The sequence below is a fragment of the Polaromonas sp. genome (genome assembly GCF_010365105.1).
Classification (GTDB): domain Bacteria; phylum Pseudomonadota; class Gammaproteobacteria; order Burkholderiales; family Burkholderiaceae_C; genus Polaromonas.
On record NZ_JAAFGZ010000012.1, the window covers coordinates 1 to 94,316 of the forward strand.

91 protein-coding genes and 1 pseudogene are annotated in these 94,316 nt (G+C 61.1%); 29 read left to right on the forward strand and 63 right to left on the reverse strand.

Going from position 1 to position 94,316, the window contains the following annotated elements; translation table 11 throughout:
* Nucleotides 1-66: 66 nt before the first annotated feature.
* The 13 genes and pseudogenes from GZ092_RS10050 to GZ092_RS10105 form a co-directional block, all read right to left on the reverse strand.
* Nucleotides 67-759: a DUF4145 domain-containing protein gene (locus GZ092_RS10050; RefSeq protein WP_293636259.1), complete on the reverse strand. Its 693-nt coding sequence runs from the start codon at nt 757-759 to the stop codon at nt 67-69.
* Between the two features lie 406 nt (nt 760-1,165).
* Nucleotides 1,166-1,984 (reverse strand): hypothetical protein, encoded by an 819-nt coding sequence (locus GZ092_RS10055; RefSeq protein ID WP_293636260.1) that lies wholly within the window; start codon nt 1,982-1,984, stop codon nt 1,166-1,168.
* A 326-nt stretch (nt 1,985-2,310) separates the two neighbouring features.
* Nucleotides 2,311-2,811 (reverse strand): hypothetical protein, encoded by a 501-nt coding sequence (locus GZ092_RS10060; RefSeq protein ID WP_293636261.1) that lies wholly within the window; start codon nt 2,809-2,811, stop codon nt 2,311-2,313.
* Nucleotides 2,812-3,088: 277 nt separating this feature from the next.
* Complete coding sequence (locus tag GZ092_RS10065; protein WP_293636262.1) at nt 3,089-3,409, reverse strand: hypothetical protein; 321 nt, start codon at nt 3,407-3,409, stop codon at nt 3,089-3,091.
* An 87-nt stretch (nt 3,410-3,496) separates the two neighbouring features.
* Nucleotides 3,497-3,724, reverse strand: a complete 228-nt coding sequence (locus tag GZ092_RS10070; protein ID WP_293636263.1) for a hypothetical protein — start codon at nt 3,722-3,724, stop codon at nt 3,497-3,499.
* 93 nt (nt 3,725-3,817) lie between these two features.
* Nucleotides 3,818-4,042: pseudogene (locus GZ092_RS21230) on the reverse strand (lysozyme inhibitor LprI family protein); the annotation flags it as partial.
* A gap of 475 nt (nt 4,043-4,517) precedes the next feature.
* Nucleotides 4,518-5,018 carry a hypothetical protein gene (locus tag GZ092_RS10075; RefSeq protein WP_293636264.1) on the reverse strand — a complete coding sequence of 167 codons (501 nt, stop codon included), beginning with the start codon at nt 5,016-5,018 and terminating at the stop codon, nt 4,518-4,520.
* 80 nt (nt 5,019-5,098) lie between these two features.
* A complete protein-coding gene (locus tag GZ092_RS10080) occupies nt 5,099-5,791 on the reverse strand; it encodes a hypothetical protein (RefSeq protein WP_293636265.1) in 693 nt (230 codons plus the stop codon).
* A 365-nt stretch (nt 5,792-6,156) separates the two neighbouring features.
* Nucleotides 6,157-6,573 carry a hypothetical protein gene (locus tag GZ092_RS10085; RefSeq protein ID WP_293636266.1) on the reverse strand — a complete coding sequence of 139 codons (417 nt, stop codon included), beginning with the start codon at nt 6,571-6,573 and terminating at the stop codon, nt 6,157-6,159.
* 338 nt (nt 6,574-6,911) lie between these two features.
* Nucleotides 6,912-7,271 (reverse strand): hypothetical protein, encoded by a 360-nt coding sequence (locus GZ092_RS10090; RefSeq protein WP_293636267.1) that lies wholly within the window; start codon nt 7,269-7,271, stop codon nt 6,912-6,914.
* A gap of 81 nt (nt 7,272-7,352) precedes the next feature.
* Nucleotides 7,353-7,904, reverse strand: a complete 552-nt coding sequence (locus GZ092_RS10095; protein WP_293636268.1) for a hypothetical protein — start codon at nt 7,902-7,904, stop codon at nt 7,353-7,355.
* A gap of 82 nt (nt 7,905-7,986) precedes the next feature.
* Nucleotides 7,987-8,601: a hypothetical protein gene (locus GZ092_RS10100; protein ID WP_293636269.1), complete on the reverse strand. Its 615-nt coding sequence runs from the start codon at nt 8,599-8,601 to the stop codon at nt 7,987-7,989.
* A gap of 67 nt (nt 8,602-8,668) precedes the next feature.
* Complete coding sequence (locus GZ092_RS10105) at nt 8,669-9,202, reverse strand: hypothetical protein (RefSeq protein WP_293636270.1); 534 nt, start codon at nt 9,200-9,202, stop codon at nt 8,669-8,671.
* A 633-nt stretch (nt 9,203-9,835) separates the two neighbouring features.
* Between GZ092_RS10105 and GZ092_RS10110 the strand changes: the two genes are divergently transcribed.
* Nucleotides 9,836-10,909, forward strand: a complete 1,074-nt coding sequence (locus GZ092_RS10110) for an integron integrase (protein WP_293636271.1) — start codon at nt 9,836-9,838, stop codon at nt 10,907-10,909.
* A gap of 5 nt (nt 10,910-10,914) precedes the next feature.
* On the opposite strand, the gene accD is transcribed toward GZ092_RS10110, so the two are convergent.
* The 19 genes from accD to GZ092_RS10205 all read right to left on the reverse strand — a co-directional run bounded on the left by accD (nt 10,915) and on the right by GZ092_RS10205 (nt 30,592).
* On the reverse strand, nt 10,915-11,787 hold the full coding sequence (accD, locus tag GZ092_RS10115; RefSeq protein ID WP_293636272.1) for an acetyl-CoA carboxylase, carboxyltransferase subunit beta: 873 nt from the start codon (nt 11,785-11,787) through the stop codon (nt 10,915-10,917).
* A gap of 149 nt (nt 11,788-11,936) precedes the next feature.
* Complete coding sequence (gene trpA, locus GZ092_RS10120; protein WP_293636273.1) at nt 11,937-12,755, reverse strand: tryptophan synthase subunit alpha; 819 nt, start codon at nt 12,753-12,755, stop codon at nt 11,937-11,939.
* Nucleotides 12,752-14,020 carry a tryptophan synthase subunit beta gene (gene trpB, locus GZ092_RS10125; RefSeq protein ID WP_293636342.1) on the reverse strand — a complete coding sequence of 423 codons (1,269 nt, stop codon included), beginning with the start codon at nt 14,018-14,020 and terminating at the stop codon, nt 12,752-12,754. Before trpB ends, trpA begins: the two co-directional genes overlap by 4 nt.
* 59 nt (nt 14,021-14,079) lie before the next feature.
* The gene (locus GZ092_RS10130; protein WP_293636274.1) at nt 14,080-14,781 is read right to left on the reverse strand and encodes a phosphoribosylanthranilate isomerase; all 702 of its coding nucleotides are present in this window, start codon (nt 14,779-14,781) and stop codon (nt 14,080-14,082) included.
* Nucleotides 14,778-15,572, reverse strand: a complete 795-nt coding sequence (gene truA, locus GZ092_RS10135; protein ID WP_293636275.1) for a tRNA pseudouridine(38-40) synthase TruA — start codon at nt 15,570-15,572, stop codon at nt 14,778-14,780. The genes GZ092_RS10130 and truA overlap by 4 nt, the downstream gene beginning before the upstream one ends.
* Before the next feature lie 42 nt (nt 15,573-15,614).
* Complete coding sequence (locus GZ092_RS10140; protein WP_293636276.1) at nt 15,615-18,173, reverse strand: FimV/HubP family polar landmark protein; 2,559 nt, start codon at nt 18,171-18,173, stop codon at nt 15,615-15,617.
* Between the two features lie 286 nt (nt 18,174-18,459).
* Nucleotides 18,460-19,599 (reverse strand): aspartate-semialdehyde dehydrogenase, encoded by a 1,140-nt coding sequence (gene asd / locus GZ092_RS10145; RefSeq protein WP_293636277.1) that lies wholly within the window; start codon nt 19,597-19,599, stop codon nt 18,460-18,462.
* Nucleotides 19,600-19,868: 269 nt separating this feature from the next.
* Nucleotides 19,869-20,954 carry a 3-isopropylmalate dehydrogenase gene (gene leuB / locus GZ092_RS10150; RefSeq protein WP_293636278.1) on the reverse strand — a complete coding sequence of 362 codons (1,086 nt, stop codon included), beginning with the start codon at nt 20,952-20,954 and terminating at the stop codon, nt 19,869-19,871.
* Nucleotides 20,955-21,027: 73 nt separating this feature from the next.
* Nucleotides 21,028-21,678 carry a 3-isopropylmalate dehydratase small subunit gene (leuD, locus tag GZ092_RS10155; protein ID WP_293636279.1) on the reverse strand — a complete coding sequence of 217 codons (651 nt, stop codon included), beginning with the start codon at nt 21,676-21,678 and terminating at the stop codon, nt 21,028-21,030.
* A gap of 17 nt (nt 21,679-21,695) precedes the next feature.
* A complete protein-coding gene (locus tag GZ092_RS10160; protein WP_293636280.1) occupies nt 21,696-21,836 on the reverse strand; it encodes an entericidin A/B family lipoprotein in 141 nt (46 codons plus the stop codon).
* 8 nt (nt 21,837-21,844) lie between these two features.
* The gene (gene leuC, locus GZ092_RS10165) at nt 21,845-23,296 is read right to left on the reverse strand and encodes a 3-isopropylmalate dehydratase large subunit (RefSeq protein WP_293636281.1); all 1,452 of its coding nucleotides are present in this window, start codon (nt 23,294-23,296) and stop codon (nt 21,845-21,847) included.
* A gap of 29 nt (nt 23,297-23,325) precedes the next feature.
* The gene (locus tag GZ092_RS10170) at nt 23,326-24,249 is read right to left on the reverse strand and encodes a LysR family transcriptional regulator (protein ID WP_293636343.1); all 924 of its coding nucleotides are present in this window, start codon (nt 24,247-24,249) and stop codon (nt 23,326-23,328) included.
* A gap of 267 nt (nt 24,250-24,516) precedes the next feature.
* Entirely contained in the window at nt 24,517-25,827 is a 1,311-nt protein-coding gene (gltA, locus tag GZ092_RS10175) for a citrate synthase (RefSeq protein WP_293636282.1), read from the reverse strand.
* A gap of 32 nt (nt 25,828-25,859) precedes the next feature.
* Entirely contained in the window at nt 25,860-26,168 is a 309-nt protein-coding gene (locus GZ092_RS10180; RefSeq protein WP_293636283.1) for a succinate dehydrogenase assembly factor 2, read from the reverse strand.
* Between the two features lie 22 nt (nt 26,169-26,190).
* Entirely contained in the window at nt 26,191-26,895 is a 705-nt protein-coding gene (locus GZ092_RS10185; protein ID WP_293636284.1) for a succinate dehydrogenase iron-sulfur subunit, read from the reverse strand.
* Between the two features lie 20 nt (nt 26,896-26,915).
* Nucleotides 26,916-28,712 carry a succinate dehydrogenase flavoprotein subunit gene (gene sdhA / locus GZ092_RS10190; protein ID WP_293636285.1) on the reverse strand — a complete coding sequence of 599 codons (1,797 nt, stop codon included), beginning with the start codon at nt 28,710-28,712 and terminating at the stop codon, nt 26,916-26,918.
* Nucleotides 28,713-28,772: 60 nt separating this feature from the next.
* A complete protein-coding gene (gene sdhD, locus GZ092_RS10195; RefSeq protein ID WP_293636286.1) occupies nt 28,773-29,138 on the reverse strand; it encodes a succinate dehydrogenase, hydrophobic membrane anchor protein in 366 nt (121 codons plus the stop codon).
* A gap of 76 nt (nt 29,139-29,214) precedes the next feature.
* Nucleotides 29,215-29,661 (reverse strand): succinate dehydrogenase, cytochrome b556 subunit, encoded by a 447-nt coding sequence (gene sdhC, locus GZ092_RS10200; RefSeq protein WP_293636287.1) that lies wholly within the window; start codon nt 29,659-29,661, stop codon nt 29,215-29,217.
* Between the two features lie 127 nt (nt 29,662-29,788).
* Nucleotides 29,789-30,592 (reverse strand): GntR family transcriptional regulator, encoded by an 804-nt coding sequence (locus tag GZ092_RS10205; protein WP_293636288.1) that lies wholly within the window; start codon nt 30,590-30,592, stop codon nt 29,789-29,791.
* 274 nt (nt 30,593-30,866) lie between these two features.
* Here GZ092_RS10205 and GZ092_RS10210 point away from each other — a divergent pair, with 274 nt between their 5' ends.
* The 4 genes from GZ092_RS10210 to acnB all read left to right on the forward strand — a co-directional run bounded on the left by GZ092_RS10210 (nt 30,867) and on the right by acnB (nt 36,301).
* Nucleotides 30,867-31,853: a malate dehydrogenase gene (locus tag GZ092_RS10210; RefSeq protein WP_293636289.1), complete on the forward strand. Its 987-nt coding sequence runs from the start codon at nt 30,867-30,869 to the stop codon at nt 31,851-31,853.
* Nucleotides 31,854-31,950: 97 nt separating this feature from the next.
* Nucleotides 31,951-32,940: a CoA ester lyase gene (locus GZ092_RS10215; RefSeq protein ID WP_293636290.1), complete on the forward strand. Its 990-nt coding sequence runs from the start codon at nt 31,951-31,953 to the stop codon at nt 32,938-32,940.
* A 26-nt stretch (nt 32,941-32,966) separates the two neighbouring features.
* Nucleotides 32,967-33,632 (forward strand): hypothetical protein, encoded by a 666-nt coding sequence (locus tag GZ092_RS10220; RefSeq protein ID WP_293636291.1) that lies wholly within the window; start codon nt 32,967-32,969, stop codon nt 33,630-33,632.
* A 53-nt stretch (nt 33,633-33,685) separates the two neighbouring features.
* Nucleotides 33,686-36,301 carry a bifunctional aconitate hydratase 2/2-methylisocitrate dehydratase gene (gene acnB / locus GZ092_RS10225; RefSeq protein WP_293636292.1) on the forward strand — a complete coding sequence of 872 codons (2,616 nt, stop codon included), beginning with the start codon at nt 33,686-33,688 and terminating at the stop codon, nt 36,299-36,301.
* Between the two features lie 118 nt (nt 36,302-36,419).
* Here the strand turns inward: acnB and GZ092_RS10230 are convergent, their stop codons facing one another.
* A complete protein-coding gene (locus GZ092_RS10230) occupies nt 36,420-36,932 on the reverse strand; it encodes a pyridoxamine 5'-phosphate oxidase family protein (RefSeq protein WP_293636293.1) in 513 nt (170 codons plus the stop codon).
* Between the two features lie 229 nt (nt 36,933-37,161).
* Nucleotides 37,162-38,562: a tRNA 5-hydroxyuridine modification protein YegQ gene (yegQ, locus tag GZ092_RS10235; RefSeq protein WP_293636294.1), complete on the reverse strand. Its 1,401-nt coding sequence runs from the start codon at nt 38,560-38,562 to the stop codon at nt 37,162-37,164.
* Between the two features lie 128 nt (nt 38,563-38,690).
* Here yegQ and GZ092_RS10240 point away from each other — a divergent pair, with 128 nt between their 5' ends.
* From GZ092_RS10240 to GZ092_RS10250, 3 genes are all read left to right on the forward strand, one after another.
* Complete coding sequence (locus GZ092_RS10240; RefSeq protein ID WP_293636295.1) at nt 38,691-41,669, forward strand: aconitate hydratase; 2,979 nt, start codon at nt 38,691-38,693, stop codon at nt 41,667-41,669.
* A gap of 70 nt (nt 41,670-41,739) precedes the next feature.
* Complete coding sequence (locus GZ092_RS10245) at nt 41,740-43,005, forward strand: FAD-dependent monooxygenase (protein WP_293636296.1); 1,266 nt, start codon at nt 41,740-41,742, stop codon at nt 43,003-43,005.
* Nucleotides 43,006-43,120: 115 nt separating this feature from the next.
* The gene (locus GZ092_RS10250; RefSeq protein WP_293636297.1) at nt 43,121-43,831 is read left to right on the forward strand and encodes a hypothetical protein; all 711 of its coding nucleotides are present in this window, start codon (nt 43,121-43,123) and stop codon (nt 43,829-43,831) included.
* 110 nt (nt 43,832-43,941) lie between these two features.
* Here the strand turns inward: GZ092_RS10250 and kynA are convergent, their stop codons facing one another.
* From kynA to GZ092_RS10270, 4 genes are read right to left on the reverse strand one after another with little or no spacing between them, the layout of a single operon-like run.
* Nucleotides 43,942-44,790: a tryptophan 2,3-dioxygenase gene (gene kynA / locus GZ092_RS10255; RefSeq protein WP_293636298.1), complete on the reverse strand. Its 849-nt coding sequence runs from the start codon at nt 44,788-44,790 to the stop codon at nt 43,942-43,944.
* Between the two features lies 1 nt (nt 44,791).
* Nucleotides 44,792-46,066 carry a kynureninase gene (kynU, locus tag GZ092_RS10260; protein ID WP_293636344.1) on the reverse strand — a complete coding sequence of 425 codons (1,275 nt, stop codon included), beginning with the start codon at nt 46,064-46,066 and terminating at the stop codon, nt 44,792-44,794.
* A gap of 23 nt (nt 46,067-46,089) precedes the next feature.
* Nucleotides 46,090-46,770, reverse strand: coding sequence for an arylformamidase (gene kynB, locus GZ092_RS10265; RefSeq protein ID WP_293636299.1), 681 nt, complete (start codon nt 46,768-46,770; stop codon nt 46,090-46,092).
* Nucleotides 46,767-46,994: a hypothetical protein gene (locus tag GZ092_RS10270; protein WP_293636300.1), complete on the reverse strand. Its 228-nt coding sequence runs from the start codon at nt 46,992-46,994 to the stop codon at nt 46,767-46,769. Before GZ092_RS10270 ends, kynB begins: the two co-directional genes overlap by 4 nt.
* On the opposite strand from GZ092_RS10270, the gene GZ092_RS10275 reads away from it, so the two are divergent.
* From GZ092_RS10275 to GZ092_RS10290, 4 genes are all read left to right on the forward strand, one after another.
* On the forward strand, nt 46,978-47,730 hold the full coding sequence (locus GZ092_RS10275) for an SDR family oxidoreductase (RefSeq protein WP_293636301.1): 753 nt from the start codon (nt 46,978-46,980) through the stop codon (nt 47,728-47,730). The two genes, GZ092_RS10270 and GZ092_RS10275, sit on opposite strands and share 17 nt — an antisense overlap.
* A gap of 175 nt (nt 47,731-47,905) precedes the next feature.
* Nucleotides 47,906-48,208 (forward strand): FeoA family protein, encoded by a 303-nt coding sequence (locus GZ092_RS10280; protein WP_293636302.1) that lies wholly within the window; start codon nt 47,906-47,908, stop codon nt 48,206-48,208.
* Entirely contained in the window at nt 48,205-50,094 is a 1,890-nt protein-coding gene (locus GZ092_RS10285) for a ferrous iron transporter B (RefSeq protein WP_293636303.1), read from the forward strand. The genes GZ092_RS10280 and GZ092_RS10285 overlap by 4 nt, the downstream gene beginning before the upstream one ends.
* 1 nt (nt 50,095) lies before the next feature.
* On the forward strand, nt 50,096-50,329 hold the full coding sequence (locus GZ092_RS10290; RefSeq protein WP_293636304.1) for a hypothetical protein: 234 nt from the start codon (nt 50,096-50,098) through the stop codon (nt 50,327-50,329).
* Nucleotides 50,330-50,527: 198 nt separating this feature from the next.
* On the opposite strand, the gene argF is transcribed toward GZ092_RS10290, so the two are convergent.
* A complete protein-coding gene (gene argF, locus GZ092_RS10295; RefSeq protein ID WP_293636345.1) occupies nt 50,528-51,463 on the reverse strand; it encodes an ornithine carbamoyltransferase in 936 nt (311 codons plus the stop codon).
* A gap of 2 nt (nt 51,464-51,465) precedes the next feature.
* Nucleotides 51,466-52,680 carry an aspartate aminotransferase family protein gene (locus GZ092_RS10300; RefSeq protein WP_293636305.1) on the reverse strand — a complete coding sequence of 405 codons (1,215 nt, stop codon included), beginning with the start codon at nt 52,678-52,680 and terminating at the stop codon, nt 51,466-51,468.
* Nucleotides 52,681-52,918: 238 nt separating this feature from the next.
* On the opposite strand from GZ092_RS10300, the gene GZ092_RS10305 reads away from it, so the two are divergent.
* A complete protein-coding gene (locus tag GZ092_RS10305; protein WP_293636306.1) occupies nt 52,919-53,236 on the forward strand; it encodes a DUF3579 domain-containing protein in 318 nt (105 codons plus the stop codon).
* A gap of 137 nt (nt 53,237-53,373) precedes the next feature.
* Here the strand turns inward: GZ092_RS10305 and rpsT are convergent, their stop codons facing one another.
* The 5 genes from rpsT to GZ092_RS10330 form a co-directional block, all read right to left on the reverse strand.
* Nucleotides 53,374-53,694 (reverse strand): 30S ribosomal protein S20, encoded by a 321-nt coding sequence (gene rpsT / locus GZ092_RS10310; protein ID WP_293636307.1) that lies wholly within the window; start codon nt 53,692-53,694, stop codon nt 53,374-53,376.
* A 218-nt stretch (nt 53,695-53,912) separates the two neighbouring features.
* Nucleotides 53,913-54,482, reverse strand: a complete 570-nt coding sequence (locus GZ092_RS10315; protein WP_293636308.1) for a c-type cytochrome — start codon at nt 54,480-54,482, stop codon at nt 53,913-53,915.
* Between the two features lie 215 nt (nt 54,483-54,697).
* Complete coding sequence (locus tag GZ092_RS10320) at nt 54,698-56,458, reverse strand: PQQ-binding-like beta-propeller repeat protein (RefSeq protein WP_293636309.1); 1,761 nt, start codon at nt 56,456-56,458, stop codon at nt 54,698-54,700.
* A gap of 226 nt (nt 56,459-56,684) precedes the next feature.
* On the reverse strand, nt 56,685-57,350 hold the full coding sequence (locus tag GZ092_RS10325) for an ankyrin repeat domain-containing protein (RefSeq protein ID WP_293636310.1): 666 nt from the start codon (nt 57,348-57,350) through the stop codon (nt 56,685-56,687).
* 59 nt (nt 57,351-57,409) lie between these two features.
* Nucleotides 57,410-59,761, reverse strand: a complete 2,352-nt coding sequence (locus GZ092_RS10330; protein ID WP_293636311.1) for a TonB-dependent receptor — start codon at nt 59,759-59,761, stop codon at nt 57,410-57,412.
* Here GZ092_RS10330 and murJ point away from each other — a divergent pair.
* Both murJ and GZ092_RS10340 read left to right on the forward strand, forming a co-directional pair.
* Nucleotides 59,748-61,313, forward strand: a complete 1,566-nt coding sequence (murJ, locus tag GZ092_RS10335; RefSeq protein ID WP_293636312.1) for a murein biosynthesis integral membrane protein MurJ — start codon at nt 59,748-59,750, stop codon at nt 61,311-61,313. The genes GZ092_RS10330 and murJ overlap by 14 nt on opposite strands.
* Before the next feature lie 93 nt (nt 61,314-61,406).
* Complete coding sequence (locus GZ092_RS10340) at nt 61,407-62,258, forward strand: tetratricopeptide repeat protein (protein WP_293636313.1); 852 nt, start codon at nt 61,407-61,409, stop codon at nt 62,256-62,258.
* A 68-nt stretch (nt 62,259-62,326) separates the two neighbouring features.
* Here GZ092_RS10340 and GZ092_RS10345 read toward each other — a convergent pair whose 3' ends face one another.
* On the reverse strand, nt 62,327-63,544 hold the full coding sequence (locus GZ092_RS10345) for an MFS transporter (RefSeq protein ID WP_293636314.1): 1,218 nt from the start codon (nt 63,542-63,544) through the stop codon (nt 62,327-62,329).
* A 50-nt stretch (nt 63,545-63,594) separates the two neighbouring features.
* The gene (gene purM, locus GZ092_RS10350) at nt 63,595-64,626 is read right to left on the reverse strand and encodes a phosphoribosylformylglycinamidine cyclo-ligase (protein WP_293636315.1); all 1,032 of its coding nucleotides are present in this window, start codon (nt 64,624-64,626) and stop codon (nt 63,595-63,597) included.
* Nucleotides 64,627-64,899: 273 nt separating this feature from the next.
* Here purM and hda point away from each other — a divergent pair, with 273 nt between their 5' ends.
* The 4 genes from hda (at nt 64,900) to folK (ending at nt 68,620) form a co-directional block, all read left to right on the forward strand.
* Nucleotides 64,900-65,586, forward strand: a complete 687-nt coding sequence (hda, locus tag GZ092_RS10355; protein WP_293636316.1) for a DnaA regulatory inactivator Hda — start codon at nt 64,900-64,902, stop codon at nt 65,584-65,586.
* Nucleotides 65,583-66,302 (forward strand): HAD family hydrolase, encoded by a 720-nt coding sequence (locus tag GZ092_RS10360; RefSeq protein WP_293636317.1) that lies wholly within the window; start codon nt 65,583-65,585, stop codon nt 66,300-66,302. The genes hda and GZ092_RS10360 overlap by 4 nt, the downstream gene beginning before the upstream one ends.
* A 111-nt stretch (nt 66,303-66,413) precedes the next feature.
* Nucleotides 66,414-68,063: a polynucleotide adenylyltransferase PcnB gene (gene pcnB / locus GZ092_RS10365; RefSeq protein WP_293636318.1), complete on the forward strand. Its 1,650-nt coding sequence runs from the start codon at nt 66,414-66,416 to the stop codon at nt 68,061-68,063.
* A gap of 17 nt (nt 68,064-68,080) precedes the next feature.
* Entirely contained in the window at nt 68,081-68,620 is a 540-nt protein-coding gene (folK, locus tag GZ092_RS10370) for a 2-amino-4-hydroxy-6-hydroxymethyldihydropteridine diphosphokinase (RefSeq protein ID WP_293636319.1), read from the forward strand.
* 173 nt (nt 68,621-68,793) lie between these two features.
* Here the strand turns inward: folK and pdxH are convergent, their stop codons facing one another.
* The 3 genes from pdxH to GZ092_RS10385 all read right to left on the reverse strand — a co-directional run bounded on the left by pdxH (nt 68,794) and on the right by GZ092_RS10385 (nt 70,638).
* Complete coding sequence (pdxH, locus tag GZ092_RS10375) at nt 68,794-69,441, reverse strand: pyridoxamine 5'-phosphate oxidase (RefSeq protein WP_293636320.1); 648 nt, start codon at nt 69,439-69,441, stop codon at nt 68,794-68,796.
* Between the two features lie 46 nt (nt 69,442-69,487).
* Complete coding sequence (locus tag GZ092_RS10380; protein ID WP_293636321.1) at nt 69,488-70,003, reverse strand: superoxide dismutase family protein; 516 nt, start codon at nt 70,001-70,003, stop codon at nt 69,488-69,490.
* An 86-nt stretch (nt 70,004-70,089) separates the two neighbouring features.
* Nucleotides 70,090-70,638 carry a gamma-glutamylcyclotransferase gene (locus tag GZ092_RS10385; RefSeq protein ID WP_293636346.1) on the reverse strand — a complete coding sequence of 183 codons (549 nt, stop codon included), beginning with the start codon at nt 70,636-70,638 and terminating at the stop codon, nt 70,090-70,092.
* Nucleotides 70,639-70,745: 107 nt separating this feature from the next.
* On the opposite strand from GZ092_RS10385, the gene GZ092_RS10390 reads away from it, so the two are divergent.
* The 3 genes from GZ092_RS10390 (at nt 70,746) to eda (ending at nt 73,979) form a co-directional block, all read left to right on the forward strand.
* A complete protein-coding gene (locus GZ092_RS10390; protein WP_293636322.1) occupies nt 70,746-71,288 on the forward strand; it encodes an OmpA family protein in 543 nt (180 codons plus the stop codon).
* A gap of 196 nt (nt 71,289-71,484) precedes the next feature.
* Complete coding sequence (edd, locus tag GZ092_RS10395; protein ID WP_293636323.1) at nt 71,485-73,326, forward strand: phosphogluconate dehydratase; 1,842 nt, start codon at nt 71,485-71,487, stop codon at nt 73,324-73,326.
* Complete coding sequence (gene eda, locus GZ092_RS10400) at nt 73,317-73,979, forward strand: bifunctional 4-hydroxy-2-oxoglutarate aldolase/2-dehydro-3-deoxy-phosphogluconate aldolase (protein WP_293636324.1); 663 nt, start codon at nt 73,317-73,319, stop codon at nt 73,977-73,979. Before edd ends, eda begins: the two co-directional genes overlap by 10 nt.
* Before the next feature lie 248 nt (nt 73,980-74,227).
* Here the strand turns inward: eda and GZ092_RS10405 are convergent, their stop codons facing one another.
* From GZ092_RS10405 to GZ092_RS10425, 5 genes are read right to left on the reverse strand one after another with little or no spacing between them, the layout of a single operon-like run.
* Nucleotides 74,228-74,605: a cytochrome c gene (locus tag GZ092_RS10405; RefSeq protein ID WP_293636325.1), complete on the reverse strand. Its 378-nt coding sequence runs from the start codon at nt 74,603-74,605 to the stop codon at nt 74,228-74,230.
* 50 nt (nt 74,606-74,655) lie between these two features.
* Entirely contained in the window at nt 74,656-75,870 is a 1,215-nt protein-coding gene (locus GZ092_RS10410; protein ID WP_293636347.1) for a sulfite oxidase, read from the reverse strand.
* Between the two features lie 47 nt (nt 75,871-75,917).
* Entirely contained in the window at nt 75,918-76,541 is a 624-nt protein-coding gene (locus GZ092_RS10415) for a hypothetical protein (protein ID WP_293636326.1), read from the reverse strand.
* A complete protein-coding gene (locus GZ092_RS10420) occupies nt 76,542-77,099 on the reverse strand; it encodes an RNA polymerase sigma factor (RefSeq protein ID WP_293636327.1) in 558 nt (185 codons plus the stop codon). It abuts the gene before it with no gap.
* A gap of 27 nt (nt 77,100-77,126) precedes the next feature.
* Nucleotides 77,127-78,122, reverse strand: a complete 996-nt coding sequence (locus GZ092_RS10425; protein ID WP_293636328.1) for a LysR family transcriptional regulator — start codon at nt 78,120-78,122, stop codon at nt 77,127-77,129.
* A 226-nt stretch (nt 78,123-78,348) separates the two neighbouring features.
* Between GZ092_RS10425 and GZ092_RS10430 the strand changes: the two genes are divergently transcribed.
* The gene (locus GZ092_RS10430) at nt 78,349-79,413 is read left to right on the forward strand and encodes a YeiH family protein (protein ID WP_293636348.1); all 1,065 of its coding nucleotides are present in this window, start codon (nt 78,349-78,351) and stop codon (nt 79,411-79,413) included.
* A 124-nt stretch (nt 79,414-79,537) separates the two neighbouring features.
* Here GZ092_RS10430 and gloA read toward each other — a convergent pair whose 3' ends face one another.
* Both gloA and GZ092_RS10440 read right to left on the reverse strand, forming a co-directional pair.
* A complete protein-coding gene (gene gloA / locus GZ092_RS10435; protein WP_293636329.1) occupies nt 79,538-79,948 on the reverse strand; it encodes a lactoylglutathione lyase in 411 nt (136 codons plus the stop codon).
* A gap of 61 nt (nt 79,949-80,009) precedes the next feature.
* Nucleotides 80,010-81,230 (reverse strand): 6-phosphofructokinase, encoded by a 1,221-nt coding sequence (locus GZ092_RS10440; RefSeq protein ID WP_293636330.1) that lies wholly within the window; start codon nt 81,228-81,230, stop codon nt 80,010-80,012.
* A 295-nt stretch (nt 81,231-81,525) separates the two neighbouring features.
* Here GZ092_RS10440 and GZ092_RS10445 point away from each other — a divergent pair, with 295 nt between their 5' ends.
* Together GZ092_RS10445 and GZ092_RS10450 are read left to right on the forward strand one after the other, a co-directional pair.
* Nucleotides 81,526-83,217, forward strand: coding sequence for an AAA family ATPase (locus GZ092_RS10445; protein ID WP_293636331.1), 1,692 nt, complete (start codon nt 81,526-81,528; stop codon nt 83,215-83,217).
* A 4-nt stretch (nt 83,218-83,221) separates the two neighbouring features.
* Entirely contained in the window at nt 83,222-83,983 is a 762-nt protein-coding gene (locus GZ092_RS10450; protein ID WP_293636332.1) for a general secretion pathway protein GspB, read from the forward strand.
* 266 nt (nt 83,984-84,249) lie between these two features.
* Here the strand turns inward: GZ092_RS10450 and GZ092_RS10455 are convergent, their stop codons facing one another.
* Nucleotides 84,250-84,801 (reverse strand): PaaI family thioesterase, encoded by a 552-nt coding sequence (locus tag GZ092_RS10455; protein WP_293636333.1) that lies wholly within the window; start codon nt 84,799-84,801, stop codon nt 84,250-84,252.
* A gap of 152 nt (nt 84,802-84,953) precedes the next feature.
* On the opposite strand from GZ092_RS10455, the gene GZ092_RS10460 reads away from it, so the two are divergent.
* Entirely contained in the window at nt 84,954-85,367 is a 414-nt protein-coding gene (locus tag GZ092_RS10460; protein ID WP_293636349.1) for a MarR family winged helix-turn-helix transcriptional regulator, read from the forward strand.
* A gap of 78 nt (nt 85,368-85,445) precedes the next feature.
* Here GZ092_RS10460 and GZ092_RS10465 read toward each other — a convergent pair whose 3' ends face one another.
* A complete protein-coding gene (locus tag GZ092_RS10465; RefSeq protein ID WP_293636334.1) occupies nt 85,446-86,045 on the reverse strand; it encodes a hypothetical protein in 600 nt (199 codons plus the stop codon).
* A gap of 371 nt (nt 86,046-86,416) precedes the next feature.
* Between GZ092_RS10465 and GZ092_RS10470 the strand changes: the two genes are divergently transcribed.
* Entirely contained in the window at nt 86,417-87,127 is a 711-nt protein-coding gene (locus GZ092_RS10470; protein ID WP_293636335.1) for an HAD family hydrolase, read from the forward strand.
* A 21-nt stretch (nt 87,128-87,148) separates the two neighbouring features.
* On the opposite strand, the gene GZ092_RS10475 is transcribed toward GZ092_RS10470, so the two are convergent.
* Complete coding sequence (locus GZ092_RS10475) at nt 87,149-87,931, reverse strand: SDR family oxidoreductase (protein ID WP_293636336.1); 783 nt, start codon at nt 87,929-87,931, stop codon at nt 87,149-87,151.
* Nucleotides 87,932-88,140: 209 nt separating this feature from the next.
* Between GZ092_RS10475 and GZ092_RS10480 the strand changes: the two genes are divergently transcribed.
* Together GZ092_RS10480 and GZ092_RS10485 are read left to right on the forward strand one after the other, a co-directional pair.
* Complete coding sequence (locus tag GZ092_RS10480; protein ID WP_293636337.1) at nt 88,141-90,297, forward strand: DUF262 domain-containing protein; 2,157 nt, start codon at nt 88,141-88,143, stop codon at nt 90,295-90,297.
* A gap of 39 nt (nt 90,298-90,336) precedes the next feature.
* The gene (locus tag GZ092_RS10485) at nt 90,337-91,281 is read left to right on the forward strand and encodes a prenyltransferase (protein ID WP_293636338.1); all 945 of its coding nucleotides are present in this window, start codon (nt 90,337-90,339) and stop codon (nt 91,279-91,281) included.
* Between the two features lie 28 nt (nt 91,282-91,309).
* Here the strand turns inward: GZ092_RS10485 and GZ092_RS10490 are convergent, their stop codons facing one another.
* The 3 genes from GZ092_RS10490 to GZ092_RS10500 form a co-directional block, all read right to left on the reverse strand.
* Entirely contained in the window at nt 91,310-91,948 is a 639-nt protein-coding gene (locus GZ092_RS10490; RefSeq protein ID WP_293636339.1) for a YitT family protein, read from the reverse strand.
* 19 nt (nt 91,949-91,967) lie between these two features.
* Nucleotides 91,968-92,474 carry a hemerythrin domain-containing protein gene (locus GZ092_RS10495; protein ID WP_293636340.1) on the reverse strand — a complete coding sequence of 169 codons (507 nt, stop codon included), beginning with the start codon at nt 92,472-92,474 and terminating at the stop codon, nt 91,968-91,970.
* Between the two features lie 288 nt (nt 92,475-92,762).
* The coding region (locus GZ092_RS10500) for a DEAD/DEAH box helicase (RefSeq protein WP_293636341.1) at nt 92,763-94,316 on the reverse strand (1,554 nt) is incomplete at its 5' end.

Below are 94,316 nucleotides of genomic sequence, written 5' to 3' on the forward strand. Positions count from 1 at the left end.
TAAAATCAAAACGCGCAACACCGACCCTCGGTCACGTTCGCCGGAATGCCGGTCACGTTACCGGAATCAGCGGTCACGTTCACCGGAATACGCAGCCAAACGAAGGTCTGCTTCTGCAGGGCGAGACAGCTCGTGAACTGCACTGTTTCCTAAATATCGGTGTTCATGGAGAATCTCCGCGTTTTGCTTGGTCAAGATGCCCTTCTCACAAAGACCACTGATTTTGCCCTCGAGGTTATCTTTCCTCTTTACCTCGACAGTTCCATCTTGCTTCGTCACGTCTACTGGACCATCGGTGACGCTGTGCTCTGCGCATAGGCCTTCAATGGTTGCGCGTAGTCCGGCAGCACACATTACAGGCGAATCGCCGTTGAAGCAGTTAACTACCTCCTTGTAAATAGCTCTGAGGTTCTTCGGCGCGTTGTAGAAATCTTTCGCATTCAAGATGTCTTTGCTCCGCTGAGGGTAGAGCACGGTAGTCGTTCCGTCGTTGTGGTCATCCGGGCCATAGTACTCTTGCGCCTCCGAAAACCAATTCTTGTGCCGGAACGAGAATGTATCGCAGCCTATACACTGAATAATCTGGTAGCCATCGCTCCAGTCAATCGAGTCGATGTCGTTCTCATCTGGTCCATAATGAATGACCTCGCTGCCTGTTGTATCAATAGACTGAGCCACCACGTGGTTTGTTTCCGTTTTACAGGTGGCGCAGAAAGCTTTAAATTTCTCGCCTTTTGATTTGTTCTCTTCAATATTCATTTATGAAATTCCTATATATCTCTCGGTTGTTGATGTGTTTGGTAATCAATGCTGATGAGTGCCGGTTGCGGCTAAATGGCGTTGTGCGATTTGCAGCAAGCTAATATCTACGAAACGGGCTAACGTCTAAATTCAGTGGGCGGCGAAGCCGATCCACTGCAATGCCGGGTTAGACGCACGAGGTTAAAACCAGCACGCCCGGCAAACCACCGTAGCCCGCAGCGCGCAAGCGCCCGCACAAGGCAAAACACACCTGAAAGAACAATCACCACTGCAAAAAAGATAGCTGGCAGCGCAGGCAGGGAGTGCGCTAAAGGCAGTTTTGGCATGAACTCAGGCATGGTGATGAATTGCAGCCTACGCTGGAGTTGAGCGGCGGCGAAGCCTGTCCGCCTCGAACGAGATGTTAGACGTCTATATCGAAGGTACGTCTTGCTTCAAATACCAAGTTCTCGTAGTGGAAAATGGCCATGTCGAGTTGCGACTTGAGCCCTGCGCGTGAAACATCTTGCCCCTTATGACTGAGAACCGGAACGTCAAGATAGACCTCAAACCCCGCATCCGCACCCTCAAAGAACACGCGTCGTTCGCGCGCGGTATCTTTGTCTACCGCGACGAAAACTCCCTCTCCGGACATGATGAGCCCAGGTGGCGCCGGTCCCTTGTAAACGTAGAGATTCATGCGTGGCCGAAGAAATGGAGAGGAGATTGAATGCTTGTCAGAGTTGTTCAGGTCGTAGAGAAGCCAAAGCAGTGGATCCGCTTTGATTTCCTCAAATTTGGCGTCCCACCACGATCGTGCTTCATTCCCGAGCTTGTTGCTGGACTGCCTAAGAGCTTCTTTGACTCCATATAACGACGAAAGCAGTCCGAAGAATAATGCCCGATAGGCCGCGAAATTTGGATTGCGATCGAAAGCGTCCAAAGTGACTCTGATGTGCTGCACCTCTTCCAATTTGATCCTGGCTTTGGCGAACCGCCCCGTGAAGTATCCGAAAGACCAGCCTTGGTCTTGCGCCTCGTCAAAAGTGACCGAATCCATCCCGTCGACTAACTTCAAATGGTCGGCCAAATATTCGTCGTTCCACGGAACCAGCGAGCGTCCATCAAACGGATTGATGTTCGGATCTGCCCAATGATCCGACCCACGAGCCTGATCTATTTGGTCGATCAGGGCGCGGCCTTCGCTTTCGTCGCGGAAAAGAATGTATCGATGAATTTTCATGCGGCTCGGCGGACGTCTAACGTATGAATTCAGTGGGCGGCGAAGCCGATCCACTGCAATGCCGGGTTAGAACCTTGGTGCTGGAACCGACACGCCTAGCGCAACCCGGAAGCAAAAAGCGCGATAGCGCCGCCACTATGGAAAGCATAGCTGGAAGCACAGGCAGGGCGTGCGCCAGTGGCACCTTGGGCGTAAAGTTTGGCATGTTTGACTGTACAAAACCTAACGTTGAAATTCAGTGGGCGGCGAAGCCGATCCACTGCAATGACGGGTTAGCACACTGCCAATTAATGTGCAGCGATGCGAAGGGCAAAAAATATTGCTAATTATTTGGAAGCATTTTTGACGCCGTCCTTTATAGCTGAATCAGTAATTGGATTATTTTTGCATCTTTCAGGCATGACAAAATCCCACCCGAGGTTCGGTTTTTTCCCGAGCATCGCGCGTGTCGCAGTGTCACCATATCGGAAACCTAAAGTTTTGCAATTATGGCCTTTGGTAAGTGGCGATTCGCCTCCCGCCGCCATCTCCGCAATGGCCGCTTGCGCAACTTTCCTGGCAGCTGCTGGCTCCTCATCCCTCCATCTGGATAGGCAATTAAAATACAGCGACTTTAGCGCCGCAGGTTTCATTTTGACCCCAGTAGCAAATTTTCTCCGCGCAGTGTCGTCATCCATCTGCGGATTTGCGTCTAAATAAGCATCATATGCCTTGAATATCTTGTAATCCTTATCCGTGCAATTTTCCGCATGAGCTGCGGAGGCGCAAACAATAGTAAGGAAAACCACTATTTTTCCCATTAGACGTTGCTGAAGTAAATATTTCATTGATGGGCTAAAAAATGATTGTGAATTGGCTAACGTCGAAATTCAGTGGGCGGCGTAGGCGATCCACTGGAATGCCAGGTTAGACTCGCGGCGCTTAAACCGACACGCCTGGCAAAGCGCTCCGGCCTGCAGCGCGCAAGCGCCGGCGCGAGGGCTAACACACCTGAAAGAACTGGCGCTGCTGCTAAAAAGATAGCTGATTGCGCAGGCAGGGCGTGCGCTAGCGGTAGTTTTAACATGGACCGTGGCATGGTTGTCTTGCGAAGCCTAACGTGAATTAGGCACCAGTTCCGCCTCGAAGAACGCGGTCTATCTCGATAAGCATTTCGCTGTTGCGCTTAAGCTGTTTGTAAAGCTCATCTAGCAGTTCCTGCGCTTCATTTGCCGTTTCTTGGCACTGCTCAATCGTTTTTTCTTTGACTAGGCGCTTCAGGCGGTTCGTAATAGTACGTTTTTTACCTAAAAAACTATAGTCGTTAACTGCCCAGTAAATTTCGTGATAGTCATATTGAGGGTATTTTTTCGCTAAGTCAGCGATCTTTTTGCCCTTCCCCAAAAGATCATTCATTGCCTCAAGTTCTAATTTATTGATTGTCACTAGCTTCTCCTGTTAAATTATTTTATGACTAACGTTGAAATTCAGCGGACGCGTAGCGATCCGCTGGAACGCCGGGTTGTTAATTAATCAATTTTCAAGCAGATCAAATATTACGCACCCTTTAGAGTTAAGTGCGATTATTTTTATGTCGGAAACATGGATAGCTTTAATATTGTGAAGATAAATTTTTGCCCCGCTGCTGGCTGCGTTTAAAGCAATTATTTTTAGATCAGATACGTGATGCTTTCTTGCGTCCAGCATCATTCCTCCACCATTGAGGGCAATAATTTTTAAATCGCTAATATGAATAGCCATGATATGTTTCCTTTCTTGAAACCTAACGTGTGAGTTCAGCGGACGCGTAGCGATCCGCTGCAACGCCGGGTTAGGCGTGGAACAATTTATCACTCACTGAAAGCTTTTAATAGCTTCAATCTGCTTGCCAGTTGTTTCAAGCAGGCAGAAGTTGTAGTTAGCTACTCCACCTGGTGCCGATGGGCTAACCTCTTCAAAGCGACACCAATCTTCTCTAAACTTTAACCAAGATCGCTGTCCCTTCGTCAGTAACTCATTTTGCTCAGAGGATAAATTCTTTCGCAATTTATTGTATTCAGCATTTAGGATTACATCCTGCCTCTTTAATTCTTACTCCGCATAAGACGCCCACTGCGTATTTTTAAAAGCACCAAGATCTACACTATCTATGCATTTCTCGTATTGTGGAGAGGATTTAGTCTCTGCATAACTTGCTGATGGTGAAAAAATACAAATAGCAGATATAACCGCGAGGTACTTAAAATATATTTTCACAGGCTTATCCTTTGTCAAAAATTGATATGCATAAATTCGTTTTGTCTAACGTCTAAATTCAGTGGTTGCGTAGCAATCCACTGCAATGCCGGGTTAGGACCTTGGTGCTGGAATAAGCATTCGTGGTGCAACCCGGAAGCGAAAAGCGCGGTAGCGCCGCCACTATGGAAAGCATAGCTGGAAGCACAGGCAGGGCGTGCGCTAGCGGCACCTTGGGCGCGAGGATTGGCATGGTTGACTTTACAAACCTAACGCCTAAATTCAGACGCCGCCGAAGGCGGTCGGCTGCAATGTCGGGTTAGCCATCGGCGCTTTCTTTCTTCACTTTAGCTTCAACATCAACAATCTCATATTTGCCGTTTTTCATCTGCGGACGTTTTTGCGCGGGCAGATGATTGATCAGGTCTTCAACTATGCCAGCAGCGAAGTACGCCCCCGCTCCAAGAACAATCCAAAGTGGCAAGCCAATAGCAGTTCCAAGTGCAGCTATGCCAGCTCCTTGACCACCGACGAGCGCGAGAGCGGCACCTCCTACAGCTATGCCAGTGCGGCTTTTTTTACTTAGCTCATCCCACCCCAAACGCTTAACTTCAGCGTAAAGCATTTTTGACATTGGCCAAACGACAGCGCTGTTTTTCGTAAGAAGAAGAGCTTGCTTCGTTTTTTGAACCGTTGAAACTTCACTGTCTTTAATGTTTAGAAGCTTTACCAGCCACACAAGTAAAGCGTCCCGTTCCGCTTGCGATGCTTTCGATAACACGCGCACTGCAATTTCCTGTTTAGTCTGAAATTCAGTCAACTTTGACTCCCAAAGATTTCTACAAAAGGCTAACGTATGAATTCAGTGGACGGCGAAGCCGATCCACTGCAATGCCGGGGTTAGGCACTCGCGTTGCGTCGTTGTTCTGCGATCCATTCATCACGTTCTTTTCTCTCCCATACTCGGTCTTCCCTTGAGAACACATCGGCTTGCAGGCGTTTGCTGCCGCCAACCAGGCGATCAACGTCCTTCTGAAGCCTTTCAAGACTTTGCGCGATGGCGTAAAGATGGGGTTTTCCTAGTTGATGGGTACCCTTGTACTCAGACATGTCAACGATGAGTGTGTCCTTATATGTCTTGCCAGTGACGCTCTTGTACTCGACATCAAAGGCGAGAACCGTGGACAGCTTTGCTTCGTGATTCTCTGTAAGTTGCGTGTACATGGATACCCGCTCTTGGCCAGGTCCGAAATACGAAAGTCCCGTATTGAAATAGTTCGGCTTTGTGAAATTTTCAAGTAGTGCGGCAGAACTTTCGTTACCGGATTCCACTCGTGGAGTGAATTTAACGCTAAGTGCTGGTCCTTGACCGATGTTTTGAAAGTGAAGTCGAACTATGTGAATAGCCTCATCTATCGAGCGCAGGGTTACCGATAGTTTCGGCTCGGTTTGCACTTCTCTCATCAGGCGGGTCTCTGTAACTAACTTCCAGGTAAGTACTGCATAGACTGCAGTGGCAACCGTTACAACTGCCGTGAAGATGACATTCAATGCACCCGAGTTCTTGTTAAGAAAGTCAATGATTTCGTTCAAAATTTCTCCCTTTCGTTGTACATGTTGCGGATGCAGACGCTTTTCTTTTGGCTGCCTAACGGCCAAGTTCAGTGGGCGGCGTAGCCTATCCACTGCAACGCCGAGTTAGAACCGAGACCACAAACGAGCACGGCCTAACCTCACTGCGAAAATAAGAGCTGCATGCCCAAGCGCCACGTGCGCTGAGGCCCTGTTTGATGCTGAAACTGCGCCCGCCACGGGAACCGCGAGCAAGCTGGCAGCTGCGACGAGAAAGAGACCGCGTGGGATTAACCATGAGAGATTATTAAGTGCAGGCTAACGTTGAAATTCAGTGGGCGGCGAAGCCGATCCACTGCAATGACCGGTTAGAACCGAGGCAGGAATTAAACAAAGTGTTCAACTGCGCGTTCTCTGGCAAATTTATAAAAATTCAAATCCCATCCATCACATTGATAAAACCTATGGTTGTCGAAGGCGCGTGGAACTCTCCAAGCCATCCATTCTTCAATGGAGTCGAAGCTCGGATCGCTCGCAAGACAATTTTTTCCAAAAACTCTATGCTCAATAACAGAAATTTGGCTATTTAAGTCATATCCCCGAAGGCTTACATATTCTTTAAGAATGTGCGCTATTTTGGCCTCTGGTGATTGCATGTTGCCTATGCTGCTAAATCCCGCTTTGTATAGGAAGCCCTGAGCACTTCCATCTGGACCTATTTGAATAGGACTTCGCTTTTTTTGAAGGATTTTTGTGAAGGAGGCGATTTGGTTGTCCATCCCCTTCAAAAGGCTTTTTAACATTAACATTTTCCTAACGGCTGTGCAGGCAGGACGTGGGCTAAAGGCAGTTTTGGCATGAACTAAGGCATGTGTGAATTGCAAATCTAACGTTGAAATTCAGTGGGCGGCGTAGCCGATCCACTGCAATGTCGGGTTAGAACCTTGGTGCCAGAACCGACACGCTTGGGGCAACCCGGAAGCGAAAAGCGCGGCAGCGCCGCCACTATGGAAAGCATAGCTGGAAGCATAGGCAGAGCGTGCGCCAGCGGCACCTTGGGCATGAACTTTGGCATGGTTGACCTTGCAAACCTATTGTTTGAACTCAGTCGTGGCCGGAAGTCGTTGGCAGGAGCAAACTGTTAGAAGTAACGCTTCCAGAACTGCGTATTTGGTTTTTTTCGAGTCACTGCATTAATCCATACGGCAAGTTCTTTCAGCTCAGTTTCTACTTCTTGGGCAGATATTTCGCCATTACGCCACTCTTTCCAAGCATATTCAAAGAGATCCTGAGTAATAGCAGGTGGATAGATACTGTCGTTGTTCATGATGTCTTGAATAGACTCGCTGCTCCATTCAGGATCAAGGTTTTCCCTCCAAGTAGCTCTTGTTTTTCGGGCATGCATTGATATTTCCATGAACTCTTTATCAAGTTCAACCGAATAAATATCTTCACGACTCCAACGAGGACTAAAAATACTTAAATCAACTGTGATGCTCATAATTTCTCTTTCTAACGTATGAGTTCAGCGGACGCGTAGCGGACCGATGCAACGCCAGGTTAGAGCAAGACCTAGAAAAACTCATGAATCACTACGCAAGTGATCTTGAAGTTGATCAGACCTCCATTCCCAATAATTAGAGAGTTGGTGGTTAGCGTTGATTAGCTGTTCGATCAGTTTTTCCAAGGATTCAACGGAGAACTGAACGTACTCTTGCAACATGCCGTTTGACGAGGATTTGAGCCGGACAAAGGTGTAGCCTTCTTCGTCAGTGCTGCTCCAGTCTGCATGGACGACTAAGTTTCTAAGCTTGCCCACATCGACCAACTCGCCAACCAAATTGTTAAAGTCTGATGGCGTCGAAAAACAACGATGAAAATCTTCGCTAAACCGTTTGAAGAGATCGACTTTCGCGGCGTACATAAGTTTTTGTATCACGATGAGACCTGGAGCATCTGATCTGTCTGAAACAATTTCGCAAATGAACGAGTCCAGGGACTTTTCAAGTGAATTGAAATACATAACGACAAGACCAATTAGGGGAAGGGATTCGTCAAGATACTCTTCGGCTTTATCTTCATCCTCGATGTCATGCGACAAGTGTTGGATGAACTGCTTGGTTCTATTTTTCATCGGCAGAATATGAACGGGCTAACGTTGAAGTTCAGTGGTTGCGTAGCAATCCACTGCAACGCCGGGTTAGGCGTCGGAGTTCCTATTTCCATATTGACCCACGCCCCAACACCTTCATTAATTTTTCCCATGCTTTATCCAGATCGAGGGAGTCTTCTGTTTTTTGTACGGATTCACGAGGAGCCTTCCTCGCAGACGATGACGCTGTGGCTGAAGCAGATGGTCGTGAGAGGGTTTCGGTTGTTATTGATTCGCGCCGATGAAGTTTGAACTTTTTTGCCTTTTGCACCAGAGAGCCGCATTCAGATCCAGTTAAAACTTCAGAGAGCCAGAGCAATAAATGTGAATTTTTCTGGACTGGAGTTGCCGGTGCAACCATAACGGCTTCGACCTCGCGGCCGCAGAACCTGCACAAGATGGCTTGAGCCTTGATCGTCTCTGCACAGAAAGGGCAACTACGCTCAAGAGTCACTGCGGAGTGCACATTATTCTCTGTTGCCTTATTACGGCCGACTGCATAAAAAACGGCGCCAACAACGCTAACCAGCGCGAAGACCAACAGAAGGTTCTGCTTTTGGTTTATCAGGCCAATGTTGTGAACCCTTCCGAAACCGGAGGAAACTGAGGTGTCCATAGCGAGACTAGCCAGCAAACCAACTATTCCTATGGCAAGTGCGATACCGCCGGCTTTCTTCATTTTTGAACCTATGAGTGTTGTGATAAGAGATGCTCAACCTAAATTAGGCGACTACGTGGCCGAAGAACTATGAGTGGTCATTTTCGGGTGGCCCACTTAAGCGCTTTCGCCTGGCCTTTGAGTAGAGGTGCGTAGCAGCGGAGACAGTTGCAGCTGCCCCGGCGACTGCGACGAGTATCGGTGCCGCAGTGACCAAGATCGGTGCGCTTGCAATGCCAACCGCAACACCAAGCGCCGCCAAGCCCGTTGGAGCGGCGACGACCGCGCCAACAGTAGCGACACCTGCGATTACGCGTGTCGCTTTAGCGATGTCGCTGGCTTGCTCCGATATTCCCTCATGTCTGCTTTCGACTCTGCATACCACTTCGACGGCGTGTTCTGCAATTCGTGTGGCCTGAGCATTAGCTGCTCTTGCAAAGCCACCGGCGATCTGCGTCGTTGCGTCCGACGCATTTTTAGCGCTCTTCGCGGCCATGCTCGCTGCTGCCTTCAGTGAGTTGCCAGCTGTCATTGCTGCATCACTAGCCGCAAATTGTGTTTCGGACACCGACGCCTTAACTAAACGAGCGAAATTAGTAATTTTGTCCAGATTATTCTTCATGTGCGTTTTCCGTCTATGGCAGGCATGGGGGTTTTCAGAAATCTAACGTTGAAGTTCAGTGGTTGCGTAGCAATCCACTGCAATGCCGGGTTAGGACCTTGGTGCTTGAACCGACACGCTCGGCGCACCCCGGAAGTACAAAGCGCGGATGCGCCGCCACTATGGAAAGCATAGCTGGAAGCACAGGCAGGGCGTGCGCCAGCGGCACCTGGGGCGTGAAGTTTGGCATGGTTGACTTTACAAACCTAACGGACAAGTTAAGCGGATGGCCGTAGGCCAGTCCGCTTGAACGCCGGGTTAGCACAAGCACCGCGTTCAACTACTGGGCACTGGCCTAAACCGACAGAACTATGAAAAGAAGAGCTGCCCGCGCAACTGCCACAAGCGCTGGAGCCCGATTTGGCACTTGAAATGCGCCCTCCACGGGAACCGCTAGCGCGAACCCAATGGCGAGAAGAAAGATAAAGCGCAGGATTAACCATGAGAAAGATTATTGCGGCAGGCTAACGTATATTGGACGACTGAATCCTAACTGCACTTACAATCTAATACAACTAAAATTAAAAAATTTCTTTTTATTTTCAACGGGTTATTAGGTTGCCAAGTCGTTTAGGCAAACCTAAAATTTAACGGATGAACCTGCCTCCACGGTCACTCGCGCCACTGCTGGAATATCCACCTTCACCACCACCCAAACTTCTGGAGCAACTGCGTATTCACCTGCGCACCCGGCACTACAGCATTCGCACCGAGCAGACTTATATCGACTGGGCCCGGCGCTTCATTCTCTTTCACAACAAACGCCATCCGCGTGACATGGGCGCTGCTGAAGTTGAGGCGTTTTTGAGTTACCTGGCCGTCGAGCGCAATGTATCGGCATCCACGCAAAACCAGGCCAAGGCGGCGCTGCTTTATCTGTACAAGCAAATCATCGGTATTGATTTGCCCTGGCTTGATGAGGTGGTTCAGGCTAAAACGCCCAAACGTTTGCCCGTGGTATTGACCACGCGCGAAGTGCGCGACCTGCTGATGCAGCTCAACGGGCCGATGTGGCTGATTGCCAGTTTGCTGTATGGCACTGGCATGCGCCTGCTCGAAGCGCTGCGGCTGCGAATCAAGGATGTGGAGTTTGAGCGCCGCGAAATCATTATTCGCGAAGGCAAGGGAAACAAGGACCGGATCACCGTTTTGCCCGAAAACCTGATCGTTCCGCTACAGGCTCAATTGCAGCGCGCCCAACTCATCCACGAGCGCGACCTGGAGGCGGGTTTTGGCGATGTTCATTTACCGAATGCACTGTCCGTCAAATACCCGAATGCCGGCAAGGCGTGGGGCTGGCAATATGTCTTTCCCTCGGCGTCGCGGGCGATTGATCCGCGAAGTGACGGGGTGGAAAGGCGCCACCATGTATTTCCCGAATCGGTGCAGCGGGCGGTACGGGAAGGTGCGCGGCGCATGGGTCCGGGCGTCACTGCGGCAATCGATTCAGGCGATGAGCGCACGGGCGGCGCAATGGCTGGCTCTGCCAAGATCATCACGCCGCATGTGCTGCGCCATTCGTTTGCCACGCACATGCTGCAGGCGGGCTACGACATCCGAACGGTGCAGGATTTGCTGGGCCACAGTGACGTCAGCACCACCATGATCTACACCCATGTGTTGAACAAGGGCGGGCGCGGGGTGCTGAGCCCGTTTGATGCGCTGTGAAAGCCTCAGCTCACCGCGTCGGCCGGCTGCTTGAGCAGCATGGCCAGTGAACTTGCCACGGTCTTGCGCAATTCCCGGCGGTCGCAGATGAAATCGATGGCGCCCTTGGTCTGCAGGAACTCGGCGCGCTGGAAACCTTCGGGCAGGGTGACGCGCACGGTCGATTCAATGACGCGCGGGCCGGCAAAACCGATCAGTGCTTTCGGCTCGGCAATCACGATGTCGCCGAGAAAGGCGAAGCCTGCGCTCACGCCGCCCATGGTCGGGTCGGTCAGGACGCTGATGTATGGCAGTCCTTTTTTGGCCAGCCGGGTCAGCGATGCGTTGGTCTTGGCCATCTGCATCAGGCTCAGCAGCCCTTCCTGCATGCGCGCGCCACCGGTCGCTGTGAAGCAGATGAACGGCACTTTTTGCTCGATGGCGGTGTGAACACCGCGCACAAAGCGCTCGCCGACGACACTGCCCATGCTGCCGCCCATGAAGTCGAATTCAAAGCAGGCCACGACGACGCCAATGCTGTGCAGGGCGCCGCCCATGACCACCAGCGCATCGGTCTCGCCGGTGTTTTCCAGGGCTTCCTTGAGCCGCTCGGGGTACTTGCGGCTGTCCTTGAACTTCAGCGCATCGACCGGCAGCACTTCCTGTCCGATTTCATAGCGGCCTTCGGCATCCAGAAAGGCATCGAGCCGCTCGCGCGCACCGATCCGGTGGTGGTGGCTGCACTGCGGGCAGACATTCTGGTTTTTTTCCAGGTCGGTCTTGTAGAGCACGGCTTCGCAGCTCGGGCATTTGATCCACAGGCCTTCGGGTACGCTGCGGCGCTCGGTCGGGTTGGTGGGGCTGATTTTGGGCGGAAGGAGTTTTTCGAGCCAAGACATGGTGTCAGTCCTTTTAGGCTTGCGGCTGGCGCTGCTTTTTTCGGCAAACGGCAGTCCCAGGCATTTTCAAACAGTAAACAAAGGTGGCGTGGCAAACGCCCGGGGCAGGGCGGCGAATGCCATTATGCGGCGGAAAATCCAAGGGAAATTCAGTCCAGCGCCGTGCGGATTTCCTTCAGGAAATCTTGTGCCACCGCCGCCACCCGGTCGCGCGGCTCATTTTCAATCAGCTGGATGATCTTGCTGCCAATGACGACGGCGTCGGCCACCTTGCCAATCGCCTTGGCGGTGGCCGCGTCGCGAATGCCAAAACCCACGCCGACGGGCACGCTGACATGCTGGCGAATGCGCGGCAGCATGGCTTCGACGGCGTCAACATCGAGCGTGCCGGCACCCGTCACGCCCTTGAGCGAGACGTAGTACACATAGCCGCTGGCGACCTCGGCGACCTGCGCCATGCGCGCGTCGGTGCTGGTGGGTGCCAGCAGAAAGATCAGGTCCATGCCATGCGCCTTCAGCCGCGCGGCAAACTCCACGCATTCCTCGGGCGGATAGTCAACGATCAGCATGCCGTCCACGCCGGCTGCAGCCGCATCGCGGATGAACGCGCTTTTGGATTCGCCTGCGCCGTGCTTGATGTCGTAGCGCTCGACCGGATTGGCATAACCCATCAGCACCACGGGCGTGGTGCTGTCTTTTATGCGGAAGGCGCGCACCATGTCGAGCACCTGGACCACGCCAATGCCGAAACCCAGGGCTTTTTCGCCGGCTTTCTGGATCACCGGGCCGTCAGCGCTCGGGTCGGAAAACGGCACGCCCAGTTCGATCACGTCAGCGCCGCCGGCCACCATGGCGTGCATCAGTTCGGGCGTGACGTCGGCGTACGGAAAGCCGGCAGTGACGTAGGGAATCAGCGCTTTGCGGCCTTGGGACAGCAGCGCGTCGAGTGTGGGTTTGATGCGGCTCATGACTTGAATTCCACGACTTGCGAGCCGCCTTTGATGCTCTGGCCGTGGCAGGACGGGCGGCAGTAGAAGTCGGCCCCCGACAGGTCGGCCACGGTGCCGATGTCCTTGTCGCCCCGGCCCGAGAGGTTGACCAGAATGCTCTGGTCGCTGCGCATGGTCTTGGCGAGCTTCATGGCGTAAGCCACCGCATGGGCGGATTCGAGCGCCGGAATGATGCCTTCGGTGCGGCACAGGTAATGGAATGCGGCCAGCGCTTCTGTGTCGGTGATGCCGACATATTCGGCGCGTCCGATGTCTTTCAAAAACGCATGTTCGGGGCCGACGCCGGGGTAGTCGAGGCCGGCGCTGATGCTGTGCGTCTCGGTAACCTGGCCGTCTTCATTTTGCAGCACATAGGTGCGGTTGCCATGCAGCACGCCGGGCAGGCCGCGCTGCAGCGAGGCCGAATGCTTGCCGCTGTCCATGCCTTCGCCGGCGGCTTCCACGCCGATCAGGCGGGTGTTTTCGTGGGAAATATAGGGGTGAAAAATCCCCATGGCATTGCTGCCGCCGCCGACGCAGGCAAGCACTGCATCGGGCTGCCGGCCGCCGTTCATCTCGGGCATCTGCGTCAGACATTCGGTGCCGATGACGCTCTGGAAGTCGCGCACCATCATCGGGTAGGGGTGCGGGCCGGCGACGGTGCCGATGATGTAGAAGGTGTTGTCCACGTTGGCCACCCAGTCGCGCATGGCTTCGTTGAGCGCATCCTTCAGCGTCTTGCTTCCGCTTTCCACCGGCACCACGGTGGCGCCCAGCAGGTTCATGCGGTAAACATTGGGGCTTTGGCGCTTCACGTCTTCGCTGCCCATGTAGACCACGCATTCGAGGCCATAGCGTGCGCAAATCGTCGCCGTGGCCACGCCGTGCTGGCCGGCACCGGTTTCGGCAATGATGCGCGGCTTGCCCATGCGGCGGGCCAGCATGGCCTGGCCAATGGTGTTGTTGATCTTGTGCGCGCCGGTGTGGTTCAGGTCTTCGCGCTTGAGATAAATTTGCGCGCCGCCCTGTTCGCGGCTCATGCGGGCTGCGTGGTAAATGGGTGAGGGGCGGCCGACGAAGTGCTTCAGCTCGTAGTTGAATTCGGCCAGGAATTCGGGGTCGTGCTGGTACCGGGCGTAAGCATCTTTCAGCTCGGTCAGCGCGTGGGTCAGGGTTTCAGAAACAAAACTGCCGCCGTAAATGCCGAAGTGGCCTGAAATGTCAGGTTGGTGATAGTCGTACATGGTCTTCTTCATCAGTTGGGGAAAGCGCAGCGCTTTCGCTGTGCGCATGCAGCGCTGGTCTATCCCGCAAGGTTTTTGAATTGTTCGTCAGCAGCACGGACGGCTGCAACGAATTGGTTGATTTTGTCGGCGCTCTTGATGCCCTTGGACACCTCGACGCCTGAACTCACGTCAACGGCCAGCGTGGTGCAGCGCGGCCTGACTTGCAAGATGCCATCGGTCACGTTTGCAGGCGTCAACCCACCAGACAAAACGAGGTGAGCGTTGACGCTTTGAGGAAGAAGTGACCAATTGAATGTTTTTCCGCCGCCGCCGTATCCTTCGACATGGGCGTCGAGCAAGATGGCTTGGGCTGATGAATAATCTTGCGCGTATTTTAAAAGATCAAAGCACGGGCTGCTCGGATTGGGGTTTTCGTCGAGCGGAATGCGGGCTGCACGCAGGAAAGTCCTGCCGGCCTTCAGGCATTCTTCAGGCGTCTCATCACCATGAAACTGGACGATTGCGCAGGGAATACGGGTGCATGCAGCTATTATTTTTGTAGTGTCCGCATTGACGAAAAGCAGCACCGGTGTGACAAACGGCGGCAGCCGGCTGGCCAGTTCGGCGGCGCGTTCCAGGGTGACATGGCGGGCGCTGTGCTCGTACATGACCAGGCCGATGGCATCGGCGCCGGCGGCCACGGCGGCATCGACATCTTCTTCGCGGGTCAGGCCGCAGATCTTGATACGGGTACGGATGAAAGGCTTAAGGGGGCTCATGGCAGCCAATCATAAGCGGCCGTGCGCGACGGCAAGCCATGGCGCTCCTCATATACCGGACCCAGGAAATAAAGACCGTCGGGCGAAAAGGTAGGAGCGGCGGCATCGCGGCGGCGGGCGGCCACCACGCCGGCCAGCCACTCGGGCGGCTGGTTGCCCTGGCCCACAGCCAGCAGGCAGCCCATGATGTTGCGGATCATGTGGTGCAGGAAGGCATTCGCCTCAAACTCGAAGCGCCAATAGCGCGACCCGGCGCCGGCACGCTGCGAAATTTCGATAAGGTTCATGGTCTTGACAGGCGACTTCGCCTGGCATTGCGCAGCCCGGAATGAGCTGAAGTCATGCTCGCCCATCAAATGCAGGGCCGCCTGCCGCATGGCGTCGCCATCCAGCGGGCGATAGACCCAGCCGACGCGCCCGGCTTCCACGCTGGGACGCACCGGCGACTCCAGCACGACGTAGGCGTATCGGCGTGCAATGGCGCTGGCACGCGAGTGAAATTCATCGGGCACTGGCTGCGCCCACTGCACCGCAATGTCGCGGGGCAAGAAAGCATTGGTGCCGCGCACCCATGAGGCGGTTTCACGCTGCAGCGCGGTGTCGAAGTGCGCGACCTGCATCAGCGCGTGGACGCCGGCATCGGTGCGTCCGGCGCACATGACGCGAACCGGCTGCACGGCAAACCGGCTCAGGGCCTTTTCCAGCTGGTCCTGAACGGTCTTGCCGGACAACTGGCTTTGCCAGCCTTCGTAGGCGCTGCCGCTGTAACTGATGCCGAGCGCTATCCTCACCGATGCAGTCCCGTGGAAGAATGCAGGCGCTTCAAGCGTTGTTCACGACAGGGTATTGAGAAATGCCTGGGCCTTGAATTTCAAGGGCCCCTTGGCATGTGCCACAACCTCGTCAGCCAAAGACCTGGCACCTTCCGAATCCCCCAGGGTGCGAAATTCCTCAGCCAGCAGGAACTTGATTTCAAGCGGGTCTTTATCCGGGCTGGTCAAGGATGCTGCAGAAGGCTTGGTGACTGGGCCAAGGTCCAGCGAAAGCGAATCCAGGTCGAACTCCAGCATGCCGCTGTGCATCACAGGTGCCGTTGGCGCAATCGCTGCCTTCGGTGCAAATGGCTCAGACGTGAAATCCATGCCATTGGCAATGAGGTCAAACCCCGAAGAAGGCAGCGCTACCGACATGTGTTGAGGGTTCGCTGCTGGCGCAGCGGCTGGCACATCGTCCAGGTCCAAATCCAGGTCCAGAAAAGCCGATGGAATGGCAATGTCTGGCATCGGTTCGGTTTTTTTGACTGGAGAGGCGATGGCACCCGCTGTCGTCAACGCGTGTGGCATTGATGCAGAAGCAGCTGCGCCTGCCGGAAAATCAAGGTCCAGGTCCAAATCAAGGATCTGTGGCGTTTTGGAAACCGGCGCCAGGCCAGCCAGGGTCTGCGGCACCGTGCTGCTCAGGGGCACCAGGCCGGAATTGCGTATTCCGGGCAGGCTGGTCGAAAAACTGGCGCCAGACTGGTACATGGAATTGCTTGGCTCCAGTTCCCGGCCGAGCTGACTGATATACGACCATTCTGCGCCTTGGCCTCCCGTCAGCTTGAACGCTGCCAGGGCCGCATTTTCGAAGGCCTTGTTGTCGCGACGCTTGGCATGGATTTCAAGCAGCTTGCTGTGAATGGCCAAACGCGCCGGGTAGGTCTGCAAGGCTTCCTTGAGGATTTCTTCTGCCTGCTGGTCGCGGCCATAGGCAAGGTAGACATCGGCTTCGGCCACGGGGTCCACGTCGCCGGCTGCATCGAGCTGGCTGGGCGAGTAGGCTATCGAAGACGACTTTGACGCATGGTTTGTGCTCGTATCGACTCGCTGCCCGCCACTGGCGCCAAAGAACGAATCGGGCTGCAGGCGGCTGTCCAGGAATGAGCTGTCCACATGGCTCGGTCCTGCGTTTTTCCGGTAACGCGCAAAGCCCAGGCCCGCCAGCAATGCCAGCAAGATACCTCCGCCCAGCAGCAAGGAGTTGTCCATGATCCAGGTGGTCAAGCCGGGCTCGGGCGGTGCGACGGGCGGGGCTGTCAGCGCAGCCTGCTGGCTGGCGGCAGCCGGCACGACCGAAGCCGGCGCGCTGGCCGATGGCATAGGCTCCGAGACAGGCGCCTCGGGCGCGGATTCGGCAACGGCTGAAGGTGACGAGGCACCGGTTGCGGGTTCTGCGGCACCTGATGAAGTCAGCGCTGGCGATGCCGGGACTGCTGGAACGCCACCGGCCGCTGATGCGGCGCTGGAGCCTGCAACCGACACTCCTGGTGCCGTGCTGCCTGCCCCGGGAATGGCTGCCTGTGGATTGAGGGCGCTGGTATTTTTTGACTGTTCTGTCGTTCGGTTTTCAGCATCCCTGGCGGACTGTTCACCGGACGGCATGCCCTGTACGGCGCCTTTTGAAAGCGTCAACCGGTCGGGTGAGTTGCTGGCTTGCGCACGGTCATCGACCCGGGTCTGGACCTTGCCGGCGGCCTGGCGGTCTGCATTGTCAAGAGGTGTCGCCGGCACGCCGTCGGCCAGTTTGCGGCGGAAGGTGTTGAAATCCCTGCTCTGGGCAATGAGCATCTGCCTGGCTTCGCCCGGGGAAAGCGCATTGGCTGCCTGCGCATCGGGAATATCAACCACGGCGCCTGACTTGATCAGGTTGATGTTGCCGCCAACGAAGGCGTCAGGATTCCCCCTGAGCAAGGCCACCAGCATCTGGTCCAGCGACACGCTGGCAGGCTTGTTCTGTGCGGCAATCCGGCTGGCGTTGTCACCAGGCCTGACGGTGACCTGGCGAGTGCCGGAAGTGCTCTGGGCAGGCGGTGTCCGGATGGCTTGTGGCCTGGGAGCGCGCGGCACGGCGGGAGCAGCAGGCTTGGCCACGGGAAGCGGCAGTTCCTGTCTGGGCGCAAGCGAGGAAACGGCTACCGGTTCTCGGGGCAATACCGGTGATGACGCCACCAGTGGAGCGTTGCTGTTTCGCAGGTTGGGCGGGTCAAAGAGCATCGTGTAGTCGCGGGTGACACGACCAGATGCCCACCGCGCCTCAAGAACCAGATCCACGAAGGGCTCGCCGATAGCACGGTTGCTGGTCAGGCGCAAATAGGGCCTGCCGTCCGGGCGTCGCTGGAGCCGAACGTCCAGCCCCGAGGCAGCAGCAGAGTATTCCAGTCCGGCAGCTCTGAAAACGTCAGCCCCTGCCACACCGACCCTGAGGCTGGCGGCTTCGTCGGCGCTGAGATCGGAAATGTCAATTTCTGCGCGCAGGGATTCGCCCAGGGCAGACTGAACCGTGATGCGGCCCAGCGCCACCGCATGTGCTTCGAGGCTTGCCAGGCAGCCGAGCAATGCAATTGCGCTTGCCATGGCACCAATACGCCAACGACCGGGATGATTCATGAAGTTATGAGCTTCTGGAGCTCGGTCTGATTGAAACGTTTTAGGGCTTGAGCGCACAAAGACCTTGGGGCTAATTTTTGAAAAACAACCTTACCATCAAGGTCTGTCACTTACAAGTTAGGACAATGCTTAAGTTTTGATACTCTAATCAAACAGCAAAGTAGCCGGTTTCATTCGTTGCCTGTAGACAACGGCATGAACCCGCCTTCCGCATTTCAGGATTGTAGATGCTCAGTCGGCCTGGAACGAAGATTCAAGCCTCGATCAGGATGCGCAGCATCCGGCGCAGCGGCTCCGCTGCACCCCAGAGCAACTGGTCGCCCACGGTGAATGCGCCCAGGTATTCGGGTCCCATGGCCAGCTTGCGGAGGCGTCCGACCGGAATCTGCATGGTTCCCGTCACGGCTACCGGGGTCAGGTCCCTGATCGACGCTTCACGCGTATTGGGTACCACTTTTACCCAGGCGTTGTCAGCCGAAATCATGGCTTCGATGTCTGCCAGCGGAACGTCCTTCTTGAGCTTGAAGGTCAGTGCCTGGCTGTGGCAGCGCATCGCGCCAACGCGCACGCAAAATCCATCGACCGGTGTTTCTGCCGTGCCGAAGCTCGCGCCCTGGCCCAGGATCTTGTTGGTTTCGGCGCCGCCCTTCCATTCTTCCTTGCTCATGCCGTCACCCAGGTCCTTGTCGATCCAGGGAATCAGGCTGCCGCCGAGAGGCACGCCAAAGTTGGCGGTTTCACTGGCGCTCAGCGACTGCTGCTTGGCCAGGATGCGGCGGTCGATTTCAAGGATGGCTGATTTCGGGTCGTCGAGCAGGGATTTGACTTCGCTGTTGAGCGTGCCGAACTGGGTCAGCAGCTCGCGCATGTGCTGCGCGCCTCCGCCCGAAGCTGCCTGGTAGGTCATGCTGGTCATCCACTCGACCAGGCCGGCCTTGTACAGGGCACCCACGCCCATCAGCATGCAGCTGACCGTGCAGTTGCCGCCGACCCAGTTGTTGCCACCCTTGACCAGCGCGTTCTGGATGACGGGCAGGTTGACCGGGTCCAGCACGATGACAGCGTCGTCGTTCATGCGCAGTGTTGAGGCGGCGTCAATCCAGTGGCCTGTCCAGCCTGCAGCACGCAGTTTGGGGAAAACTTCAGCCGTGTAGTCGCCGCCCTGGGCGGTGATGATGATGTCGCACTTCTTGAGTGCCTCGATGTCAAAGGCGTCTTTCAGGGTGGTTTCGTTTTTCGCCTGCGCCGGGGCCTTGCCGCCCGCGTTCGAAGTCGAGAAGAAAACCGGTTCGATCAACTCGAAGTCGCCTTCGGCCTGCATGCGGTCGATCAAGACCGAGCCGACCATGCCGCGCCAACCAACGAGTCCTGTGAGATTGCCTTTGAGTTTCATGGGGATGCCCTTAAAAAGTACGAAAAAATCGGCTTTTTGGCCTGGCTCATCGAGCCAGTGGGCACGACGAGACGGGCTTGTCAGCCTTTGATGGTGGTCGTTTTAGTGATCTGGGCAAAAACCGGTGCGCCGCATCCTGCTGGCAAGGCAGCAGGAAAACTGAGGGTGGCAAGGCTTTTACACATTTTCTTATTGTAACGAAGGCTGCCTTTTCGCTGGCTGACACGGCGCTGCTCCGTGAGGGCTGCCAGCAAAAGGAATGGCGAGCTTCATCCCAGCGCCTTGACTACCGCATTGCCCATTTCCACAGTACCCACTTTGGTCGTGCCTTCGCTGTAAATGTCAGGTGTGCGAAGACCCTGGCTAAGAACGGTATCTACGGCTTTTTCGATGCGCGCAGCGGCTTCTGGCTGGTTCAGGCTGAAGCGCAGCATCATCGCGGCGCTCAAAATGGTGGCCAGCGGATTGGCCACGCCCTTGCCGGCAATATCGGGCGCGCTGCCGTGGCTGGGTTCGTACAGGCCCTGATTTTTATCGTTCAGGCTGGCCGAGGGCAGCATGCCGATGCTTCCGGTCAGCATGGCGGCTGCATCCGACAATATGTCGCCAAACATGTTGCCAGTCACCACCACGTCAAACTTCTTTGGTGCCTTGACCAGCTGCATCGCGGCGTTGTCGACGTACATGTGGTCCAGCGCCACGTCGGCGTACTGCAGGCCGATTTCAGTCACCACGTCTTTCCAGAGCTGGAAGGTTTCGAGCACATTGGCCTTGTCCACGCTGGTGACGCGCCCTTCGCCTCCCGCTGCTTTGCGCTTGCGCGCAGCCTGGAAGGCGACATGCGCGATGCGCTCGATCTCCGGGCGCGAATAGCGCATGGTGTCGAAGGCTTCCTCGGCACCGGGGAAGTGGCCGTCGGTGGCAATGCGGCGTCCGCGCGGCTGGCCAAAGTAGATGTCGCCAGTCAGCTCGCGGATGATCAGGATGTCCAGGCCGGACACCAGTTCGCGCTTCAGGCTGGAGGCATCGACCAGTTGGGGGTAACAGATGGCCGGGCGGAAGTTGGCGAACAGCCCTAGGTTCTTGCGCAGGCCCAGAATCGCTTGCTCCGGGCGCAGCGGCCGGTCCAGCGTGTCGTATTTCCAGTCGCCCACGGCTCCAAACAGCACGGCGTCGGCACCCTTGGCCAGCTGGAGTGTGGCGTCGGGCAGCGGGTGGCCATGGGCTTCGTAGGCTGCGCCGCCGACCAGGGCGGTTTCGGTTTCAAAACCCAGTTCCAGCACATTCAAAACCTTGACGGCTTCAGCAACGATTTCAGGACCAATGCCATCACCGGGAAGAATTGCGATTTTCATGATTACTATCTTATTTATAGCTGCTTGTGCCCGTGGGTAGTGCGCAAGAGCATGATTTGACTACTATTTTTGATTAACCCGCGACGGTGTGGTTCAGCCAGGGCTTGGCCGCAAGCCGTTCGGCTTCAAAGGCCTTGATCTTGTCGCTTTGCAGCAAGGTCAGGCCGATATCGTCAAAGCCGTTGAGCAGGCAGTATTTGCGGAAAGCCTGCACCTCGAAAGGCAGTTCCTCGCCTTGCGCCTTAACGATGACCTGGCGTTCCAGGTCGATGGTGAGGCGGTAGCCGGGGAAGGCGGCCACTTCGTCAAACAACTGGGCCACTTGCGCTTCGGGCAACACGATGGGCAGCAGACCGTTCTTGAAGCTGTTGTTGAAAAAGATGTCGGCGTAGCTGGGCGCAATGATGGCGCGAAAGCCGAACTGGTCCAGCGCCCACGGCGCATGTTCGCGGCTGGAACCGCAGCCAAAATTTTTGCGGGCCAGCAGAACCGAAGCGCCTGCATAACGTGGCTGGTTCAGCACGAAGTCCGGATTCGGTTTGCGGCTGGCAGGGTCCTGGCCTGGAAAACCGGCATCCAGGTAGCGCCATTCGTCAAACAGGTTCACGCCGAAACCGGTTTTTTTGATCGACTTGAGGAATTGCTTCGGGATGATGGCGTCGGTATCGACGTTCTCGCGGTCCATTGGGGCGACCAGGCCTTGGTGTACGGTGAATTTTTGCATACGAATCTTTGAGCCTGTTATTTGGCAGCGTTAGAAACGGCGGAGCCGGCACGCTGCACGTCCTGGCCAATGCCCCGGACGGTGTTGCAGCCCGACAGTGCAAAGGTGGAGATAAGCAGGGCAAGGCTGGCCAGCAGCAGGGAAGCAGATTTTTTCATGAGGGGCCTCAGACGAACTTGCGGATATCGACAAAATGCCCATGCACCGCCGCTGCCGCCGCCATGGCCGGGCTGACCAGGTGGGTGCGGCCGCCGGCGCCTTGCCGGCCTTCAAAGTTGCGGTTGCTGGTGGAGGCGCAGCGCTCGCCCGGCTCCAGCCGGTCGGCGTTCATCGCCAGACACATCGAGCAGCCGGGCTCGCGCCACTCAAAGCCTGCGGCGATGAAAATCTTGTCCAGGCCTTCGCGCTCGGCCTGTTCCTTGACCAGGCCTGAACCCGGCACGACCATGGCCAGCTTTACATTTTTGGCGACCTTCTGGCCGATTTTCTTCACCACGGCGGCAGCTTCGCGCATGTCTTCGATGCGGCTGTTGGTGCACGAGCCGATGAACACCTTGTCGATGTACAAATCGTTCAACGCCTTGCCGGGCTCCAGGCCCATGTAAGCCAGGGCGCGTTCGATGGCGCCGCGCTTGTTGGCGTCTTTTTCCTTTTCCGGGTCCGGTACCCGGCCTTCAATCGACAGCACCATTTCAGGCGATGTGCCCCAGCTCACTTGAGGCAGGATCTGGCTGGCATCGAGTTCGACGACGGCATCAAATGTGGCATCTGCGTCGGAGTGCAGCGTGGTCCAGTAACGCGCGGCCAGGTCCCATTCCGGGCCGCCGACGAACTGGCCGGTCTTGGGATCGGTTCCCGGGGCCAGCAGTCTGCCCTTGACATACTCGATTGTTTTGGCGTCCACGGCCACCAGGCCGGCGCGCGCGCCGCCTTCAATCGCCATGTTGCAGACCGTCATGCGGCCTTCCATGCTGAGGTCGCGGATGGCCGAACCGGCAAATTCAATCGTGTAGCCGGTACCGCCCGCCGTGCCGATCTTGCCGATGATGGCCAGCACGATGTCCTTGGCGGTCACGCCTTTGGCCACGGTGCCCTCGACCCGGATGAGCATGTTTTTGGCCTTTTTGGCCAGCAGGGTTTGCGTGGCCATGACATGCTCGACCTCGCTGGTGCCGATGCCGTGGGCCAGCGCGCCGAATGCGCCATGGGTGGAGGTGTGCGAATCGCCGCAAACCACCGTCATGCCGGGCAGGGTGGCGCCGTTTTCGGGGCCGATGACATGCACGATGCCCTGGCGCCGGGACATGAACGGAAAGAAGGCCGCCGCGCCGAATTCCTTGATGTTGCTGTCCAGCGTGGTGATCTGTTCCTTGCTGACCAGGTCGGTGATGCCGTCGTAGCCCAGCTCCCAGCCGGTGGTTGGCGTGTTGTGGTCGGCGGTCGCGACGATGGAGCTGATGCGCCAGACCTTTCGGCCGGCTTCGCGCAGGCCTTCAAAGGCTTGCGGGCTGGTCACTTCATGAACCAGATGGCGGTCGATGTAGAGAATCGAGGTGCCGTCTTCTTCGGTGTGAACAACGTGCTCGTCCCAGATTTTGTCGTAGAGGGTGCGTCCCATGGGTTTTCCTTCGTGGTCTTTTGATGATTTTAGAGGCTGGATGCCTGGCTTGAAAGATGATCGACCAGCAGCCGGGCGGTCAGCGGCAGGGTGGAAAAGTCGCGCGCCACCAGTTCGATACGGCGGTCTGCCCAGTCGTCCAGCAAGGTCACGGACGCCAGTTCGCCCACGCCATGCATCAGTTCAAAGGCGCGCAGCGGCATGACGCCGACGCCCAGGCCGTTGTGGATCATGCGGCACATCGCATCCAGCCCGGTCACATGGATTCGCAGCTTGATGGTGCGGCCCACAGCCGCCGCCGCCTGGCGCATGGCCAGATAAATCGAACTGTTGGAATGCAGGCCGACCTGGTCATGGTCCAGCGCCGCTTCGAAATGAACCGCTTTCTGCGTCAGCAGTGCATGTCCCTTGGGGACAATCAGCACCAGCTTGTCATGGCGGTAGGGTCGCGCCTGCAACGCCCCGATGCCGTTGGCGGTATTGCAGACGCCCAGGTCGGCTGCGCCTTCCTGAACCGCCCGGATGACCTCCGTGCTCAGGTGCTCTTCCAGGTCGATCTTGATTTCAGCATGCTGGCGTATGAAATCGCCCAGGTCTTCGGGCAGAAACTGCACGATGGCCGAGATGCTGGCGTGCACGCGCACATGGCCACGAACGCCGTCGGCATATTCACTCAGTTCGCCCTGCATTTTCTCCAGGCTGAACAGCACCGAGCGCGCATGGTGCAGCAGGCTTTCTCCCGCTGGGGTCAGGTCAACGCCCCGGGTGTGGCGGTAGAGCAGCGGCGTGCTCAGCAGGGCTTCGAGGTCGCTCAGTCGTTTGCTCACCGCAGAAGCGGCAATGAATTCACGTTCGGCTGCCTTGCCAATGCTGCCCAGTTCACACACGGCAACGAACAGCTGAAGCGAGGTCAGGTCGATGCGGCGGGCAAAATTACGTTCGGAGCTTTTGATGGACATGGCGTTGGTTCCATCGCATTTTGCGATGGATATCGATTTTGCTACAAGGTTATTCGTCTTGCCATCGTCATTCGAGATGACCAACCCAGCAGCCTGATGTGCTCAAGCGTCAAAAAAAACAGCTGGAAAATTTGATGCCAAAGGCCTTTTCCGCATACGGACAAAGGATGGTTTGCTATGAAAAATAAAAATAGGATGTGAAAAAACCCGCCGAAGTCAACCTCGGCGGGCTTTGAGCTAAAACCTGAAAGACGCAGGTTTTTAGCGTTGTGCCATTGGCTTGACTTCACGCTGGGTGGAACCGACAAAGAGTTGACGCGGACGGCCAATCTTGTACTCGGGGTCACCGATCATTTCGTTCAACTGGGCCATCCAGCCGACGTTGCGTGCCAGCGCAAAGATGGCAGTGAACAGCGGCACCGGAATGCCGATGGCGCGCTGCACGATGCCGGAGTAGAAGTCCACGTTCGGATACAGCTTGCGCGAGACGAAATAGTCGTCTTCCAGGGCAATCTTTTCCAGCGCCATGGCCAGCTTGAACAGCGGGTCGTTTTCCAGGCCCATTTCCTGCAGCACTTCCTTGCAGGTTTCCTGCATCAGCTTGGCGCGCGGGTCGTAGTTCTTGTAGACGCGGTGTCCAAAGCCCATCAGCTTGACGCCGGAGTTCTTGTCCTTGACCTGCTTGATGAATTCGCCAATGTTCTCGACGCCGCCGTTTTTCTGGATGTCGCCCAGCATGTTCAGCGCCGCTTCGTTGGCGCCGCCGTGTGCCGGGCCCCAGAGGCAGGCCACCCCGGCTGCAATGGCAGCGAACGGGTTGGTGCCCGACGAGCCGCACAGGCGAACGGTGGAGGTCGAAGCGTTCTGTTCGTGGTCTGCGTGCAGGATGAAGATGCGGTCCAGCGCGCGTTCGAGCACCGGGTTGACCTTGTATTCTTCGCACGGCGTGGCAAACATCATGTGCAGGAAGTTGCCGGCGTAGCTCAGGTCGTTGCGCGGGTACATGTAGGGCTGGCCCACGGTGTACTTGTAAGCCATGGCCACCAGCGTCGGCATCTTGGCGATCAGGCGAATCGCGGCAATGTCGCGATGCTCCGGATTGTTGATGTCGGTGCTGTCATGGTAGAAGGCCGACAGGGCGCCGACCAGGCCGGTCATGATGGCCATCGGGTGCGCGTCGCGACGGAACCCGCGCAGGAAGAACTGCATCTGCTCGTTGACCATGGTGTGGTTGGTCACGCGGCCGACGAAAACCTTTTTCTGTGCAGCGTCTGGCAGTTCGCCGTAAAGCAGCAGGTGGCAGGTCTCCAGGTAGTCACAATTGGTGGCCAATTGCTCGATGGGGTAGCCGCGGTACAGCAGTTCGCCCTTGTCGCCGTCAATGTAGGTGATGGCCGACTGGCAGGCAGCCGTGGACAGAAAGCCCGGGTCGTAGGTGAACATGCCGGTCTGGGCATACAGCTTGCGGATGTCCACGACGTCCGGGCCTACCGTGCCTTGGTAAACAGGCAGGTCTACGTTGGGGCTGCCATTGCTGAAGGACAGGGTGGCTTTGTTGTCGGCTAACTTCATGTTCGTTTCTTTCTCTCTTGTCAGAGGGGGATTTAGGAAGCCGCAGCCCCTGGCCGCAGCATGCTTAAAACTTCAAGTGCTTCGGGACTGGAGGCGCTTTCCCTTGCAGGCGAATCGGAAAGTTGGTCAGGTTCCTTGCGTCTGAGCAGGAGGTCAAGCAAATCGTTGTCAGACAAATCCATTAAATCATTCAAGCCTTTAGCCTGCCTGACGTTGAGCGTGGTTTCAAAATTCAAAAAGAATTTTTCGATCAGCAGGTCGTTCTCCAGCAGGCCACGCCGACAGCGCCAGCGCAGCTTGCTCAGGCTACGCTCGTCAAGTAAATCGTCGGTCATTTCCATGCGTGTGTGATGTGATGCAAGGTCAGACCGTGCGCAAGACCATCATTTCCTTGATCTTGCCGATGGCTTTGGCCGGGTTCAGGCCTTTGGGGCAAACGTCGGTGCAGTTCATGATGGTGTGGCAGCGGAACAGGCGGTACGGGTCTTCCAGATTGTCGAGTCGCTCAGCCGTTGCTTCGTCGCGGCTGTCAGCCAGGAAGCGGTAGGCCTGCAGCAAGCCGGCGGGCCCCACGAACTTGTCGGGATTCCACCAGAAGCTCGGGCAAGCCGTTGAACAGCTGGCGCACAGGATGCATTCGTAAAGTCCATTGAGTTCGTCACGCTCTTCAGGGCTTTGCAGGCGTTCTTTTTCCGGCGGGACGTTGTTGTTGATCAGGTAGGGCTTGATCGAGTTGTACTGCTTGAAGAACTGCGTCATGTCGACAAACAGGTCGCGCACCACCGGCAGGCCGGGCAGTGGCTTGAGGACAATGGTGCCCTTGAGCGTGTTCATGTTGGTGAGGCAGGCCAGGCCGTTCTTGCCATTGATGTTCATGGCGTCAGAGCCGCACACGCCTTCGCGGCAGGAACGGCGAAAGGAGATGGTCGGGTCCTGCGCCTTGAGCTTCATCAGGGCGTCAAGCAGCATGCGCTCGTGGCCGTCGAGTTCCACCTCGATGGTCTGCATGTAGGGCTTGGCGTCGGTATCGGGGTCGTAACGGTAGATCTGGAAGGTACGTTTGGTCATGAGTATTCCCGCTTGTATTTTTAGAAGGAGCGAACTGTCAGAGGTATGGAGTCAACCGTCAGCGGCTTCATTTGCACCGGTTTGTAGGCCAGGCGGTTGCCTTCGCTGTACCAGAGGGTGTGTTTGTGCCAGTCGGTGTCGTTGCGGCCGTTCGGATGTGCCGGTGTGTCTCCGTAGTCGTCCACGGAGTGGGCGCCGCGACTTTCATGTCGCGCTGCGGCGGAAATAATGGTGGCTTCAGCAGCCTCGATCAGGTTCTCGACTTCCAGCGCTTCGATGCGCGCGGTATTGAAAATCTTGGACTTGTCTTTCAGGCCGATCGCGTTGACGCGCTTGCGCAACTCTGCGATCTTGGCCACACCTTCGTCCATGACGGCCTGGGTACGGAACACACCTGCATGCTGCTGCATGACAGCGCGGATGTCGTTGGCCACGTCCTGTGCATATTCGCCGGTGGTCGTGTTGTCCAGTCGTTCAATGCGGGCCATGGTTTGGTCTGCCGCATCGGCAGGCAAGGGCTTGTGCTCGGTATTGGCCTGGTTGAATTCAACAATGTGGTTGCCGGCAGCACGGCCAAAAACCAGCAGGTCGAGCAGTGAATTTGTTCCCAGGCGGTTGGCGCCATGCACGCTGGCGCAGGCGCACTCACCAACGGCGTACAAGCCATTGACGACCACGCTTTGGTTTTCGGCATTTTGCGTGACGACCTGGCCATGGATGTTGGTCGGAATTCCGCCCATCTGGTAATGGATGGTTGGCACGACCGGAATCGGTTCCTTGGTGATGTCGACGTTGGCAAAGTTGTGGCCAATCTCGAACACCGATGGCAGGCGCTTCATGATGGTCTCGACACCCAGATGGGTCATGTCAAGATTGATGTAGTCCTTGTTGGGGCCGCAACCGCGACCTTCCTTGATTTCCTGGTCCATGCAGCGCGAGACGTAATCGCGCGGCGCCAAGTCCTTGTAAGCCGGGGCATAACGTTCCATGAAGCGTTCACCGTCGCTGTTGCGCAAAATGGCGCCTTCGCCACGGCAACCTTCGGTCAGCAGCACGCCCGCACCGTGCACACCAGTCGGGTGGAACTGCCAGAATTCCATGTCTTCCAGCGGAATGCCGACGCGTGCTGCCATACCCAGACCATCGCCGGTATTGATAAACGCATTGGTGGAGGCCGCAAAAATGCGGCCGGCACCGCCGGTTGCCAGCAGCGTGGTCTTGGCTTGGAAAATATGCACGTCACCGGTTTCCATCTCGATGGCGGTGACCCCTACGACGTCGCCATCGGCATCGCGGATCAGGTCCATTGCCAGCCATTCGACGAAGAAACTGGTTTTTTCCTTGACGTTTTGCTGATACAGGGTATGGAGCATGGCGTGACCAGTGCGGTCAGCCGCAGCACAGGCGCGCTGGACCGGCTTTTCGCCGTAGTTGGCGGTGTGGCCGCCAAAGGGGCGCTGGTAGATCGTGCCGTCCGGGTTGCGGTCGAAGGGCATGCCCATGTGCTCCAGGTCGTAGACGACCTTGGGTGCTTCACGGCACATGTATTCAATCGCATCCTGGTCACCCAGCCAGTCGCCGCCCTTGACGGTGTCGTAGAAGTGATAGTGCCAGTTGTCTTCGGACATGTTGCCAAGCGATGCGCCAATACCACCCTGCGCCGCTACGGTGTGCGAGCGTGTCGGAAAGACTTTGGAAAGAACGGCAACGTTCAGGCCTGCACGGGCCAGTTGCAGCGATGCGCGCATACCGGAGCCGCCAGCACCGACGATGACAACGTCAAATTTGCGCGTGGGAAGTTTGGATGTATCAGTCATGTTTTTTTAATCGTGGAGGCTGGAAAATGCCAGCATTGACTTTGGTAAATAGCCGTTGGATCAAAGGCGCCACAGCACCTGGACACCCCAGCCTGCGCAAGCGACCAGCCAGAGGATGGTGAACACCTGCAGCAGCAAGCGCAGGCCCACCGGCTTGATGTAATCCATCCAGATATCGCGCATGCCCACCCACACATGCTGAAGCAGGGCGATGATGACGGCAAATGTCAGTACCTTCATCCATTGGGGCGAAAAGATCCCGGCCCACTGGTCATAACCGATAGGCCCCTTGCTGAAAATGACCTGCGCCAGCAGCAGCACGGTGAAAATGGCCATCAGGCCTGCCGTGATGCGCTGGCTCAGCCAGTCGCGGGTGCCGTAGTGAGCGCCGACAACGATGCGCTTGGAGCCGTAATTGACAGACATGATTTTTCTTTCCTTGAACAGTTTCAGGCAACGCTTGCGGTGTTCGCGCAGCAGATGCCTGCAGGATTTTTGGTTTTTAGTACAGGCCGAACAGCTTGGCGCCCAGCACCAGCGTGAGGCCGATGCTCACGATGAGCGTGAAGGCGGCTGACTGCCTGCCGAACGTCTTGCTGACGGATTCATGGCTGCTGTCCATCCACAAATGCCGCAGACCTGCCAGAAAATGGTGCAGGTAAGCCCAAATCAGGGCCAGCGCCACCAGTTTCCACAGAAATCCTGGCAAGCCCAGCATGCCCGCATTGAAGGTGGACTTGAAACGGTCGAAAGAGATGTCTGAAGAAATCGACGTGTCGAACATCCAGATGATGAAAGGCATCAGCAGGAACATGATGGCTCCGCTGACACGATGCAGGATGGAAACGATGCCGGCCAGCGGCAATCGGTAACCCGGCAGGTCGGTAAAGGCGTTGATGTTGCGAAACTCTGGCCGCTTGGCGCGTGGAGTGGATGCCAGCTCTGTCATTTTTATGGGCTTTCGTGGTGGTAACCGGTTGGTAACTCAGCGGGACATGACTGTCAGTCGAACATTTTAATTCTATTGCAATGCAGCAAATTTATTTACAAAGCTTTGCCGTTTTGGGGCAATGCGCTTAACTGAGTGCGTTTTTATAGTGGTGGGTGTCGGTTCGGTACAGGCCCCGGCGCAGTTCCATCGGGACGTCGTTGTAGGTGTAGGCAATCCGTTCGACGCTCAGCAGCGGCTCGCCCAGCTTGACGTGCAGCAGCCGGGCCGCCACCGAGTCGGCTGCGACAGCGCGTATTTTTTCTTCGGCACGCACCATGTGGACGCCGAACTCGGTTTCGAACAAGGCATACATGGGACCGCTGTAAACCGCCAGACGGCTGGCGGTCAGACCCTTGAAAGGGCTGCCCGGCAACCAGACGTCCTCGACAATCGTCGGCGTGCCCTGGAATGCCAGTACCCGGCGCAGTTGAAGTACGGCGTCGCCGGTCCGCAAGGCCAGCGGTCGGGCAATGTCGGCAGTAGCCCGAAGCCGTTTGCAGTCGACGATCTGGCGTTCCGCCGGGCCTTCGCTGCTGATGTCGCCGCTGTCGGGCATCAGACGAAGGAAGCGGTATTGCACCTGCTGCTCGGCGTGTGTGGCCACGAAGGTTCCCTTGCCCTGGCGACGGATCACCAGGTTTTCTGCGGCAAGTTCGTCAATGGCCTTGCGAACGGTTCCCTGGCTGACGCGAAAGCGCGCAGCCAGTTCCATCTCGCTTGGTATCAGTTCGCCGGGTTTCCATTCAGCCGTCTGAAGTCCCTTGAGGATCAGCACCTTGATCTGCTGGTACAGCGGACTGAAGGCCGGCGTCTGTCCGGCAGGCGCGATTGCCCCATGCTCGGCAGCTGCCAAGGAGGTATCGGGTGTCAAAGAATGGGTATGTGTCATACAGCAAATTTGCCCAGTGGCTTGGGATCATGGGTCGCAGTGCCTGAGCCGGGCATGAAATCAGTCTGGATCATATCTTATATAAGACATAAGACAAGTTGACCTGCCGCAATTTTCAAGCGTAAAATCCCGGGCTGTGCATCGCGTCGACTCTCTTTGCTGGTCTTGTACAAAAAGACGCTGCTTTCATGGTCCGGTAAAGCTTGAAATTGCGACGCAAACCTTGTGCCACACCCTATCCAATAATTTTTTAACTTTCCTGGAGTTGTCAATCATGAGCAAAACACCCGTCCGAGTTGCAGTCACTGGCGCCGCTGGTCAAATCGGTTACGCATTGCTGTTTCGCATTGCCTCGGGCGAAATGCTCGGCAAGGACCAGCCGGTCATTTTGCAATTGCTTGAAGTCCCGGTTGAAGGCCCGCAAAAGGCGCTCAAGGGCGTGATGATGGAACTCGACGACTGCGCCTTCCCGCTGCTCGTGGAGATGACCGCGCACAGCGACCCGATGACGGCCTTCAAGGATGCCGACTACGCGCTGCTGGTCGGCTCGCGTCCACGCGGCCCGGGAATGGAACGCGCCGAGTTGCTGGCCGTCAACGGCGCCATTTTCACGGCACAAGGCAAGGCGCTGAACGCCGTCGCCAGTCGTGATGTGCGGGTTCTGGTGGTCGGCAACCCCGCCAACACCAATGCCTACATCGCCATGAAGTCAGCTCCTGATCTGCCACGCAAGAACTTCACAGCCATGCTTCGGCTGGACCACAACCGCGCCGCCAGCCAGATCGCTGCCAAGACCGGCAAGGCCGTGGCCGACATCGAAAAATTGACAGTCTGGGGTAACCACTCGCCCACCATGTACGCCGACTACCGTTTTGCCACCATCAACGGCGATAGCGTCGCCCAGATGATCAACGACCAGGAATGGAATGCCAACGTGTTTTTGCCGACTGTCGGCAAGCGCGGCGCGGCCATCATCGAAGCGCGTGGTTCTTCTTCGGCTGCATCGGCCGCCAACGCCGCCATCGACCACATGCGCGACTGGGCGCTGGGCACCAACGGCAAGTGGGTGACCATGGGCATTCCGTCAGACGGCCAGTACGGCATTCCAAAGGACACCATGTTCGGCTTCCCCGTGACTTGCGAAAACGGCGAATACAAGATTGTCGAAGGCCTGGAAATCGACGCATTCAGCCAGGAACGCATCAACAAGACGCTGGAAGAGTTGCAGGGCGAGCAGGCCGGCGTCGCTCACCTTCTGTAACAGGCTGCAGGAAAATCGGGGGACGCGGGCGGCAAACTTGTGATGCGCGCCCGGCCCCTGAGCCACTCGCGACAGACCTCAAGACCGAGTTTATTCAATGAAACATCCGCGTAAAGTTCTCCTCGGCGCTCAGGCAGCAACCGCTTTTTTGCCGGTTTGCGACCATTACAGCGGCGTTGAAGTGCGGATGCGCAAAAGTCTGCAATTGCAGGCCGAAATGATTGAAGAGTTCGACGCCTGTGTGTTTGACGTGACGCTGGACTGTGAAGACGGCGCGCCGGTTGGCGGTGAAGCTGACCATGCCGCCATGGTCGTGGCACTGGCCGCATCGGCCAGCGACAAGGCCCGCGTCGCCGTCCGTGTGCATGCGGTCGGTCACCCGGCATTCGAGTCTGACATGGACGTCATCGCGGGAAAGCTTGCACACCGGCTTTCACACATCATGATTCCCAAGGTCGAGTGCATCGACGACGTGATCAGGGCTGAGCAGGCGCTTTTGTCAGCATCTGCGGAGGAATTGCCGCTGCATGTGCTGATCGAGTCGCCGCTGGCCGTTCGCAACGCGTTTGAAATCGCTGCGCATCCCCGCGTGCAATCTCTCAGTTTTGGCCTGATGGACTTTGTTTCCAGCCATGGCGGTGCCATTCCCGCCGATGGCATGAGCAGTCAGGGCCAGTTCACCCATCCGCTGGTCGTCCGCGCCAAGCTCGAAATCGCTTCCGCCTGCCACGCCTATGGCAAGGTTCCTTCGCATTGCGTGGTGACGGAGTTCAGCGATGCCGCTGCCATGACGCTCGCCGCGCGGCGTGCGTCGCGCGAACTGGGCTACACCCGCATGTGGAGCATTCATCCAAATCAGATACGCTCCATCCTGGCGGCTTTTGCCCCCAGTGAAACCGAGATTGAAGATGCTACAAAAATAATAGCTGCTGGTGCCCGTGCTGACTGGGCACCCATCAGTTCTGACGGTAAATTACACGACCGCGCGAGTTATCGCTACTTCTGGCAGGTGCTGGAACGCGCCCACCAGACGGGCCGCACATTGCCGCCTGATGCCCAAACTTACTTCACGGACGCTCGTTCATGAGCGACCATTCACCGACGAGGAATTGTATGAAAACCCAACCCATCGCCACCTTGGCAGCCGCGCTGGCCGCCGCCTTCCTTCTGGCCGCTACGCCCATGGCGCAGGCCGAAACCGCCAAGACGTCTGACAAGGCAGCGCCTGGCAAGGCAAGCACTGCCAAGCCTGTGGCCGGCAAGTCCGCAGCGGTCAAGGCCGACAAGCCTGCAGCCAAAAAGAAGGCTGAGAAAAAGCCGAAGGTTTCTGCCAACCGTACCAACCTCAAGAGCGCTGCCGTCAATGTGGCAGCGGGTATCCAGGCCGCAGAAGCCGCCATGACGCCTGCCGAACTGGCAATTGCCGAGCGGGTGCAGGTTGGCAAGATGCCATGCGAACTTGGCGCATCGGTCACGCTGACCGCCGACCCCAAAAATCCCGGTTATTTCGACATGCAGGGCAAGAACTTCAGCTATCGCATGTTTCCGGTGGCCACGTCCACCGGCGCCATTCGCCTTGAAGACCAGAAGGCTGGCGCTGTCTGGCTGCAACTGGCCAACAAATCGATGCTGATGAGCCAGAAGCAGGGCATTCGCCTGGCCGATGAATGCACAAGTCCAGCGCAATTAATTGTGGCGCAGAACCTCAAGTTGCATCCACCCGCCAGCATTCTGGATGCGCCGCCTCCTGTGGTTGCCAATCCGGTCCCTGCCCAGTAAACAGCGTTTTCCTCGTCATCACGATTTCCAATAACTTCAATCAGAGGGTAGCCATGTCATCCGAGTTCCTGCCAACCTACCGCAACCATGTTGCCGAACGTGCCGTACTGGGCATTCCACCGCTGCCTTTGTCCGCCCAGCAAACCGGCGAGGTCATTGAACTGCTGAAGAATCCGCCCGCAGGCGAAGAAGCCTTCCTGCTCGACCTGATCACCCACCGAGTGCCCGCTGGCGTCGATGCCGCCGCCAAGGTCAAGGCCAGCTACCTGGCCGCCGTGGCACACGGCAGCGAAAAATGCACCCTGATCTCGCGTGAAAAAGCCACGCAGTTGCTGGGCACCATGCTGGGTGGCTACAACATCAGCCCGATGATTGCATTGCTTGATGACGCTGAAGACAGCGTGGCTTCGCAAGCGGCCAGCGGCCTGAAGAACACCCTGCTGATGTTCGACCAGTTCCACGACGTGCAGGAAAAGGCCGAAAAAGGCAACAAGTACGCCAAAGCCGTGCTGCAAAGCTGGGCCGATGCCGAATGGTTCACCAGCCGCCCCGAGGTGCCGCAGTCGATCCAGCTGACCGTGTTCAAGGTTGCCGGCGAGATCAACACCGACGACCTGTCGCCCGCGCCAGACGCCTGGAGCCGCCCCGATATTCCACTGCATGCGCTGGCGATGCACAAGAATGCCCGCCCTGGCGTCACCCCCGAGGAAGATGGCAAGCGCGGCCCGGTCAGGTTCATTGAAGAACTCAAGGCCAAGGGCAACCTCGTGGCCTATGTGGGCGACGTGGTCGGCACCGGCTCCAGCCGCAAGTCCGCCACCAACTCCGTGCTGTGGTTCACCGGCGAAGACATTCCTTTCGTGCCGAACAAGCGTTTTGGCGGCGTCTGCCTGGGCAGCAAGATTGCCCCGATTTTCTACAACACCATGGAAGACTCGGGCGCGCTGCCGATCGAACTCGACGTGTCGCAAATGAACATGGGCGACGTGATCGAACTGCGCCCCTACGAAGGCAAGGCGCTGAAAGACGGCGAAGTCATCGCTGAATTCAAGCTCAAAAGCGAGGTGCTGTTTGACGAAGTGCGCGCCGGCGGCCGCATTCCGCTGATCGTCGGCCGTGGCCTGACCGCCAAAGCCCGCGCTGTGCTGGGCCTGCCGGTGTCCACGCTGTTCCGCCTGCCGCAAAACCCTGAAGCCACCGAGCGCGGCTTCACGCTGGCGCAAAAGATGGTCGGCCGCGCGGTCGGCCTGCCTGAAGGCCAGGGCGTTCGTCCCGGCACCTACTGCGAACCCAAGATGACCTCGGTCGGCTCGCAGGACACCACCGGCCCGATGACCCGCGACGAGCTGAAAGACCTGGCCTGCCTGGGTTTCAGCGCTGACCTGGTCATGCAGTCGTTCTGCCACACCGCCGCCTACCCCAAGCCGGTCGATGTGAAGATGCACCACGAACTGCCCGACTTCATGAGCGACCGCGGCGGCATTCCGCTGCGTCCGGGCGACGGCATCATCCACAGCTGGCTCAACCGCATGCTGCTGCCTGACACCGTCGGCACCGGTGGCGACAGCCACACGCGTTTCCCCATCGGCATCAGCTTTCCAGCCGGTTCCGGCCTGGTGGCTTTCGGTGCCGCCACCGGCGTCATGCCGCTGGACATGCCTGAATCCGTGCTGGTACGTTTCAAGGGCGAGCTGCAGCCCGGCATCACGCTGCGCGACCTGGTCAATGCGATTCCGCTGTACGCCATCAAGGCCGGCCTGCTGACCGTCGCCAAGCAGGGCAAGGTCAACATTTTTTCGGGCCGCATCCTGGAAATCGAAGGCTTGCCAGACCTGAAGGTCGAGCAGGCGTTTGAATTGAGCGACGCGTCGGCCGAGCGTTCCGCTGGTGGCTGCACGGTGCACCTGAACAAGGAACCGATCATCGAGTACATCACCAGCAACATCACGATGCTGAAATGGATGATTGCCACCGGTTACTCGGACGTGCGCACCATCAAGCGACGCATCGCCGCCATGGAAGCCTGGCTGGCTGACCCGCAACTGCTCAAGGGAGACGCCGACGCTGAATACGCCGCCGTCATCGAGATCGATCTGGCCGACATCCACGAACCCATCGTGGCCTGCCCGAACGACCCGGATGATGTGAAAACCCTGGGCGATGTCGCCGGAAGCGTCATCGACGAAGTGTTCATCGGCAGCTGCATGACCAACATCGGCCATTTCCGCGCCGCGTCCAAGCTGCTCGAAGGCAAGCGCGATATTCCGGTCAAGCTCTGGATGGCGCCGCCGACCAAGATGGATGCCAAGCAGTTGAGCGAAGAAGGCCATTACGGCGTGCTCGGTTCCGCCGGCGCCCGTATGGAAATGCCGGGCTGCTCGCTGTGCATGGGCAACCAGGCGCAGGTCAAAGAGGGCGCGACGGTGTTCTCGACCTCGACGCGCAACTTCCCGAACCGCCTGGGCAAGAACTCCAACGTGTACCTGGGTTCTGCCGAACTGGCCGCGATCTGCTCCAAGCTGGGCAGGATTCCGACCAAGGCCGAATACATGGCCGACATGCAGGTACTGACGGCTGCCAGCGACAAGGTGTACCAGTACCTGAACTTTGATCAGGTCAAGGATTACACCGACTTGGCCGACACGGTCAAGGAAACGCTGCCTGTTTAAGGCGGGCTGCTGAAAAGCCGGTGGCAGGGTGCCCGGCTTGCGCCACAAAAAAGCCCCGCTGTTTTTGCAGCGGGGCTTTTTTGTGGGCCTCGTGGCCCTTTGTCATCGAAAGCCGGAATTACATCCGCAATTCCTTGTGCTCGCCCATCTTTTCAGGTGGCTTGCCGGTGACGGCGGCTGTCAGCATCTTGGCCACCTGGACCATCTTGCTTTCCTTCACATCCCAGTACTCGGCGTGGCTGATGAGGACTTCCAGCAGCGCGACGTCGGGGTCGGTCGGGCCGCCCGGGAACCAGGCCTTGGCCATTGGCGTCCACAGCGCTTCCTTCTTGGCCATGTCTTCGACAATCAACGCATTGCCCGACACCGATACATAACTGTCGTCGCCAGTGTCGGCATACGAAACGTTCACGTTGTCGTCCTGCGCGACATGCCTGGCGATTTCACTGCTGCGGGAAATGAAGAAGTACAGACGGTTGCCTTCGTCCATGTTCTTGTTCTGGGTCGTCAGCGGCTGGCTGTGCATCATGCCGTTCGCATGGCGATGGGTGAACATGCCGAACTTGATGTCCTTGATCAGGTCCCAGAGTTTTTGGTGCTCTGTTGCCGTGGTGTTTTCCGTGGTGCTCATGAAGTCTCCGTGAAGTGGTTGAGTTGTTCATTCACTTTAAGCCGGAGCCTGCCAAACACGAATCAGCCGCTGGCTTGCCTGGCTGTCGGTACTTGCCGACAGGCAGGGCGCAAAAAACCAGGGATTTCAGCCGGGTGCCACTGCTGCGTCGAACCGGCCGGTTTTATGGGTCAAAACAGGCTTTTGCGCATGTCCCTCATGCATCAGCTGCTATCAAAAAATTTAAAATTTATGCACAGGCTGGCTGCGCCAGCTCGCTGACGGGGTCGATCAGGCGGGCCAGGAGCGCCCCGTCAGCCGGCGCTTCGAGTGGAATCCACACCCGCATCGGGCTGCCCGAAGCGACCGTGATGGCGTCGCCGTCGCCGTTTTTCATGTGTGTGACCGTCACGATGCGGTTGCCGTCCGGGTGAATCACTTCGAGCCGGTCGCCGACCTGGAAGCGGTTTTTGGTTTCCACCTCGGCCCAGTCGCCCTGCACGGACCTGACCTCGCCGGCAAACTGGCTGCGGCGCATTTCAGAGCTGCCGGTTTCGTAATTCTGCGTGTCCTGCGCCGGGCGGCGTTCCAGGAAACCGCTGGTGTAGCCGCGATTGGCCAGGCCTTCCAGTTCGGTGATCAACGCCGGGTTGAACGGCCTGCCGGCGACGGCGTCGTCAATCGCGCGGCGGTACACCTGCGCGGTGCGCGAGACGTAATAGCCGCTCTTGGTGCGGCCCTCGATCTTCAGCGAATCGACGCCGATCTTCACCAGCCGGGCGACATGTTCGACGGCCCGCAAGTCCTTGCTGTTCATGATGTAGGTGCCGTGCTCGTCCTCCATGATGGGCATGAGTTCGCCCGGACGCTGCTTTTCCTCCAGCAGGTAAACGCCGTCGGCCAGCGGATGGCGTGCGCTGCCGCCGCAGTTCGAGAACGACTGATCGGCTTGCTGCTGTTCCCCGGAAAAATCGAAGTCGCCTTCAAGCCTTGCCGGAAGCACCTCGCCCGAATCGGTCTTGTCGCTGCCGGGTTGCGGCGTGTAGTTCCATCGGCAGGCGTTGGTGCAGGTGCCTTGGTTGGCATCGCGGCGGTTGAAGTAGCCCGACAGCAGGCAGCGGCCCGAGTACGCCATGCACAGCGCGCCATGCACGAACACCTCCAGTTCGATGTCGGGGCATTCCTGGCGGATTTTTTCGATCTCGTCCAGGCTCAGTTCGCGCGACAAAATGATGCGGGCGACGCCTATCTTTTGCCAGAACTTCACCGCCGCCCAGTTCATGGTGTTGGCCTGCACCGACAGGTGAATCGCCATATCCGGCCATTGTTCGCGCACCATCATGATCAGGCCTGGGTCGGCCATGATCAGCGCGTCGGGCTTCATGGCGATGACTGGCTCGATGTCGCGCAGGTAGGTACGCACCTTGTCGTTGTGCGGCAGCAGGTTGCTGGTGACAAAAAATTTCCTGCCGCGCGCGTGGGCTTCTTGAATGCCTGTCTGGATTTGTTCCAGACGAAACTCATTGTTGCGCGCCCGCAGTGAATAGCGCGGCTGGCCTGCATACACCGCATCGGCGCCAAAATCATAGGCTGCGCGCATCTTGTCGAGCGAGCCGGCGGGCAGGAGTAATTCGGGTATCTTCAATGTCATCCGGCCATTGTCGAGGCCGTCAGGCGTAAAGCGCTTGCGCTGCATCAGGTCGTTTGGCTTTGCTGTTCATGATTGGCCCGCTGCCTGCCAGAATGCGGTTTGACGATTAACCAAAAAAGGAGTCTTTCATGGCCGATACGCCCACACAAGCTCAAGCTGGTTCCAGTGCTCCCGGCGCACCACACGCCTTTGCGGCCACCTTGCAGACCTTCCAGACGGCTTCTGGCAAGGCCGGAAAATTCCACTCCCTGCCGGCGCTGGCCGAACAATATCCCAGCGTCAAGCGCCTGCCGGTGTCGGTGCGCATCGTGCTCGAATCGGTGCTGCGCAACTGCGACGGCAAGAAAGTCACGACCGAGCATGTCGAGCAACTCGCCAACTGGCAGCCACAGGCCGACAGAAGTGAAGAAATTCCGTTTGTCGTCTCGCGCGTGGTGCTGCAGGACTTTACCGGCGTGCCGCTGCTGGCCGACCTGGCTGCCATGCGCAGCGTTGCCGTCAAGCTGGGCAAGGACCCGAAGGCCATCGAACCCCTGGTGCCGGTCGATCTGGTGGTGGACCACTCAATCATGGTTGATTACTTTGGCACCAAGGATGCCATCGATCTGAACATGAAGCTTGAATTTCAGCGCAACCGCGAGCGCTACGAGTTCATGAAATGGGGCATGCAGGCCTTTGACACCTTCGGCGTCGTGCCGCCGGGCTTTGGCATCGTGCACCAGGTCAACCTTGAATTCCTGGCGCGCGGCGTGCACAAGACGAAAGATGACGTGTATTACCCCGACACCCTGGTAGGCACCGACAGCCACACCACCATGATCAACGGCATCGGCGTGGTTGGCTGGGGCGTCGGCGGCATTGAGGCCGAAGCCGCCATGCTCGGCCAGCCGGTGTATTTGCTGACGCCCGATGTGGTCGGCATGGAGCTGACCGGCAAGCTGCGCGAGGGCGTAACGGCAACCGACCTGGTGCTGCGCGTGACCGAAACCCTGCGCCGTGAAAAGGTCGTCGGCAAGTTCGTCGAGTTTTTCGGCGAAGGCACGCGCTCCCTGGCCTTGCCGGACCGCGCCACCATTGGCAACATGGCGCCCGAATACGGCGCCACCATGGGTTTTTTCCCGGTGGATGAAAAGACCATTGATTACTTCCGGGGTACCGGCCGCACCGAAGAGGAAATTGAAGCCTTTGAGGCTTACTTCAAGGCGCAAGGCCTGTTTGGCGTGGCTGCCGCCGGTGACATCGACTATTCGCAGGTCGTCAAGCTGAACCTTGATGAGGTCACGCCCAGCCTGGCCGGCCCGAAACGGCCGCAGGACCGCATCGAACTGGGCAACGTTTCCAGCCAGTTCCGCTCGCTTTACAGCAAGTCGAACGCTGAAAATGGTTTCAACCAGCCCGCCAGCACGCTCAACACGCGTCATCTGGTGTGCCCCCCCGACACTGCGCGAACCAAGACGCTGCCGGGAGCGCCACCCACGCCCATGGGTGCCCAGCGCTCGGTGGTGGAAATGGAGGCCAACCGTCCGACGCTGGCGATGGCGCATGGTGACCGGGACCAGGTGGCCAGCAATGGCACGCCAGCGGCGCTGGCAGACTCAAAAGGCCTGACCGTGGGCAATGGCGACGTGCTGATTGCCGCCATTACCAGTTGCACCAACACTTCCAACCCCAGCGTGCTGCTGGCCGCCGGGCTGTTGGCCAAGAAAGCGGTCGAGGCGGGTCTGCGCGTGCAGCCGCACATCAAGACCTCGCTGGCGCCCGGCTCGCGCATCGTGACCGAGTACCTGACGGAAACGGGGTTGATGCCTTATCTGGAGCAGCTCGGCTTTGACCTGGTCGGCTACGGTTGCACCACCTGCATCGGCAATTCGGGCGACCTGACAGCAGAACTGAACGAGGCCATCAATGACAGTGATCTGGTGTGCGCCGCCGTGCTGTCGGGCAACCGCAATTTCGAGGCACGCATTCACCCGAACATCAAGGCCAACTTCCTGGCGAGCCCGCCGTTGGTCGTTGCCTACGCGCTGGCCGGATCGGTGTTGCGCGACCTGACCACCGAGTCGCTGGGCAAGGGCACGGACGGCCAGGAGGTGTTCCTGCGCGACGTGTGGCCGTCGAGCGATGAAATCCATGCGCTGATGAAGTTCGCCATGAACGGCGAAGCCTTCCGCGCCAATTACGCCAAGGTCAAGACCGAGCCCGGCGAGCTCTGGGCAGGTATTCATGGCGTGACCGGCAACGCCTACACCTGGCCGGACAGCACTTACATTGCCGAGCCACCGTTTTTTAACGATTTTGCTATGGAAATGAAAGCGCCTTCCACAAATGGAGCAAGCGCTACAGGCCAAAACAATGAGTTTTCCGTGACGGGCGCACGGATCATGGCGCTGTTTGGCGACTCGATCACCACCGACCACATTTCGCCGGCCGGCTCGATCAAGGGCAGCTCGCCCGCCGGGCAGTGGCTGCAGGACCACGGCGTGCAGAAGGCCGACTTCAACAGCTACGGTTCACGCCGTGGCAACCACGACGTGATGATGCGCGGCACCTTTGCCAACGTGCGCATCAAGAACCTGATGATCCCGGCCGACAAGGACGGTTCGCGCGAGGAGGGCGGCGTCACCCTGTATCACGCAGGGCACAACACGCCGGACAGCGTGACAACCAAAATGCCGATCTACGACGCCGCCATGAAGTACATGGCAGAAAACACGCCGACGGTGATTTTTGCCGGCGAGGAATACGGCACCGGCTCGTCGCGCGACTGGGCCGCCAAGGGCACGCAACTGCTCGGCATCAAGGCGGTCGTTGCGCGCAGTTTTGAGCGTATCCACCGCAGCAACCTGGTCGGCATGGGCGTGCTGCCGCTGCAGTTCCTGCCGGGCGAGTCGTGGGAGTCGCTCAAGCTCATCGGCTCTGAAACCGTTGACGTGATTCCGCACCCTGAACTGAAGCCGCAAAGCGAAGCCAGGCTGGTCATCACCCGCGCCGATGGCCCGCGCCAGGAAGTCACGGTGATCCTGCGTGTCGATACGCCGATCGAGGTGGACTATTACCGCAACGGCGGCATTTTGCCTTACGTGCTGCGGCAATTGCTCGCGGCATGAGGGCTGGCAATGATCCTTTGCGCAGACCCGGGGCTTGTGCTGAAACCGTGACCCTTGCAGCGTGCCGCGCATGACGCGCCAGGCCTTGATTGCCGGCGGCGGCATCGGCGGGCTGGCGGCGGCGCTGGCGGCATCGCGCGCGGGCTGGGATGTGCGGGTGTACGAACGCGCGCCAGCCTTCAGCGAAGTCGGCGCGGGCGTCCAGCTGGGACCGAACGTGGTCAGGCTGCTGCACGACTGGGGCCTGCAGGACGCATTGGCGCAGGCGGCAGCCTTTCCCGAGCGCCTGCTGGTGCGTGACGCCCTTTCTGGCCAGGAACTGGGCGCGCTGCCGCTGGGCCAGCGGACGCTGGAAAAATACGGCGCGCCTTACCTGACGCTTCACCGCGCCGACCTGCATGCGCTGCTGCTCCAGGCCGTGCAGGCGCGGGACCATGTGTGGCTCAAGCTGAACAGTCCCGTGGCCGCTTATGCCGACAGCGGACGCGAAGTCACCCTGCGAACGCAGCTTGCAGCGGCGGCCACGCCGGGACTCGATCCGGTCAAAGCCGCGCCTTTGCTGGAAGTCGAGGGTGATGCGTTGATTGGCGCCGACGGGCTCTGGGGCCGTGTGCGCCAGCAGATGCTGAACGACGGTCCCCCGCGTGTCACCGGGCATCTTGCCTACCGAGCCATGTTGTCGCAATCCAGGCTGCCTGCGCGGCTGCGCAGCCAGCAGGTCACCGTCTGGCTGGGTCCCCGGCTGCATGTGGTGCATTACCCGGTGCGCGGCGGCGAATGGCTGAACGTGGTGGCCATCGTCCAGGGCAAGGTGGCGGGCGACCTGCAAAGCTGGGACCATCATGCCAACGGGGCCGACCTGCAGCAAGCCATGGGTCAAACGGCCAAGCTGCTGCAGGATCTGATCCAGGCGGTGACCGATGGCGGCAACCAGGCCGGCCCCAGCTGGCGCCTCTGGCCTCTGTGCGACCGCCCGCCCATGCGCGGCGCGCACCAGCAGGCCCAAGGCCGCGTGGCCCTGCTCGGCGATGCGGCGCACCCGATGCGCCCCTACCTGGCGCAGGGCGCCGGAATGGCGATTGAAGATGCGGCCGAACTGGGTTCGGTGCTGGCCGTGGCGCTGGACCCGGCTTTCGACGTGCCGACGCTGCTGCAGCGTTACGCGCTGAACCGCTGGCAGCGCAATGCCCGGGTGCAGGCCAGGTCGCAACGCAACGGCCAGATATTCCACGCCCAGGGGCCGCTGCGCTGGGCGCGCGATGCCTCGATAAAGCTGCTGGGGGAAAAGCTGCTGGACCTGCCGTGGCTGTATGGGGCAGTGCCTTCGGGGGTTTAGTTTGCCATGAAAAATGTAGCTGCTTTTGTACGCGGATATTGCGCCGGAGTCATCTATTGACGGCGTTTTCGTCCCCCATTGCAACTGGCATTCACCGAAACCGAAACCGCATCGAGTGCAAGACCAGCTGACTTCCTATTTCTGGAGTGGCGATGTCCTTCGCAGTCGAAGCGTGGGTGATGTCGTGTTGTTTGACACGCTCGACGTGCCTGTGCCTCCTGCACGCCTGGTTGCCGATTGGGAAAGGGAGATTTCGCGCCTGGACCTGGAACCCGGCGATGTCGAGTCCCTGTCTTTGCCGCGCGCTCGAATGCGCTGGCCAGACTACAGGCACTGCGTGCAGGCGGTGTCCGACTGGACGTTCGCCCAGGGACTGCCGGATGTGCTTGCCGCCAGCAGCGTTGCCCTCATGGCCTGTCGGGGCGCGAAATACCACCACGACGGCGGGCAGTATGGCGCAGCCGCCTTTTGCAATCTCTTTCTGAGCGAAGACAGGGGACTGGACTTGCATTTCCCCTCAACAGGCCATCGAATCCCCCTGACCCGGGGCACGGCCGTGATCTTCGATACGGGCCAGCCTCACGCCGTCATTCAACGCCGCCGCAGCGGATTTGACGTGGCCGACTTCACCGCTGGACAGGATTGCACCCAGCTCTTCCTGACCTGGGAGCTTCCCATCGAAGAGGTTCATGTCGGGCGCGCGCTTGGGATCGCCTTTGACATCGACCCCTGCACCCTGCAGACATTGAATGAAGAGCAAGTCTGGCTGAACGGCGCACCGGCGCTGGTGTGCCCGGATTCTGGCCGGTGGCTCAGGGCCGGCTAAGCCGGGAGTACCTTTAATTGCCTGCCCGCCCGAAAACGTCGAGTGCTATTTAAACGATAGCTGATTGCGTACGCCAGTCATGCGCAGAAGCCGTATTTCTTGTGAATTTTCTATAAATCCGTGCGCAGCTTCCAGATCTCCGGAAACAGCACCACATCCAGCATTTTCCGCAAATAACTCACGCCGCCGGTGCCACCGGTGCCGCGCTTGAAGCCGATGACGCGCTCGACCGTTGTCACATGCCGAAAGCGCCAGAGCCGGAAGGCGTCTTCCAGGTCGGTCAGTTCCTCGCCCAGCTGGTACAGGTCCCAGTATTGCTTCGGATCGCGGTACACCGTGAGCCAGGCGGCTTCGACGGCATCGTTGACTTCATAACCCCGGGTCCAGTCGCGCCCGGTATGGCTGGCGGGCACGCTCAGGCCTCGCCTGGCCAGTAGACGCAATGCTTCGTCGTACAGCGATGGCGCTTCATGGGCGGCCTGCACCATGGCCAGCAGGTCGGGCCGGTGCGCATGGGGCTTGAGCATGGCGGCATTCTTGTTGCCCAGTGCAAACTCGATGCAGCGGTATTGCGCACTCTGGAATCCGCTGGAATTGGCCAGGTACGGCCGGATGGCGCTGTATTCGGGCGGCGTCATCGTGGCCAGCACGTCCCAGGCATGCACCAGTTGCTCCATGATCTTGCTGACCCGGGCCAGCTTTTTGAAGGCGCTGCCGAGTTCGTCCTGCGCCACATTGGCGATGGCGGCGCGCAATTCGTGCAGCATCAGCTTCATCCACAGCTCGCTGGTCTGGTGCTGGATGATGAACAGCATTTCGTCATGCGCGGGCGACAGCGGCTGCTGAGCGCCCAGGATCGCGTCGAGGTGCAGGTAGTCGCCGTAGCTCATGGACTGGCTGAAGTCGAGCTGCGCTTTTTCATCGCGAACGATGTCGACGGGTTGGAGGGCTTCGTTCATGTCAGGTCACCACCTGCTTCTGGTTGAACCGGGCTTGCTGCCATTCGCCGGTTTCCAGCACCTGCCTGAGATGCTCGACCGCCTGCCAGACGTCTTCAAAGCCGATGTACAGCGGCGTGAAGCCAAAGCGCAGGATGTCCAGATGTCTGTCGCCATCGCCTGCGCGAAAGTCGCCAATCACGCCCCGGGCAATCAAAGCCTGCACGATGGCATAGGCGCCTTCATGGCGCGTCAGGCAGATTTGCGAGCCGCGCTTTTCATGCGCGCGCGGCGTCGCCAGCCCGAAGCCGTTGCCTGCGCAGCGCGCTTCGACCAGCGCGATGAACAGGTCGGTCAGCGCCAGCGACTTGGCGCGCAGGGCCGCCATGCCGCCCAGCACTTCGGCCGCCAGCACGGTGTCGAGCCCGCAGTCGAGCGCCGTCAGGCTCAGGATCGGTTGCGTGCCGCATAAAAAGCGTGTGATACCGGGGGCCGGGCGGTAGTCGGGCGTGAACTCGAACGGTGCGGCATGTCCCCACCAGCCGGCCAGCGGCTGCCAGAAACGGCTGGCGTGCCGAGGATGCGCCCAGACAAAGGCGGGCGCGCCAGGACCACCGTTCAGGTATTTGTAGCTGCAGCCCACGGCGAAGTCGGCCTGCGCGAAGTGAAGGTCCACCGGCACGGCGCCAGCGCTGTGCGCCAGGTCCCAGACCGCCAGAATGCCCGCCTGGTGCGCGGCCTGGGTCACGGCGGCCATGTCGTGCATCGCGCCGGTGCGGTAGTTGACATGCGTCAGCATCAGCACGGCGACTTCGGCCGTCAGGGCACCGGCCATGTCCTCGGGCTCGACCAGCCGCAAGCGCAAGCCGCGTTCCCGGCACAGCGACTCGGCGATGTACAGGTCGGTCGGAAAGTTGCTGCGTTCGCTGACCAGCACCGAGCGGTGAGGCGCATCTTCTCGGGCGATGTTGAGCGCGGCGCTCAGCACCTTGTAGAGGTTGACCGAGGTGCTGTCGGTGGCGACGACCTCGCCGGGCGCAGCGCCCACCAGTCGTGCAATCTTGTCGCCCAGCCGCTGCGGCGCATCGAACCAGCCGGCGCTGTTCCAGGAGCGGATCAGCCCCTGGCCCCATTCCTGCGTCACCGCCTCGGCCACGCGCGCGGCGGTGGCGGCGGGCAGCACGCCAAGCGAATTGCCGTCGAGGTAAATCACGCCTTCGGGCAGGATGAACTGCTCGCGCAGCGCTCGCACCGGGTCTTGCGCATCCAGGGCGCGGCAGTCTTGCAGGGTGGGGATCATGGCGGGAAGTCTTTCAAGGTTCAGGGCAGTTCGCGCAGGATGGCGCGAACCGGCGATGCGTCTGCCTGCATCAGCTTGAGCGGCAGGGCGATCAGTTCGTAGTCGCCTTCGGGCACGTCGTCGAGGACCAGGTTTTCCAGTACCCGCAGGCCGCGCTCCAGCAGCAACTGGTGGCAGGGCAGGTCCTGGCTGGTGGCCGGGTCCACGCTGGGTGTGTCGATGCCGATAAGTGATATGTTTTTAGTAGCTAGAAGCGCAAGCGTGGCAGGCGAAATGGCACTAAATGATGCCCAGGACTGGCTGGCAGCGCGGGATGTGCGCAGCAGCACCCGGGCAGGCAGGTTTTCAAGTGCGTGGGCCAGGTGCGCAGGTTCGACCAGCGGGCTGCTGTCCAGACAATGGATGACGCGGCACGGCCCGAGGTAAGGCTGCAGATCGACCGCGCCAATGGCTGCTTCGCCGCTGGCATAGTGCATCGGCGCATCGGCATGCGCGCCGGTGTGCGGCGACAGCGTGATGCGGTTGACGTTGACGGGACAGCCGGGTGCAAGCGAAAAATGCAGTTGCTGCGAATAGGCGGTATCGCCGGGAAACACTGCCGAATGCTCGTCCACAGCAGGCGAGATGTCCCAGAGTTTCAGGCGCCTGGCGGGGGTAGCAGTGGCTGCGGCCGACGGGCCGGGAAAGGCAGGATCAGTCATGGCGCAAAGGTAGCACCGCCGAAAAAACCATGGTGTCGGTTATTTCCAACAATGCCTGAAATAGTTGAGGCTTGAAGTAATTTGTCGCAGCGCTGGACCCCGGCGAGGCTTAAGCACGGCAGAGCCGCGTCGGGCAGAATCGCGGCTTGCGCGGTGATTTGCGCTGCGTCCCGCTTCTTTCCGACCTCTACAGACAAAGGCTTTTCCATGACTTCAATCGACAAAGTGGCACTCGTGACCGGCGCAGGCACCGGCATTGGCAAGGCGGTGGCGCTGGCGCTTCTGGCGGCGGGCTACCGTGTGGTGCTGGCCGGGCGCCGCATCGAGCCGCTCAAGGAGGCGGCCGCAGCGTCGGGCAGCGACCGCGCGTTGCCGGTGGCCACCGATGTGAGCCGGCCCGAGTCGGTCGATGCGCTGTTTGCGACCATCAAGGAAAAGTTTGGCCGGCTCGACGTGCTGTTCAACAATGCCGGCGTCAATTCGCCACGCGCCGGCTTTGAAAACTTGACGTACGACCAGTGGCAAAACGTCGTCAACATCAACCTGACCGGCTCCTTCCTGTGCGCACAGGGCGCCTTCCGGCTGATGAAGGACCAGCAGCCGCAGGGCGGTCGCATCATCAACAACGGCTCGATCTCGGCCCACGCGCCCCGGCCAAATTCGGCGCCCTATACAGCGACCAAGCATGCCATCACCGGCCTGACCAAGACGATTTCGCTCGACGGCCGAAAGTACAACATCGCCTGCGGGCAGATCGACATCGGCAACGCCCTGACCGAGCTGTCCGCACGCATGGCGACCGGTGTGCCTCAGGCCAACGGCGAGATCGCCATCGAGCCGATGATGGACGCCAGAGAAGTGGCCGATGCAGTGGTACACATGGCGGCGCTGCCGCTGTCCACCAATATCCCCTTCATGACCATCATGGCGACGAAGATGCCGTTCGTCGGCCGGGGTTGATGCCGTCTGGCAAGGCATTTTCCTGAAAGCCCTTGAAAGCTTCAGGACGCAAGCAGGCCGGTGCTTCGTTTCTGCAAGATGATCTGGATCAACGGGATTCAGGATGAACGGCGGCGCCGGGACGCTTGCTACTCTTATAATGAGAATCATTTTCATTTAATAGAGTGTGGCAACCATGACTTTGGCCCATTTCCCCTCGGGTACAGCAGATATCGGGCTGGACAAATGGCCACGACGCCTGCCCGCACAGGTGCTCAGGCTGATGCCGGCAGGCGATGCCGAAGAGCGTGATGTCTTGTTGCGTTTGCTGGAAATCGGATTTTTACCCGGTGAGCCGGTGCAGGTCATGGCTCGCGGTTTTCCCGGTGATGACCCACTGGCGGTGCGGGTGGGGCACACGACGTTTGCCCTGCGCAGCCATGAGGCTGCGCTGATTCGCGTCGGTCCGCTGGCGGCTGTTGCGGGCCACGCCGCATGACCGCCGCTGTCAATGCCATGGGCGGGCCGCTGCGCGTGGCGCTGCTGGGCAATCCCAACTGCGGCAAGACCGCGCTGTTCAATTTGCTGACCGGCAGCCGCCAGAAGGTCGCCAACTACGCCGGCGTTACGGTCGAGCGCAAGGAAGGCCAGGTGCTGACCGCTTCAGGTCACCGCGTGATGGTGCTCGATTTGCCCGGCGCCTACAGCCTGAATGCCCTGAGCGCCGACGAAGCCGTGACGCGCGACATCGTCATCGGCCGGCGTCCCGGCGAACCCTTGCCCGACCGGCTGGTGTGCGTGGCCGACGCCACCAACCTGCAGCTTAACCTGCGGCTGGTGCTGGAGGCGCGGGCGCTGGGCCTGCCGATGGTGCTGGCGCTCAACATGAGCGACGCCGCCCGCCGCGCCGGTATCGTGATTGACAAGGCGGTGCTGTCGCGCGAACTCGGCATGCCGGTGGTTGAAACAGTCGGCGTGCGCCACGATGGCGCGCAGGAGTTGCTGCGCTTTCTGGACGACTGGCCAGCGCCCGGCACGAAACCCGACGGCATCGCCGGCTGGCAGGCACCCAGCTTCGATCAGGTCATGGACACGCAACTGGAAGTGCGCCGCATCATGCGGCTGGCCGTGCAGTCGCCGCCGGACAGCCTGAACACCGACGACGCCATCGACCGCGTGGTGCTGCATCCGCTGTGGGGCATGGCGCTGCTGTGCGTGATCCTGTTTCTGATGTTTCAGGCGGTGTTCAGCTGGGCCAACCTGCCGATGGACGCCATCAAATCCGGGATGGAATGGCTCTCTGGCGTGCTGCGCACGCACATGCCCGAAGGCGTGCTGCAAAGCCTGCTGATCGATGGCATTCTGGCCGGATCGGGTGGCGTGCTGGTGTTTTTGCCGCAGATTCTGATCCTGTTCTTTTTCATTCTGGTGCTCGAAGATTCGGGCTATCTGCCTCGCGCCGCTTTTCTCCTCGACCGCGTGATGGGCAGCGTGGGCCTGTCGGGGCGCTCTTTTATTCCGCTGCTGTCAAGCTTTGCCTGCGCCATTCCGGGCGTGATGGCGACGCGCACGATTACCCACTGGCGCGACCGGCTGGTGACCATCATGATTGCGCCGCTGATGACCTGCTCGGCGCGCCTGCCGGTGTATGCGCTCTTGATTGGCGCGTTCATTCCCGAGCGCACGGTGGCCGGCATTTTCAACCTGCAGGGGCTGGTGATGTTTGCGCTGTATGTCGGCGGCATTGCCAGCGCGATGGCGGTGGCGGCGGTGTTCAAGCTGTGGCGCGGCCATGCGCGGCCGACGCCCTTGATCATGGAATTGCCCGCCTACCGGATTCCCAGTCTGCGCCAACTGGCGATGGGGCTGCATGAACGGGCGATGATTTTCCTCAGGCGCGTCGGCGGCATCATCCTGGCGCTGACCGTGATCTTGTGGTTTTTATCGACCTTTCCGGCACCGCCCGCAGGGGCACTCGGTCCGGCGATTGAATACAGTCTGGCCGGACGCCTCGGCCATGCGCTGCAGGTGATTTTTGCGCCGATTGGGTTCAACTGGCAGATTGCGATTGCGCTGGTGCCGGGTCTGGCGGCGCGCGAAGTGGCGGTCGGTGCGCTGGGCACCGTGTATGCACTGTCGGCCACAGGCGAAGACGTGGCTTCAGCGCTGGGGCCGGTGATTGCGCAGACCTGGTCGCTGGCCACGGCCTTGTCGCTGCTGGTCTGGTATGTGTTTGCGCCGCAGTGCATCTCCACCCTGGTCACGGTGCGTCGCGAAACCAACAGCTGGCGTTACGCCTTTTTCATGGCGGGCTACATGTTCGGGCTGGCCTATGGTGCCAGCTGGATCACCTATCGGCTGACGTTGTTATGGGGAGGTGCTTGAGATGCTGCAGCAATGGATCGCTGGAATCATGGTGGCTTTTGCCGCCCTTTATGCGCTGTGGTACTGGATGCCCGCCGGCCTGCGTCGCCGGCTGGGGCGGGTGCAGAAAAATCTCGGTGAAAAGCCCGGTTGCGGCGCTTGCAGCAGTTGCGGCGGCTGTGGAACGGCCACCAAAGCCCTGCCGGAAAATACCAGCGCAGGTCGCCAGCCCCTGTGGATTCAACCCCGGCGCTAGAGCATCCTCAACCGGCGTCTGTCTTATGTCGCAGAAGAAAATTGACAGGATTTTGCTATTTAATCAATAGCTGCTTGTACACGTCCAGAATGCGCAAACAGCCTGTTTCATACTGAAAACTGCTGGCTGGTCAAACTCAATGCGCCCTGGCAAGCGGCGCATACACGGTCAACTGCCGGGCACGCTTTTACCCAAGGGTTACAACCGTCCCAGCAATAAAAACTCCATCAGCGCCTTTTGCACATGCATGCGGTTCTCGGCCTCGTCCCAGACGACGGATTGCGGACCGTCAATCACCTCGGCCTCGACTTCCTCGCCGCGGTGCGCCGGAAGGCAGTGCATGAACAGTGCATCAGGTTGTGCGGCGCGCATCATGTCGCTGTCCACGCACCAGTCTGCGAAGGCTGCCTTGCGGGCTTCGTTCTCGGCCTCAAAGCCCATGCTGGTCCACACATCGGTGGTGACCAGGTCGGCGCCGGCACAGGCCTGCATCGGGTCCTTGAAGACCTGGTAGCTTTCGCTGGAACGGATGCCGGCAATCGACTGGTCCACCTCATAGCCGCCGGGCGTGCTAAGGTGAACCTTGAAGCCCAGGATTTCGCTGGCCTGCAGCCAGGTGTTGGCCATGTTGTTGCCATCGCCGACCCAGGCCACGGTCTTGCCTTTGATCGAACCCCGGTGCTCGATGTAGGTGAAGATGTCGGCCAGGATCTGGCAGGGGTGGAATTCGTTGGTCAGGCCGTTGATGACCGGCACCCGCGAATGCTCGGCAAAGCGCTCGATTTTGGTCTGCTCGAAGGTGCGGATCATCACCAGATCAACCATGCGGCTGATGACCTTGGCGCTGTCCTCGATCGGCTCTGCGCGGCCCAGCTGGCTGCCTTCGGTGGTCAGGTTGACCACCGTACCCCCCAACTGGTACATGCCAGCCTCGAAACTCACGCGGGTTCGGGTCGAGGCTTTCTCGAAAATCATCACCAGCGTGCGGTCGATCAGCGGCTGGTGGCGCTCGTAGGCCTTGAACTTTTTCTTGATCTGGGCGGCACGCTCGAACAGGTAGGCATAGTCATCGGCGCTCAGGTCGCTGAACTGAAGGTAATGCTTGAGCGGAGTGGGGGGGCTGGACAGGCTCATGGTCATGCACCTTCCTGCAGCAGTTGCTTGATGAGCGGGCACAGGATGGCCACGACTTCATCGGCCTCGGCCATGGTCATGATGAGCGAAGGCACCAGGCGGATCACGGTGTCGGCCGTGACGCTGATCAGCAGGCCGTTTTCGGCCGCGCGGCCAACCAGTACGCCGCAGGGCTTTGCCAGTTCAATGCCCAGCATCAGGCCGCGACCGCGAACCTCCTTGAAGCCCGGCAAGCCGCCCAGCTCCCGGTTCAGCCCGGCTCGCAAATGGTCGCCCACCATCACCGCGTTGGCCATCAGGCCTTCTTCTTCCATGATGCGGATGGTTTCCACGCCGGCCCGCATGGCCAGCGGATTGCCGCCAAAGGTCGTGCCGTGGTTGCCTGGCGCAAAGATGTGCGCGGCGCGGGGGCCGGCAACCACCGCGCCAATAGGTACGCCCGAACCCAGCCCCTTGGCCAATGGCATGACGTCGGGCTTGATGCCGGCCCACTGGTGCGCAAACCATTTGCCGGTGCGGCCCATGCCGCATTGCACTTCATCGATCATCAGCAGCCAGTCGCGTTCGTCGCACAGGGCGCGCACCTGTTGCAAATATTCGTTGTCCATCGGGTGAACGCCGCCTTCGCCCTGGATGGCTTCAAAAAATACCGCCACCACATTCGGGTTGCCTTCGGTGGCCGCTTTCAGCTCACCGATGTTGTTGATCGGCACGCGAATGAAGCCTTCCACCAGCGGACCGAAACCGGCCTGAACCTTCGGGTTGCCGGTGGCGCTCAGCGTGGCGATGCTGCGGCCGTGGAAGGCTTTTTCATAAACGACGATTTCGGGGCGCTCGATGCCCTTGTCATGGCCAAACTTGCGCGCCAGCTTGAGCGCGGCTTCGTTGGCTTCCAGGCCGGTCGAGCAGAAGAACACGTTTTCAAGTCCCGACAGCTCCACCAGTTTGGCCGCCAGCGTTTCCTGCAGCGGCACATGGTAGTAGTTGGAGCTGTGGATGATCTTGCCGACCTGGTCGCGCAATGCGGCCACCAGCTGCGGGTGGTTGTGGCCGACGGTGTTGACCGCAATGCCGCCCAGCGCATCGAGGTAGGACTTGCCGTTGACGTCCCAGACACGGCAGCCCTGGCCATGCGAGAGGGCAATGGGCAGTCGGCCATAGGTGTTCATCACATGCGGGGAGGCGGCTTCGATGTGGTCAGGAAGGGCAGCGGTCATGGAAAACTCCGGGAAATGGGCAAACGACAAGGGTGGCGACAAAAGTTCAGCGCGCTTGAATTGATTTTAGGCGCACTCTTCAGACGCTTTGTTGACGATGCCGCATCACTGCCATGCGTCCTCCGGAAATCGACGCCAAGTGCCGGTGCGGGGTCTGAGTCTTATATAAGATAGAATTGTTGTGCGACGCAGCATGGGGTTTATCCTTACCCTTGGCCCGCAAAAACCCCTCCATCCGATGGTTTCCAATTCACCCAAAGAAGTCTTCATTCAGGGCATCACGCATGATGGCAAGACCTTCAGGCCCAGCGACTGGGCAGACAGGTTGTGCGGCGTGATGAGCCAGTTCCGCCCCGGCGGGCCACAGCCAGGCAGCCACCTGAACTATTCGCCGTGGTGCGTTCCCACCGTCGTCAACGGCATCAAATGCGTTGTGGTGAATGCCGAACTGCGCGATGCCGAACCCATGGCCTGGGATTTCGCGCTCAACTTTGCACGGGACAACCAGCTGCAAATGGCGGAGGCATGCCTTCTGCCCGACGTGCCGAAACGCTGACGCTGTTCGCCATCAACCCGATGTGCACAGACATAAAAAAACCGCCCGAAGGCGGTTTTTTACTTTTGCTGCAGCGCACCCGACAAAACGGCAGACTGGCTGGTTGAAGAGTCAGTCCGGGCGATTTGCCTGAATGATCAGGCGGTTGCGGTTTCCGGGGCGGGTTTCAGTGCCAGGGCTTTCACCTTGGCGGACAGGCGGCTCTTGTCGCGCGCTGCCTTGTTCTTGTGGAAGATGCCCTTGTCGGAAATCGTGTCCACAATGCTTTGGGCCTTGGCGAACAGGTCGCGGGCTTTGTCTTTGTCACCGGCTGCAACGGCTTTTTCAACGTTCTTGACAGCAGTGCGGTATTTGGAACGCAGCGAGGTGTTCGCGGCATTGAGTTTGACGTCCTGGCGGACGCGCTTGCGGCCGGAGGCGAGACGGGGGTTCTTTTTCTTGGGTTTGGCGGTTGCCATAATAAATTTCCTTTAATCCTGGGAGGAGTCTGTGAATGATGCAGCAAAGCCCGTGATTATACGATGGCCGGCTTTGCGCTCGCATCCTGACGCGCGCTGTACCCGCGACAACCTGTTTGATGACGACGCCGCAGGGGAGCATGCCCACCCAAATACCGCCGAAACTCCGGCTTCGCGATATGGCCGCGGGCGTGCTTGCGTGCACGGTTTCGGCACTGCTAGCGCAGGCTGCTGATGTAGTTCGCCAGGTTTTCGATGTCGGCTTCGCTCAGGGTTTGCGCCACGCTGGTCATGTTGCCGGCATCGTTGGTGCGGGTACGCGCCTTGAAATCCTTCAGTTGCTTGACGACGTAGTCGTATTGCTGGCCCGCGACGCGCGGAATTTCGTTCTGGCCCGAAAAACCGCCGAGGTGGCACATGGCGCAGAGGGTTTCATCGGCCTTCGCCTTGCCGAGCTTGACCTTTGCGTCGTCTGTCTTGTAGCTGGACGGCCTGGCGGTTTGGGCGGCGAAGTAGTTGGCCAGGTTGATCATGTCGTCGCGGCTCAGCGGCGCTGCCATCGGGCTCATCACCGGATCCTGGCGCCGGCCTTCCTTGAAGTCCTTAAGCTGAACGTAGATATAGCGCCAGGTCTGGCCTGCAATGTTGGGGTAGTTCGCGGTGCTCGAATTGCCATCGGCACCATGGCAGGCTGCGCACGCCTGCGCCTTGGCGCGGCCGGCTTCAATGTCCTGCGCGGCAGCCGGCCACCAGACCAGCCCTGTCACAAGGCCGGCCAGGGACAACACCAAGAACCTCGACAATTTCAAGCGGCCCCCATGCAGATGTCTCACCTGTCGCTGCATGGCTGGAACCAGAACGGAACCCCTTCGGCTGGCAATCACGGCATGCAGGAAGTACGGCATTTTTGCTACTTAAATAATAGCTGCTAATCAACGAGCAGCATGCGGAAGAGGCCTGTTTGATGATGAAAAAGTCGTTTGCAGGTCAGATCGAACGCGCTCTAGCGCTGGCTTGCCCCGGTCTGGTTTGCAGCGGCAATGTTTTTAGGCAGCGCATAGACGAACAGGGTGTTGCCACGCTTGAAGTCGAGCTGGGTGTTGCCGCCGCAACCCATGGCCACATACTGCCGGTCCTTGACCATGTACGACACCGGCATGGCGTTGGCGCCTGCGCCGCACTGGTATTCCCAGAGCAGCTTGCCATTTTTGGCGTCGAGTGCGCGAAACAGCCCATTGCCCTCGCCATAAAACAGCAGGTTGCCCGCCGTGGCCAGCGCGCCGCCAATCAGCGGCTGCGCGGTATCGAACTTCCAGGCCATCTTGCCGGTGTCGACATTGACGGCCGCGACGCGCCCCCATTGCTCCTCGCCCTCGATGGTCTTGAAAGCGCCGCCCAGCCACAGCTTGCCGCCCGGATAGGCTGCCTTTTCAACGTGGTAAGTCATGGGCTGGTGCAGGTTGAGTGCATACGCCATGCGAAGCTTCTCGTTGACCGCCATGGGCGACCATTCGACGCCGCCGTTGGCGCCGGGCAGCATGCGCGCGCCTTGCTCCGTGGGCAGGACCCACATGTTTTCCTGCGGGATCATGGCTTCGGAAAAACGGATCAGCGTGCCATCCCTGCGGTCATTCACATAGACATGGCCGGTCTTGCCGCCATGCAGCACTGCCGGAATCATCTTTCCGGTCTTGTCCTTGACATCCATCAGCACGGGCGGGCTGACCGCATCCAGGTCCCACACGTCATGGGCGACATACTGGTAGTGCCACTTGTACTTGCCGCTGTCCAGGTCCACGGCCACCAGCGAATCGGTGTACAGGTTGTCGCCCGGCCGCACGGCGCCGTACAGGTCGGGCGAGGGATTGCCGACGACAAAAAAGATGGTACGGGTCTTCAGGTCAACGGCCGGATTCATCCAGACGCCGCCGCCCAGGGTCTGGTAGAAGCTGCTGTCGCGCGCCAGTTCTGCTTTCTCGGCCGCGATGTCGCGGTGCATGTTGCGGCCGGTGGCATCGTTTTCGGCCCACACGCCTTCGTGGCCCTTCTCGGGAATGGTGTGGAAGGTCCAGAGCAGCTTGCCGTCCCTGGCGTCAAAGGCCTTGACGAATCCGCGAATGCCGTATTCGCCGCCATTGGTGCCGATCAGCACCTTGCCCTCGACCACGGTCGGCGACATGGTTTCGCTGTAGCCTTTTTCAGGATCGGCAATCTCCGTTTCCCACAGCAGCTTGCCGCTTTTCGCATCGAGCGCCACCAGCTTGGCATCGAGCGTGCCCATGAACAGCTTGCCGCCTTCGATGGCCACGCCGCGGTTGTTCGGTCCGCAGCAAAAAGTGGTGAACGGCCCCATCTTGTGCTTGTAGTGCCAGAACTCCTGGCCCGTCGTGGCGTCCAGCGCATAAACGTGGTTGAACGAGGTGGTCATGAACATCACGCCATCGACCACGATGGGCGCGGTTTCCATGGACTCGCGCACCTCGGTCTGGAAACTGAACTCGGGCCTGAGGTTCTTGACATTGCCGGTGTTGATTTGCCGGCCCGGGTAATAACGGGTTTGCGCATAGGAGCCGTTGGTTTGCAGCCAGTCCTTGTCCTGCAGGCCCGAGTTGTTGAGCTGTCCCTGCGAAACGCTGACCGCCTTGATGGCCGCTGGCGCGCCGGTCTTGCCTTTTTGCTGTTGTATTTCCTGCGCCTGCGCAGGGCCTGCCACGCAAAATGCAAGCAGGGCGGCCAGCCCTGCGGGATGTTGGAGTCGAATCATGACTGTCTCCTCAAGCGTGGCCCCCGCCGCCGTACACACAGCGAACCATGCCTCGGCGAATGGCCATCACATGCAGCAGAACGACGCTGCCCCGGTTTTAGTTTTTCAAATGCATGGGTCGAAAGAAAATTATGTGCTTGCAGTATTTTTTGAGGGGCGGGCGCAGGCTTCCTTTCAATTGTTGCAATTGAACACCTGGCGCCAACCTTGGCGCTGCAACGCCGCTTCAGCTGTTGTCCAGCAGCCTGGCGGCGTCGCTGAAATTGCCGTCGCGAGCCATGTCGGCTGAGGTTTTTCCACGGTTGTCCTTCAGGTTGCGGTCGGCGCCCTGGTCCAGAAGAAAGCGCAGGGTTTGCGTGTGGCCGTAGCCGGCCGCCCACATCAGCAGCGTCTCGTCGTTGTCCAGTCGCGCATTGACCGGTGCGCCGGCGCGCAGGAATTCCGCCAGGCACTCGCTGCAGCCCACGCCGGCGGCATAGATGGCGGCATTCTTTTTGACGCGGTCCAGCAACTCGATTTTGGCGCCGGCCGCCATGAGCTTTCGGACCACCGGTGCATTGCCTTTGAAGGCCGCGCCCATCAACGGTGTGACGCCTGAAATATTGGCCAGGTTGACATCGGCGCCGGCGCGCAGCAGCACGTCCACCAGCGCTTCATTGCCTTTGCTGGCCGCCATGTTGAGCGGCGAGTCGCCATTGCGGTCACGCGAATTGACGGCCGCTCCATCGGCAATCAGCCCCGCCACGCGTTCCGTTCGTCCTGCCTTGGCCGCCAGGACCAGTTCACCATTGATGTTGATCTTGTCCGCCCCCTGCTGGGCGAAAGCGGGCATGAGGGCTGCGCCCGACAGCAGCAAGGCCAAAAGTCCCTTTACCGGGGTAACGTTTTTCATGACAGCTCCTGTTGGAAAGTGGTGACATTGACATGCGGGAAAGTCCAGCCCGTGACAGCTTAAAACAGGCTGCGAATACCGACAAACAGCCGCCGCCCCGGCGCCGCTTCGAAATAGCGGCCGTTGTTGTCATTGACGATCAGCGAGCCGGCATAGGTCTTGTCCAGCAGGTTGTCGATGCGGCCGTACAGCAGCATTTTTGCGCCGTTGAAGCGAAATTCGCGGCTCAGGCTCGCATTGAAGACGGCGTAGCCAGGCGCTGCGTCGGTGTTCAGGTCGTTGACCCAGGTTTTGCTCTCCAGGCGCGTTTCCAGACCGGCCTTGATCGATTCGGTGAGGCGGGCCTGCACATCGGCGAACAGGCTGTGCCGTGGGGCGCCGGGCAGGCGGTTGCCGACAGGCACCGGTCCTTGCGCGCCGGCAAAGGCCGAATCGAAGCGCGCATCGAGCAGCGTGTAGGCCAGGCGTGTGTCCACACCGCCCGTCCAGTGGGCCGACCACGACGCTTCCAGGCCGCGCCGGGTAGTCTTGTCGGCGTTCTGGAAGATGGCCCGGCCGCCGCTCGACAGCGACGACACGATTTCGTCCTTGCTTCTGGCCTCGAACAGCGCGGCGTCAAAACTGTGCGGGCCGCTGCGCAGCTTGACGCCGATTTCGCCCTGCGTGCTTTTGGAGGCTTTCAGCGCAAAGTTCGGCCCCGGCGCACCGCCCGGGCGGTAGGCGCTTTCGGCCAGCGTCGGGGTTTCGAATCCGGTGCCCAGGTTGGCATACACATTGAGCGTTTCGGCGGCATGCCAGACCAGACCGATGACCGGGCTGGTGTTGCGGTATTCCACGCTGCCGCTGGTGCTGCTGCCCGCCGGGTTGAAGCGGTCATCGACACTGAATTTCACCCGGCTGGCACGCACGCCGGCAATCGCCTGCCAGTCGGGCGAGAACGTCCAGTCGATCTGGCCGAACACATCGTTGTTGCGCGCCGTGTCGTCTTCGTTACGGCGGAGCAGCCCGTTGTTGCCGGCGATGTTGTCGAATCCCTTGCGGGTTTCGCGCAACTGGTCGGCCTCGACGCCCACGGTCCAGCGCACCGGCAACTGGTTGACCTGCATCGCATGCGTCCAGCTGGCGCCGACGCCGCCATAGCTGCGGTCCAGGTTCACCACGCCATTGGTCTGGAAGGCCAGTTTCTGGTCCACCTGGCGCGTGCCGCCATAAAGGCGCGCATTGAGCGTGTCGCTGGCGGTCAGCTTGTGCTCGACCACCACCCCGGCCTGGTTTTGCTCGATGGTCTTGCGGGTGTTGAATGTGATGGCGCCCGGCACCACCTGGCGCGGGTTCTGCTGGAACTGCGAACGGGTCAGCCCGAGCGGGTCTTCGGCCAGCGGCTGGCGGAACAGGTTGACGATGCCGGTAATCGTGGTGTCGGCCGACGGCCTGGCGACGACCTTGGCATTGAGCTGCTCGCGCCGGGCCGCGCTGTGGTCGCGAAAACCGTCTGTCGAATAGCGCGACACATCCAGCAGCCCGCCCAGCGTTTCGCTGCCGCCCGCAATGCCGGCGGCGATGTGGCGCTGGCCGTCGGAACCCGCACCGGCGGACAGGCTGTATTCAGGCTTGTCAGGCGTGATTGGCGGGTTTTTGCTGAACACCTGGAGCACGCCGCCGGCCGCATTGCCGTAGAGCTGGGCCAGCGGGCCGCGAAGCAGCTCGATGCGCCTGGCCGAACTCAGGCTGGCGGTGGCGGCCTGGCCCTGGCCGTCGGGCATGGTTGCCGGAATGCCGTCGATCAGGATGCGCACGCCGCGCACGCCAAAGGTCGAGCGCGTGCCAAAACCGCGTACCGACAGCTGCAAATCCTGCGCAAAGTTCTGCCGGTCGCGGATCTGCAAACCTGGCACGCTGCCCATCAGCTCGGACAGGTTGACCAGCGGGGAGGCGGTGCGAAACGGATCGACCTGCACCGCATCGATGGCGCCGGGCGCGTCAAAGCGCCGCTGCTCGGCCCGGCTGGCGCTGACGACGACTTCCTGCAGGGCATTGTTTTGCGTGCCTGTGGCGTCCTGCGCCTGGCTGAATGCCGCCCCGGCAGCCAGGGTCAGCGCGGCGACGCAGGCTTGTGCGATGCGGTGCGGTGCCAGGCTGGAAAAGCGGCAGTCGCAGCCGCCGGGTGTACAGATTTGGAGCATGGTGTTGTGCATTTCCTGAACGTTGTGCCACAGGTGGCATGAAGCGGCAATACCCATTTTGATCTCTGGCACTCCGTGGCGGGGATGCACAAGCTTGAATACAAGGCGCAAAAAGAGGGTTGCATCCAAAACAGCACAAGCCATGCCATCGCCTTCGGCCGCCATGGCGAAGGCGGTGCGCGGCAGGCGTTCTGCCAGCGCATAAACTCCTGCGGTGTCACTTTTCAAATCCGCCTCCACCGTCTCCCTGTTCACCTTGCTGTCCCGCATCACCGGCCTGGTGCGCGAACTGCTGATTGCCTCGTCGTTTGGCGCCAGCGCCATGACCGATGCCTTCAATGTGGCTTTTCGCATTCCCAACCTGTTTCGCCGCCTGTTTGCCGAAGGCGCGTTCAGCCAGGCCTTCGTGCCGGTGTTGGCGGCGAACAAGGCGAAGCATGGCGAAGCCGCCACCAAGCTGCTCATCGACCGCGTCGCCACGCTGCTGTTCTGGGTGCTGCTGCTGACCTGCGTGATCGGCGTGGCGGCCGCGCCGTTGCTGGTCTGGGCCATGGCCAGCGGCTTGCAGCAGGATCCGCGCGGCTACGACGCCGCTGTGTTCATGACGCGCTGGATGTTCCCGTACATCGCCTTCATGTCGCTGGTGGCACTGTCGTCAGGTGTGCTCAATACCTGGCGGCGCTTTGCTGTGCCGGCCGCCACGCCGGTGCTGCTCAATGTGTCGATGATCGGCGCGGCCTGGCTGGGCGCACCCTGGTTCAGGTCGATGGGGATCGAGCCGGTGTATGCGCTGGGCGTGGGCGTGATGCTGGGCGGCGTTCTGCAGCTGGGCGTGCAGGTGCCGGCGCTGCTCAGGCTGGGCCTGCTGCCAAGAATCGGCTTCAGTGTGTCGGCGTTGCGGGCGGCATGGGCCGAGCCCGGGAGCAAGAACATTGCCAAGCTGATGGTGCCGGCCCTGCTGGGCGTGAGCGTGGCGCAAATCTCGCTGCTCATCAACACCCAGATCGCTTCGCATCTGGCGCCCGGCAGCGTCAGCTGGCTCACCTATGCCGACCGATTGATGGAATTCCCGACCGCCATGCTGGGCGTGGCCATCGGCGTCGTGCTGACGCCGCAACTGGCGGCGGCCAAGGGCGAAGGCGACGCCGCCAAATACTCGGCCATGCTCGACTGGGGCCTGCGCATCGTCGTGCTGCTGGCCGTGCCCTGCGCGGTGGCGCTGCTGACGTTTTCGGAGCCGCTGGTGGCCACGCTGTATCACTACGGCGCGTTCACCGACCGTGACGTGCAGCAGACCACCACCGCGCTGATGGGCTACGGCGCCGGCTTGCTCGGGCTGGTGGCCATCAAGGTGCTGGCACCGGGTTTTTATGCCAGCCAGAACATCAAGACGCCTGTGAAAATCGCCGTGGTCGTGCTGGTGATCACGCAGTTGCTCAACCTGGCGCTGGTGCCGTACTTCCAGCATGCCGGGCTGGCGCTGGCGATTGGCATCGGCGCGTTGATCAATGCGCTGTCGCTGCTGGTCGGGCTGATCAAGCGCGGCAGCTACACGCCAGCGCCGGGCTGGGTGCTGTTTGGCCTGCAGGTTTTTTCGGCCAGTGCGCTGCTGGCGGTGTTTTTGCTCTGGGCCGCCGATGGCGTGAACTGGATTGGCCTGAAGCACCAGTATTTTCAGCGAATCGGGCTGCTTGCGCTTGTCCTTCTTGCGTCTGCTGCTATATATTTCATAGTTCTCCGGGTGTCCGGCCTGAAGCTGCGCAAGTTGCTCAAACGCTGACGCGGCCTGTAGATGGGTTCGCGCTTGACGCACCGCAAGCAGCGGTATATTTACCGATACACATTAGGGTTCGGTTTGTGAGAAAGTAGCGCCATGCCATTAAATTTTGCCGTCCCGTCGCCGCTTCAATACTTTTCCAGTCTGGTGCAAAGCGATGCGCATTTCCCCTTGCTGGAAGCTGCCGTCAGCCTGGCGCAGGACGAATACCCCGACCTGGACGTCGAGCAGGTGCTGGGCGATGTGGACCAGCTGCTGGCCCGCCTCAAGCGCCGCCTGCCCGGCGACGCCCCCGAACTGCAGCGCCTGCGCGCGCTGAACCAGTTCTTTTTTCGCGACCTGGGCTTTGGCGGCAACATCAACGACTACTACGACCCCGACAACAGCTACCTGAACACGGTGCTGCGCACACGCCGCGGTATCCCGATCACCCTGGCCGTGCTGTGGCTCGAACTGGCCGTCGGCCTGGGCCTGAATGCGCGCGGCGTGGCCTTTCCGGGGCATTTCATGGTCAAGGTCAACCTGCCCAAGGGCCAGGTGGTGATCGACCCGTTCAACGGCCAGTCGCTCAGCCGCGAGGAACTGGCCGAGCGGCTGGAGCCTTTCCGGCAGCGCAGCCCCGTCAGCGAGGAATTCGAAGTGCCGATGGGGTTGTACCTGCAGTCGGCGCCGCCGCGCGAGATCATCGCCCGCATGCTGCGCAACCTCCAGGACATCCACAAGACCCAGGAAGACTGGCCGCGCCTGATTGCCGTGCAGGACCGGCTCATCGTGCTGCAGCCCGACGCCTGGACCGAATACCGCGACCGGGGCCTGGCCTGGGCGGCGCAGGGCGACGTGGGTTCAGCGGTGGCCGACCTGGAAATTTACCTGGCGCATGCCGATGATGCGCTGGACACCGACGCGATTGCCGCGCGCGTCAGCCAGCTGCGCCGCGCTGGTGACTGAAATTCAGACCAAAAATGCCTTTTCCGCAGGCGGGCAGGGCGCTGGCAGCTATCCTTAAAGGAGCGCCATCATGGCGTCAGGCCGCGCCAGCGCCACAGCAGCGCCAGCGCAGCCAGGCTGAACAATGCGCCTGCCGCAAACGTGGCCGGTGCGCCCATCTGGTCCCACAGCACGCCCGCCACGGTGCTGGCCAGCAGCATCGCCAGCCCGCTCATCAGATTGAAAAAACCAAAGGCCGTGCCGCGCAGGTCGGGCGGCGCTGTATCGGCCACCATGGTGGCCAGCAAGCCCTGGGTCATCGCCATGTGCAGGCCCCACAGCACGATGCCGGCCGCGATCCAGGCCAGGCTGCTGCCCGACGCCAGCACCGCATCAGCGGCGATCAGTACGCCCAGGCCCCAGGCCAGCAGCGCGCGGTGGCTGACAGCGTCCGACAGCTTGCCAAAGGGATAAGCGCCCACGGCATAGACGATGTTCATGCCGATCAACACCAGCGGCGTGTACGCCACCGGCAGGCCGCCCTGCAGTGCGCGCAGCAGTAAAAACGCCTCGCTGAAACGCGCCAGCGTGAACACCGCGCCAATGACGACCACGCGCCAGTAAGGCGCACTCAGGCGGCGCAAGTTGGCCTGGCTGATCGGGTTGACACGCGGCGCTTCGTTCGGCAAGCGGACGCGCTCCGGCTCCTGCACGCCGAACAGCAGCAGCGCCACGGCCAGGAAGCCCGGCACCATCGCCACCCAGAAAACCGCGCGGAAGTCATTTGCCCAGAGCAGCATCAGGCCCATGGCGATCAGCGGGCCGACGAAGGCGCCCACGGTATCAAGCGACTGGCGCAGGCCGAACGCCGCGCCGCGCATGCCGGGCGGCGCCAGGTCGGCCACAAGCGCATCGCGCGGCGCGCCGCGAATGCCCTTGCCCACGCGGTCAATCAGCCGGGCAGCGAGCACCAGGCCGGTCGTGGATGCCAGTGCAAACAGCGGTTTGGACGCCGCGCCCAGTCCGTAGCCCAGCACCGCCAGCGGCTTGCGCTTGCCCCAATAGTCGCTGAGCACGCCCGAGAACACCTTGACGATGAGTGCCGTGGCTTCTGCCGCGCCTTCGATCAGCCCGACAGCCCACATGCTGGTTCCCAGCACCGTGACCATGAATACCGGCAGCAGGCTGTGGATCATCTCGGAAGAAATGTCCATCAAGAGGCTGACAAAGCCCAGCGCCCAGATGGCGGCTGGCAGGCGCCGCGAACCGGTGTGGGCGGTGACGGGCCGGTCGGGGCAATCAGGCATGTGCTTTGCCGTGACGGGCGGGTTTTGAAGTGCGTCGGACTTGAGGGTTTTTAGCGCACCATCACGGCGGCGCCGTCGCCGATGGATGCAATCACACCAATCTCATAAACCGTCTCTCCCGCCTCGCGCAGCATGGCGGCGCAATCCGCAGCACTGGCCGCGTCAATCACCACGACCATGCCGATGCCGTTGTTGAAGGTGCGGTTCATCTCGATGTCGTCGATGCCGGCGGTTTTTTGCAGCCAGGCAAACAGTTCGGTCTGTGGCCAGCTGCCCTGGGTCAGGTGCGCCGCCATGCCTGCGGGCAGCACGCGCGGAATGTTCTCCAGCAAGCCGCCGCCGGTGATGTGCGCCAGTGCCTTGATCGGGTGGGCGGCCAGCGCAGCCAGCACATTCTTGACATACAGGCGGGTCGGCTGCATCAGCGTCTCTTTGAACGGCTTGCCGTCCAGCGTGGCGGGCAGGTCGCTGCCGGCGCGCTCGATGCATTTGCGCACCAGGCTGAAACCGTTGGAATGCACGCCGCTTGACGCCAGGCCGAGCACCACGTCTCCCGGCGTCACGTCCTTGCCGGTCAGGATTTTGGACTTTTCCACCGCACCGACGGCAAAACCGGCCAGGTCGTATTCGCCGGCCGGGTACATGCCGGGCATTTCAGCGGTTTCGCCGCCGATCAGGGCGCAACCCGAGAGCTCGCAGCCCTTGGCAATGCCGCCGATCACGCTAGCTGCGGTGTCGATGTCGAGCTTTCCGCAGGCGAAATAGTCAAGAAAGAACAGCGGCTCGGCGCCTTGAACCAGCACGTCGTTGACGCTCATGGCGACCAGGTCGATGCCGACGGTGTCGTGCATGTTCCATTCAAACGCCAGCTTGAGCTTGGTGCCGACGCCGTCGGTGCCAGAAACCAGCACCGGTTCCTTGTAGCGCTTGGGCACCTCGAACAGCGCGCCAAAGCCGCCGATGCCGGCCATCACGCCTTCGCGCATGGTCTTTTTGGCCAGCGGCTTGATGCGCTCAACCAGGGCGTCGCCCGCGTCGATGTCAACGCCGGCGTCTTTGTAGGAAAGGGGGGTAGTGGTCATGGTGTCGGGAGGTAATGCGGTGGGAGCCGGGAAAGCTCGAAGGGGCAGGGCGGTTGTCGGGAACCCGCTGGCCAAGCCCGATAGAATCCAGCCTGAGATTCTAAAGGCTATACCCCCTAGCTTCTGCCGGCCCCTTGCGGGCCAGCACATTCCAAGGCTTCATGCAACCTACCCTGACTCCCAAACGCGCCGTGACCTGGTGCCTGACCCGCGCACCGGCCGGGAGCCGTTCGCATGCTTTCTGAAACCGGGACGCGACCCGCCATGGCCGCCATGAAACAACTTGCCCTGGACATCGGACTCGCCTCCGACCCCTCGTTTGCCAATTTTTTCATCGGACCGAATGAAGCAGCGGTCCAGCAATTGGCGTCTTGGGCGCAAAGTCTGCCGGATTCGCCGGTGCCGACTTACCTGTGGGGCGACGAAGCCAGCGGCAAGACGCATCTGCTCAAGGCGGTCAGCGAAGCCCTGCGTGACCAGGGCGCTTCCAGCGGTTGGATGGATGCTTCCATGCTGGAACCGCCTGAGTTCAATGAAGCCTGGTCCGCCGTGATCATGGACGAATGCCATCTCTACAACGCAGCGCAGCAGCGCACGGCCTTCAACTGGTTCGTCAATGCGCTGAGCACCGACGACGGCCATCCGCGCTGGGTGGTGGCTGCCGGCAATGTGCCGCCGGCCGACCTGCCGCTGCGCGAAGACCTGAGGACGCGCCTTGGCTGGGGCCATGTGTTTGCCCTGCAGGCGCTGAGCGACGACGAGCGGCGCGCCGTGATCAAGCAGGAAGCCGACGCGCGCGGCTTTTTGCTCAGTGACGAGGTAGTCGATTTCATGCTCACGCGCTTTTCACGCGACCTGGGCAGCCTGATGCAGCTGCTCGACAAACTGGACAGCTACGCGCTGCAAACCAAGCGGGCCATCACCATCCCGCTGATCAAAACCATGCTGGAGACTGAATGACGGTAGAGGTGAATGTTGACAAGAAAGTTGCCGTGAACAACGCACGAACTCCCCAGAACCTGGCATTGTTTGATCTGGACCACACCCTGATTCCGATTGACTCGGACTACGAATGGGGCGAGTTCACGATTGCGCTGGGCTGGTGCGATGCCACCGAATTCAAGCGCCGCAATGCCGAGTTCTTTGAACAATACCGGGCCGGGACGCTCGACATCCATGACTATGTACGATTTGCCACGCAGGCCATCCGAGAGCAGGGCACTATCAATTCAATAGCTGCTCACGCCCGCTTCATGAGCGAGATTGTGCATAAAGCCATTAAAAACCAGGCACTTGAGCTGGTCGGGCGGCACCGCGCGGCCGGCGACGAGCTGGTCATCGTGACGGCCACCAACGAGTTCGTGACGCGGCCGATTGCCGATGCCTTTGGTGTATCCGAACTGATCGCGGTCGAACTGGAACGCGACGCCCAGGGCAACCTGACCGGCGAGATCCGGGGCACGCCATCGGCCAGAGAAGGAAAGGTCGCCCGCATGGAACAATGGCTGGCCGCCCGCAGCCTGGCTTGGGGTGATGTGCAGACGACGTTTTATACCGATTCGATGAACGACCTGGCGCTGCTGGAAAAGGTCAACCACCCGGTCGCCACCAACCCCGACGCGCGCCTGCGGGCACTGGCGCTTGAGCGCGGATGGCGCATACTTGACCTGTTTTAAGCGCTGCGGATGGCGCTTGCCGCCGGGCAGCGGCGGCCGCCTCCGGCCTGAAGCGCGCAGGGACACCGCTTGCTGCCAAGAGGCGGCATCTCCCCCAAAATTTTAAATTTCATGATCAAAAAATTCATAGACAAGCTGTTCGGCAAATCCGGCAGCGCCGAATCCCCTGCAAAACGGGTTCCAAAGTCCCCCTTCGGCAAGCGCCACGACATCGAGTTCAAGGACCACGGCATCAACGTCAAGCTGGTGGACGAACGCGCCATGGACGTGGTGCATGTGCTCAAGCAGGCGGGTTTCCAGGCCTACATCGTCGGCGGCGCGGTGCGCGACCTGCTGGTGGGCTTGAAGCCGAAAGACTTCGACGTGGCCACCGACGCCACGCCCGAACAGGTCAAGTCGCTGTTTCGCCGCGCCTTCATCATCGGCCGTCGCTTTCGCATCGTCCACGTCATCTACGGCCGGGGCCGCGAACACGAGGTGATCGAGGTCTCGACGTTTCGCGCCCACATGGACAACGCCCTGGCCGAGCAGGTCGGCGGCAACGAGCGCACCAGCAAGAGCGAACTCGCCGGCATGAAGCACGCCGTGCATGCGTCGGGCCGGGTGCTGCGCGACAACGTCTGGGGACCGATGGAAGAAGACGCCGCGCGGCGCGACTTCACCATCAACGCCATGTACTACGACCCTGAAACGCAAGTCGTTGTCGATTACCACAACGGCATTGGCGACTCAAAGAAAAAAATCGTCCGCATGATCGGCAACCCGGCGCTGCGCTACCGCGAAGACCCGGTGCGCATCATCCGCGCCGTGCGGTTTGGCGCCAAGCTCAATGCGCTGGGCTTCAAGTTCGAGGAAAAAACGGCGGCGCCGCTGAAGGAAATGTGCGGCCTGCTGGCCGACGTGCCGCAGTCACGGCTGTTCGACGAAATGCTCAAGCTGCTGCAAACCGGCCATTCGCTGGCGAGCATTGCGCAGCTCAAGGCACTGGGCATGGGAACCGGCATCTACCCGCTGCTCGACGTGGTGGTTGAAATGGCCGACGACCCTTTCCTGAAACTGGCCTTGCAGGACACCGACCGGCGCGTCGGTGAAGGCAAGCCGGTCGCGCCCAGCTTTTTGCTGTCGTGCGTGCTCTGGAATGATGTGCGCAGTGGCTGGGACCGGCGCCTCAAGCGCAACGAGCCCCCGATGCCGGCGCTGCAGGATGCGATTGACGAAGCCTTCAACGCCAGGATTGGCGATGTCTCGGGGCGCGGCAAGCTCGGCATCGACATGCGCGAGATCTGGACCATGCAGCCGCGTTTTGAAAAGCGCGTGGGCAATGCGCCGTATTCGCTGCTGGAGCAGCCGCGCTTTCGCGCCGGTTTCGACTTCTTGCGCCTGCGCGGCCAGATCGGCGAGATCGACCCGGAACTGGGCGAATGGTGGGAAAAGTTCAGCACCGCCTACGACGACGAACGTCATGACATGATCGAGGCGATGCGCGAAACGCAGCAGAAAAAGCCTCAGCCTCGCACGCGGGTCAAGCGGGTCGATGCCGACGTCAGCAACACCGGTGCGCCGTCCTCGTCGTCCCCGCCATCTTCCAGCGCCAGCCAGTCCGGACCCGATGGGCTGGAGTCGCCCTTGCAGGACGGCGACGCGGCTCCGGCCAAAAAACGCCGGCGCCGCCGCAAGCCGGCCGGCCGTGCGGCCGAGGGACAAGACGGCAGCAGCGAAGCGCCGCGATCCACCGACGCTTCACCGGCAGCCGACCACTGAGCGCCAAACGTCACGCCATGCGTCCAGGCGAACCCCAGGAAAAGACAAGTACCGGACGCGAGCCGGTGACCGCCTGTATTGCCCTGGGTGCCAACCTTGGCGATGCAGTGTCGGCCCTGCGCCAGGCCATCGAGGCGCTCAGGGCGTTGCCGCTCACGCAGGTTCTCCAGGTGTCCAGTTTTTATAAAACCGCGCCGCTGGACACCGATTCCGGCAGCGAAGCGCCTGCGCCTGGACGCGATTACATCAATGCGGTCGTGGCGCTGCAAACCGGATTGACTGCGCCTGCGCTGCTCGATGCGTTGCAGGCGCTCGAATGGCAGGCCGGGCGCGAACGGCCCTACCGCAATGCGCCGCGTACGCTGGACCTGGACCTGCTGCTGTATGGCAGCGCGCGCATCGACTCGGCCCGCTTGACCGTGCCGCATCCGCGCATGATGCAGCGGGCCTTTGTGCTGGTGCCACTGGCCGAAATCGCGCCGCAGCAAGTTAGCGCGGAGCAGTTGCAGGCCGTGCTGCACCAGGCTATCGAGCGGCTGGGCAGTGGGCAGGTTTAAGGCGAAGTCGGTCTGACCTGGCTATCATCACACTTGCGCAATCCGGCAGTTATTGCTACTGAATTCATAGCTGCCTGCATAGGCCCCACTTGCGCAAGAAGCCTGTTTGATGCTAAAAACGGATTCGTCATTCCCGTCTTCGCGGGAATGACGGCGGTGAAGTGATGGCGCGGCTAAGGCGCCAGGCGTTCGCGCAGCCAGCTGGCATCACCTAGCAGCGTGTAGCGCAGACGATCGTGCAGACGGCTTTTGCGGCCTTGCCAGAACTGCCAGTTGTCCGGCTTGAGGCGGTAGCCGCCCCAGTGCGGCGGACGCGGCGGGTTCAGCATGAACTTCGCGCCGTACTTGGCGGCATTGGCCACCAGCACGCCACGGCTTGATATCACCTCGCTCTGCGGGCTGGCCCAGGCGCCAATGCGCGAATCCAGCGGCCGGCTGTGAAAGTAGGCATCGCTTTCTTTGTCAGACACTTTCTCGACCACGCCTTCGATGCGCACCACGCGTTCGAGCTCGACCCAGTGGAATTGCAACGCCGCACACGGATTGCCCGCCAGCTCCTGCCCCTTGCGGCTGGCGTAATTGGTGTACCAGACGATGCCGCGCGCATCAAAGCCCTTGATCAGCACCACGCGGGTGGACGGGCGCAGGTCGCTGGCCACCGTGGCGACGGTCATGGCGTTGGGTTCGGGAACCTGCGCGGCAATGGCTTCGCTGAGCCATTGGTCGAACTGCTGGAGCGGGTCGGCATGCGAGGCGCCCTCGTTGAGTTCTGCGCGCTCGTAGCTTTTGCGAAGGTCGGCGATGGTGTTGTGGTCAAACATGGCCCGGAGTATAAAGTCCGCTGCCCGATTTGCGCCCGCTAAAGGCTCAGCCTGGGGTCACCACGGCGCAGGCCAGGCGCGGTCCGGCGTTGCCGGTGGGCTGGGTGGTGTAGTCGTCGGGATCGCGGTGAACGATCAGCCCTCGTCCGATGATGTTGCCGTTGCCGCTGCCGACGGAAATGCCGCTGGACTCGAAGCTGAACCGGGCGACACCGCTGGCATCGGCCTTGAGGCTGGGCAGGTCGCCTGCGTGATGGGCCATGGCGGAATGCTGGCCGTGGGGCTGGCCGGTTGGATTGAAGTGGCCGCCCGCGCTCATGCCGTCGCCGCTGGAGCAGTCGCCTTTTTCATGCAGGTGAAAGCCGTGCTCGGCATTCGGCTTGAGCCCGCTGACCATGCCGGAAACCAGCACCTTGTCGCCGCTCTGGGTAAAGGTGACCGAGCCGCTGGCGATGTTGCCGGTGGTACTTTGCAGCTGGGCCACCGCGCGCGGACCGGTGGTGGTGCTGGCGCAGGCGCCAAGTGCCAGCACGCTGGCCAGCAGGATGAAGGTGCGTGTCATGAAATCTCCCCGGGGTTGTGTTGTTCAAGCTGGAATGCCGGCACGTGTGACGGTTCAAGCTGGCGCCGACGAATGCGCGCTGCCTGTCAGTGCCCGGCCAGCTGCAGCAGCCTGCCAAGCGCCTGGTCTTCAATGCCCAGCGTGCGCAGTTTGTCATAAGTCAGCTGGGCATAGTCGCGCGTCGTGCCGTAACGGCCGCAGGCACTGGAAAATATCTGCCGGTAGTGGTCTTCGGTCAGCACGCCGGTGTGGTTGGGGCTGCGCCGGGACAGTGTGAAGGCCAGTGCCCTGACATCGCCCTGCGCCGTGCGGCAGCGCAGCCACTTCGGGTCGTAGATGCCGTTGGGCATTTCCCGCGCCCACAGGGCGGGCAGGGCATCGGGCACATGGTTCCTGGGCAGCCGATAGGCCATTCCCTTGCAACTGCCGCCCGACAGCAGGCCGAACACCAGGCCCGGCAGCGCAGGCGTGCCGCGGTTGACGCGGCTCCACATTTTCAGTGCGCGGTGGTAGCCGTGCAAAGTGGCAAAACGCTGTTCGGCCGATTCGAATTCGGGCCGCCAGATCAGCGATGCGTAGCCGAAAACCCACAAGTCGGTCTGGCCGCCCCATTCCCGGATCGCGGCGTCGAGCATGGCGGCGGGATCACGGGCTTTGTAAGCCAATTCGCAAGGGGCGTTTGCTAGAGTGGTCACCGCCTCACTTTACAATATCGCCAGGTTTTTTTAAAAGGAAGTTTTTCATGGTTTCTCAGAGTGACGACAGCCCGCAACGCGTGGCGCTGTTTCTGGTGTTTGGTTTGATTGCCATCGTGGTTGCCTCGGTGCTGGTGTTTGCCGTGAAGCATCGCGGCGTTCCGGCCCAGGCTGTAGTCGCCCCGGCTGCCCAGGTGGCTGATGCGTCGGCCATGCCAGCCGAGCCGTCTGTGACAACGGCCCAGGCGGCTTCCGACGCGGCTAGCGTCAAGGTCGAGCAGGGCATCGTCAAGTTCTACTTTGCTTCGGGCAAGGCCGACCTGGCCGCTGGCGCCAGCGAAGCACTGACTGACGTGGTCAAGGGTGCGCAGGCTGGCCGCAAGGTGGCCATTTCAGGCTTTCACGACGCGACCGGCAATGCCGACCAAAATGCCGAACTGGCCAAGCAGCGCGCATTGGCCGTGCGCGACGCCCTGACGACGGCGGGCGTGCCTGAAAGCCAGATCGAACTCAAAAAGCCCGAGCAGATTGAAGGCAGCACGACAGGGAGCGATGCCGAAGCGCGCCGCGTCGAAATCAGCCTCCAGTAACTTGCACCTTGCCGGCCTTCGCGGCTGGAAAAAAATCCGCAGCGCTTTGCGCCCTGCGGATTTTTTTTGTCTGCGCCTTGTTTGGTAACCGCAAAGTAACCATTCAGGGTAAAAACTACCGCGATATTAGTTACCATAGATGCCGTAATAAAGTTACATCCCCATGTCCGGGATGGCTAGATTGAAAGGTTTCACCATGGCGCTTCATTCCGCCGTTTCAGACATCACCGCCCGCATCCAGGAGCGCAGCCGGCCGACGCGCAGCGCCTACCTGGCGCAAATGCAGGCCGACAGTAGCCGCCCGCCCAGCATGGACCGCATGGGCTGCGCCAACATCGCGCATGCGGTAGCCGGCATGCCGCTGGACGACCGGTTCAAAATCGTGACCGAGCGCCAGCCCAACATCGGCATCGTCACCGCCTACAACGACATGCTGTCGGCACACACACCGCTGCTGGGCTATCCCGCGCTGATCAAGGACGAGGCGCGCAAGCACGGCGCCACGGCGCAGGTCGCCGGCGGCGTGCCGGCCATGTGCGACGGCGTGACGCAGGGCACCAGCGGCATGGAACTGAGCCTGTTCAGCCGCGACGTGATCGCCATGGGAACGGCTGTTGCGCTGTCGCATGACATGTTCGATGCCGCGCTGCTGCTGGGCGTGTGTGACAAGATCGTTCCGGGCCTGTTGATTGGCGCGTTGCAGTTTGGCCATTTGCCGATGGTGTTTGTGCCGGCCGGCCCCATGCCGTCGGGCCTGCCGAACAAGGAAAAAGCCCGCATCCGCGAGCTGGCCGCGCAGGGCCTGGTCGGGCGCGAGGCACTGCTGGAAGGTGAACTCAAGTCCTACCACAGCCCCGGCACCTGCACCTTCTACGGCACGGCCAACAGCAACCAGATGCTGATGGAAGCCATGGGACTGCATGTGCCTGGCACGGCGTTTGTCCAGCCCGGCGACGCGCTGCGCGACGAACTCACGCGTGAGGCGGCGCGCACTGTCCTGGGCATCACCAAGGCCAGGCGCTATGCGCCCATCGGCCAGGTGGTCGATGAACGCGCCATCGTCAATGCCATGGTCGCGCTGCTGGCCACCGGCGGCTCGACCAACCACCTGATCCACTGGGTGGCGGTGGCGCAGTCGGCCGGCATCGTGATCGACTGGAACGACTTTTCGGCGCTGTCCGATGTCGTTCCGCTCCTGACGCATGTTTATCCCAACGGCAGCGCCGATGTGAACGACTTCCAGGCTGCAGGCGGGCCGGGGCTGTTGATTCGCGAACTGCTGGACGCCGGCCTGATGCATGAAGATGTGCTGACGGTGCGCGCGGGTGGCATCCGTGAATATGCCCGCATCCCGGTGATGGACGGCGCAGCGCTGGCCTGGCAAGACGTGGGCGACTCGAAAGACGAGTCCATCGTGCGGTCCGCAGGCCAGCCGTTCAGCCACACCGGCGGGCTCAAGCTGCTGACCGGCAACCTCGGCCGCAGCGTCATCAAGGTGTCCGCCGTTCCCGACGACCGGCATGTAATTGAAGCGCCGGCCCGGGTGTTTGATTCGCAAGAAGCCTTGCTGGCGGCCTTCAATGCCGGTGAACTGGAGCGCGTATGCCTGTCCCATGCCGCCAACGGCGTGGTCTGCGTGGTGCGCTGGCAAGGCCCGCAGGCCAACGGCATGCCCGAGCTGCACAAGCTCACGCCGCCGCTGGCCGTGCTGCAGGGCAAGGGATTCAGGGTGGCGCTGGTGACCGATGGCCGCATGAGCGGTGCGTCGGGCAAGGTGCCGGCGGCCATTCATGTGTCGCCGGAAGCCTCTGCTGGCGGGCCGCTGGCCAAGGTGCTTGACGGCGACGTGATTCGCGTCGATGCGCTCACCGGCGAGCTGCGGGTGCTGGTGAATGAGGCTGAATGGGCGTCGCGGCCCGTCAGCGTGATGCCAGACGACCTGCGCCAGCACAACGGCGTCGGCATGGGCCGGGGTTTGTTCGCTGGCATGCGCGCCCGTGCATTGACCGCAGAAGAAGGAGCCATGTCATGGATGTAACGATGAACATCAGCCAAAAACTCAGCGCCCTGCAGGTGATGCAGGATGCGCCCGTGATTCCGGTCATCGTGCTGAACGATGTCGGTCAGGCCGTGCTGCTGGCCCGCGCACTGGTGGCCGGCGGCATCCGCATGCTCGAAGTCACCCTGCGCACGCCGCAGGCGCTGGCCTGCATCGAGGCGATTGCCCGCGATGTGCCTGAAGCGGTGGTTGGCGCGGGCACGGTGCGCAGCGCCGCCGACGCCCAGGCTTGCGCCATGGCCGGCGCGCGCTTTGTGGTGAGTCCGGGCTACACCCATGCGGTAGGCCAGGCCTGCCGCGATGCCGGATTGCCGCTACTGCCCGGCGTGGCCACCGGCAGCGAAATCATGATGGCGCAATCCGACGGCTTGACCGAGCTGAAGTTCTTCCCGGCGCTGCAGGCAGGCGGAACGGCCATGCTCAAGGCCTGGAGCGGGCCGTTTGGCGATGTGAAGTTTTGCCCCACAGGCGGCGTGTCGATGGCCAATGCTGCCGAGTTTCTGGCGTTGCCCAATGTGGCCTGCGTCGGCGGCTCGTGGCTCACGCCGGCCGAGGCGTTGGCGAGCGGTGACTGGGAACGCGTGACCGAGCTGGCGCGTCAGGCGTGCCTTTTGACACGCCGGGCGGCCTGAAGAAAAACTTGCGTTCTGGCCAGCGCAGCTTGGCCGCTGGTCTTGATGCCCCATCATTCCTGTGTGGCCACGAGAGGCTGACTTACGATCAAATCGCCGATGCCGATTGGCGGCGCATGAGCGCATGAATATTGCTGTTTTTATTAAAAAGCATATTTGCGCATATGGAACGGGCGCTAGTAGCTATCAAAAAAATAGCCGTCAGCGCCCGTGTAAGTTCCGTTGATGCGAAGTTTGCCGGCTTGGGCCTACTTCTCCCCGCCCGATGCCCTGGACACGTAATACGCCAGCGCGTCGATTTGGGCTTCAGTCAGGCTTGCCTTGTACGACGGCATGGCGCCCAGGCCATCGTGCAGTGCCTTGTTCACCCGCGCAGCGTTGGGCTTGAGTTCGTCGAACACCGGCCCGACGGCGCCCTCGCTGCCGGCATCTTTCAGCGTGTGGCACAGGGCGCAGGCTGGAACGGCACCGGCGGTGAACAGCTTTTTCCCCATGGCCATCTTGTCGGCGTCTTCAGCGGCGCTGGCAGGCAGGCCGACCAGTGCGGCTGCCAGCAGCAGGCCTTGCGACAGCAACAGGCGCGCGGGCCGCGCCGGAAATGTTGAAAGCAGGGCAGAGGGCTTCATGGAATCGCCTCGCCTGAAAAGTTTGAAAAACAGGGGCATTTTGAAAAGCATCACGCCACGTTCACCTTCACGGCATGGTCGAGCCAGCTGGCGTTGTTGTAGCCGCTGACGTTTTCGCCGCGTGTCTCGGGCTGCACGTTGCCGGCCATGTCGGTGGCGCGGCTGGTGACGACGTAGTTGCCGCGTGCAAAGTGCGCGGGCAGCACGAACTGGCGCCAGGCGTATTTGCCCAGGTCGGGGCCGACCAGGCGCGCCTGCTCCCAGGTCTTGCCGCCGTCAATCGACACTTCCACGCCCTTGACGGCATGCATGCCGCCAAAAGCCACACCGTTGATCTGCATCCAGCCTTCGCGTTGGGTGCCGTCGTCGGGGCTGGGCGAATTGACCCAGGACTTGACCGACATTTCCTGCACCGACGGCTGGCTCGGATCGGGCTTGGCGCCGGGGGGTGTGAGGCGATAGCCGTGCGCCATGATCCGGGCATCGCTTTCCTGGGCAGTGAAGGCCAGTTGCTTGACGTACTTGATGCTGTTCACGCCGGTAAAACCCGGAACGATCAGGCGCAACGGGCCGCCATGGGCCAGCGGAATCGGCTCGCCGTTCATCTCCCAGGCCAGCAGCGCGTCCTGCATGGCGGCAGCGGGCACCGAGCGCTCGACGATGATGCTTTTCGGGTCCAATCCGGCAGGCAGCTTCTCGCCACCCGTGCTGGTCATGTAGTTCATGCCCGGGCTGACGCCGCCCAGCGCCTGGACCACCGCGCGTACGGGCACACCGCTCCAGACCACGCAGCCGGCCGCGCCCACTTTCCAGCCGGTACCGCTGGGCTTGGAGGGGAAAAAGCCCCGTCCGTTGCCCGAGCATTGCAGCACCATGGCCACGGTCTCCAGGCCCATGGTCTTGAGGTCGCCGACGGTGAGTGTGCGCGGACGCTGCACGCCGCCGAGTGTCAGCACCCAGGCGTCGCGGTCGGCGACGATGGAGGCGTCAGGCGTGGGCAGGTTGTTGCGCAGGTAGAGTTGATCGGACGGCGTGATGACACTGGTGCCGAAGGCGCTGCGCCTGGTTTCGATGGTGGTGCCGCTGTGAACGATGACGCTGTCAAGGTTTTTCCAGTCAAGGCCGGCAGGCAGCGGCTTGGCGGCAGCGGGAGCGGCCGCCTGCGCCATGGCGCCATGGCTCCACGAGGCGAGGCCGGCAGCTGCCAGCGCGGTGGCGCTGCGGGTCAGCAGGCGGCGGCGGGGCAAAGAGTTGGGGGTATCCATCATGCGTATCTCCGTAGGTTATTGAAAAGCATCGAAAAGAAAACAGGTTACTGAAAAACTGAAGGGTCTGCCGGACCGCGCACGTTGGCACCCTGATTCGCCGGCTTGCCGAAATGGTGGTTGGCCGCAGCAAGCGCCTTTTTTTTCTGCGCCACCAGCACCAGCGGCCGGCCCTGGGGCGAGTCGATAACCTGCCAGTACATGTCGTTCCACCAGCCGTTGCCAGCCTTGAGCGCCACCGGCTGGTCAAATGCAAACACCGTGACCATGCCGCCTTTTTCAATGAAGGTGGTCAGGTGGTAGGCCAGGCGGCCGTCGATGTCGCAGGGCCGCATCAACTGCGGATAGCCCGGAACCGGCTGCTGCTGGCTCAAGCCCAGGTGCGCCAGCAACTGGCTGCTTTGCATGAAGCTGCCGCGCAGCGTGCGTTCGTAATATTCGTGCTCGATGGCGCCGCGCACCAGCGCAGGCGGGCGCATGGCGAACACCGCACCGGTGCCAGTCGCCGCCAGCAGCGTCGCGACCAGGCCACGCTGAAAGGCGCGCCGCGACAGCAGTGGCGTGTGCCTGAAGAGATGCGCCGGGGGCTGGCCAGGGTCAAACGCCAGCGCCATCTCGGCGCGAACGCGCAGGTCAAAGGCGCTGTCGGGTGGAAGCTCAAAGTCCGTCATTCAAACCTTTCTGAACAGGCGCACGCTGGAAGCCGGTGCGGCGGCTGTGAGCGGCGCAGTCGTGCGGGCATGCCCATCAAGCACTGCCCTCAGCGCCTCACGGGCGCGCGACAGGCGTGACAGCACGGTGCCCGGCGCAATGTCCAGCGCCTCGGCCATTTGCGCCGTCGGCATGTCATCAAAGTAAAACAGCACCAGCACCTCGCGGTGAATCGGGGCGATGCGGCCCAGAGCCTGCACCACGTCAAGCTGGTTGTCCAGGCGCTCTGCGCTGGCGTGCGGCTCGGCGGCATCGAACTCGCCATAGTCTTCATCCAGTCGCTGCGGGCCCGGCACCACATGGCGCAGCACATGCCGGCGCATGATGCGAAACAGCCAGGCGCGCGCCAGTTCGGGCTGGCGCAGCTGGCTTCGGTATTGCCAGGCGCTGGTAAAGCAGTCCTGCACCACGTCCTCGGCAATGGCACGCGAGCCCGTCAGGCCCCAGGCGCTGCGCAGCAAAAAGCGGTAGTGCTCGCGCACCCATTGGTTGTACCGGGACTCGGCCGTCTGGATCATGTGTACAAGAGCGCAGCGAAGGACGCTTTATTCCCTTGATTTCAATTCGTTTGATCGGGGTTTACCCGTGGGCGTGTCGGGACCGGCGGGCTGCAAAGCCTGTGCTTGCGCCATGAAGGCTTGCAGCGCGGCCGTTGGCTGCTTGTCGCGGTGTACCACCAGGTAGCACTGCCGAAGCATGCGCGGCAGCGTGGTGCGGACCTGGCTCAGCCGCCCGGCGGCCATCAGATCGCGCACCACCGACTGCGACAGGCAGGCCGCGCCCAGGCCTTCGGCGGCGGCATGCTTGATGGCCTCGGAGCTGCCCAGCTCGATGCTGCGACGGTAAGAGTGCAGGTGGGGCAGCAGCAGCTGGTCGGTGACCTCGCGCGTGCCCGAGCCGGCCTCGCGCAGCAGCCACAGGGTATCGCGCAGCGCCTTGAGCGGCACGCGGGCGTTTTCGCCTCTGCCGGCACCCTGAACGCGCCCGACGAGTTCGCTGCCCGGACTGGCCACAATCACCAGTTCGTCCTGCAGCCAGGGCGTGACCGCCAGCGACGCCTGGTTGCTCGGCCCTTCGATCAGGCCAATGTCCAGCTCGAAGGCGGCCACCGCATCGCAGATGGCCTCGGTGTTGCCAATGCTGATGCGCGAGCGCCAGGCGGTGGCGCTGTCGGCCTGGCTGGCTGCCAGGAACTGCCCGAGCAGGGCCGGCAGGACATAGTTGCCAAGGGTGGTGCTGGCGCCTATGCGCAGCGACTGCGTTTGTGCGCTGGCATCGCGCGCCATGTGCTCGATGTCGGCCGCGCCGTCAAGCAGCGCCAGCGCGCGCGGCAGCAGGGCGCGGCCGTTGTCATTGAGCAGCAAACGCTTGCCGGCGCGGTCGAACAGCCGCAGCGACAGCAGGCGCTCCAGCTCGTTGACCGCCGAGCTGGTGGCCGACTGCGACAGCGCAATATCGGCGCTGGCCGCCGTGGTGCTGCCGCTGCGCGCCACCGCGGCAAAAATCTGCAACTGGCGCAGGGTAAGTCGCAAGACATCCATTTCAAAACCTTTTGACTATTTTTGATAGCGATTGAATAGGTGAATCTTACTGAAACTAGCCGTTGGACGGGTTGCCTGAATTTTCCTAAAGTTGGATTGAACCTTATTTGATTCCCGCTTTTGAGAGGAAAACGCCATGAGCACCCCCGGCAACCACCTGTCCAGCCTGGCCAGCCCAGCCCGCCACCATGTCCCATCAACCCCCGCACCATCATGGTTGCGGCGCATGCTGCCCGGCCTGGCGCTCAGTGCGGCGCTGGCGGCTGCTGCCGTGTCGCTGGGCCGCATCGGCTGGCTGCAGGACCATGGCCTGAGCGCCCTGACGCTGGCCATCGTGCTCGGCATGCTGGTGGGCAACACGGTTTACCCGCGTTTTGCCACCGTCAGCGGGCCGGGAGTCAATTTTTCCAAGCAGACCCTGTTGCGCCTGGGCGTGGTGCTGTATGGCCTGCGCCTGACAGTGCAGGACGTTGGCCAGGTCGGGCTGGCCGGCGTGGCGATTGATGCGCTGGTGCTGGGCTCGACCTTTGCGCTGGCCTGCTGGGTCGGCACGCGCTGGCTGGGCATGGACCGCAAGACCGTCATGCTGATTGGCGCAGGCAGCTCGATTTGTGGCGCGGCGGCGGTGATGGCGGCCGAGCCGGTGGTCAAGGGCCGCGCCGAGCAGGTCACGGTGGCCGTGGCCACGGTGGTGATGTTTGGCACGCTGTCGATCTTTTTGTACCCCATGCTGTTCGAACTGAACCAGCACTTCCATTTCATTGGCGGCGGCACGCAGGGCTTTGGCATCTACGTCGGCTCGACCATCCACGAGGTGGCGCAGGTGGTGGCCGCCGCACGTTCGATTGGCACCGAGGCAGCCGACACGGCAGTGATTGCCAAGATGGTGCGGGTGATGATGCTGGCGCCGTTCCTGATCATGCTGTCGGCCTGGCTGGCGCGCGACGAGGCGCGTTCGTCCGCCAGGCCAGGCGATGCCGGCGCCGCCCCGCACACGTCAGCCAAGCAGCCAAAGACCAGGCTGGCCATTCCCGGTTTTGCCATTGGTTTTGTCGCCGTCGTGCTGTTCAACTCGCTGCACCTGCTGCCCGCCAAAGTGCTGCCCGTGATGACCGATATCGACACCGCGCTGCTGGCCATGGCGATGGCCGCGCTGGGTTTGTCCACCCACCTGTCGGCGATTCGCAAGGCCGGCTTCAAGCCGATGCTGCTGGCGCTGATCCTGTTTGCCTGGCTGGTGATTGGCGGTGCGCTCATCAACCACTGGGTACCGGCGCTGCTTGCCAGTTGAGTGGTTGAATTCGCCAAGGGGCTGAATCAAGCATGAAAAAGGCTGTTTGCGCAGGTGGTTCGGTCGCTGACAGCTATTTAAAAAATAGCAACGGTATTGACCGTTGCCTCAGCGCCCGAACAATTCAGCGCAGGCCGCCGCCGCTGGCGCCCTCGACGCGCTGGATCAGTTCAATCTTGTAGCCGTCCGGGTCTGTGACAAAGGCAATCACCGTGCTGCCGCCCTTGACCGGGCCGGCTTCACGCGTGACGTTGCCCCCGGCGGCCTTGATTTTTTCGCAGGCGGCATGGGCGTCGGGAACGCCCAGCGCAATGTGGCCGTAAGCCGTGCCCATTTCGTAGACTTCGGTACCCCAGTTGTAGGTCAGCTCGATTTCGGCCTGCGCCGGATTGCCCTCGTAACCGACGAAGGCCAGACTGTATTGATAGTCCGGATTTTCCGACTGGCGCAGCAACTGCATGCCCAGAACCTGGGTGTAAAAATCAATCGAGCGCTGAAGGTTGCCAACGCGGAGCATGGTGTGGAGTAGTCGCATCAACGGATTATGGCGTTGGCGCGAGAAGTTTGCAGGCTGTGCTGGCGCACCGGATGCTGCTTTAGCGCCCGCGATTCAGCACCTTGGCCACCGGATGGTGGCGCAGCCTGAACGCGTCGGGCATGCCCGAGCCGAGCAGCGGGCGCAGGTACATCCTGAACGCATCGGTCACGTCGGTGCCGCTGGCGCTGATAAATTCATCCTCCATCACCCGCGTCTTGCCGGCCACTGCTTCAAGAGGCAGCAGCTCGTAATCGACCGAATAAAAGCCGGTGCGTTTGATGGCGACCGAGCCGTCCTGCGCGCCCCACATGGCGAACTGCACGGCTTTTTCGCCAACCTCGCGCGCTTCGCGCTGGTCCACGTCGGACACGCAGCCGATGAAGGAGCGCTGCAAATAACCAAAGGTGTCGCCGCGCACCCGCTTGATGCCGAGCTTGGCCTTGATCTCCTCGCACAGCAGGTCGGCCAGCGCGCCGTTGCCCGACAGCTGCACGTTGCCATGGTCGTCATGCTCGAGGTCTTTCGCCAGCAAGCTGGCAATCGGCGCGCCCGACGCATCGTGGATGCCTTCGGAAACGGCAATCACGCATCGCCCGAAGCGTGCATAGGTTTCCTTCACGTCGGCCAGGAAATTCTCCAGCACGAAAGTGCGCTCGGGCAGGTAGATCAGGTGCGGGCCGTCGTCGGGAAACTTCTTGCCCAGTGCGGACGCAGCGGTCAGGAATCCGGCGTGGCGGCCCATCACCACGCCCACGTAGACGCCGGGCAGGGCGGCGTTGTCGAGATTCGCGCCGGCAAAGGCCTGTGCCACGAAGCGTGCGGCCGACGGAAAGCCCGGCGTGTGGTCGTTGCCCACCAGGTCGTTGTCGATGGTCTTGGGGATGTGAATTGAGCGCAGCGGGTAGCCGGCCTTTTGCGCCTCCAGGCTGACGATGCGCACCGTGTCCGACGAGTCGTTGCCGCCGATGTAGAAAAAATGCTCGATCTGGTGCGCCTGCAGCACCTTGAAGATTTCCTGGCAGTAGTGCATGTCGGGCTTGTCGCGCGTCGAGCCCAGCGCCGACGACGGCGTGCCGGCGACCAGTTCCAGGTTGTGGCTGGTTTCCTGCGTCAGATCGACGAAATCTTCATTGACGATGCCGCGCACGCCGTGGCGCGCGCCGTAGATACGCTGCACTTCGCCAAAGCGTCGCGCCTCCAGTGCCACGCCGACCAGCGACTGGTTGATCACCGCCGTCGGGCCGCCGCCCTGGGCGACGAGTATTTTTCCGGATGCCATGGATTGTTCCTTTGGAAGGGTCGCCAGCGAATGCTGTCAGGCGACGAATGCGGGCGGGTTGAGATGTCGAAGTGCCCGGTGTCATCGTACACATCATGGCGGACCGGGGGATGACGCGAAACGATGGATCTATGAAAAACATAGCTGCCCGCGCTCGGCCAACCTGCGCAAACGCCTTGTTTGATGACAAATCCAGCCGAAAGCCGCTGGCAACCCAGCGCCGACAGGCGCCGCACGGCCATCGCGCGAAGGGCAGGGTGAACGCCCCGGCCGGTGGCCGCTATGCTTGCAGCCTATGTACGCGCACCATTTCGGCTTGAGCCAGGACCCGTTTTCCATCGCGCCCGACCCGCGTTACCTGTTCATGAGCGAGCGCCACCGCGAGGCGCTGGCGCATCTGCTCTATGGCGTGGCCGGACCACAAGGCGCCGGCAGCGGCACGGGTGGCGGCTTTGTGCTGCTCACGGGCGACATCGGCACCGGCAAGACCACGATTTGCCGCTGCTTCATGGAGCAGATTCCTGCGGGCTGTCATGTCGCCTACATCTTCAACCCGAAACTCACCGTGACCGAGCTGCTGCAGTCGGTCTGCGAGGAATTCCACATCACGGCGGCGTCAGCGGCGGCTTCAAGCCCGCCCACGGTCAAGGACTACATCGACGCGCTGAATGCCTTTTTGCTGCAGGCGCACGCCGCCGGGCAAAGCAGCGTGCTGATCATTGACGAGGCGCAGAACCTCAGCGCCGATGTGCTGGAGCAGCTGCGCCTGCTGACCAACCTGGAAACCAGCGAGCGCAAGCTGCTGCAGATCGTGCTGATCGGCCAGCCCGAACTGCGAACGCTGCTGGCCCGCCCCGAGATGGAGCAACTGGCGCAGCGCGTGATTGCCCGCTTTCACCTCGACGCGCTGACCGGGGCCGAGAGCGCGCAGTACATCGCGCATCGCCTGGCGGTGGCCGGGTTCACCGGCCCGCTGCCGTTTGACCGTCCCGCGCTCCAGCGCATCCACCGCCTGGCGGGCGGCGTGCCGCGCCGCATCAACCTGCTGTGCGGGCGCGCGCTGCTGGGGGCCTGGGCCAACGGCATGTTTCGCGTGAACCGGCAGGTGATCGACAAGGCAGCGGCCGAGGTGTTCGGGCTGGATGCCGGGCATGCACCGGGCGCCGGAACGCGGCCAGCCGCCTATGCGCTGGGCGGCCTGGCCTTGCTGGCCGGCGCCGCACTGGCGGTTTTTTTGCTGTTCAAACCAGCGCAAAAGGTGTCAGCACCGTCCCGGCCGCTGGCGTCAGGCGCGGCGGCCCCCCAGGCTGGATCTTCATCGCCTGCACCGGAAAAGCCGCCCGCCCTGCGGCCTGCCGAAGAGATCGACGCCTTGGTGGCGCAACTCCCGGCCGACATCAACGTGGCCTGGCGCGCGCTGGCGCCCGCCTGGAAACTGCCCGCCACCGACGCCGACCCTTGCCTGGCCGCCAGCGCGCAGCAGTTGCAGTGCTACCGCACCGACGGCATGACCGTGCCGCTGTTGCGCCAGCTCGGCCGCCCCGGCATCCTGACGCTGCATGCGGGCAATGGCCCGCCAGTGCATGCCGTCCTCGTCGGGCTGGACGACCAGACCGCCACGCTGCAGGATGCCACCGGCCTGCACACGGTCAGGCTGGTGTCGCTGGGCCGGCTGTGGCGCGGCGAGTTCGCCACCTACTGGCGCCCGCCGCCGGGCTACACCGCCGGGCTGCAGGGCGACAGCGCTGCCCCGGTGATCCGCCAGCTGGCCAGTCAACTGGCCGTGCTGGAAGGCACACCCGCGCCGCTCGCTTCTGCCGCCCCGCCGCTGCTGGACGCGGCCCTCAGGGCGCGCGTGCGCGCCTTCCAGCGCGCCCAGGGGCTGGACGCCGACGGGCAGCCCGGCCCGCTGACCTTCATGCAGATCGACAGCGCCACGAATGCGGACGCGCCGCGCCTGCAAACCCAACCGCCATCGCTCCGGTAAACCTATGTCCTACATCCTCGATGCCCTCAAGCGGGCCGAAGCCGAGCGCGAGCGCGGCGCCGTGCCCGGCCTGCATGCCCGCCAGACGATCACTCCGTCGCCCCAGACGGCTGGCCGCGCGCAACGTCGCGTCTGGTTGACCGCTGGTGCCTCCCTGGCGCTGGCCGGCATGGCGGCGGCTGGCTGGTGGATGTGGCGAACGCCTGACGCGGCTGTGCGCCTGGCTGCGGTGGAACCCGTTGTGGCAAGGCCACCGGTGATCGTGCCATTGGCGCAGCCAGCGCCCGCGCCGACACTGAGGCCTGCGCCGACACCGACGCCTCCGGCCGTCACCGCATCGCCATCCGCACCGCAGCCCGCCCCTTCGGCGCCACGCGCAGCCGTTTCGTCGCCGCTGCCCGCCGTTGCCCCCGCTGCTACACGACCCGCGCCAAGGCCGGTGCTTGCAGAGCGCGCCATCGCAGTGCCGCCGCCGCCCAGGCCCAAACCCGACCCCAACCCCGTCGCCAAGCCAGCAGCAAGCCCGGCAGCGGCGCCCGCCGTGCAACTGTTCGGCGATCTGTCCGAAGACCTGCGTCGCCAGATACCGCCATTGGTCATCACCGGCTCGGTTTATTCGGCCAACCCGGACAAGCGGCTGCTGCTGGTGAACAACCAGGTGCTTGCGCAGGGCAGCTTGGCCGCCCCTGAGGTGACGCTGGTGGAAATCCAGGCGAAAAGTTCGGTGTTCAGTTTTCGCGGCACACGGTTTCGCGTGGCGCACTGATTTTTTCCCGCCTGCCTGCACTGAGCGGCCGCTGCCAGGCCTCTTGGCGCGCATCAAGGGCTCAGACTAAAACCGCTTGTCATTCCCGCCTTCGCGGGAATGACGGATTTCATGCCTGTCTGAAGCACGCCTCTGATCAGGAAAAAAGGCCACTACCGCTTGCACGGTATGCGCAGGCAGCTATGAATCCAGTAGCAAAAAGCCTCGGTCGCCCTGAATGCTTTTTGCGCCGTGAAGCAAGGGCAGCGTGCTTTCGCCTTCTTCCTTTACTGCCGCGCCGCCAAGTCAAACACCAGGCAGGTGGTCGTGGCATGGGCATACAGCTTGCCGTCCGGCCCGACGATGCGGCCATCGGCCGTGGCCAGCTGCTTGCCGCAGTGGATCACCGTGCCGATGGCACGCAGCGGCCCGGTGTCGTGTGAGGCCGCCCGAACGATGTTGATGCTCAACTCGGCCGTAGTGTAGCCTCGGCCCGCCGGCATCAGGGTGTGCACCGCGCAGCCGACCGCCGAATCGAGCAGCGTGGCATACCAGCCGCCATGCACTGTGCCCAGGGGGTTGTAGTGCTTGAGCTGCGGCGTGCCCTGAAAGGTCGCCTTGCCGGGCTCGACCGCGATCAGCGCGAATTCCAGCGTTTCGGCGATGTGCGCGTAGGGCAGTTCGCCGGCCAGCATGGCCTGCATGATCTGCATGCCGGTCTTTCCCGCCATCCCTTCGCGGCTGGCCAGGCCGGGCTTTCCGCCGCCCGCCAGCAGCCTGACGCGCACCGCCGCGCTTTCTTCCATCCACTCGCTCAATGTGTCCCGCTTGCCGGTCATGCTATCTCTCCAATTTAATTTGCATATGCAATAGTTGCAGCTACAATTAAATTATGCATGATAAGCCAGACCCTGTTCAAGACCTGCCTGACGCCGATCTGAGGGCCGCATTAAAAACCCTGGGTTGCACCCATTTCAAGCTGCGCCAGCTGATGCGCCAGGTGGCCCAGCATTACGATGTGGAAATGGCGGGCGCCGGACTCAAGACCACGCAGTATTCGCTGCTCAGCCATGTGCTCAAGCTCGGCCCGCTGCGGCCGGGGGAACTGGCGCGGAACATGAAGATGAGCGCGTCCACCTTGAGCCGCAACCTCAAGCCGCTGGTCGATGCCGGCTGGCTTGAACTGGCCGCCGGCAGCGATGCGCGCAGCCGCACCGTCAGCATCACGCCGGCCGGCCGTGCCAAGCGCGAAGAAGCGCTGGGCTACTGGAAGGTCGCCCAGGAAAGCCTGAACCAGCGTCTGGGCGCCGGCCGTGTGCTGGCGCTGCACGGCCTGATCAACGAATCCCTCGAACTGCTGGTGCCTGTTGACACCGGCAACGGAACCGGAGCGGATGAAGGATGAATCCGCAAGCCTGGTGCAACCCCTGCTCCCCGGACCATCGCCGTCTGGCTTGCGAAGCAGTTCAGGCGCCGCAAGGATTCAAGGCGTGTTCTTCAGGAAGCGGCTGCGGTCATCGGCTTCGACATACCGCGCACGGCCGGCTCTTACATGGCGAACAATACGTGGCGCGGGTGCTTCGGGCTCCTCGTCTTCCGGCTGTTCATCGTCCCGGTACTGGTCGCGAAGGGCCAGGGCGCCAGCGGCCAGTCCGATGGCGAGCGCGGCATGGACTGCCAGCAGCGCGCCGGTTGACAGGCGGTGTTCATAGCCGGGCGTAAAGCGCTGCGGCGTGAACTTGAAATCGATCAAGCCGGCGGTGGCGCTGGTGGCCGCCGCACCCAAGACGATGCCGGGTGTGGTGCGCAAAGCCGGCCGGTCGCTGGCTAGGGCTGCATACAGCGTGGCCCAGAACGTGGCTGCGGCATGGTGCGTCAGGTAGCCTGCCGCAGTGTGGGCCAGGTCGGCTTTGTTCTGGCGCAAGGCTTCATCGCCCCAGTACCAGTGGCTGACGGCATTCAGCGGAGCCGCCGCGCTGCCAGATTCGCGGCGGCCGGCAATTGCCAGCACCGCTGTGGAAATGACGCTGGCAAGACTGCCTGCAAGAAGGCCCTGGCTGATGACCAGTTTCCATTTTTTCACCGTCAGTCTCCTGCTAAAACGCCTACTTTGCCTCAGGCCCGGCCCTGCGACTGTAGGCCCCGGCCGAACGACAAGATAAGCCGTCGTCCTGCAATCAGCCGGGCGGAAAAGCGATTGGTTCCGGATCAGTGACGTGATGGCCGCGGGTTCTGGGCGTCCTGCACCGCCCTTGGTTGCATGGTCTGACCCAGGTGACGGGGCGATTTTTTAATGGCTTGCGTCGCAGTGGTCCAGGGAACTGCCGCAGACCACGTACGGGGCGTTTCGAGTCTCTGCCTCGTGTTCCCGAAAAATGACAGCCCATCCTGTGCACAATCAGCGTCCCCGGCGGACGCCGGCGAGCCGTTGTACATCGCCCTGGAGAAATCCCCTTGAGTCCCCTGCTGAACTGGAAAGAAATCGACCTGGTCGTGTTCGACGTGGACGGAACGCTGTACGACCAGCGGCGCCTGCGCCTGGCCATGCTGCGCCGCCTGCTGGCCGCCACCTGGCAGACCCGCAGCCTGGACACGCTGCGGACCTTGCGCACCTTTCGCCAGGTGCGTGAAGCGCTCGGCGACCGGCCGGAAGCAGATTTCATGCGCCTGCAATATGCCCGGACTGCCGCGCAGCACCACAAGACCGAAGGCGAGGTGCGCACCTTGACCCACGAATGGATGGAGCGCCAGCCACTGCCGTTCCTGGCCGGTTGCCGCTACCCGCACGTGGATGCGCTGTTTGCCGGCTTGCGCAGCGCAGGCAAGCAGATTGCCGTGTTTTCCGACTACCCGGCCACCGACAAGCTGGCGGCGCTGGGCCTGCAGGCCGCGCCGGTCGTGTGCACCACCGACGCCGAGGTGGCCCGGCTCAAGCCGGACCCGGCCGGCCTGCTGGCCATCCTTCGCCGCACCGGGGTGGATGCGCCGCGCGCGCTGATGATTGGCGACCGCATCGACCGTGACGGCGTGGCCGCCAGCCGGGCGGGCATGCGCGTGCTGATTCGCGCCAGCAAGCCGCATCCGGACTACGCCACCTTCCGCGCTTATGACGACCCGGTATTCCAGCCCATGCTGGTCGGGTTCGCAGCCCGGGTCGCCGGATGACGCCCTGGCACGCGAAGGCGCTCAAGGCTCCACGGTGTAGTTCAGCGTCATGCGGCCGCCATCGACCACGACGATCTCGCCAGTGATGTAGCTGGCGGCGTCGCTGGCCAGGTAGGCCACCGTGTCGGCAATCTCTGACGGTTCGCCCAGGCGCCGCATCGGCGTGCGGCTCATGATGCGCGCCTTGGCCGCTTCGCTGGTCAGCACCGCCTTCGCCGCCAACTCGGTGGCAATGGTGCCCGGCGCCACGGCATTCACACGAATGCCTTTGTCAGCCAGCGACAGCGCCATCACCCGCGTCAACTGGTTGATGCCGCCCTTGCTGACGTTGTAGCCGGCAATCGTCGGAATGGCCAGCACGCCATTGACCGAACTCATGTTGACGATGCTGCCCCGGCCGGCCTGGGCCATCTCGCGCGCCACCGCCTGGCCCATCAGGAAAGCGCCCTTCAGGTTGACGCGCAGCACGGCATCGAAATCGGCTTCGGTCATGTCGAGGAAATCGGCGGCCCTGAAAATCCCGGCATTGTTCACCAGCACGTCGATGCGGCCGTGCGCGGCCATGGTTTGCGCCACCAGCGCATCGACCTGCGCCTTGTCGCCGACATCGCAATGCACAAACACGCCGCCCAGTTCCGCCGCCAGCGCCGCACCGCGCGTGTCGTCAATGTCGGCAATGACGACCTGCGCGCCCTCGCGGGCAAAGCGGCGGATGCAGGCCTCGCCAATGCCTTGCGCGCCGCCGGTGACGATGCAGACGCGATTCGCCAGGCCGAAGGAAATTATGGATGGTTTATTGATCATGCGCTTGTCCTGTCTGCGTTGATTGCTATGAATTTGTGGGATGACTGAACGGATGCACCGTCATTTTCATGCACCCGCTATGACATCGTGCTGCAGGACCCGTGCCCTTGAGCTGCGGTGCAGATCGTGTGTGAGCGTCTGCGACAATGTTTCGGGTTGTATCCATGATTGGCGCAATTCCCGCCAGCGTCCCCTTCAAAAGCGAACCCATGAAAGCCATTCAGGCCAATCTGCTCAGGTTTTTGTACGCGTCACCGCAATTCGTGATTCCAATCTACCAGCGCAACTATTCATGGACACTGGCGCAATGCCAGCAACTTTGGAACGATCTTTTGCGCGCCGGCCGCAACAGCGCGCTGAATGCACACTTCATTGGCTCCATTGTGTATGTCGAAAATGGCTTGTTGAACGTCACAAGGCCTGAGCCGCTTCTGGTGATTGACGGTCAGCAGCGCCTGACGACCTGCACCTTGCTGATCGCCGCGCTGGCAAGTCATTTTGAAAAAAATGGACTGGTTGAGCTGCTCGACAGCTTTTCCGCCAAAAAACTGCGCAACTACTATCTTTTAAACCCCAACGAGGACGGCGAGCGCCATTTCAAGCTGCTGTTGTCTGAAACCGACAAGGACACCTTGCTTGCTTTGCTGCAGTCCAGGTCCCTGCCTGATTCAAGCAGCACGCGCATTGTTGAAAACCATGCGATGTTTCAGACGCTGATCGAGCAGCACAAGGACGAGCTGCCAGCCATCTGCCAGGGGCTTGCCAAGCTGGTCATCGTCGATGTGTCGCTGGACCGGTCGCAGGACAACCCGCAACTGATTTTCGAGAGCATGAACTCCACCGGGCTGGAACTGAGCCAGGCCGACCTGATCCGCAACTTCATCCTGATGGGGCTGGAGCCTGCGCTGCAAACCGAGTTGTACAAGACCCACTGGCGGCCGATGGAAAAGGGCTTTGGCCAGGATGCCTATGCCACGCATTTCGACGCTTTCATGCGCGACTACCTGATCGCCAAAACCGGTGAAATTCCCAATGTGCGCGAAGTCTATGTGGCGTTCAAGCGCTACGCGCACAGCCTGACGGGCGACATCCGCGCCTTGGTCGCTGACGTTCATGCCTATGCCACCTATTACTGGGCGATAGCGCTTGACGCCGAGAAAGAGCCGGCGCTCAGGCAGGCGTTTCATGACCTGCGCGAGTTGAAGGTCGATGTGGCCTATCCCTTTTTGCTGGACGCCTACCGCGACTACCGGCACCAGCACCTTTCGGTCGATGAACTGCGCCAGATCGTGCGGCTGGTCGAGAGCTATGTGTTTCGCCGGGCGATTTGCGCCATCCCGACCAATTCGATGAACAAGACCTTTGCCAGCCTGTCGCGCTCGCTCAAGAAAGACCGCTATCTGGAAAGCGTGCAGGCCGCTTTCCTGCTGCTGCCTTCGTACCGCAGTTTTCCGCGCGACGAAGAGTTCCAGCGCAAGCTCAAGGAGCGTGACCTGTACAAGTTTCGCAGCCGCAGCTACTGGCTTCGCCGGCTGGAAAACCACGGCCGCAAAGAGCGCGTGGTGGTCGAGGACTACACGATTGAGCACATCCTGCCGCAAAACGTCAACCTGTCGCCCCAGTGGCAGGCCGCGCTGGGGCCTGAATGGCAACGCATCCAGCAAATCTGGCTGCATACGCTGGGCAACCTGACCCTGACCGGCTACAACAGCGAGTACAGCGACCAGCCTTTCATCAGCAAGCAGCATGCCGTTCGCACTTCCGACGGCAGCGCCATCGGCTTTGCGAGCAGCCCGCTGCGGTTGAACCGGCTGCCGTTTGAAATGGAGGGAAAAATGCATTCAATGGGTGATGTGCCGGTATGGAATGAGTCTGCCATTCAGGCCCGTGCCGAGTGCTTGGCCCGGGAAGCAGCGCGTGTCTGGCCGGTGCCCCAACTGGCCGACGATGTGCTCCAGGCCTACAGGCCCCAAGCGGCAAAAACCGGCCTGTCCTACAGCCTGGACGACCATTCGCAATTCGCTTCTGTGCCCTTGCGCGAGCTGTTCCATGCACTGCAGCAGGCGGTGCTGGCGCTGGACCCGTGCGTCAACGAAGAAGTGCTCAAGCTCTACATTGCCTACAAGGCTGAAACCAATTTCGTCGATGTGGTTCCGCAAGCCAGGCGGCTTCGCTTGTCGCTGAACATGCCTTTTCATGAAATCGACGATCCTAAAGGCCTGTGCCGGGATGTCACCCATCTCGGCCGCTGGGGCAACGGTTGCGTTGAGGTGAGTTTGACCACCCAGGAAGAACTCCCTTACGTGATGGGGCTGATTCGGCAATCCTTTGAGCGCCAGATGGACGACATGGCATCGGCCGGGTAAGGCGTGGCCGCATCATGCAAATGCCGGAGTATTGATTCAATGAAACCCACCGAACCCAGCCCGCAGCGTTTTGCCAACCCCTGGGTACGCTACCTGGCTGCGACACGTCCTGCGTTCCTCAGTGTCACGCTGGCAGGTGCCCTGATCGGACTGGGCAGCGCCAGCGCCGACGGCCTGGTGATTGACGTAGGCAAGGCCCTGCTGACCGTGTTGTTCGCGCTGGTGGCCCACGCCGGAGCCAATGTCATCAACGACTACCACGATGCCCTGAGCGGCGCGGATGCGGGTAATCAAGAACGCCTGTTTCCCTTTACCGGCGGCAGCCGGTTCATCCAGAACGGCGTGCTGAGCCTGCGCGAAACCCGGTTTTTCGGTTATGGCCTGCTGGCCGCAGTGATTCCGGCAGGTCTGTGGCTGACGGCGCATTCAGCCGGCGGGCTGATCTGGATCGGCCTGGCCGGCCTGTTGATCGCCTGGGCCTATTCGGCGCCTCCTTTGCAACTGATGGCGCGCGGGGTGGGCGAAGGCGCGATTGCGGGCGGCTGGCTGATGGTGGTGCTGGGAACTGATTTTGTCCAGCGTGGAGAATTTGCCGCACGCCCCCTGGTGGCCGGCCTGCCTTTCGCGCTGCTGGTGGCCGCCATTCTTTATCTGAACCAGTTTCCTGACGCGCCGGGCGATGCCCGCGCCGGCAAGCGCACGCTCGTCGTGCGCCTGGGAACGCAAAAAGCCCGCTGGGGCTATCTGGTTCTGACGGCTGCGGCTTACCTCTGGCTGGCAGTTGCTGTCATGGCGGGCGCCTTGCCGCCCTGGTCCGCTTTGGGACTGCTGCCGGCTGTGCTGTCGTTCATGGCCTTGCGGCGACTGTTTGCCGATGCAGACAAGCCGGCCCGGCTCGGGCCTGCCATCAAGGCCACCATTCTTTCCGCGAATCTTCATGGCTTGTTGATCTCCGTCACGCTGGTGTTGGGCGCCAGGCCTTGAAACGCCACCGCCGTTGCAGTTTTTTCGTTCAGATTGCCATGTAGCGGCCGGGCCGGTGGTTGATGGTGAGCGTCATGTTCAACACCACCGCGCCCAGCACCGACAGCGCGACCCGTTCGCCGTCGGCCACCATCAGCGCGCCCAGCACGATCAGCGCGTCCATGGCCATCTGCACCTTGCCGGCGCGCCAGCCCAGGCGCTCCTGGAGGTAGAGCACCAGCACGTTCAGTCCGCCCAAACTGGCCCGGTGGCGAAACAGCATCAGCATGCCGGTGCCGCACAGCAGCCCGCCGAGCACCGCTGCCAGGGGGCGCGACAAGAAGTCAAAGTGCAGGCCCTGCGGCAGGAAATGAACGAACAGCGACAGCAGGCCGACGGCCGCGAAGGTCTTGGCGGTGAAGGCCTGGCCCATGCGTTTCCAGGCAAACACGTAAAAAGGCAGGTTGATGACGAAAAACGCCAGGCTGAAGCTTACGCCGGTGGCGTAGTGGATCAAAAAGGCAATGCCCGCCGTGCCGCCCGTGAGCAGCCCGGCGGTGCCGAACATCACCACGCCCAGCGCCACGAACAGCGTGCCGATGACCAGCGCCTGGATGTCCTCGTACCAGCGGTGGCGCGTGACGGGCAGCGTGTCCGCGTTGATCGCCGTGTCGGCGGCGGCGCTCATCGGGCAGGCCGGTTCATGGTCATGCGGCCTGCGCCGCCGGTTCGAGTGTTTCACTGTCCGAGCAGCTGGCGCCTCCGCAGCCGTGGATGAGGCTGGCAGGCAGCGCCTGGGGCAGGGCGACCGTGCCGGTCAGCGGATCGAAGCCGACGCTGCGCAGGTGCAGCGCCAGCGCCGCGTCCATGCTCTGGGCATGCTGCGGAAACCAGATGGCGAGTTCGCGCGCCATCTGGCGGACAGCGCCCAGGTCGCCCGCCTCGGCCAGGACGATGCCTTCACGCATCACCTGCAGCACCACCTTGTGCTGCACGCTGTGGCAGTTGGTCGAGGAAAAGCGCGTGTCCTGCATCCACTGGTCTTCGCGGCCGAAGTGCTCATCGGTGTGGTCCACCAGCGTGCGCCAGCGGGGCAGCAGCGTGTCATCGCCGGCGGTGTCAACAACAGCCAGCAGATCGACGAATTCACGGTGCGTGTCGTCCATGGCGGGCAGCTCAAGCACCAGCGCGTCGGACCATTGAAGTGATGGCATGGAAGGAAAGCTCCTGTTTTTTTCAAAGCCGCGAGCTTAATGAATCGCGCACCGTCAGGGGCTGATCCAGGTCATGAAGCGGCCATGTCGCCATGCTCGCGCTGGCGCCGAGCGTCATGATGCTCTTTTTTTGATAGCTGTTAGTGCTTTCTGGCACTGCGCAAAAGGCATATTTCTTATAAATTTCTTCCTGAAAACGAAAATCGCCCGGCAACCACAGAGGGTTGCCGGGCGATGCGTGCCGGGCGGCGCCTGACTCCTTTGAATCAGCCCGCCGCCAAAGCCTGTTTAGCGGCCGGTGAACGAACCGGGACCGCCTGTACGGCGAGGTCCGCCGCTGCGGCCACCTGCGCCACCCGCACCGCCGCCGCCGCTGCGCGGACCGCCACGGAAGTTGTTGCGGCTGGGCTGGCCCGACGACGGGAAGCCGGACGAGGCGTGGCTGGCCGGTTGCTGGCTGTCAAAGTCATTGCGCGGCTCATGGTCACGCTGGCGCGGTGCCGGGGCATGGGCGCTTCGTGGCTGGTTGAAAGACGGCTGACCACCTTGCGAGTAGCCTGCGTTCTGGCGCGGCTGGGCCGGTCCACGGCGGTCGGCATTGCCGCCACCGTTGCCACCAAAGCCGCCGCCATTGCCGCCACGGCCAGCGCCTGCGCTGTTGCCGGCAGGGGCGCGGGGACCGCGTCCGGCTGGACCGGCATTGCCGCCACGCGCAGGCTGGGCGCCCTTGGTGTCGCGGATGCGGGTCATCATTTCGGATCTTGCAGCCTTGGCGGCGGCCTGCATCACGTCGCGGCTTGGTGGCTTGCCCAGGCCACCCCAGATGGTCTGGCGGCCCATGGCCAGCGGCTCGGCGCGTTCGCCGGGCTCGGCTTCAAAGCCGGGAACCAGGACTTTTTCAATGTTCTGCTTGGTGAAACGCTCGATGTCCTGCATGAAGCCTTCTTCGTCCAGGCACACCAGGCTCACGGCCTCGCCACTGTTACCAGCGCGGCCGGTGCGGCCGATGCGGTGCACATAGTCTTCGCTGACGTTGGGGATTTCATAGTTCACGACGTGTGGCAACTCGTCGATGTCGATGCCACGGGCAGCGATGTCGGTGGCCACGAGGGCGCGGATGCTGCCGCTCTTGAAATCCTGCAGCGCCTGGGTACGGGCGGTCTGGCTCTTGTTGCCATGCAGCGCCATCGCGGGGATGCCGCTTTTGGTCAGGTGTTCGGCCACATTGTTGGCACCGAACTTGGTGCGCGTGAACACCAGCACCTGGCTCCAGTTGTGCTCGTTGATGATGTGCGTGAGCAGCGCTTTTTTCTTGCCGCGGCCGACCGGATGGATGGTCTGTGTGATGCGCTGCACCGTGGTGTTGCGCGGCGTCACCTGGATGTGCAGCGGATCGCGCAGCAGGCCGTTGGCCAGGTCGCGGATCTCGTCGCTGAAGGTGGCGGAAAACAGCAGGGTCTGCTTCTGCTTGGGCACCAGGGCCAGCACCTTCTTGATGTCGTGGATGAAGCCCATGTCCAGCATGCGGTCGGCTTCGTCGAGCACCAGGATCTGCACCTGGCTCAGGTCCAGCGTGCCTTGGCTGGCGTGGTCCAGCAGGCGGCCGGGGGTGGCCACCAGGATGTCGACGCCGCGGCGCAGTTTTTCAATCTGCGCGCCCATGCCGACACCGCCGAACATCACCATGGAGGAGAGTTCGAGGTATTTGCCGTAGAGGCGAACGCTTTCCTCGACCTGGGCGGCGAGTTCGCGCGTCGGGGTCATGATCAAGGCGCGCACGGCGTTGACGCCGCGCTTGTTTTTCAGGGAAGGCTCGGAGGACAGGCGCTGCAGCATGGGCAG

Coding starts and splice junctions, on each gene's coding strand:
- sdhA (WP_293636285.1), bottom strand. CDS start 28,712: ATGACTGATACATCCAAACTTCCCACGCGCAAATTTGACGTTGTCATC.
- GZ092_RS10105 (WP_293636270.1), bottom strand. CDS start 9,202: ATGAAGAATAATCTGGACAAAATTACTAATTTCGCTCGTTTAGTTAAG.
- pdxH (WP_293636320.1), bottom strand. CDS start 69,441: ATGTTTGACCACAACACCATCGCCGACCTTCGCAAAAGCTACGAGCGC.
- GZ092_RS10460 (WP_293636349.1), top strand. CDS start 84,954: ATGCGCCAGGTGGCCCAGCATTACGATGTGGAAATGGCGGGCGCCGGA.
- GZ092_RS10140 (WP_293636276.1), bottom strand. CDS start 18,173: ATGGCAAGCGCAATTGCATTGCTCGGCTGCCTGGCAAGCCTCGAAGCA.
- GZ092_RS10290 (WP_293636304.1), top strand. CDS start 50,096: ATGCTGCAGCAATGGATCGCTGGAATCATGGTGGCTTTTGCCGCCCTT.
- GZ092_RS10425 (WP_293636328.1), bottom strand. CDS start 78,122: ATGGATGTCTTGCGACTTACCCTGCGCCAGTTGCAGATTTTTGCCGCG.
- trpB (WP_293636342.1), bottom strand. CDS start 14,020: ATGTACGACTATCACCAACCTGACATTTCAGGCCACTTCGGCATTTAC.
- GZ092_RS10325 (WP_293636310.1), bottom strand. CDS start 57,350: ATGAAAAACGTTACCCCGGTAAAGGGACTTTTGGCCTTGCTGCTGTCG.
- accD (WP_293636272.1), bottom strand. CDS start 11,787: ATGTCTTGGCTCGAAAAACTCCTTCCGCCCAAAATCAGCCCCACCAAC.
- GZ092_RS10210 (WP_293636289.1), top strand. CDS start 30,867: ATGAGCAAAACACCCGTCCGAGTTGCAGTCACTGGCGCCGCTGGTCAA.
- GZ092_RS10180 (WP_293636283.1), bottom strand. CDS start 26,168: ATGGAAATGACCGACGATTTACTTGACGAGCGTAGCCTGAGCAAGCTG.
- GZ092_RS10410 (WP_293636347.1), bottom strand. CDS start 75,870: ATGGATACCCCCAACTCTTTGCCCCGCCGCCGCCTGCTGACCCGCAGC.
- GZ092_RS10380 (WP_293636321.1), bottom strand. CDS start 70,003: ATGACACGCACCTTCATCCTGCTGGCCAGCGTGCTGGCACTTGGCGCC.
- GZ092_RS10245 (WP_293636296.1), top strand. CDS start 41,740: ATGACGCGCCAGGCCTTGATTGCCGGCGGCGGCATCGGCGGGCTGGCG.
- GZ092_RS10110 (WP_293636271.1), top strand. CDS start 9,836: ATGAACCTGCCTCCACGGTCACTCGCGCCACTGCTGGAATATCCACCT.
- hda (WP_293636316.1), top strand. CDS start 64,900: ATGAAACAACTTGCCCTGGACATCGGACTCGCCTCCGACCCCTCGTTT.
- trpA (WP_293636273.1), bottom strand. CDS start 12,755: ATGAGCCGCATCAAACCCACACTCGACGCGCTGCTGTCCCAAGGCCGC.
- GZ092_RS10185 (WP_293636284.1), bottom strand. CDS start 26,895: ATGACCAAACGTACCTTCCAGATCTACCGTTACGACCCCGATACCGAC.
- GZ092_RS10215 (WP_293636290.1), top strand. CDS start 31,951: ATGAAACATCCGCGTAAAGTTCTCCTCGGCGCTCAGGCAGCAACCGCT.
- GZ092_RS10280 (WP_293636302.1), top strand. CDS start 47,906: ATGACTTTGGCCCATTTCCCCTCGGGTACAGCAGATATCGGGCTGGAC.
- asd (WP_293636277.1), bottom strand. CDS start 19,599: ATGAAACTCAAAGGCAATCTCACAGGACTCGTTGGTTGGCGCGGCATG.
- gloA (WP_293636329.1), bottom strand. CDS start 79,948: ATGCGACTACTCCACACCATGCTCCGCGTTGGCAACCTTCAGCGCTCG.
- pcnB (WP_293636318.1), top strand. CDS start 66,414: ATGATCAAAAAATTCATAGACAAGCTGTTCGGCAAATCCGGCAGCGCC.
- yegQ (WP_293636294.1), bottom strand. CDS start 38,562: ATGACATTGAAGATACCCGAATTACTCCTGCCCGCCGGCTCGCTCGAC.
- folK (WP_293636319.1), top strand. CDS start 68,081: ATGCGTCCAGGCGAACCCCAGGAAAAGACAAGTACCGGACGCGAGCCG.
- GZ092_RS10070 (WP_293636263.1), bottom strand. CDS start 3,724: ATGGCTATTCATATTAGCGATTTAAAAATTATTGCCCTCAATGGTGGA.
- GZ092_RS10390 (WP_293636322.1), top strand. CDS start 70,746: ATGGTTTCTCAGAGTGACGACAGCCCGCAACGCGTGGCGCTGTTTCTG.
- GZ092_RS10475 (WP_293636336.1), bottom strand. CDS start 87,931: ATGATCAATAAACCATCCATAATTTCCTTCGGCCTGGCGAATCGCGTC.
- leuC (WP_293636281.1), bottom strand. CDS start 23,296: ATGGGACGCACCCTCTACGACAAAATCTGGGACGAGCACGTTGTTCAC.
- GZ092_RS10100 (WP_293636269.1), bottom strand. CDS start 8,601: ATGAAGAAAGCCGGCGGTATCGCACTTGCCATAGGAATAGTTGGTTTG.
- GZ092_RS10445 (WP_293636331.1), top strand. CDS start 81,526: ATGTACGCGCACCATTTCGGCTTGAGCCAGGACCCGTTTTCCATCGCG.
- gltA (WP_293636282.1), bottom strand. CDS start 25,827: ATGAAGTTAGCCGACAACAAAGCCACCCTGTCCTTCAGCAATGGCAGC.
- kynB (WP_293636299.1), bottom strand. CDS start 46,770: ATGACTGATCCTGCCTTTCCCGGCCCGTCGGCCGCAGCCACTGCTACC.
- edd (WP_293636323.1), top strand. CDS start 71,485: ATGGCGCTTCATTCCGCCGTTTCAGACATCACCGCCCGCATCCAGGAG.
- GZ092_RS10305 (WP_293636306.1), top strand. CDS start 52,919: ATGGTTTCCAATTCACCCAAAGAAGTCTTCATTCAGGGCATCACGCAT.
- kynA (WP_293636298.1), bottom strand. CDS start 44,790: ATGAACGAAGCCCTCCAACCCGTCGACATCGTTCGCGATGAAAAAGCG.
- GZ092_RS10085 (WP_293636266.1), bottom strand. CDS start 6,573: ATGTTAAAAAGCCTTTTGAAGGGGATGGACAACCAAATCGCCTCCTTC.
- GZ092_RS10090 (WP_293636267.1), bottom strand. CDS start 7,271: ATGAGCATCACAGTTGATTTAAGTATTTTTAGTCCTCGTTGGAGTCGT.
- leuB (WP_293636278.1), bottom strand. CDS start 20,954: ATGAAAATCGCAATTCTTCCCGGTGATGGCATTGGTCCTGAAATCGTT.
- GZ092_RS10205 (WP_293636288.1), bottom strand. CDS start 30,592: ATGACACATACCCATTCTTTGACACCCGATACCTCCTTGGCAGCTGCC.
- GZ092_RS10240 (WP_293636295.1), top strand. CDS start 38,691: ATGGCCGATACGCCCACACAAGCTCAAGCTGGTTCCAGTGCTCCCGGC.
- GZ092_RS10095 (WP_293636268.1), bottom strand. CDS start 7,904: ATGAAAAATAGAACCAAGCAGTTCATCCAACACTTGTCGCATGACATC.
- GZ092_RS10340 (WP_293636313.1), top strand. CDS start 61,407: ATGCCATTAAATTTTGCCGTCCCGTCGCCGCTTCAATACTTTTCCAGT.
- acnB (WP_293636292.1), top strand. CDS start 33,686: ATGTCATCCGAGTTCCTGCCAACCTACCGCAACCATGTTGCCGAACGT.
- GZ092_RS10220 (WP_293636291.1), top strand. CDS start 32,967: ATGAAAACCCAACCCATCGCCACCTTGGCAGCCGCGCTGGCCGCCGCC.
- GZ092_RS10385 (WP_293636346.1), bottom strand. CDS start 70,638: ATGCTCGACGCCGCGATCCGGGAATGGGGCGGCCAGACCGACTTGTGG.
- GZ092_RS10450 (WP_293636332.1), top strand. CDS start 83,222: ATGTCCTACATCCTCGATGCCCTCAAGCGGGCCGAAGCCGAGCGCGAG.
- GZ092_RS10320 (WP_293636309.1), bottom strand. CDS start 56,458: ATGATTCGACTCCAACATCCCGCAGGGCTGGCCGCCCTGCTTGCATTT.
- GZ092_RS10430 (WP_293636348.1), top strand. CDS start 78,349: ATGCTGCCCGGCCTGGCGCTCAGTGCGGCGCTGGCGGCTGCTGCCGTG.
- GZ092_RS10485 (WP_293636338.1), top strand. CDS start 90,337: ATGAAACCCACCGAACCCAGCCCGCAGCGTTTTGCCAACCCCTGGGTA.
- GZ092_RS10455 (WP_293636333.1), bottom strand. CDS start 84,801: ATGACCGGCAAGCGGGACACATTGAGCGAGTGGATGGAAGAAAGCGCG.
- sdhD (WP_293636286.1), bottom strand. CDS start 29,138: ATGTCTGTCAATTACGGCTCCAAGCGCATCGTTGTCGGCGCTCACTAC.
- GZ092_RS10230 (WP_293636293.1), bottom strand. CDS start 36,932: ATGAGCACCACGGAAAACACCACGGCAACAGAGCACCAAAAACTCTGG.
- GZ092_RS10285 (WP_293636303.1), top strand. CDS start 48,205: ATGACCGCCGCTGTCAATGCCATGGGCGGGCCGCTGCGCGTGGCGCTG.
- leuD (WP_293636279.1), bottom strand. CDS start 21,678: ATGCAAAAATTCACCGTACACCAAGGCCTGGTCGCCCCAATGGACCGC.
- GZ092_RS10060 (WP_293636261.1), bottom strand. CDS start 2,811: ATGAAATATTTACTTCAGCAACGTCTAATGGGAAAAATAGTGGTTTTC.
- GZ092_RS10480 (WP_293636337.1), top strand. CDS start 88,141: ATGAAAGCCATTCAGGCCAATCTGCTCAGGTTTTTGTACGCGTCACCG.
- argF (WP_293636345.1), bottom strand. CDS start 51,463: ATGAGCCTGTCCAGCCCCCCCACTCCGCTCAAGCATTACCTTCAGTTC.
- GZ092_RS10050 (WP_293636259.1), bottom strand. CDS start 759: ATGAATATTGAAGAGAACAAATCAAAAGGCGAGAAATTTAAAGCTTTC.
- GZ092_RS10405 (WP_293636325.1), bottom strand. CDS start 74,605: ATGAAGCCCTCTGCCCTGCTTTCAACATTTCCGGCGCGGCCCGCGCGC.
- GZ092_RS10420 (WP_293636327.1), bottom strand. CDS start 77,099: ATGATCCAGACGGCCGAGTCCCGGTACAACCAATGGGTGCGCGAGCAC.
- GZ092_RS10360 (WP_293636317.1), top strand. CDS start 65,583: ATGACGGTAGAGGTGAATGTTGACAAGAAAGTTGCCGTGAACAACGCA.
- GZ092_RS10345 (WP_293636314.1), bottom strand. CDS start 63,544: ATGCCTGATTGCCCCGACCGGCCCGTCACCGCCCACACCGGTTCGCGG.
- rpsT (WP_293636307.1), bottom strand. CDS start 53,694: ATGGCAACCGCCAAACCCAAGAAAAAGAACCCCCGTCTCGCCTCCGGC.
- purM (WP_293636315.1), bottom strand. CDS start 64,626: ATGACCACTACCCCCCTTTCCTACAAAGACGCCGGCGTTGACATCGAC.
- GZ092_RS10160 (WP_293636280.1), bottom strand. CDS start 21,836: ATGAAAAAATCTGCTTCCCTGCTGCTGGCCAGCCTTGCCCTGCTTATC.
- GZ092_RS10415 (WP_293636326.1), bottom strand. CDS start 76,541: ATGACGGACTTTGAGCTTCCACCCGACAGCGCCTTTGACCTGCGCGTT.
- sdhC (WP_293636287.1), bottom strand. CDS start 29,661: ATGACAGAGCTGGCATCCACTCCACGCGCCAAGCGGCCAGAGTTTCGC.
- GZ092_RS10300 (WP_293636305.1), bottom strand. CDS start 52,680: ATGACCGCTGCCCTTCCTGACCACATCGAAGCCGCCTCCCCGCATGTG.
- GZ092_RS10055 (WP_293636260.1), bottom strand. CDS start 1,984: ATGAAAATTCATCGATACATTCTTTTCCGCGACGAAAGCGAAGGCCGC.
- GZ092_RS10440 (WP_293636330.1), bottom strand. CDS start 81,230: ATGGCATCCGGAAAAATACTCGTCGCCCAGGGCGGCGGCCCGACGGCG.
- GZ092_RS10130 (WP_293636274.1), bottom strand. CDS start 14,781: ATGAGCCCCCTTAAGCCTTTCATCCGTACCCGTATCAAGATCTGCGGC.
- eda (WP_293636324.1), top strand. CDS start 73,317: ATGGATGTAACGATGAACATCAGCCAAAAACTCAGCGCCCTGCAGGTG.
- GZ092_RS10495 (WP_293636340.1), bottom strand. CDS start 92,474: ATGCCATCACTTCAATGGTCCGACGCGCTGGTGCTTGAGCTGCCCGCC.
- GZ092_RS10275 (WP_293636301.1), top strand. CDS start 46,978: ATGACTTCAATCGACAAAGTGGCACTCGTGACCGGCGCAGGCACCGGC.
- GZ092_RS10490 (WP_293636339.1), bottom strand. CDS start 91,948: ATGAGCGCCGCCGCCGACACGGCGATCAACGCGGACACGCTGCCCGTC.